This is a genomic window from uncultured Vagococcus sp., from assembly GCF_963518325.1.
Classification (GTDB): Bacteria; Bacillota; Bacilli; order Lactobacillales; family Vagococcaceae; genus Vagococcus_D.
Genome location: NZ_CAUQJB010000020.1, coordinates 1 through 88,321 on the forward strand (window position 1 = coordinate 1; position 88,321 = coordinate 88,321).

Consider the following 88,321-nt stretch of genomic DNA (forward strand, 5'->3'; position numbering starts at 1 on the left):
TTTTTAGCTTTGCTATCATCTATCATAATAATTCGATAACTTCGTCCATACATTTCGCCTGTAAATTCTTTCTTCATCTTCATCTTCCTCTTTTTATAATTCTCCATTTAACACAGGATAAAAGTTTTTAATGATGTCGGTTATATTTCCTGACACATCCTTCTCTAAATATCCAAAAAATGTCACCTCATCTACCATTGCTTCAATCATATTATCCTTTCCTGCTACCACTTTCCCTTCAGTTTGTAGCACTTTCGCAGCCTTATCAGATAATTTATCGCCATCGATACTAGCATCATAGACTGTTTTTGGATCATCTATCTTTTTCAACACCCCAGGCAAAAACTCCAATTTGTTGTTCATCGCTGCTACATTATAATTCACTTCAAAAATCCCTTTATAAGTAGGATGTTCTTTCACCGTGTAATAAAAACCATCTGTTAACCCATCTGTTAATACCACCTTCCCGTTTTTCATTGGTGGCATTTAAAAATCAACACACTCTTTCTTTATTGCCTTAAAAAACTCTGTTGCCTCATGTCCACCAACTACACCTTTCTCTATTTTTTTCTTCATTTTTTCTCTCCCATATCTCATCGTCTTATAACTAATTTTTAAACGTTAATTCATATTAAATAAGTTTTTTTACTCACATAATGATTTACTTTTGTGGTTTCATTTCAAACAACCTAATGCGCAGTTTGTTATTAATAAGACGCTCCACTTTACAACACCATTTCTTCATCACTTTTTTTCCTCCTATTCAACAAAACAACTATGTTTTAAATAATTATACCTGTGAGGAAAACAACTTTCTGTTCAATAATTAGTTTAAACAAACATCGCTTCTGAATTACTTAACCTAACTAAGAAAAAATGCTTAATTCGTCTTATACTGCTGATTTAACAACGAAAGTCAAGTAGCTTTCGTCGCATTTTTGCTCCACATCCAGACTAAAACAGCAACAAATAAATCAGATAATCCGACATCGAGTAACACTATCCTAAGTCAGCGACTTGACCTAACCATAGGCCTCTCTGCTTTACTTCCAACTAAGTCTCAAAAAAAGCGCAAAAAAAAAGCCATCAGACCACTGTCTAATGACTTTTAACTAAAATGAAAATGGGTTTAAGAATTGACACGGCTTTCAGGCACGACTTTTGCTATATCTGGCCATTGTTGGGCCACTTCTTCAACTGAATAAGCGGTTACGCCTCTTAAATCAGTTGGATAAGTCACATTCACTGCCTCCACTGATTTAGTGGCAATAAACTGACCATTGGCCGCCCGTAGCACCCAACCCGACTCCTCAATCGCTGATGATGCCAAAAAGACAACACCCGGCACAATTGCCTCAGGTAATAAATCTTCTGGTTGTCCTGTCACGCCCCACATTCGCGTTTTGGCAACTGGCGAAACCGTATTGATCTGAATATTCAGCCCCTTTGCTTCTTCTGCTAAAATGTTCATCAGACCAATTTGGCTTATTTTAGTCGTCGCATAAGCTGTCAATCCCGCTTGAGCATATTCTGGATAAATTCCTCGATCAGACGTTGTGAACACCAACCGGCCATAGTCCTGACTTTTAAATAACGGCCAAGCAGATTGTGCTAGCCAAATAGGCGCCTCTAATTGAATACGAACAGCCTTATCCAAAAATTCTGGTGTTAGTTCTTCAATTGATTGATACCCCACCCAACCAGCATTATGAATAATACTATCCAAACGACCAAAATCGGTCTGAATCATTTGAATCAATTCTTGACAACCTTCACGCTGGTTGATAGTGATCGAACTGGCAGTTGCCGATCCCCCCAATTCGCGAATAGCGGTCGCAGCCTCTTCAGCAATTCGGGGATCTGATCCCTCACCCAGAGAGTCAACACCGACATCATGAATAATCACACTATCAACTCTTATGATTACTATAACAGAAATGAGAACATGGATAAACGGGAATGCTTGTGAAGCCTCCCTTGATCAGTCTTTTTCAATCGTAGGCATGCTGAAACAACCGTCACACACTTGCTTATGCCGTACATATTCCCCCCCCTTAGACCTTATTTCAGTTGCAAAATTAAAGCCAACCTGGTCTTAAAACGAGACGAAAAGGGCTTGTCTTTAGGAAACGTTTATGAGTCTCTTGGAATGAGCCCTTTACAATCAAGCGATATCTGACTTTTTAACTAGGGCTTTCATCACGGATTATGCTAGGTTTAAGGAACTAAACGGCCCTTTTCATAAACTATTTACGGACTTTCACAGGCATGATATCGTTAAACTATCAAATAGTTGGAGGTCTCATATGTTGCAAAAAAAAACAACCAAACGTAAAACCAGTGACTCACAGATTACCATCCCATATGCCCTTTTTTTATTGGTATTGTACCGATTAGCCTATGTCTTTGGGGTGATCTTACTTTTATTACCTCAATTTGTTGTTCATATGCCTTTTGCTACGTTAAAAGCACTCACTACTAGAGAAAGTTCTGCTACTGGTCCTTTAATCAGCCTTCAGCAACAATTAACTTATTCCTGGTCAGCGAATCTTATTCATCTTCTGGTCATCGTGTTAATCATTTGGCTTCTTAGCTATCATCACGTGAACTTTTTTTCTAAAAAGCCCATCACCCTCTATGAGATCGGCAGTATTGCTCTCTATACGTTATCTTTGCTTATTATTCTGTCAAGTCTTTGGTTTGCCCTAACTTTTTTCAGCCCTAATTTTAGTCCTTTTACGCCATTTAGTATGGAAAATATACACCTAATTGCGTCAAAAAGCTCACTGTATCTCTCAACTTTCGTCGCAATCGTGCTCTTAGCTCCTCTTGCTGAAGAAATCATCTTTCGAGGAATCTTCTCAATCATCTTTAGACGTTATCAATTAATTGGCCTGATCGCCTGCGGGATTGCCTTTTCTCTTTATCACTGCGCAACCGATGGCTTGGCTTTTATATGGTACTTGGTAATGGGGCTAGGTCTCGGAGCCATTTATATCAAAACAGAACGGATTGAAGCGGCCATCTTTGCCCATATGATGCTAAATCTCTGTCAATTTGTTTTAATCATTCGATAAATCAGTATTGTTAGAACACATTTCTCTCAAAAAAGGAACTGTCTACATCCCATCAATTTCTTATACAAATTTATTTGCCACTTATGTCACTTTTCCTGTTTAAATAAGGTATTATATATAAGGAGGTTATGTTAACAATAGAATAACAGCTAAAACCATGAAGGAGCTTAACATGAGTGAAACAAATCAAGAGAAACAAACCGTGCTGAAACGTTTAATTAACCGTGAAAGCATCATCACCAAAGAAATGAACACTTTAGCAACAAAAGGCTATATTGACAAGTACACGGCTGATAGGGCCATTCGCGGCTATCAATCCTATACACAGGATCAGTTATCCAAGTTAAACAACTCTGAATCTGTCAAAAAACAGCCCACTATCCTTAAAGTGACTAAAACAGCAATGGCCACGGTCACACTTAAGAATGGCCCAGTGGAAGATGGCATCCCCCGAGAAAAAGAAGGCCCTGTCTATAAAAAACCAAAAAAAGAAGCAAAAACAGCGGAACAATTAAGAGAAGGACACTTGCAAATCATTTTAATTGCTGGGGTTGCCTTATTATTCTTGGCAGGTGCGGTCTTAGCAACGACCAGTTGGCTTTTATTATCCCCCATAACCAAAGTTAGTTTAATCTCATTAATTGCCATTGTCTTTTTAGGAATGGCAAAACTAGCGAGCGTCTTAAAAATACCGCAAACCAGTAAAGCCTTTTTAATCTTGGCCTGCTTGTTTTTTCCATTTCCCTTTCTAAGTGGTGGCTATTATCAATTATTTGGTTCCTATCTTTCCTTAGTTGGGCCTGGACGATTTTTATTTGGTTTCCTTTTAACGGCTGCTTTTGCTGGTATTTACGGCCTAATTGGTCATAAGAAAAATCTGGGACTGATGACCCAACTGTCAGTCGGCTTAGCTTATATCAGCTTGCTATTTTTACTTCGTCAGCTAATGCCTTCTCACGAAGGACGCAGTCTGATAATTTTAGGATCACTTATGGCCTTTAATGAGGGAAGTTCTGCTATTTATCGTCGTTTTTACAGCATCCTTGACGCCAAACAATGGCAACTTCATTTGGCTTTGATTAACGGTATCAGTGTGCTGGTGACCTTAACTAGTTTTAAACTATCAATAATGGGCATCATCTTCCTTGGTTTATTGGCTACCTTGTGCTTACAAATCGGCAGTCAAAGCACAAGGTACCAGTTAAAATGGTGGCGATTAAGCGACGCCTTGATCACCTTGATGTTCGTCGTGGGTTCCCTCGTCCTGCTCTTTGAGCCCTGGGCTGGCCTAACCAGCAGTCTGCTGCTAATCGGCTATACACGGTTGCGACAGTATTGGCAACGGGTCGAGTCATCGACCAACTTTGATAAATTACAAGTTCGTTATGATCGAAAACTTTGTTGCCTCTTTATTTTAGGCCTTGCTAGTCATCTGATTGTAAATGATACACTTATTCTGGAGCTGTTCGGCTTCCTAAGCAGTGGACTTGTGCTAATTACCATTGGCCGTTTCCACAAAACTCTTACGAATAAACGTAAAATTAATCTGGGTATCCTTAGCTTTTTGTTGTTGATCGAACTAGTGGCCTTACTTCCTTTAGAAACCATATGGCAAGTCAGAGGCCTGCTACTTGTGGCCATCCTACTCTATAACTGGGTAATCAGACACCAGGATTTAAACGATACTTTAAGCTATTTAACGACCATCGGTTTGAGTAGTTACGCGTTGCTCTGGGTTATTGGTTGGCTTGTTCAACCAGAACTGACTATGGTCGAACTAAGCAGTTGGAATCTGCTGATTTTTAGCAGTCTTATTCACTTCTGCCTCGTTTCTTCTACAGCTAAGCAACGATTGAGCCCTCTAATGCCCGTTGGCTTTGTTCTTTCCTTAATACCAGTTTGTAGTCAACTAACTGAGTTGAGTTGGTCCACCTTCCTATTAAGCCTAGGCGTTTTAGGGTTAGGATATTTCCTGACTAAGTGGTTAGCCCCTGCCTTTATGGTTGTCAGCCATTGGCTTAGCTTGGCACTTTATGGAAGTAGTTTGGTCTTCCTATTGGCCAACCACTTAGTCAATCATGGGGTGTGGGCTCAACTCATCATCCTGCTCTTTGGCTGTTACTTGATGTATTCATGTGGCATTTGGTTAAAACAACCCCTATTTTTAAATGGCGTGCCCCTGATGTTTTTCTGGTCACTCCTGTTCCTCCTAAGTTTATTAGGATTATCAGATTTTGGGCAGTTAATCTATTATGAACTTTTATTAGTCCTTAGTTACATGCTTGTAAACTACCATCAGCAAAAACCCTTTTACTTCCTTGGAAAAATCGGATTAACGATGGTTCTCGTCTTATTTTGGCTCTTAAGTATCGGTCAAGTTGCTTTCATGTCGACTATGACACCTAGTTTTATTGGCTTATTTTTACCTATGGTCCTTTTAGGCGCTTATTTCATTCACCATCCTAATAAATGGCTAAAGCGTGGCATCTTATTGATTGAAAGTTATTTAACCATTGCCTTACTTCAGCTTTCCTTGTATCAGTTAGTTGAAATTAGTTTAGAGTATCACTGGCAATTTTTCATTCTAACTACCCTTTTGACTGCTGGTTTGTTTCTAAAAAAACAGCGGGAAATTATTTGGCCGGTTGGCTTGCTTCAAGTCGCCTTTACGTTACTACTATTCTTAGGGGCTTCCTATGGTCAACTGATCGAGGACTGGTCTTTGATTGGTGGCAGTGTTGTTTTACTGGCTTATGGGATGACTTATCTTGTTTTATCCCGCGTCTCTCAAGTAACACAACTGGGCATTCTTGTGACCTTAGTGTATGACTTGTGCCTATTCCCTTCAAGGGAAAATGTGTCCTCTTTATTGTTTAGCGTGATTGTTTGGGCGCTCTTAATCGCCTCAGCCGGCCTTTCTTTATGGAAAAGGCAGCCTCTTTTAATGGCGAAAAACAGGCCTAATTTGATGATGTTTGTCCAATTAATTGGGCTGGCAGGCTTATTGGTGATTGGCATAGACTTCCTTTGGGTTAAACTCTATCTATTAGTGCTGACCTTTGCACTGAGCTTGCTAGAGACAACGGTTGTCAAAAGAAGTTTACTAACCCTAACTGCCATAACCAGTTTCTCCCTAGTTAATGATGGCCTCTCGACTTATTTGGAACCTATCAACGGCCCCTTAGGGCAGCTACTAACCAGTTTTTCAATTCTCATCGCTTTAACCGTCACATTCCGCTTTATTTGGCAAAAACCGCAACTGGCAAAACCAGCAGAGTGGGTCGTTTCTGGTTTAATCCTCCTAAGCTACTTGGCTATATCCCTAGGAGGTAACTTGACTAACGGTCTTTACGGCGCGATCTTTGCCTTACTACTGGTGGTTATCGCTTATCTAACTAAATACACCGCCTACTTTACCAATGGGCTAATATACTTGGTTGTTTTTATTCTCTACAGCCAGCGTCATTTTTGGGCGGCAATACCTTGGTGGCTCTATTTAGCCATTGGTGGTCTCTTACTGATTACCTTAGGTAGTTTAAGTGAGTGGCGCCGCCGCAATCGGTCTGGTAGTTTGATAAAAGCTAAAGATAAAGTGAAAGATTATTTTAAAGATTGGCAATAAGAAATGGTGCTAAAAAGCAGTTAAGGTGAGAGAATTCACCTTAACTGCTTTTTTATTATAGGCTATAGGCACGACATTAAAATAAGTTTGTAATAATCATTTTTCTTTAAAGTTACCCCAAACTCACTAAATCCTCTGCCACCGTGGTTATCCCACTAATGCCATAATGATTGACTAAATAATTTGCCGTCTGTTCACTGAGATAAGCAGGCAAAGTTGGGCCGACTTTAATATCTTTAATCCCCAAATGTAATAAGGCAAGTAGAACAATAATCGCTTTTTGTTCATACCAAGCAGGGTTAAATGAAATTGGCAAATCATTCATATCATTTAGTTGAAAGACCTCTTTTAACTTTTGAGCGACAATCACCCATGAATAGGAATCATTACATTGACCCGCATCTAATACTCTTGGAATACCATTAATAGCCTTTAACTGTAGCTTATTGTACCGATATTTGGCGCAACCAGACGTTAAAATAATCGTATCTGGCTTGAGGTTTTGGGCAAATTCTTCATAGTACTTGCGCGTTCGGCTTCGACCATCACAGCCACTCATGACCACAAACTGACGAATCGCCCCACTCTTAATATTGGCCACCAACTGATCGGCCAAAGCTAGAACTTGATTATGGGCAAACCCACCAACAATTTCACCTGATTCAATGGCTTGTGGACTGGCACAAGTTTGTGCTTGTATAATCACATCGCTAAAATCTTTCTGGCCATCTGCTAACTCCTTGATTCGTCTAAATCCAGGATAGTCACAATTTCCTGTGGCATAAACTTTATTTAAATAACCGGCTTTCGCTTTTGGCGGCACAATACAGTTTGTTGTAAAGATAATTGGCCCTTGAAAGGATTCAAATTCACTGGCTTGTTGCCACCAAGCATTACCATAGTTACCTACTAAATGCTTGTATTGTTTCAATTTAGGATAATAATGAGCCGGCAACATTTCACTATGAGTATAAATATCCACCCCACTGGCTTCACTTTGTGCCAATAACTGCTCCAAGTCCTTTAAATCATGCCCCGACACTAAAATACCGGGCCGGGTTCCAACCCCGATATTAACCCTTGTGATTTCTGGATTGCCATAAGTCGATGTATTGGCTTGATCTAACAAGGCCATAACCTTAACCCCGTAAGTCCCACATAAATCGGTCACCTCAAGTAATTGACTTACCTCTTGACACTCATTCAGCCCAGCTAAAGTTTGCACCATAAACTGGTGGATGTCATCATCTTCATACCCTAAATGAATAGCATGAGAATGATAGGCACAAAGTCCCATTAAGCCTCCCATAATCAGTGATTTCAAAGCGTTTAAGTCTTCATCTGCTTCGTAGTAAGCCACCACATCTTGTCGATTTGTATAGATCTGAGCCTGTTTCACCGCCTTTTGAAGACTGTCATGGCTAAAATTAGCATTCGTAATTAATTTAAACAGACTATTCATAATAAAAAGTTTTTCCTCTTTACAGCCTTCCTTCATGACAATTTGTGAAGCCAAGACTTTCAAATACTCTTTAAGTTCATCCATAAGATTGGCTAACTCGCTGTCTTTACCACAAGCTCCTTTAATCGTACAAGCTTTATTACCAGCGGCTTCTTGACACTGGTTACAATACATTAAAGTTTCCATTCAATCATCATCTCCTTTAGTACATTCACTATAAAGGGGAAATCAGCTTAAATATGTGATAGTTACAACACTTTAGAAATAATCTGGATTTAACCTGTAGTCTTGCTTATTAATGGCAATGATTCCGGCCTTCTCCATTAGATGGATTTCCCGTGATAAACTACTGCGGTTGACACACAAATAATCTGCCAGTTGGGTTTTGTTAAAGGGTAACGTGAAACAATCACTTTGCTGCTTGAACCGATAGAAATTCAGCACCTCATATAATCGATCTTTAACCGTATTCTTGTTGATACATTCCAGTTTGTGAGTTAAAAAGGTATTCTTCGTGGCCAGAATGCCGATTAGATTTGCCAAAACTTGCCTAGGAAAGTTCAGAATGGTTGTCCGGGACAATTGAATCACTTTCAACCTCTGAATGGCCATAATATCAAAGGGGGAAATAGCTTCTTGATCAAATGCGACGGATTCGGCAAATAAATCCCCTTCCTCCAGGACAGTGATTAACTTTTTATTGCCATTCATGTCGTAGCTGCAAATTTCGATTGAGCCTTCAATAATAATAGACAACTCCTGAACCTTGTCGCCCATTCGAATCAGAACCTCATTCTTTTTAAATTCTTTAAGGATTAGGTGCTTATCAATTTCTTCCAGATCACTTGCTTCTAAGTGATGAAACAAGGAAATCTCACTTAAATTTTTCATAAGTTCTCACTTTCACGTTTGCATATCTTAATGATACTATATTTCCCATGGCGTTAGGCTAAGAAAATGTAAAAGACTCATAGTTACAATGACGAATTTCGGGAACGCTTTCCCTTTAATTGATTTGTGATATAATGATCGAAAAAGGAGGCGTATTAACATGCTTAATTTAAACTTAATTTTGCCATTTTTTTCGATTCTTTGGGGCTGTCTTTTCTATTATTTTCCAAAAACAATTTGGAATAATTGTTTTGTATTGCTTCATCGACAAGATGCTGCTTATTTATACCAATCAAATAAATTTATTGGAAAGGCTATGGTGATCTCAAGTCTCTTTTTTTTAGTCCTGTCACTCTTGCCTTCCATCAGTCTCTTTACTATTTTTATTCCATGGCTGCTAGCCAATGCCCTTATAATTCCTTTCTATTTTGAACTTACTTGGAGATTTAACAAGACTCGTTCTCATTCTGAGACTGAGGGAAATTAACGAAGATTTGGATTAAAAGTGAACAGAACAATAGTGTTACAATCAACCGAATGATAGGTGAGTTGGTTGATCGTCACACTGTTCAACTTTTTTTTATCAAAAAAAGATGGCTTCTTCCCATAAGAAGCCATCTAATATAACACTCTTTATGCCAATCCCACTAGCGCCACTAAAATTGAAAATAGAATAACACCCAGTAACAATGTGGTTGTTTTGACTTTTTTGCCTAATAACCAGTAAATAATTAAAAAGAACATGGCTGGGAAAAATCCTAACATGATTTGATCGACGTAGGTTTGCAGGGATTCAGCAATCTTCCCACCCCCAACTTTCATCGTTAATTCAAAGTTAACATTGGAAGCAGTCATGGCCCCAATTACCATTAACCCAAGAATTGACGCCGACTGAGTAATGGACTGAACTAAGCCACTGTTGCCTAATTCACCAAAAAATTTGGCCCCAAACTTAATCCCTTTATCCAAACAAAGATATCTTAAAATGAAATGAGGAACATTGATAATCAGTAAAAAAGCAATGGGCCCTAAAATACTGCCTTGATTGGATAGAGAAATCGCAATCCCTGTGGCGATTACTTTTAATGTGCCCCAGAAAAATGAGTCTCCAACTCCTGCGATTGGTCCCATTAAACTTGATTTAACGGCACTAATAGATGATGAATCAAACTCGCGGTTACGAGCATTTTCTTCTTCCATGGCACTCGTAATCCCAAATAATAAGGTAGAAACATGGGGCGTAATGGACATAAATTCCAAATGACGTTGAAGAGCCAACGCTCGTTCTTCTTCTGTTTGGTATAATCGTCTGATAATCGGCCCCATCGTATAGGCAAACGCCAGATTCTGCATCCGTTCGTAGTTCCATGAAGCATCTAAGGTCAGTGAACGAAAAAACACTGACCAAAAGTCTTTACGTGTTATTTTTGATTCCTCTGTCACTTCATTCAATGGTTTAGAATTCGTTGTCATCGACAAAATCCTCCTGGGTTTTATTTTCACTAACCGTCATCATTAACATCACTGCCACAATACCGAAAAGTGCGACACCCACTACTGTCACATTCAAGTAAGCCGCTAATAGAAAACCTAATAAAAGAAAGGGAATCATTTTCTTCGTTAGCATCATTTTAGCTAACATGGCAAACCCGATAGCTGGAATAATGCCTGCCGCGATATCCAAACCGTGAGTCACAAATTCTGGCACAAAGGATAAAATTTTCTCAATAGCCGGCACTCCCAAAGCAAAACCTGCGGCAACCACAAGTGCCAGTATGACTTTATTTAGAATTGAATAAAAAATCTGAGTTCGTTCAATCCCCTTGATATCTCCCTCTTGGGCATATTTATCTGCCTTATGACTCGCATGAGTTAGAAGGAAGGTCATCTGCAAGTTATCAATTAAGAGAACCAGCGTTGCAATGGGTACCGCCAATAATACTGCACTTGAAATCGATTGACCACTCATAATCACATAAGCCGTCGCAATAATCGTTCCCGAGACAAAGTCAGGTGGATTGCTGGCACCAACAGGAAAGGCCCCCATAAAGACCAATTCAAGAGTGGCACCCAGTTTCAAACCAGCCTCTAAATCACCAAGAGCCAATCCCACTAAAGGCCCAACGACAATCGGTCGATTCCACATCGTGGAGCCAAAGAAGCTATGCATGTAAGCAAAAAAAGCAATTAGAAACATTAAGACAATATTCCCCACAGAAATCTCCATTTAGTTCTCCCCCTTAAATCAATTTAGTGATAGCAACAGCTTGTTCATCAGGAACCATTTGAACCGTTAGTTCAATCCCATTTGCTGATAACTGTTGAATCAGCTCAATGTCTCTTGGTGAAACGTGCACCGATTTTGAAACTTGCTTACGATCCATCCCGTCTTTCATGCCACCTAAATTGATTGCCTTGATGGATGGTACTTGACTGGCAAGCTTGGCCACATCCTCCACTGACTCACATAAAATCAGTAAGCGGTACTTTTCTGTCACCCCAGAATTTAACGCTGTAATAGAATCTTCAATGCTTTTCATGACTAGTTTCACCCCATTCGGTGTTGCCATCTTCATGGCCGTCATTTTCAATGAATCGTTCACTAAAGCATCACTGGCAATTAAGATGCAGTTTGCTTGTAAAAATTTTGTCCAGGTAAAGCCCACTTGTCCATGAATCAACCGGTGATCCACTCTCACTAATTTTATCGTCATCTCAATAATCCCTCCCGATATTGTCTCACTCGTGCCATAAAGCGCCGAACATTCTCACGACTCACATCACCCGTATCTTTTTTGGTATCTTTAAAACAACTTCCCACAATGGCCGCATCACAAATCGCTAATTGTGCCAGAACATTCTCATCAGTGACGCCTGCTGCTACCACTAAGGGGAAATCCCCTAGTGACTCTCTAAAGTCTTGAATTTTTTCCATGGAAGTCTCTTCTCCCGTTGCATTTTGCGTCACCGCAACAGCATCACAGCGGGATTTAGCGATCACCAAATCTTCTGCCAAACTCTTTTCTGACAATTCCGGTTGATACTTAAAGCGCACACCGCCAATCAGACAAGCCTTGGTTCGGCTGCGTTCCAAATCAAAGAATGCTTGGAGAGTCGCCTCATCCCGAGGTTTCACATGACCGACGACTGAATCCACTTGAAGGATAGCCAAGTCGTATTTATTGGCTAAGTAAAAGCCCATGGCATCTAAATTTAAGCAATTAACTCCAATCGGAATCCCTAAATCCAAGGAAACAATAAACTGAATGGCTTTTTCCAGTTGAATGTAATCGCCGTAATAGTTCTCCATCATAATGCAATCCACGCCTTCCTCAACATAGATAGCAATCTCTTTTTTAGCCCGTTCTTGGATTTCCTCTTCTGATGCTCCTTTTAAATGAATCATTGCAATAATTGGTTTTTTCGTGTTAAAGATATCTAAAAATGTGCGTTTTCCCAACATTCCATCACTTCCTCTCTAAAAATCCTCATCCTCTAATACTAAGTGATCCAGCGCAATTCGCCGAATCCCTTGTTGCGCTTCTGCTATCATCTCACTGATGACCTCATCAGAAATAACCTCTGACCCGTCCAAAAGCACTTGTAAAGCCAATCCCAGATTCACCCCAGACAGCAAGACCCCATTTGGATAATCCGACAAGCGAATCATAGCGTTTACAATGCTAGCCCCATAAAGATCCCCCATAATAATAAACTGCCGCTCTGGATGGGCCACCATGTTCTTTTCAATTTCCGCCATAAAATCTGTGGCACTTTTCCCAGGAACCAAGGAATAAGTCATAATCTCCTTGGCCATACTACCAGCAATCAGCTCCAAGGCATGTTTAAACCCTTGGGCAAGTTCCCCGTGAGTGGCAATAATAATCTGTTTCATTGATAATCCTCCTTGCTTTAGTAAGAACGAATCGCCGCCTTATACAACTTAGAATTAATAAATTGCTCATTAAAATAAATCAGTTTACTGGACGCATCCAAAACTTGTTGCTTAATATGAAGCAGTGGTGTTCCTTCCTCTACTTGCAAATGTTCAGCCAGTTCAGCTGATGCAAGGGAGACATCCATTACATTGTCAAAGTGATTGATTTGATACTCTTTTGATTTTAAAACCTCAATTAAAGAGTCTGACGCTGTTAAACCATCAATTATCGGTGCCATTTCCTTGGTAACATAATCGATTTCAAAAATAACCGGTTGATAGTCGATATGTCGCAGTCTCTTCAAAGAAATAATGTCAGAATCCTTAAAACCTAATTCTAATTTTTGTCCCTCGCTTAACTGCAGATATTCTTTTTCCAAAATTTGAGTGGTTGGAATTTTATTAGATGTCACACCTGCAGAAGTAAAACTTCCCCCAGCGTTAAAGGCTTCTTTGTAAACAGGAAAGGCCACATATGCTCCTTTACCTTGTTTTTTTTCCACTATTCCACGGTCTACCAAGATCTTTAAAGCATTTCGAACTGTAACACGACTAATATCATGTTCCTTCATCCAGTCACCTTCAGACGGCAGTTTTTCACCGTATTGATAACTACCTGATAGAATCTTATTTTCAATTAGATTGGCCAGCTGGTTATACAGCGGAATCGGATTGCTTTCAGAAATCTCTTTTTCCATGATGTCCTCCTTATTTTTCCAACTTGTATTAACTTGTATCAAGTTGTCTTAACATGTATTATAGTAAGCGTTTTTCCATTTGTCAACAAAAATATTTATGTTTGTGGCAAATTTGACGATTTCCCCTAACGATTAGCTCATTAGGAGAGACCACCATTTAATTTAACCGCCAAACGACTCTTATGTTTGAAAAACTAACTACCGCCATCCCAAGTGCTTATCATCTGGAAGTGGCGGTAGTTAGTTTATTTAAGTTGTTTTCAATTTATGATGTTCTTTTTGCGACATGACTGTAGTCTCTTGCATATAAGTGAGGTCTTTAATACCTAGCCAAGGGGCGACTTCTAGTTAACATAATTTTTTTATTGTAACCTCATTTATCTGTTATAATAAGATGATCAATGAAAATCAAAGCTGGCATCTTTCACTGCTTCTAGATAGTCTTCAGAGGGGGCTGTAAATGAGCCTCCATAAAAATGAGCCATTTTCCCCTGCTCATTAAATTCAATAAAAAGAACCTCTTCATTCTTTTTCAACCCTAAAACTAAGGGAGTGTCGCTTAAAACAGACCCCTCTTGATTGACAAAATCAATCACCTCATCCAATTTTTCCTGATCTTCTGCCATAAGCGCCATCTCAGACCTTAATTCCTCGGTTAAATAATCTTGACCTAAGACTTCCATGACATTTAAATAATGATCGGATCGCCCATACTGCCTCAAATCGCTTCTAAAATAATCATAAGCAGCATAAGAACCCAATGAGGGCCCCCCCTGAGTCTCATCAGAAGGTTGAAAGACGATGTTGGTGATCTCCTCTTCCCAATTTAGCCTCACCTCAAGAATCCAGTCAGGTAATGAAGTAAATTGTACCCGAACAAGAGAACCATGGGCTTGAAAATCATGAGAGCTCTCTCGATCCAGCCCACTATTGTTCTTAAGTTGCTCAAGCTGATCTTGGTTCGTCGCCTTTAGTAATAGATAGGATTGATAACCGTCTTCACTAAATTCCTCTTTCAGCTCAGAATCCCTTAATTCGGATGACTCATTCTGAAAAAGATCATCAAAAAATAAAAATTGTTTTCCACGCCTTAACTCACGAAAAACTTTTGTATTATCAATCATTGTCTCATTTTGAATCCTTTGAATAATTTGTTGATCAATTTTTTTTACTGGCACATTAGACTGATGACTTCCATTCAGTCCAAGTTTAAAAATCGCACCTACTACCATCAAAGCGACCCAGCCAAAGACCCAGCTATTTTTACGTTTCGATGGTTCATATAAATTAACTGTTTTGGTTGCTTTGTTAGGATATAGTAATGACACCCAATAACGTTTCAATCGATCAGGAGCCCATTCCAACCCTTTAATCTCAGCATAACTTAATTTTGAGTTGTCACTACTCGTAAAGGACTGAGTCAACTGAGCCAATAGGTCACAATCATGACGATAGCGGCTGCCCTTAATCCTAGATAACAGATTAACAATCAAGGTGTGTGAGTCGCGAATGCCCTCTTTACTTTGTCCCAAGTAATACAGGGCCATTAAATACAATAAATCATCGTCTAAGTATGAAAAGGCCTTCGCTTTTTCAGCAACTGAATGAATCGAAGCCTCTCCTTCCCCCTGAAATAGATAACGACAGAGTAGGTAACGGTAATAATAATAAGTCTCTCGCTGCTCTATTAACAAATTTTCATACCCATCAAATCTCAAATGATTGTCCGCTAATAAGGCCTGATAATCATGATGACCAAAATAAGCGTACCAGTCCTCTTCGGTTAACTCACATAAACTGGTTATGTGAGCCTTCACCTCAAAGGACAACAGATAATGATTTTCGATAAGATAGTGAACCATTCGCTGTCGAGTCTCTTCGTATGCTTGAAGGGACCCATTCAAATAAGGCTTGAGCAAGTTCTCCCAAAGAACCACATCGTTAAAATAAGCCTCCTGTTCGATCAGCGCTCTCAATTGACTGTTAAAATCTTCCAGATAGACAACCGTATCCTGATCATCGGTCACCCTGTCATTGATCTTAATAATCTCTTCAACTACTATTTCTCTAGTACCCACATCAGCTATCGGAGAGACTTCTTGATGGGCTTGAAAGGATAATGCCAACTCATACGCTCTTCGTAGTTCCTGGTACTCATCGATTTCTTTTGATAAATCAAGTTGTTTCACTTTTTTCGCGTAGGCCTGTTTGATTGCCTTTTTTGAAGCGTCTTCCGCGATCCCTAGTATCTGATAAATAGTCATGTTCTAATCCCTAATCAAACCAGTCGTGAAACGTCTGTTGACTGATGCTTTCGATAAATTGCGTCACTTCTTTTTGCATTTTACGGATTTTCTTGTCATCTTGTTTGTCCAAAACAAATTCGAATGACACACTCATCTGTGAGACTTGTTCCCGAATAATCCCCTGATGCTCAACGTACAAACTATCAAGTTTTGCTAGCAGTAAACGATTAATCTCTTGATCCTTCGGATGAACTTTTAAATAATCCAGTTTTTTTAGAGCGGCAACCAACTCCTGTTGGCTAAGTGAACCAGGTTTTTCTTCAATAACCAATCGTTCCAATTTATTGTATTTTTGATCTTTCACAATGACTTCCAAAATCCCGTTAACATCATAAGTAAAGCGGCAAGTGACGACGTGCCCTTTTGGCACCTTTGGCAATTGGATACGTACTTCGCCAATCTTCAAATTATCTTCAACACGGGAGTGCTCTCCCTGGTATATTCCAAAGAGCAATTCTGTTTGATTGTCTACGATAGTTGAAAAAGGCAATTCACGACTAACGGGAATTGGTGAATTCCGCTCAATAATCGGTTGATAAATACCGGATATAAAGCCCGTTGGTGTTTCCTTAACAATTTCAGTTCCCATCGTATGGCTGCACACATCTGTTAACATCATTTCTTCTTGTAAAATCTCCCCACTTCTCATGGACGCCTGAATGCCTGCGCCAATCGCAATGGCTTCATCTGGTTCCAAACTGACAAAAGGGAAAATCTTAAATAACTTCGTAATGAATCGGCGAATGACAACAGACTTTGTGGCCCCACCAACTAAAATAACTTTGTCAATTTCATCTAGTGATAAACCGCCATCTCTTAACACTCGAACCAGCGGTTTTTTCATGCGATTAAGCAAAGAATCACAAAGTTCCTCGTAATGATTCAGCGTCAATGAATAAGAATAATCCTGCTTGATTCGAAATTTTAACGTTATTTCGCCAGACTCTTCCAAGGACCGTTTGGCAGATTCCGCTTTTTCATAAATCAGGGACCGCTCCTGATTTGTCAACGTCGCTTCACTTAGCTCACATTGCTTGATAATATCGGTCACAATTACCTTAGTAAAGTCTTCGCCTCCCAAAAAATTATCTCCTGAAATCGATTCAACTTGCATAATCCCTTCGAATAATTCCATCAATGAGACATCGTAGGTCCCACCGCCTACATCACAGACTAAAATCGTCTGATCCAAATCCTTATGTAAGCCATAAGCAATCGCTGCGGCTGTCGGTTCACTTAACAAATTCGTCACCTTGAGACCAGCCAAACGAGCTGCTTCAATAGTCGCTTCACGCTGCATATTATTAAAATAAGCTGGCACACTGATTGTCGCTTCAGTCACTGCTTCTCCAATGTAAGACTCAGCATTTAGTTTTAATTTTTTTAGCACTAAAGCCGACAACTCAATCGGTGAAAACGTCAACTCACCTAAGTGATACCGTTTTTCTGTTCCCATAAATTGTTTAAACGTTGAGACGGTCAAATGAGGATGAGATAACAAACGTTCCTTTGCAATCTCTCCTACAAGTACATCACCATTATCATCTATCCCGACAACGGACGGGGTGATGGTGTTAGAAAATTCATTTGGGACCAATGTGACAGCCCCTTCTTGCCAATAAGAAATCAAACTATTCGATGTCCCTAAATCAATGCCTACGTTCATCCCATCTACTCCTCTACTTAATACATACCTTCATTATTCTAACAAATATCGTCCATTATTGAAAGATTTCATAAGGATTTACAATGAAAAGTAGTAAATATAACCATCAAAGTAAGGATACTTTTAATAGGAATCGTACTAGTTAGGCTTGAAAATACTCCCTTTGGATTAGAAAGTCATTTTTTGCAAATTAATGACCAGACGTACACTGCCCTTGAAAAAAAAATCACTAGATACGACAAATAAGTCTCATCTAGTGAGGTAGATACGATTAAATCATTTGTGCAAAACGACTAAGCTCTTCTTCATTTAACAAAGATACATTGGTCGAATTATCAAAGGTTTCAAAACGCGGATCTTGTTTGCTCACCATTTGCATAATTTTCTTATCCACGAATTTCAACTTCGAGACACTCACCTTACCACCAAAGGCAACTTGGCCAGTGGCATGTTTTCTTAGTTTTTCAGTATAGGCTTTTGCTAATTCCTCATCTAATTCTTCACCTGAGCGTAATCCATTAATGAATAAGTAAAGACGTTTAGTTAGTAAAACATCTTCGTATTTTTCACAAAATTTCTGCATATTTTTCGTTATACTCCCAATATAAATCGGGCTTCCTAAAACAATCGTATCAACATCTTGCAAAGTTTTCCCTGTAACCTCCGTCACATCTCGACTTTCTAACATGCAGTTAGCTTGATTTGCTATCATTTCTGCATAGGCCTGTGTTGCACCATACTTGGTTGAGTAGATAATTAAACATCTCATGAGACACCCTTCTTTCCTGAATCGTTTATTGTTTAATCGCATTTTCAATTGCTTTTAAAATCACCTTACTACTAAGAGTAGCACCTGAAACGACAGCTACATTTGTCCCTTGCTCCTCAATGACCGTATCAATAATTGTTTCAGCCTTCTTACCTAGACCAGTCGTGTGTTCAAGTATATCAATCGCCATAACGGTATTATTTTCTATGGTCAGTTTAACTTTGGCACTAACCACTGCCTGCTTAAATGAACCCTCGACCTGTCCATCTGCCAACCTTAACTGACTAAACGGTTGACTTGCCAGTTCAACTTTTTCTTCCTCAGCAGTCACTAGTTGAATAAACAGGACCCCTAGGGTTATTATCACTAGGGGAATCACAAACAATAGCCAACCCTTTCTTTTATTTTTTATCAATAGATGCTCCTCCTATTCCATTCAGCAATAAATCGATATAGGCGGTTGTCATCTGCTCGATTTGCGTCGGGTCTGTCACCCGGTAGCTGACAATGTTAAATACTAACCCCATTAAAGAAATTAAAATCAATTCTGCTGAATTTTCTTGTACTGATCTAAAATCATGTGTCCTCATGCCTTCCTCCAATAGATCTTGAAGCAAACGGTTCCCTTCTTGAACCTCTTCAGGATCTCTAGGCTTTGCATCATCTGAAAGAGAAATGCCACTTGTTAACATGACCGCTCGAAATTTTTCAGGATTCTCCAGCATAATGGAAATGTAACAATGACAGGTTAAGACAAATTTTTCTCTCGGGGATGCCTGAGAATTCGCCTCTATCACTTTTTTCGCCTGACTCACCACCTCTCGATACATCTCATAAGCAATGCTCATTAAAATATCCTCTTTGTTTTTAAAGTAGTTATAGATTGTCGTTGGTGAGTACTCAATTAGAGCCGCGATTTTTCGAATGGACAATTTTTCATATCCTTCTGAGGTAATTATCTCTGTTGCCGCATTAAAAATTTTCTGTTGAAGTTCTTGTTTTTCTTTTTCTTTTCGAGACATCTAGATAAGTCTCTCCTTTCTAGTTAACACTGTTAATTATATTTACACTGTTAACTTACCTCTTTTTGATTGAGATGTCAAGTAGGATGTTAATTTTTTTGACAAACACAACCTCATTTTGAGAAACTCAGCATGATAAGTGATTTGGTGCGACACCCAATTTATGATAAAATTTAAGTGGTTGTTAAAACAGTTTATATTGTCCAGTTAAGTGTAACCTATCCAGTGACACCTTCATTATAGTGAGGAAATAGTTTTTCATGCTTTTCTCATGATGCTGTCTCCTTCGAGTTCAAAAACACTTTTAGTCATATGATATAATGATTTGATAAAGGGCAACCAAGAGAATCGATAGTTGTGAATTACCTAACAAAGGAGAAATGGAACGTGAAAAAAAATCAAAAATTACTTTTTTCTGGCTATGGCTCTTCTCTCTTCCAATTGCGGTAGTGGGATTTTTGTTGCAAACAATTTTAATACCTATGCAAGATATGCATACTTTATCAGAGAAAGAATTAGCTCAAGCGCAACAAGAATTTGCTATAAATTATCCACTTGGCACAGTCCTTATGTGGACGGGATTGATTGTGTTTATATTAACCCCAATTATCTTAGTAGTAGCCTTTGTGAAAATCTAAGTAAAACGCCGTGCTTCTATGTCCTGATAGACAATTTAGAATGGAAAAAAAGACATCGTTACCTGAAAAAGACTAAGCCCCATGTCATACTAAATCATTAATGAATCATAGAGGAGGAACTATTATATGAAAAGGTATGTTGCTCTATTAAGAGGAATAAATATCAGCGGAAAAAACAAACTATCGATGGCTGACTTAAAAAAAGAAATGATGGAACTTGATTTTGAGGATGTGGTCACTTATCTAAACACTGGAAATGTTATTTTCACTAGTGAAAGTGATGATAAGGAGTTACTTGCAACTACCATAAACTTAATGATCAAAGACCGATTTAAATTAGATATTCCCGTTCACATTGTCTTGCAAAATGATTTAAAAGAGTTGCTAACTGACGCTCCTGATTGGTGGGGAAATGAAGATAAAGACATCTATGATAATCTCATACTTATGATCTCGTTAACTTATGAGGAGCTTTATCATGAAATCGGTGACCCTAACGAGGAATATGAGAACGTCCAGCCGCATAAAAATGGGGTTTTCTGGTCATTTAGTCGGAAAAATTATCAAAAGACCAATTGGTGGTCAAAAACTACCAACGCTAAAATCAAAAATAATCTCACCATTCGAACAGCCAATACCATCAAGAAAATTGTCGATATGTGAGAACAGATTTGACTAAGATAAGTTTGACTCATGGTTTACACTAAATTTTCCACCATTTTCTGTCATAACATTGTAAACGTTCCCCTTGAGATTAACTTTGAAAAAATCTTCTGCAATTTCAGAGCAATCGATATTCATATTATCTTTATAATTAGGGTTAGCCATGATCTGATTCATTTCTTCTTCATAATCATCCAAGTCTTCCCAACTACCCGCATCGGTAGATGCTTGCCAGTCTCTGTATTTCTAATTTCACCGGTCTTCTCATTGCCCCCTAATTAGCCATAAAAGATATCAACTATTAGGAGGCTTTTAATAAACTATACTCCGTGCCTTTTATTCATTTTCCAATTTCTGACGGAAGGCTATTTAAAACAACTATTTGTGTAAAACCATCGTGCGCTTTTCCAAACTAAATCACTTGACTCTCTTTCAGAAAAGCATAAACTAAATTATGTAAATCTTGATCCAATGTCGGTGTCATTTCTGGGATCAGTGGCATCATCATTAGAAATTCAAGCTTTAACCACTTAAATAACTCAGCTACTTTTTTCTCATACCCTTCAGGTGGATGTGCGACATAAGTATATTTTGCGCCACCCCATCGATGAGGTTTCCCTGCTAAAATCGCCGCTTCCTCACTAAATCGCACATCTTCAAATGACATGTCAGTATACTCATACGACACCCTAATAGGAAAACGATCATCTTCCAGTGTTTCTGACGTCCCTAGAATCATTCTCAACTCATTTATTCTTTTTTCTGGTTGATCCCCGTACTCAGTAAGTCTAATGACTTCAACAATGGATTGCTCCAGCTTCCAAATAAACCACCGAAATTCTTGATAATCTGTTGGAACGACTGATCGCTCTTCATCAATAAGACCTTGACACATCAAAAGAAGTTCCTTCATTTCAAATTCATCTTCTGTTTGTTCAGCGTATTTTAGCACTTTCAAATTCGTTAATAGCCTAAGCAAACTTCTAGTTTTCCCCTCATCAACTGATACATAATAGTTCATCAAATAACATTTAGCTGTTTTTACCAAATTTCTTAATTGAGGTTGCACAAAATAAGGTAGATGTGGGTAAATACATTCTTCCTCAAGAATACTTAGTAGCTCTTGTTGAAAAGTTTGATTGTCACTTTTAGTCATCTGCAACTTTTCTAAAAAGTCATACACACTCTTTCTAGCATTAGAATCTATCGGTGTCATTGAGTTGCTCCTTTCCAGTTGGATCCATTCGGTTTAGATAATCTTCCGTCATTTCTATTAACTCCCAAACTAGCCAGACAAAAAACTCATCCTTATGAATTTGACCGTCCGTTCGAGCGTCATTAAAATGATAATAAAAGTTACGATTATGAAATTCCCTTACTTCTTCCCACTCACCATTTTTTATATGGATTTGAATTTGTTTTAATTCATCTAGTGCACCGGATACACGTTCTATTTTATACGGAAGTAAATTAAGCCAATCCGATTCTTTTATAACATCCGCTTGTGTAAAATAATTAAGTGATAAATTATAAATTTTTTTATAGTTTTCAAATCGATATCTACCACCTGCATAATCGCCCGTACCTTTCGGATACCATTGTCTAAACAGTAACAAGGCTAGATTGGTTTGTGTATCTGATTGATTATCAGTGATTGTACTTATGTATCCCTCTACATATTTATATAAGTAATTACTATTTTTAACCATAATAGATTCCTTCTTTCATTTTATCCAGGTAAAGGATAGCTGGTATAAATTCGATAACCTTTATTTGATGTGCTAGACTTAATCTTTACCCCTATTCTAAATAATGGGTTAAACTCTTTTCCACTTTTTATTATACCTCGCCCAACAGGTAAAGGAACTACGGTCTCTACAGTATTATCATCTAGTGTAGGGGGATTCTCAAATTTTATAGGATCTACAATTCTAGCAAAATTAATCGAAATCAGTGTTGTAGCTACATCATAATAACTAGTTGCCATTCCATTAGAGTTCCCCGTCTCTACTCGATGCAATAGGTACTCATCGGATTTCATCACATGTTTTTCTATGGTGTGCCCTTTGTGCTTTCCAACACCTTCAAATTCATCTGCTACCAAATCCTTAAACGTATACCACTCAAAATCATTATCTGGTTTAATATCCATTTCAGAAAGTTTACTCGCTAAAAATCCAATGGTAATCCCAGCCGCCCCAGCTTTTATATGATCAGGTATCACATTACTCGGTAGATGCTTGCCAGTCTCTGTATTTCTAATTTCACCAGTCTTCTCATTGATCCCGTAACGCTCACCCTCATAGGTAACCCCAGCATCGTAATGCCAGTCATTTTGTTCACTCCAACTCCACTTGCCTGGATCATAACTCGTAGTAAAAGGCATCGTCATGGTCAAATGGCTGTTATTAGCGACGTAAGCTGAGTAGGCCACTGAGGCTCCTGAAACTGCTAGCCAAAAGAGTAAATCATCGATAATCGCAATTCGTTGTTGCGGCCCAATCATTGGGTTAAATATTTTATTCTGAGAATAAAAATGACCTTGACCGATATAGTGAATAGGGGTCGTGTATAATGTACTTCCTAAAGGTACATAACCTAAATTTGTTAATTTAGGCTGAGTGAGTGACGGCGCACTTAACAAATAATTGGTTCCGAAAAGAGCATCTAAGACAGGATATCTGCCACTCGACTGCTTCCAAACGCTGGTTAAAATATTGGTTACTTGTACAATATTTGGTTGAGTTGTCGGTCTGTGATAAGGCGCATAAATATCGGTTAACGCTTGATTGAACTGCCCGTTCACATAAATAGTCGCCGCATCTTTCGTTGAGTCAACCGTCAGTTGCCAATCCTTAAACTGACTTCGAGTCATTTGGAACCGTGTCTCAGACGAAATACCTGTCAGCATAACGTAATACTCTCCAGCAGGTAAATCTAGCGTAACATTATTTTTTTTACTTGTGTAGCTCGTTTGAAAAATTTTCTGTTCATTTTTATTGTAGAAAGTCAGTTTTTTGCTGGTTTCTCCGTCAACGTCAATATCTAAGCGAGTCGTATCTGCCAGAGAAAGAGAATAAAATTGATTTTGTTTTGAGACTCTGCCAGTTTCGTAAAAATGCCAGTTTTTAAATTTATTACTGTCTTTAGCTATATAAAACTCAGGATCGTTCGATATCACAAACTCACTTGTCGAATAATAATTCAACCACTGAAGCACTTCGTTGATTGACATATCTTTTAACAAACGTCTAAAGTCTTTACTAATTCCTTCATAATCCTTTTCGAATCGTTCATTCATTTTTAGTGGATTGCCACTGAGAGAAAAACTGCTAGAATAAGTCATACCTACTTTATAATGAGTTCGATACGAACCATTTACTTGCTTCTCTAATAAATAAACACTATTTCGAAACACGTAGTCTTCCGGTTTTTTTTTCTCATAGGCGATGTCTGCCTTTGATGAGTCTCGTGAGTATGCTCCTTCTTCAAATACTGTAAAATCCTTAACGTAATCTACAGAGGTGACATATGGCTTTTTGATGTCTAATTTAAAGCGGTTGATTCGCTTCTTATTCAACATTGTTTCAATTATCGTCGCTTCATTCCTTTTAAAATAAGCAAACTCATAGGAGAGCTCATCAGAATAAATGATTTGAAACTCACTATCCGAATAGTAATTCAACCACTGAAGCACTTCATTGATTGACATATCTTTTAACAAACGTCTAAAGTCTTTACTAATTCCTTCATAATCCTTTTCGAATCGTTCATTCATTTTTAGTGGATTGCCACTGAGAGAAAAACTGCTAGAATAAGTCATACCTACTTTATAATGAGTTCGATACGAACCATTTACTTGCTTCTCTAATAAATAAACACTATTTCGAAACACGTAGTCTTCCGGTTTTTTTTTCTCATAGGCGATGTCTGCCTTTGATGAGTCTCGTGAGTATGCTCCTTCTTCAAATACTGTAAAATCCTTAACGTAATCTACAGAGGTGACATATGGCTTTTTGATGTCTAATTTAAAGCGGTTGATTCGCTTCTTATTCAACATTGTTTCAATTATCGTCGCTTCATTCCTTTTAAAATAAGCAAACTCATAGGAGAGCTCATCAGAATAAATGATTTGAAACTCACTATCCGAATAGTAATTCAACCACTGAAGCACTTCATTGATTGACATATCTTTTAACAAACGTCTAAAGTCTTTACTAATTCCTTCATAATCCTTTTCGAATCGTTCATTCATTTTTAGTGGATTGCCACTGAGAGAAAAACTGCTAGAATAAGTCATACCTACTTTATAATGAGTTCGATACGAACCATTTACTTGCTTCTCTAATAAATAAACACTATTTCGAAACACGTAGTCTTCCGGTTTTTTTTTCTCATAGGCGATGTCTGCCTTTGATGAGTCTGGTGAGTATGCTCCTTCTTCAAATACTGTAAAATCCTTAACATAGTCTACAGAGGTGGCATATGGTCGATCTGATGTGAATGTTTGATTATTTCGCAGATTCTTGTTTTCTTTTGTTTCTAATATCGGTTCTTCCTGAGTAGAGCTTGTTTGACTATCTTCTGTTTCAGACTTTTCAGACACAGAGGAGTCTGTCATTGATCGATGTGCTTCGGTAGCAGCATCAAGATCATCGCCTGAGATATTAGTAACGTTATCCAAGGGGTGGGAGTTCACCGGAATGTCGTCACCCTTTTTAATAAATAATTGTTCTTCGCTATAAATATCAATCAATTGATTAGAATGGTATTGGGCGATCATTTCACTGAAATTATCACTAAGACTGTCATCTACTTTTGATTCTTTTGAACTAAAATTCACCAACATCTCGTTTGTTTTACCTAGAATTTCATTATTTACTTCTATAAACAAACAGGGGGTTCTTTCAGTCGAAGTAAGGTTTCGAATTTGAGTCACTATCTCTTCATTTTCAATCCTGTATGTATTTTCTTGCTGATTAAATCGAATAAAAGTTTGTAACTTACCATCAGCCAAAACTGGATAATAGGCGTCTTCTCGTTCTTCCTCATATGAAAGAAGTAATACTGGCTGTTGAACGACATACCGTTCCATTTCAAATTTAGCTAAAAGTGAAGGAAGCTGCGCCTCCAACTCTTTTCTTGCTTCAGCCTTAAACGAATAAAATGCAGGAAGTTGTTTATCTGTCATACCTTCCCTATACAACTGAGTCGCTTCTACAACCAATGGGGCATACTGCCCTAGAAGTACCATTAGCAATAATAAGTGAATAAGTTTCATTATTTTTTTCAAAGTCATAATCTGTTCCTCTCGCTACACTCAAGCACACAATTGCATAAGGCAAAAGTGATATTGGTGATTTTTATTTTATCCAAAGTCAGAGATATCTCTGATATAAGCAACCTCCTCATTTTTTTAACTTATTTTCTATAATTAATTTTACACACTTAAATGCCTTAAAAATAGGCATTTAGGCTAAGTTATAGTTGCAACTTTCGGCACCAATATGGTAAATATCGCGACCAAACACCCTTGACTTTGATGGCCATTTAAGCCTCAATCATTTCAACAACTTTTACAGTCTATTTTCTTCAATTATTAGGCACCTTTATGTCATTCAACTCAAACAAAAATAAGTCAAGCTCAACTGTTCTTGAACTTGACTTATTTTCAATTGATTGCGACGTGACTACCGCATCTCAACATTCTATACATGGGTAATTGAAGCAAACTATCACTAAAACCATAAATTATTCATTATGATTTTGTAATCGTTCCACAATACTTTCTTCCGTTACTTTTTTATACGACAGCAACGGAATGATCACACAAAAACCGATCAATAAGAAGAGAATCAGAACGAAGGGCATTGCAGGAAACTGGTAGGTCGCATAACCAATCTGTGATTTTAGCACTTTATACACCATTTTTAAGCTTAAGACACCGACCTTACTTAACAAACCACCGACAATTAAACTGTAATACACACCCTCGATTATCAATAAACGTCGCAGCTGTTTACGTGTCATTCCGATACTCTCTAAAATGGCTAACTCACGTTTACGACTAATAATCGTCATCATAATCGTATTGAAAAAGTTGACCAACCCTAATATCACCATCAAAAGACTCACTGCATACATGACTATTTTTATCGTACGAATTTCATCTTGAGCATTTTCTAGCCACTCAGAATTTATCAGAACCCAAGGTAACATGATCTCCCGTTGGCTTGGCTTAAGCGCACTTTCTTTTTGACTCACCCACCGCTTCACCATCTTTTTACTTTCTGGTTCTGCTTCTGGTTCAACATAAATCTCCGTTTTAAACGCTCGCGGTTTTAACCCTAAGTTAGCCATGCCCTTCTCACTGATCATAAGATTAGGAGCTCCTAGACCAAATCCAACATGGAGAGTAGGATAATCATCCGTATCCGGTTCGTAATACCCTGAAAAAACCATCTGGCCGACTGCTTCTTTTTGATAATTTGCCAGATTAACTTGTTCACCAATGATCTCCTCAGCTGTCAGCTTCATCTTCGGTGAAAAATCCGCAAAACCATTTGCTACGATTCCTGTACCATTTTTGAAACTTTCCAAATCGATGGACAGTTGGTTTTCCAAGACATAAGTCTCAAACTCTTTGAGAAAAGCATCATCTGCCACTAAAATTGGGGCGTAATAATCATCAACTAACGCCTTTGCAGCCTCTTTGTCATCTTCTTTTGTTTGTTGCTCCAGCAGGCGAAAGTCGGCTTTTAAAGCGATTTGCCAAACTGGATCCTCAGCTTCTAAGAACACAAAATCACCTGAAACTACTTCCATTTTTTTATACCTGGCAAGGCAGCAAAAAAGGTTAAAACTTCTTGGTTAACAGGGAGAATCTCATCCCGATAGCTTTTATCCCAACTTGGATTATAGTTATTTTCAATACTAAAATCCGGAAAAGAGGCAAAATTATGGGTGTAATCAAGGCCATCTGTTACTAGAAAGGATGCCAGAGCAATCGTCAAGCCAATCAATAACGACAGCACAGTGAAGATAAATCGCTTAACTTCTCTCGTCGTATTACGCCATGCCATTTGATAAAGGCGACTGCCAGTTTTAGCGCTCCTAATTTTCCCCTTAGGAAGAACGGTTAAATAGTTTAGCGCTTCAAGAGGAGCTAGACGGCTGACTTTAGTCACTGGTCGCAGAATACTAAGAAAGGCCATCACAATCGCCACCCCACAAGCAATAAGTAGTAAGCTCGGGTTAACTGCTAATAACTCACTGGAAACACCATAGTTCCGCATGTAGTTCTTGGCCAAAAGACTCGGTAAAATCCCTTGCACAACCAAGCAAGCTTATTCGCCAAATCTGACGATACATGATCTTTCTGATTTGTTTATAGTCGTCCCAAAGAGATGGCCATGACATTATAATTAAGTAAAAAGACACATAAGAAGAGAATGCCGCTCGCTAAGAGAGCCATATCATAGCCACCGATAGTTTGACGGACAACATTGTAATTGACGGAATCGTCACCATCAAACCGTTGAGCCTCATCTCTTGTACTAATATCATGAAACTACTCCATCCGTCGGGATACCCTCCTATAGTCAAAGTAAAATCCTTCTCACCATTTTTTTCCATCCTAATATTAACCATATAGCACAACAGTTGTGTATTCTATTCTAATTTTATTTTCTATTATGAATTAATTCTGTCTCAATTTTTTTGTAAATACTCTTGTCCTCTTGCAGTTTGTACCACATGTGAAAACTCGAATCATTACTACCATAAATTTAATTAACCACATTTTAGGAACTAGTGTCTCAGATTGATTAGCTTGTACTAGTAATAATCCTCTTCACATCGTCTCTACCAGCTGTTATCTCCTCTTTTGAAAAATCAGCTTTTTGCAAATCAGAATCGGGAAGTGCATCTAATTTATTATAAAACCAATTTGAAACTTCAACAATCTGAGAATCACTAATTTTTTCAAATTGCTCAAATAATGTATTTTCTGCTTTATTAATGTTCAATTGAATTATTAATTCTAACAAGTGTTGCCTTAATGAAGTAGAGTAGGTTTCTCCCGTGACATCATCAACAACATCTAACATCAGCTCCCGTGAATGGTGAATTATTACTGGTAACTTTTTGGGAAGAAATTGAAGCTGTTTCATTAACCAATCATTTGTGTCCAATTTGTCACCTCAGATTTTACTTTCCAATCGTCAAGATATAATTTTTTTGCGCTCTTATGATTACTATTATCAAATATTAATGTTATTTTTTATTCAGTCTATGAGCAAATTTAATTAGTAAAAGTAATAATATTACTAACATCGGTAATGACACTTGTATCACTTAACCTATTATCCGTACCATTGAATAGTTTAGTAAGCATTATGAAAATAAATAAAAAAATAGATTTGTTAGTATGGTATTTAGCTATTGCTCTATGATTGTGAGCCTTAAAACATGCCGAAAAGACTTATTATCAAATCTATGAGAACATTTACTTTTTTGATATTCCGTTAAATTACATTAATTTCATAGTTCGCACTTCAGCTAAATATCCTATATCTAATTTACTACCATATCACATGCATGTACTACAAAAATTAAATTCAAGTTTATCAACCACATTGTAATTTCATTTTTATAAATAATCCCCGTTAGCACGCATTCATTTATAATGTATAACTTTTTATACAGACATATTTACTGATGTAGCATAGATAGAGTCAGAAAATTCTGATTTATCTGTTTCCAAAAAAATTGGCAAAACGGTCAGTGCTTATGCAGAGGATGACCATTTCCAGAAATTAACGTTTAAATCAAGTGTGAGAGCGACAGATTAAACGATTATATTGGTATTAAGGGCATTAAACAGCATTATGCCGAATCAAGCCGTTAATAGTGAATGGCTCGTTAGAGTTGAAACAGAGTAGCGCTTGTCCCCAAATCCAGTTTAATCAGATACGTCAAATATGTCGCAATGAGTGTGAGAAAAACTTGATTCATCGCCCCTTGCTCCCCTCGTGAGTAAAGCATTTTAATAACCAAATTTTGCTTTAAGTGTTAAAAAAAACAGCTCTATTTGCCCGCGTACTTGAAACATATCTGCGATTGCTTGTACACGGGCGTCTATACGATTGGTCAGGATCCGCAGAATTTTCTGCCCCTTAGCTAAAATTGTCATCAGTCAAAAGTGAGAAGTTAGATGGTATTTGATTCGATTGCGATTTCTCGACATAGCCGTTAATCAAGAAAAGCACAACTCATCTAGTGGTAGCTCGAGTATTCTTGGTAAACTGCATGCAACAAAATGTTTAAAAGTCATTTGAAAATAAGGTTTTTTTCTGTAATAAACGTAGTTTGTGATAACCGTTTGGGCGTCCGTCGACAATATTTTTTCACTTTTTACAAAACCCATCACTGAAATGATGTTTTTGAGTTATACTTATTCATCCGATAGTCCTTTTTATTGGTCTTGGGTAAATTATCCAAGGCCAGTATAAAGGCGTTTTTTGTTCATGAAAAGTTTAAATTTAAGCTTTAGCTAAATCTTCGCAACACTAGTGAGATATATCGCTTAATGTCTTAACTTCCTTTATCTACACTCCACCTATCTAGTGTGTACTGGATTATGTATAAAAAATGATATGTCAACATGTATAGTACTTTTTCAGTTTGAAGTGCAAAGATTTTAATGTGAACTTGGGCAAAACCACACACTTCATTAGCAAGAATGAATAAAAATGAAATTTAGCTTTCAAAATGATCAAATTGCGCTTGCCAAAAGCACCAGTTTAATCGTATTATGCACAACTAAATACCTGCTTAATAGGAGTTATAAGAAATCCATTAGTAAGAACTATCTATAACCAACAATTCAATAAATTCTCTAAAAATTGCTTAATTTCATTAATTACTTCTTTTCCATTTGACCAATGAATATGATGTGTTCCATTACTATAACTAACAATTCTTGAACTATTATGCGAATTTAAATAATTTGAATTGTTGTACTCAACTTCCCTACACTCTCGAGTAAATAGTAATACTGGAACTGAGTCTGATATAATATAATTACTAGCCTCAACTATATTTTTTTCACTTTCATTTATTTCATTTGTGAGCGTGACATTAAGAAAATTAGATTTCAATCTAAAGATATACTCTTTTTTTTCAGCTTCTTTCAAATGCGGATTAACATCAACTTCTAATGGTATTATACTAAATAAATCTAAATCTGTATTTTGTCTTAAATATTGTACCAATTTTGAGTTAAATATGATCTCTTCTCTTAAATGTGGTAATTGTTCGATAGAATACCTAGTAGTGGGTTCAATAAATATTAATCCGATTATAGTTCGTTCATATCTATTAATATAATCTAAAATATAGATACCAGATAAGCTGTGGGTAACAAAAATAATTGTTTTTTCTATAAGCTTCAATTTAATTAAAACACTATCAATTTCTGAGCTTGTATTTGATAGTGTTCTATCCTCTATACTATGCGTACTTTTCCCATAACCAAATCGATCTAATGCTAAAATTCCAATGTAATCGGGTATACAATCAATAATATGCTTATAATCAAGATATGCACAAGTCCCGCCAAAACCAGATAAGAACACCATTAAAACATTGTTTTCACCCTCGCGAAAAAAAAAATCAATTTCGTGATTGGCTTGTTCCATCATATATCACCTCAATCAACTCTACAGTAAGTACATTAATTCAAATTGTTTTATACTTTCAAAATCATCCAATAATAATAACGAGGAAATAATACAGGATGACATAAACCCCTGAAGAGATGATAATAATTCGTGAAGATTATTATCATGTACATGGAATGCTCCAATATATTTGACTAAATTAGAATAAACTTTGTCAAAGGAATAATTGGAATCTGATTTATTCAGCATATACAGCGTTCCTGAATACCCATGACAAAATCCATAATCATCAATTTCTCTGCTGATAATCTTTTTTTCGTTTTTTATCTGCTGCTTTATTTCACTTATTAGTGATTTTAAAATTTCATTATTAAAACTACCATTTGCATACATCAACGAATTATATATCCCAAGAGTTCCGTAACACCAAGAAAAGTAATTTTTTTTTAATAATATATCTTCTAATCGGATAAACCTTTGATCACTTGTTACAATGGAATTAATATATTTTTTCTCTTTAATAATTTTAAAATTCCGGTTATAGAGATTGAATATTTCATCAATTACTTTCATCGATCTTGTATTTAACAAGTTGGCTCTTGATAAGTCTGAAAGATAAAATAATGTTCCGGCAAGGCCATGCGGAACACCTAAATCTATATATGATTCTGGCTCCTTTATATCCCTGCCTCTTTTTTTTAAGAGCGAAGGTCTTTCAAGTGTATATATAAGTTGCTCATTAAATTTAGTCAAATCAAAATCAATTTTCCCAATCGAAAGCAAATATCTTGCTACAGGAACAAAGCCATCAAGACTATCAATAAGTTGAAGTCTATTGGGAAATTTGCTGTTTTTTAAAATCCTATTTAAAGACTCGTTGAATTTTCCACTTAATTTTACATGAGTTCCATAGTTTGCATTTATTATGTTTGCTATGCACGCTATTTTTAATATACCATTATTTAAAGAGGGTCCAGTAAACCATTTAATTTTTTCGATAGACTTTTCAAAATTAAAAATGGCTTTCTCTTCTTCTTGCAATAAAATAAATAACATACTTAAATTCGCATTAATATTCGGGTTATTGATAATTATTTTTTATAAAATTCATTGATTTCATCGGCTTTTCTTAATAAAATATTTCTCATTTGTTTTCATACCATTTATGCTCAAAAAAGGTTCTAAAATCAGGGAAATCGAGCATTCCTTGTTCTTTCCAATAATCTCGCTCTGAGGAAATTACTACATTATTATTGGCTTTTGAGTATAATTCCTTATGCACTCTAAACTTGTCCTCTTGCAACCGACTTATTGGAAATTGTTCTTCTAATAATATTTTCTTTACCTTAGTAGCTTCATATCTTAAAATACTTTTAATTGCCTCTCTACTTTGTACTCCTGATTTCAATGAAATATTAGAAACGATTGAAATTCCTAAATGCTCCATTGTTTGTCTTAGATAATCTGAAACTGGTTTATTTCCATTACTGTCTGAAACACTGATTATTATTCCAATCTTGCCTGATAATTTTATCAAATGTGCCCAATAAGCTATTCTATCAATAAAATTTTTCATTGTTCCAGAAACTTGATGTAAATAAACTGGTGAAGCAAATACAACTATACTGCTTGACAAAATTTTTTCTTCAATATATTTCATATCATCGTCCACAGCCGTTCTACCTTCTGAAAAATCGATTCCAGTTCCCGGGTTAAACTCTATTTTTAGATCTGCTGCTGATTTGAAATATTTTTCAATAGGTTGATTTATAGATTTTTCCAAAATTCTACATAGTTCCTCAACTGCAAAATTAGTTGTAGAATTCGGATTACAATAGCAACCTGAAAACGCAAATAGTTTCAACATATTAATCTTCCTTCCAGCCGTCATTAATCAGTTCAAAATCTAATATCGATGGATATTTACCACTCAATCTATTTTTAGCGTAAATAACACCTGGAATACCTAGCATAAATGAATCCGACTTCACTTTAAATCCTTTGTACCATTCTGAGGTAAATAAGTCTGGAGTTCGTAAATTTAATATGTCGTTAACTATATTAATTTCAAATGAGGATTCAACATATTTGCTAGCTGAAATCAATGTACTAATATTTCCTGATATTCCATGACACATACTCAAGTTATCAATTTCTAAGTATTTCTTGTAATTCCTAATTTCCAACAAAAATTTTCTTTCTGTATTTTTGTACAAATCGTCTCTTTTATCAATAAATTCTAATACAATTATCATAGAATTTAAAATTCCAGCATTACCTCTACACCAACTATAATTATCAGTAAAAATGATTCGTCTATAAAAATCGTAAATAATGTTATACGTTTCTTGGTTCTTAGTAATGCTATATAAAGAGGAAAATGCAGCGCATACTCCAGATTTCCCATGGGAAAAACTATCATCCAACGTATTTTTTTTAGTGGAATATAATAGATGTAATTTTTTCTCAATCTTAATTATCAATGCTTTATCAACTAGACCCCTATCATTTTTATGTAATCTAACTAGAAGCAAAGCTAAGCTAGATAGACCCGTTAGAAAATCTATTTCACAAACATTGTCTACTTCATTATTTATAATTGACACAAATAATTCACAATCATGGAAGTACTTTCTATCATTCAAAATAGAATTAAAGTAGTATGCTAAATATAGAATTCCTCCTATTCCTGAGAATACACTAGCGTCTAAAAAAATATCACTATTTTGATTAAAATATTCTTTACTAAAATGAATCATCAAACCACTATATAATTTCTCAGCTATGTATATTCTATCTAAGTCTTTTTCATTAGAACCATACAGTAAGTTGAATAGAATATTCCCTCCGACATCATATAAACCAAAATCAGTTCCTTTAATTATCAAATTTTTTTTATCAATTTGAATTAAAGAATAATAACTTTCGGCTCCTTCGCCTATTCTGAATGTGTTACAGTCAAAATTGGAAAAGTATTCCTTCTCTAGTTTAGTAGTCATAATTTCAGTTCTTAGAGTACTATTCTTAACCCCTGCCTTAGATACTAAAGCTTCATCAGGAGTAGACAGAGTAACCAACGACATTTCAATAATTCTTGATTGGTAATTAATCATTTCCACATCTAAATTGTTTATATTTGATGTTACAGTCTGTATTGGTGTTTCTTGATAATAATCAGAACAAACTAGTTCACCATTTGAATTAAACAAATTCCTCTCATCTAATAAGGTATAAAACATGGGAATACTCATATTTTCCATTTGTTTGATTTCATCTTCTAGTCGTAAATAACCAAATTTCTCCGCTGAGAAATTTTCAGTAAAAACATCTAAAATTTTATTATATTCATTTCTGCTCTTCAAAACTTTGGGATTATTTAAAGCAGAAATAAAAAGACTATATACACGTGTTGGTCTCAATAATTGGCGAGAAATAGTATTGCTTAAGTCCCATTTCATTATTGTACTAATAATCTCAGTTTTGTTCTGGAAAATTTTCTTTAATATATCTGAGAAGCCTTTAATCAAATATTCAGAAACTTGATTAGGTTCTACAGTTGAGTTACCATGAACTACCTGATTTTTAGAAGGAATAATAGTAGCATTTTCTTTCGTATAAATCCAGTCTAGTTCATCGTCTTTTTTAACGTTAGTGATATATATTTCTTTAGAAGTCTGTGCCCTCATAAATAACCCACTAACATTAACATCAATAGGAGACTGTCGATCCACTATTGGTAATAGCGAAGTAGATAGAACACTTGTTTTTAAATCTTTACCTCCCATCATTTTGGTCTCAATACTTACATCCTTACTTGCACCAATAATTGTTTCTAAATCAATAAAAACAGGGTACTCTCCCATTGCAATTAGATTTTCATAATGTAAATCAAATGATTTGAGGAGATAAAATACACCTAAGTAGCAGCCAGCTCTATAATAGTAATTTTGTACTTCTTCAAAGCTTAAACAATTACTATGTTCTATAAACTCTTGCCATGTATAATCACTGTCGGAGAAAAATATAGGAAATCTAAAATCAATACCAATTCGTTCTTTCTCTACACCAATAGATAAACACAAATCCATGAAATTATAAAAGAACTTATCTGTATTGGAATTTCTAGGTTTATAAACTAGTTTTCCATTTTCAAAATGAACAATAGCAACAGATTTGCCATTATGTTGATCGCCTACGCCTAAATCTATCTTTTTTATTTCGCCAAACTCCATACCAAATTGTGCTCTAATAATGGATTTATTCTCATTATAATTATCAACTATTTCCGAATAATACTTGCAAAATGCAAGTAATTGACTAGATAATCGTTCATACAAAAGTGGATAATGACTAAAGAACCCTTCTATATTAACATGCCTTTTAAAATATTCACTATATTCATATGTCCTCTGATCAGTATTACTTCCTCTTAGTAATGATTTCCTCCTCTTCAAATGATAAAAGTCTATAAGTACTTCAAATATCATATTATGACAAAACATAGCTAAGTCACTTTTAATGATTGTTAAAAATTTTGAAGCAATATTTTTTTCAAAAGATTCTAATTCTTTTGAATTTTTTTTTAGAATAAACTTAGTAATTAATTCTGAACAATAATAGAATTCAAGATTGGTTGACATATGCATACCTTCTTTCTGATTTGTATTAGTGAACCCAGATTCCCGAAACACATTAACTAATATCTCTTCTAACCTTGATATGTTAACGTTTCAATATATAACTATATAATTGAACTCCCTCATTACACAGGAAGTTTCCTTATAAATTATTTGGATGTTAATTCAACATTTTAGACTCTCTAGTTAAATGTTAACTAGACCCAAGAAAATTTAGTCTAGGCATATTACCTATTGTCTTAAAACACATAACTAACATCTTAAAGAAACACTCATTTACCAACATTGCAGCAAAAAGCTCAAATTACATTGTGACACAAGGCTGTATTAATCCCCAAAATATATTGTTGAGCTAATTATTTATGATACTTTCGTTAAATATTCCAAAGAATCTAGGAAATTACTATTTGTGAAGTAAGGCTACTTCTGACAACCTAGAGCCATACTAATACCACCTGAAACGTATGGACTTAGTGCCAACGAAACAGTAACTGAACAAAAAACAGCTGAAGTGTACGGATCATCAATTTCTGAATAATCATTGTTGCCAATTTTAGCTAATTTCGTCAATTCATCCACATTAATCTCCAAACTAGTATTTTTCTCCAATGTCGCTTCCATAAGCACTGCACTTCCTTTCTTATTATTTTTAAGGTAAAAATTACCTAGACTAAGATACTGAAAATTACATGAATCAACCTCTCTAGTAACTACTTTGCGTCTTACGACGTCTAAAAAAAATTAGTCGTATTTTAACTTTAGTTTTATTGTGCAGGAACCATAAGCTACTAGAGTTAATATCTCAACAAAGATGAGTTCTTCTTAAAGTAGTTAAAGCAACTAAATACTCCTTCAACTCTGCACTTTGTTATAAAAACTAGTTTTCATCAATATTGGAACCAACTTAGTAATGGCTCATTTATCATATTAAATGATAATTCAATAATAATACGAATTCAGATTTAATTGAAAAATGTGCCTTAATCCCACTTTATAGTGCGTTTAAGACACATCCCATTTAAAATTTTATTTGATACATTTTTTCTATGTTCTCAACTAAATTTCTATTCATTGCTGAAGTATTAGTAGAACCATACATTTCAAAAACTGTGATTGCATCAGACACCTCATTATTTTCTAAACTCGGATCTAAAATTTTTTCAACAATTCCATTGATTATGACTTTCATAATCCTTTCAAAAATTGCATCTTCAGTGAGAGAAACTTCATTCATTTTTAATACATATTTCCATGCTTCCTTTATATCATTACTGAATAAAAATAGTATGACACTGTTTGCTAGCAACCTAAACAGCTCATTTTTGTATCTTGTTTTTAAAGAATATTCTTTCATGCCAATAATAGCTTTCTCAAGAATAAGCTTATTAACCTCGGGTGGAAAAGCATACATTATATTATTATATAGTACGATTTCATAGTGGGTCCAAGATTCAATAGAAATTAGGTATTGATACAAATCATTCTCATAAATATCAATTTTTTTATTTTCTAACCTCCTGATTAATATATCTGCGAGGCAAAACAGATGATGTTCTTTACTTGTAAAAAACTCATTCCCCCTATAAAGTTTTTTAATCTGTTGAAGCTTTTCTACATTTTTGCCCTCAAAAGCATCCTTAATTTGATAAGATATCTGTTGTAAATCAACATTTTCCCCAGAGTAACCAAGGTTCCCTAATTCTTCTAAGGAAATATTCAGTGTATCTAGCAAATAATTTAGATTGCTAGTTGACGTATCTGCTTCATCGTTGACAAACCTATAATAGGCTGATCTCGATATTTGATTTCCTATGACATCTTTAATTGATATTCCTTTCCCCTTCCGTACAAGTTCTATGGTTTCACCAAGTTTCATAGTCCCCTCCTTAATAATTATTGTCGTTTTCACAACCTATTCACCTTTTTAGAAAATATTTATTATTATTGACTTTATGATGATAAATTTAATCTAAAAGGTAGGTGATAAATATGTGGTGGTGGTTATTAATATTCCTGTAGCGCTTACTTTCAGAATTTAAAGAAGCCATTCACCAAATTATTACTTGATGAATGGCTTTGGTATATTACTTTAATAGATGTCTCACACTAATAAAGTTAAAGAGATTAATGTATTCACCATAATTTGATAAGTCTCTGTTAATACGAGTAAAATATTTTTATCAAACCAATTGATATCTGATTAAACTCTGTTTATTCGAATTCAACAAATGAAATATATTATTCGATTTTAGCCTATTCTCAATAACTTCCAATTCAATGATTTGTTATAACATTATTAATAATTATAATTGTACGATGCCTCTGAAGCCTTGTCAATGATGTAATCGTTTAAATAACATCGTTTAATTGTGTGTAATGACAAAAATAAATATGAAAAATGAATATCAAAAAATTAAAAAATTCTCTTCACAATTATGTCCTGCTATTTTTATTTAATTGACTACTATTTTTTATAGATATATGTTTTGAAATTAAAACGTGTTCAAAATAAAACTAGCTATAGAGCAAAAAAAGTAAACAAAAATCAATAATATTTTTTAACAAAAAAATATAATAACAAATATAAAATGGATAGATTTCGCTGCTTTTCAACTTACTATCTTTAATAGTCGTGTGTAGCAAAGTCAGTATGGAATATGTGGGCATATGGTGTAACGTATTTCCAGCATCTGCGCTTAATGACCAGTTTTCCCTTAGATTTTCGCAAATAGTGATAGCCTGATGAGTTTCTGCCACTCTAATCAAGTAAGTTCATTATCAGCACACTCCTTAGCGCCAAGTTCTATAATAATCACATTGATTGTTACATCCTCGTGCAATTCTAGCTAATCGCTTTGAGCAAAAAAGAGTGGGTCACTCAAAAACTGCGTCTAATGAAATAGAATGACAAATAAGCGTTATCAAGGTATTCTTAAGTTAAGAACCACGATTACGCTTATTTAATTTAATTAACTTGAACTTCAAGTTGCCGAGGAAATAGCTCATCAAATAATCCCAAATGTCCACTATCCAGAGATTAGGGCTTCTTTAAAAAACTGGGCATCTTCCCCAGTGCCAATCTTGGCCAACTTCATCAACGCATATTTACTTAAATTCAGTTATGAAATTTCGCTCAAGTCAGCACTAAAGCCACTGGTAGTTGTCATCTAATTTATTGGCGCTAGGGCAATCACCAGTATTTAAAAATGTAAAATGCTAGCTCCATGAAAGAAATGAGAATCATTTATGTTGAAAATTTATTGATTTACATAAATCATTGTTCCTCTTACTTTCTTCCAAATTGTCTGGAACCTTCCCTCCTTATCAGTATACCCTAGCCCTGCATTCGGAAAGAAAATAACCAACCATCTACATAAAAATAGTCCTGTATAATCAACTATTCCGAACATGGAAAAAGCACTATAAAGACCGGCCATCCATCGAGCGTGTTAATGCGTATCTTAAAGATAATTATAGACTCAATAGTATGAACTACTTTATCGCCACACGAGTCGTAGCAGAACACCATTTAACACAACTCGCTTACAATTTAAGAACCATTTGCGCACAATTTGGTATTTCATTTCCTCCAGAGACTGGTAGACTGTGATAATCAACGTCACTGAGCGTTACCAAAAAAAATACTTTTTCTTCAGCTTCTCTTTTTTGACATAAGTCGATTATAGTAATTGATTGATTCGATAAACTAAAATTGATTATTTGAATTCTTTTGTGTGTTGAGTCATTGAGAATCTCCTTTTGGATTTTTTTAGCAAACCTTGACTCTCGATTTTTAACTGTTCATATTGAATAGGCTACAACTGTCTGGATAGAAAAATAAGGTATGCACAATAAAACACACTGAAGGAATTTTTAATGTCAAAACGAGTATGTCGGACCTTTATCAAAGAATATAAATGACAAATGGTTGATCTACATGAAGCAGTAAAACCACGCCCTTTGTTAAACGTGCTCGTATGATTAAAGACGTAATTAACATATACATTATCCGACTCTATCAATCAATTGCCTCGACCCTCTAAACAATTACTAAAGCGATCAATCTTAAAATCATTTCAGCCTGTAACCTTTCAAGAGGTTACAGGCTGAAACCCTATCAAAGTCTGGAAGGTTTTTACCAGCGATGATAGTCTAGTAACCATGATGAATAATAACCGCTCTTAGGTAACTCTTTCTCATTCCTCGATGACCAACTCAGCTATTTCAGCTAATAAATTTGGCAAAATGCCTTCCTGATAAACAGCTTTTTTAGCTAATATCATCTCTAAGCTGATTTCTTTTAGATCTGAATCTATAAGTTTGTTTAGCTTTTTCAAACGCTGTTCTGAGATTGGCACAAGTTGTTTGTGCTGACGATACAACTGGCGAGTCATTCCTAAAAAAATGACTCGTTGACCATAACGCTGCTTAAGTTTGTCCGCCATCAACAACCCTTCCGGATCCAAATCACCACTATAGGCTAGCCTTAAATCTCCCTCTTTCAGTAACAACTCCAATAATAACCAGACTGCATAGCGAAATTGACCATTCGTACAAACTAAAGGTAACTCAGGGTAAATATCTGAGACAATCGAAAAAACACCTGAATTTTCAATTAAAAAAATCGTCTTACCGAGTTTCGGATACACTTGCGCCACGCTTAATAAGTGTTTTACTGGGACATTCCAAACTAGCCCCTCTTCACAAGCTGAGCGCCACAACTCTTTTTCACCCTGTCTATCACTAGCTAACAAACCTGAAATCGCCACAAAATTCATAATATCATCCTTTAACAGATAAACCCGCCCGTAGATTGCTTGTTCTCGTTCAACCTTTGTTAAAAACTCACCACTACGCCCATCATCGAGATTGCTCAGCATTGTGAGCAACAATTGACCAGAAAAGCGATCACTGTCAAAGGCATGAGGGTTACCGGTTATCTCATATGCAAATAAGGGTATTTTAGTATAGCTCTTAGGCAATCGATCAAGCGCCTTGGCTACCTGCTTGAAGCTAGTCATCACATTGGCTGGCTCCAGTTGGTACTGCTGATAAAAACTGCGCCACTGACTATGGGTCAAACTCTTAAATGCCTTGGGAAACTGATTATTAATCTCTCTTTGAAACAAATGAAAGGCTTGTTCTTTGGAGCTTGCGATGCTCTCTTTCGTTAAAACTTGCTGACCAAGAAGGCGCTCAACTACCTCAATCAGAGGGACATCCGCAAACCGACTTTCTTCATACGCTATCACAAATTTTTTTACACTAAGACTCTTTTGCTCCTGCCACTGCCAATCGGTAATGCCTATAAAAGCTAACAGCGGCGCCAGATCGACCTTCGCAAATTTTGCTTTAGCAATGGTCCCTGTAAAAGCACCGTGGCTACGATATTTGACTAAGAGCTCCTTAAACACCACTAACACGGCTGGCTTGCCTTTAAAATAATTGACAATCTCCTCCATAACTTACAACACACCCTCACCTGACATTGAATCTGGCAAAATCAATTCTTTAGAACGACCGTTCCAATGATAATGTATGGTTGAAACAAAGTTAGCATTTCGACTGCGAATTAACTCATAAGTATTTAGGCTAGAAACTGTTTCATACTCCCCGTACAAAGCTTGAGAATTCATCATATAATTGAACCCTAACTGCTCCGTAGCTTTGAACAATTGGGCGATATTAAGGTCATCGATGCCGGCAAAAGCTTCATCTAAGGTAATGATCATTGGGGCATCGTTGCGGGCCTCTTTGTAGCGAGAATAGACGGCTGTAAAGAGTGGCAAGTACATAGAAATTGCCTTCTCACCCCCACTAAACTTATTAAAATAATTATTCGATAGCGGTTTTGTTCCTTCATTTTCCCGATGGAAGGAGAGTTCAAAACTGAACCAATCTCGATAATCTAAAACTTGTTGGAGTACCTGATACAAGTTTTCGTCCTCTTCCGATTCATCTCTCATCTTTTTAGCTCGCGCAATCTTAGCTTGAAAATGGCGTTTCATCGTGTTTAAGTCCTCCTCTTTCAGAGACCCTGTATCTTTCCGCAGCAAACGGACCAACTCGGCCGTCGGCAATTCCTCTTCCGTATCAGACCCTTTAGGACGCCATTTAATCGACAAGGTTAAACCAGATGAGTTGTCCTGGCCTTCTAACATTTTATTCATATCATGGCCCCATTTCTGGGCTTTGCTAACTAGGGCCCGTAAAACTTTACCGACAGAGTTCAAAATGATTTCTTCGAAAAGCTCTTCGTCGCCTTTCCGCAAAATCAATTGTGATTGCTCAATTTGAGCCCTTAGGGAATCTAAGACGCCATAAGGTGAGCGCCAAGCTCCTTCAGCATCCAAACGTAAAATTCGCTGATAATTCAAATGACGCCATAATTCAATTTCCGATGTAAAGTCATCATTGACCTCCTCGGCTCCCATCCAGCTCGGCTCAGCTAAAATCGGCTCGTCTCGCACGTCTAATCGATACTCAAGTAAGTCCCCCTCCAATTCACGGTGCTTACTATCAAAGTCTCCTTGGTAACGATTTAAACGATTGTCGCCCCGTTGCCAATGACTCAATAAGGCTTGACCTAAGCTCTCTGGTGTCTGATCAGTGGACCAGGGATATCGACCAGCTTCAGCGGCAAACATCTCTTGCCAAAGAGCAGCAAATGGTTGATAAAAGGCGAGATCACTTGCCAATTGTTCAACCTTTTTAGCCGTCACACTTGATTCCTCTGTGACGCCCATAATCTCTGGCACAATCGCCTCTCGACGTTCGCTGCCCTTTTGAATCAGTTCAAACACTTGTTGGAAGCGGGCTTCAATTTCTGCCACATTGGTTAACTGCTGCCGTTCTAGATTGGACGCCAATTGTTGTTCCAATCCACTGACTTTCCGTTTAAGTTGTTGCAAGTTATCGTAATCAAATTGTAAATCTTGTTGTTGATGGTCGATTAGGTCTTTTTTTTGTTGGCTTTGATCTAGATGATGGCTGATGGCCATCACGATTCCTTGCCAGTCATTAAAGGTACCTTGATAATCATCCATGTTAGCCAAAGCCTCTTCAAAGGCGCCACGGGATTTCTCCAAACTAATGCCAGTCATCAATTGGTTAATTTGAATCGCCAGCTGGGTGGTCAGCTGTTGGTGCTGAGTCAATTCTTGTTGCGTCTGATTGATTTGCCCGTCAATTAACTCAACTTGTTGCTGAGCCTTTTGACTTTCACCATAAGCCACAGCCATATTGCGGTCATCAGGCAAGCGAGTGACGGCTTCATCAATCTCTTTCAAGGCAGCTAGTAATTGCTGCTCGGAGGCTTCCAGTTGAGCCTGACTTGCTTCTAAGACATGAATCTCCTGCTCTAACTCGGCAATCTTTTCCTGTCGGTAACGATCACGACTGGCTTGTCCAATAAAAGAGGCTTGATAATTGTCAGGGGCCTGGCCTTTCATCGTTAAGGCTTGATAATCTCCCCCTAAGGAAAGGGACCAAGCTTTATTTTCATTATCCACTTCCAAATCAGAATAAACATCTATGGACATTAAGACTTCTTCAATCAACCTAACTGGCAGAGCGCTCTCACCCTCGGCTTTTAAATACTGGCTTAAGGTCGGCACACTTGAAAAACGAACCTCAGACAGTGGATTTAATTGACGATCGTCTACTAGCGCAGGAAGACTGACATCAGCCAGTAAGGCATCTAATATCCCACTCGCTTTTAAGGCACCCTCCAACTTATTTCGTTGAGCCTGAGAGACGTCCTCTTTAAAATCAACACAGGAGTATAAAGGAGCAAAGGTGATTCCCTGGGCTTTTAAACTGGTCCGATTGGCGACCCTTTTTTTTGAGCGCCATGGTTCCGGATCCTTGTCTTTGCGCCAAGCTTCTTGTTCACTTTGTTTCTCGGCAATCTCTTCAGTCGTGGCTTTTAATTGCCCCCGCAAGGGATAGAGTTGGTTATTAAGATCCTGTTGAGCTAATTGAACCCCTTCATATATCGGCTGCAACACGTCCTCAAACCGAGTGACTTCTTCATACAACACCGACAATTGTCGCAAACTCTTGCGGTACAACTCGTCTGACAAACTGAAAGGGGCTTGTGCCCGCCAATTGCCAAGCAATTGAACAGTCCTTTCTCGCTCATCATGAAAACTTTGAAGCCAATGACGCTGTTCCTTCCGATGATGGTCAATTTTTTCGGCTAAGCGACCCAAACGTTGATCTAGCTCTTTTAACTGTCGCTGTATGCTTTCTTGTTCCTTGATCAAATCCAATACTTGGCGTAACAACTGAATAAACTGTTGGGTTTGCTGATACCAATACTTCAACTGTTGAGATTGATTATCCCCCTGCCGCTCAAAACGCTGTAAATTCTGCTGATGCTGATCACTATAACCTGCAACTTGGGCAAAATCGCCTAAAGCAAATAAATAATCGCCAGCTTCTTTTTTAGCGTCGTATAATAACATCTCTAGCTGCTCTAAATCGTTTCGCAATTGAAACAGATTAGACTCCTTCTGTTTCACACGCCCTTCTTGGCTTGCTAAATCCTGAGCGTTATACGTCAGCTGTTGCTTCAGTTCTTCGGCCCGCTTAAGCAATTGATAGGCTTCATGTCCCTTTAATTCATCTTGTTCTTCTTGCCAGACCACGAGCTGTTCCAACAAATGCCGACGTTCTTCCGTCAACTCAGCTAAGCGCTCTTGACACTGGCTTTTCAACGTCAACTGAACCTGATGCTCCGCCGTAATCGTCTTAACTTTTTGACCATAATCCTGACGCCGATCAGCGATCATCGTCAACCGTTCCCGATACATCCGCTCATAACTAACAGTCAACTTTTTAAGAGCCTGTTGTTCTCTCTCAAACTGTTCTAAACGAGAGCGACTGCTGTCAATTTGTTCCAGCGTTCGAGACAAAGGCAAAAGATCGTCTTCTTTTAAACTAGGCAAGGCATTGGTTAAAATTTCGTAAATCACAGAAGGACGAAACTCCTTCGACAATTTAGGACTTCGCAGTTGAATGAGTAGCTTAATACAATCATCAAATGCCGCCAAATTTTCAAAACCAAAAATCGTTTCGTTAACAAACTGTTGATAGTCACGGGGCTTACTAAATAATTGGCCCCCGTCTTCCAAGCGATTGATCAACTGACGCTTTGACAAGGGAATGCCCCGATCACCACTACTCTGATCAAACAAACTAAAATCATGACCCACTCGCCGATTATCGGTAATCGCAAAAAACCATTTGTTGAGAGTATCTCCACGTCTGGCTTGCAAACCTATGCCCGTGGTTACATAACGATTTTGGCCTTTGCGACGGTATTCAATCATTAAATAACCCGTCCGCTCTTGAGCAGAACTTACCTCTTCCTCACCCAATAAATAATCTTCCATCCGTCGATCGCGACTCCCAAAAGAATCTAGGCGATTCGCAGTGGTACGTCCATCTAGCAAGACTGGCAATAAACTTTGCATCGTCACAGATTTACCAGAACCATTCGAGCCTCGTAACAGTAATTTCCCATCAGCAAATTCAAAAAACTGTTCATCGTAATACCAAAAATTAATTAAACCCACTCGGCTAATTTCCCATTGTTGTCCCTCTAACATCGCTCCACTTCCTCTCTATAACTCCTCAAATAAGTTAGCTTGAAACATTTCGTCTGATTCAGCTTTTTTCTTGCCCTTGGCTTGTTTTAGTTGCTTATTTTTTATATCGTTCAGTTCTTTTTCAGCTTGTTCTGCCACCCATTTATCCGGTCTAATCGGGTCAAAATCAGGAGGGTACGTACCGATAGTACGAGCAAAAAGGGGCATAATTAAATACTCCACATCACTCTTACGGAAAAATAGCCACTGTTCACCTGACTTCCACAATAGAACGGCTAATTTTTCTTGGCTCATTTCGCGAAACTCCTTGGACCAACCGCCGCGATAGGCTTCGGCAAAGTCACCAATTAAGGTTGTCCAGCGACTTTCAGTCAAATGACAGATGCCATAATCATCTCTTGGATACTCTTGCCCTCTAACAAAGGCAGCCAATTGAAGCAATAACTCATCTCGGTATTTAGAGGTTGGAAAATAGCGATACTCCCGTGACAGTTCCCTTAACGTTAACGCCGCGAAGTCTTTGGTTATTTCCAATGCAAAGGGAGTATGTGTCTCAAAAAACGTTTCAATAAAGGGTTGCTGCCTCCGCAAATAATTAAATTCCCCTTCATTCTCAACATGACGATAAATGACCGGCTCCAGCATCAACTGACGAAAAACCGAGACCCGATTTTCAAGATCTTCCCGCTGTTGTTGCTCCTTAATCATGTCTTGCCAGCCCTCATAACTATCGAGGTTTTCTGGATAGGAGCGCATAAAATAGCGACTGTAAACCGTAATTTTATAGAGCACTTCTTTGGAGCCGTCGTAATGATGATCAGCAAAATCCATGGTATTCCCTTCAATAATTTCAATTAACTGCTGGCTTGCCATATAAGTCAACACCCGGACAATACTGCGACGATGATTGTAATTCGTCCAGTCCAACCAATCCTCTTGAGGATAATCATGAACAATCTCTTCTATCAATTCATTTAGCAAAAAAGGCTGGCCTTCTCCCTTTTCTTCCGTGAAGGACATAGCACAGGCAAATAAGACATAATCCATGACATCAGTAAAGGCTTGTATCCCCATCCATCCCTTAGCATTCTGGGGTATTTTTTCCAATTTAATGAAACGGGCATGAACGATTAAGCGCATACCAAAGCGCTCTTGAAGCAGACGCTTTAAAGGTCCTTCAACCCGTTTAACCGCGTGATATTTTTGTGGATTATCCTCTCGAATTAACCAATAATTTTCAAAAATAAGCATCAAAGCCTCGTTCACGTCTTGTTGATTACTCACAGTTCTTCACCTACTTTAATAATCTGATAGACCACTTTAGGCATAGACAAAATCCCGTCATCAGCTTCTAGCTGGATAATCGTGTCGGGATAATACTGGACACTAACTTCCATTCCTAGCTCAGTCACTAATTGGCGATTCTCATAATGAAAAGATAAGCTTAGCCATTTTAATAAAATTTGACGGCATTGAGGATCAATCAGACTGATTTTTTCTAAATCAATTTGATCATTGTCAACGTAGGTCAAGATTTTTTCTTTTAATTGACGATTTTCAGCTAAGAAAGCTAACATCGCTTGGTTCTTATCTTGACTGCGCCGCACAAAGGACGTCGCTTTAGTTTTACGTCGATAATTAATAATATGGGGCAGTATCTCGTAAACAGTTGGTTCCAACTCCCACATATCATCGTATTTGTTCGCTGATTTTAAAGGGTTGACTGCCAGATGTTGAGAATGAGCCACCCCAAAAAGATAAGCCGACAGTTGGTGCGCCTCTTCCAGATCGGTCACTTGACTAAACCACTTGGCCACATGTAAATAATCTTTTTTACGGCTGCGATATTGTTGCATGCGATCGCCAAAACGTTGAATCAAGCGGGTCATCCGGTTAATGGCTTGATTGGTTTGGCGAATCAGCATGGAGTACTCACTTTCCTTCTGTTCTGAATCAATAAACCAATCATAAATAGTTTGCCATCTGCCATAAAAATCGGCTTTTACCCGTTCTTTGCGAACCTCCCAGTCAATCACATCAGGAATTTTTTCCTCGTAGTCATAAACCCCTTCTAGAACCTTCCTTAGATGTTCTGCTGGCATCTCCTCAAGCTGACTTTGCAGTTGATAAGAGGTCATTTGCATATTGACCACAAAATCTTGTAAGTATTGAACAAACCGGTCTTTAAAAACTAAAAAAGCCGCCGTTTGCATCTGATGTTCGACTTTTTCACTATTCAAATAGGCAATATAATCTGCGGTATTTTTCTTAATTGAATTAAAATGTGTCAGGGTATCTTGCCATGCTCCAAAACGATCTTCTAAGGTCTCAACCTCTTTAAAGCTTCCCATAGACTTTAATAACCGCTCGAAAGAATGACGATCCAACGCACCACGAACCTGATCTTTTTGCAGAGCTAAGTTTTCCAGCATTTCTTCAATCGCCACACTGGTTTCTGTCATCTGATATCGGAAATGGCGATTTTTATACTCTTCAATTGATTTCGGTTCACTCATTTCCTGACGAGTTTCAAGATTGCCCCATTCCACCAGCATCGCCAAATCCTGATCTAGCTCCCTTTCTAAATAAACCTCATCCAATTGCTCTTGCATATGAGTATAGACGTCCAAACGATAAAGTAAATCATTCATCCGTCGATGTTCCTGATAAAAATAAGCCATTATTTCTCGATAGCGCTGAAAATTCTCTGCTCGTAAATAATTGGCTTCATTAACTTTAGTATAAGGCATTAGTTCACATCCTCTCTCAAATTACACTCGTGTCTTGGTCACAAAATGTTCACTCTCCATGCCTATTATAACAAAATACAAATGACAAATCGTCTTTTATTTGATGCTATTTACTACTTTTTCATCAAAAACAAGCTGGGACATAAAATCGTTTTGTTTTTTCGTTGAACAACTCGTCATTGGTTAACATAGAGACAATTGACATTAAAGAAGAAAGAATAATTGACTAGATAAAACTGACAGAACACTTACCTGACAGATTACTAGATGTTCTAAACTCTAATTATTATGATGTCGAAAAACAAACAAAACTATATGAGTTCTTAAGGGAATATTTCTCTGTATTAAATAGTTTAAACGGGCCATCCCCTCCAACTCATGAAAAACTACTATCGTCTTTACAGATAATAAATCATAATCTTGATGGGAAGGCTTGATATACACGCTTATTTAAGTCTCTTAGTTCTTTTTCTGTCGCCATGTTTTATAAGCTTCTCTCGGTCTTATCGAAAAAAATAACTGTTACTTTTTTGTCGTACCTTTTTTAAATTCTGTTCCGCCTGCATATGACTCTAAGGTTTTAGCTTTATTATTTGGAGAAAAATCAATACCAATAGTTCCAACAATGGCATCTTTTGTCGTAATTGTGACATCTATTGAAGTAAATCCAGCTAAGTCATTTTCAACAAACTCTTCCGAAAACTCAATTTCCTTAACCTCTGCAAAAGTATGTTTAATTTCCTTTACTGTTGTTTCCATTCTTACTAACTCTTGTTCTCTTTTCTGTTCTTCATTCCTTTTAAATAGCTTCAGACCAGCCCCTCCTACTAAAATTAAACAGCAAAAGATAATAAACCATCTTGTTTTATTTTCCAATGTTTCATCCACTTTTTTCATTAGAATTCATAACAAAATAAGTATAACAAACAACAGATATACATTGTCAGTTATGTAAATGTATTAGACTAACAATTGATAAAAAAGCTTACAACGAATACGGGAGGTTGCTGTAAGCTTTTTTCTTTATTCCAATTTTCAATGTTAAATCACTTTTTACAAGTCTTAACCTGAATCTGTACCTCAAGTAGGACTTTTTATCTTAAAACATCTGCAATCCCATAAAAACTACCTCCGCCCACAATTTACTCTGCAATTTGTATTCACATACAGGTTGACAAGCCTCCCGCAAATTGAGATTCTAAGGGCTTACGTCTTATCGGCTTAACTCAATGTTTCCTGAGAACGACTGCTCGATAAATTGACCAAACGTGCTGTTTATCTCACCATCATTGGCATCGAATACGATATGTTACCAACGTTGCCTTCTCTTTACGAATTAAGTCGCCGTTTGATGACGACTGGCAATACCTCAACTTTGTGGTATAAACTTCCTCGGAAATCAACGAAAAAGTTTATGAAAAATGACAAGTTGCTTGAGAAAACAGAATCGAACCACACAACTTGCCACTATTATTCGCAAAGGCAATTTTGCTTTAAATCGCCCTGAACACTTTCTATAGCGTCTATTTAAATGCGGCAGCGTTGAAACTCTGTCTCTGCCGGTCTATTTTCTCATAAAATTGTCATGAATGACGATGGCACTTACGTTTATACTGCTGCTTCTCATTACCGTCGAATAATCTGGCAATGTCGCAAAGCCGGCATTTTCATTTGCGATTGCCCGCGGAATTACTCCGATCCCTTGGCGGCATGAGGCTGGGCTGGCGATAAAGAACAATATTTTTGGGGCACACTATCTACTTTTTAGTGACCTACAACCAAGAATAAAACTCGACTTGTCAATTTATTTGCGAACCGTTGAAGCCAGAAGACACGATAGTCTCACCGCACTTATCGCATTAGTGGAGTTTCACAAAATTTATCAGACTATACGATGACTGCTTTTTTATCAGATTCCGCTTCGAATAATTACGAGACCTATCGATTACTTAATGATTGGCAAATCTCAGCGATCATCACCTTGAAGCAACGGGTCGCTGATCGCTTTAAATACAAGGAACTCAACGTCAACCGCTGAAGAGGTTCCTATCTGCGAGGGAGGCTTCCCCATAACGTTCAATTGGAACGATACTCACCATATGCGCACCAAATGGCGCTGTTTAGCCAAAACTATCAAATGTGGAAGATGTCAGTGTGGCAATTCCTTTATTGAAGAAAGTAGCTGATTTAGGTATTAAAGATATCTTCGTTATAATGGACAAAGGCTACGACGCTCAAGCTGTCTATGAAAAAGCCCATGAGTGACAACTTGAGCCGATCATTGATTTAAAACGCGTCTCTAAAAATGAGGGAGAGATCAATCGCTTTTATGCCCCAACCTGCCTGTTAGAATATAGCTACCGATATGATAGTTTTGATAAGCGTTATGGTACATTAAAATTTAGAAAGCCCGAAACTCATTGTCGTGATTGCCCTTTAAAAAATGAGGGTCTCTGTCAAAAAGTCATCAAAATCAAACAATCTAACAACGTTCGTAAGTATTCACAACCCCACCCGAGGAACACGAGCGTGGTGGAAACATTATAAAGAACGAACGTCGGTCGAGCGTGTTAATGCCTATCTTAAAGACAATTATGGACCCAATAGTACGACCTATTTTACCGGCACACGAGTGGTAGTCAAACACCATTTAATCCAATTGACCTACAATTTAAAAACGGTTTGCGCGCAGTTATTAGTTAAAAAAGAAACAGTCGTGCCATTTTAAAATTGGATGAGTGTTTGCTTTTAAAAAAAGCGAATTATGAAATTGGCTCATTTATAACTTCTGACTTATCTTTCTAGTGTTACTTGTTTGGGAAAACTACTAAGATAACTATCTTTTTAATCGAATTTGTTCTATAACCACCTGCTTAACTATACCCAATCAAAAATGATCTTCGTAATCGCCATAATCTATTTCCGTCATATCGCGAATAAAACTTGGTTTTTGCATATGAGCTAGAAAATCTGAAAGGATATAGACTTCTTTTTGTTCATTTAATAAAGAACCTACTAACAAAATTTTTAACGAAGAACTTCCGCGTGGAAAAGTGTGCAATATTTCAATGTGCTCTACTTCAAATTTTTCATACTCTTTACCTACAACGTGGGCAAAATAGATAATATCCTTTGTTATCGGTAGCTTGAGTTCTTTTCTTATGTCTCTTGTGATCATCTGTTTTCTCCTTTCCTTAAAAATGCGCCGTGCCTTTTTTAGCATCTTCATTTTATACCACAACTAATTTGGACTATTCATCTATCTTTTCTAATTTAATCATTTGATTCCTAGAATGAATCACGCTCACTGCTTGATGATTCAAATAGTTTTTGTTCTACTTCACAAAAGCTGTTGGGGTAAAAAATGCTACAACACAATCATTTGCTTTTACAGTTTGTTTTTCAAGCACAGGTTCCGCTACTTTCAATGATACTTTATAGCTGTTGGTGAGTTCGTTTTTTTTACTACTACTTCTATCAGTCTTGTTTGCTAAATTGGCATAATTATATCGAATAGCAGTCACTTTACTTTCATACACGACGATATGACATTTGCCATCGCTACGTTTATAAACATAGTTATACAGGCGATCTTGTTCATCCCTCTTAAAATAGAAGTTTCTCCAATTGATTTTTCTCCGTGAGAGTCCAATGTTTACTAATCGGCTAATTATGAATCCGACTCCACCACTTCTTTTAATTCCAAAATTTTTCTCAAAGTTGAAAGATAGACGTCAGTTTGCCTCATTTTCCATAGTTTACTCCACTATCGTTTTTTAGGAAACAGATCAACAAAAGCCATGGATTGCTCGACTTCTGCTATGGCCTCAGAAATAGAAATATATCTGCTTTCATGATGGTTCTCCTTTCTCTGATCAACTGATTATTACCATTTTTGGTATTCCCCATTATTATATTAGTCCCATAATAATAAATAAATAACCAACTCAAGTTTACTGTAATTCAACACCTTCTAAACTATACATACAAAAAATTCTCGGCAATAACAATACTATAATACATAAAGGACAGCCTCATAATATTCTGATAAGGCCGCCCCTAAAAAAAACCTTTTTATACGGTTTCCGTATGCTTACTGGCAACATACTTCCTCAAGTATGAACGAATTCTCAGCTCTTCCGCACTTTCAATTGTTGACAGTCTCAATAAATCTATTCCAGCTTTTTCTAAGATATTATTCTTTTTTCGATCTCTGGATTTATCTTTTGGCCTAGTATGATATGCATAACCATCTACTTCAATCACAGCTATCGGATCTTTGCCCACTCTATAAGAAAAAACGAAATCACAGCTGGAATTTTTCTGGATAAACTTTTTTTCTTCCTCAGTATAATCCAAACTAGGTGAAACAACTTCCTTCAAACGTACTTGTTGATGAACTTCTAATTGATTAAATTCTTTTTCTTCTAAAATTTCCTTTACAATACTTGCAATAATTTGTTCTGTACGATAGCGGGAATCATTTCCAACTATTTTTTTTCGTCTTTTTTCAAGAGTTTTATCATACTCTGCATATAGTAAGTCAAAAGATGAAATCACATCACTTTCGATGATATCTCGTTCATCGCCATAGTATCGAATATATCGTTCTAAAGCAGCTAGGCTACCATTGTTATTACGAAAGATTCCTTGCCCAGTCACTAAACTAAACTTCTCTTTCGCCCGTGAGACAGCCACATTGACTAAATGAGGATCATCTACAAAATCAATATGAGATTTAGATTGGCATCTTGCTTTTTTATCTAAAACAGTTGAAAATATAATTTCGTCACATTCTCGGCCTTGAAAACTGTGGATGGTTGCCACTTGGCAAGTTTTTGGTAATCTTTTTTCAGCTTCATTGCATTGTGCATTATATGGAGAGATAAATCCTATAGAATCACTTTCTCCAAGCCCCTCAGCCAAAACAGATTCTACTTCTCTCACGTTAAAATAATCTCTAAAATGATTTCCCTTAGCTGTTGTGATGAGCCGTAAGGAACGTTCATCATCTGATTCAGTCATGGTGATTAATTGATTATTATAAAATTGAATGTTACAAAAATGAATGATTTTAGGATGACAACGATAATGTTCCTGTAAAAGTGTGATTGGCACTTCATCCTTAAATAACTGAATACAAGAATCTAATAAATTATACTTTTCACAGTCATAAAATTCTTCAGCTGGTTTCAGATTCGTTTTTGCTGGGATGTGTGGTAACTGTTTTCTATCACCAACGACAACCATATTTCTCGCACAAGCCAAACCCAAAATCCCGGGTATAATATCTAATTGAGAGGCTTCATCAATGATTAAATAATCAACCACATTTCCACCAATTGCATGAGCAATAGAATGAGCGGTACTTCCAATAATAGGAAATCGTTGACTAAATCCCGTAAAATTTTGCTTATAATTTTGTTCGCTACACTCATTAGTAGTTCCAACTATTTTCACAATTTCTTGCTGATAATATATTAGCGAATCGTTGGATAACTTTTCTAATAGTGATTCAAATTGTTTTTGTGCTAGTCTATCTTCTAACTGTAATATTGCTTTTTCTGTCTTCGCAATTTCTTCTTGATAGAATTGCTCTTGGATAATCGTAATAATTTCTTCTCTTGTATAACTGTTTTGCAGTGGTTTAATTTTTAATAACTTAAATTTAAATAACAACGTGACACGATCAATAAAAGAAAATTTTTCAGTTTGAATTTCTTTTAAAAACGATATAAAGTTCAATTTTTTTTCTGAATGTAATTTTAAATCTGGAACATCTGTTACTTCTCCATAAGCTTCTCTATAATCGTTCATCCATTTGATAAAATACTCTTGTTCGATTTTTAATTCCGCAAGTAAGTTTCTTTGTTTCGCTAAATCATTTTTTTCTTGTAAAGATTCTTTTAAATTCTCTAGCGTTTCTTGAACATCTACAAGTTTAACAGAATCATTTTTCTTTATTTCTGGAATTTCTGGTAGCATTTTAAAAAACTCAGAAATCTTCTCTGTTTTACCCAGTTTAGCTAATAAATAATCCATATTTACTTTTTCCATTTTCTCATAAATGTTTGTAACAGCTGAATCATTATTAGAAACCACAGCAACTGTTTTATTTTGCAGGATTATGTTAGCAATAATATTAAGTATAGTTTGTGTTTTACCAGTTCCAGGTGGGCCTTCAATAATGCTAATCTGGGAATTAAACACTTTTTCTACCGCAGTTAATTGACTAGCATTTATTCCGAATGGAAAAACTAATGATTTATCAGTTTCTCTTTTTGTCAGCGACTTGCTCAAATATGAATATAGAACGGTTTCATTTGTGCAAGTGAGTTTTCCCATTTGATATTGAATAAATTCATTAATTTTTTTTGCAATCTCTTTATTTCGGTCATTTTTCCCTTCTGGAAAAGCTACCCTATAATCAATTACTTCTTTTAAATACTTAAATATGTTGTTATTATTGAGGTTCTCACCTTCAATTAAGTCAATATTCCCTCTAAGATAACAACCCTTCTTTTTCGAATCTGTATATGTAAATAATACATATTTATTTCCTAGTTCAATAACGTTTTCAACAAGATATTTCTTATTTCTTTTTTTATCCAACAACATAATTACATTACTTTTATCAATCGTCGGCATTACTTGATATCTAGATAGTTCAGCCGAATATTTTTTTCCTGATAGATACGTAACAGTAATTGTGTCATTATTGAGTTTGTAAATCCACTCCGTAATTTTGTTTGTAATGTCTTTATTATCAAGTATGATCGAGAACATTTTTTCTAATCCTTTCTATCAAAGATAATTTCAACCACAAAATTATTTTTATCTATTGGATAGGAGATATATGGTATAACCAAATATCTCCCGACTTAAGAATATTCATCTAAAAATTTTTTCCTAATTCATTCGGTATTCTTATTATACTACTCAATTAATCCACATTATTAAAAATGTTGTATAATGAAAATTTCACTATTCTACTTTCTACTTCTCTCTCTCTACTAACAGATAGAAAATACAGTACCATTAAAAAAACATCAGCTCTTATATAGGTAGCTAACTTGTACTTGACATTTGGGAATCAATTTTTTCACAGATACGGGGTTCGATAAATATAGAGCTTTGTCATTAAACAATTTTTGTCCTATTGACACTCTTTTATTTATAATTCTTTTGTTTGCTTTGTAGGGTGTCGAATCACTTGCTGAGAATTCAAGTATATTTTCATTCCCAATCACATCCATGGTTACTCCTGACCATTCATCACTGGTTAAAAATAATATGTTTCTATTCTCCCCATTTATTGACGAACTAAATAAATCTCGATAATTCTCGTTTACCAAATAATACTTTTCTAGAAACATCTTTATCTTATCATCACAATAAACTTTTTTGCGTCTCGATTTTATAAAACGGAATTTTGTAAAATACTACTTATAGAGAATGAATTTTATTTCCCAGAGCCTTTTCTTATCTTTTAAGTGCGATATTTTTTAGTTAATTATTTTATTCACAAGGTTGATTAATAAACTACTATGAGTCCTTTGTCCGATAATTATACTATATAAAACTAGGTATTACCAACTTATCCTATGATAAAAAAATTGTTATAAGCATAATTGCGATTAAAATACGAATTGTAAATAGTTAGTATCTTGGAATCCAAATAATATCAATGAAGCATCTCCTTGCATGGAAAGTTTGAAAGATATAAATTAATGGCTATTTCCAGACAGTTATATTTCCATATTTTAGTTTTACAAGTATTCATGTGACCGTCTACTACAGCAAAATCCTGTAAAAAAATTTCTGAGATAAAACATTTCATGTCATGTATTTTCTAGAATTGATAGCACAAAATATTTTTATGAAAGACGTCTATTATTCTTAGATATTATTTATTTGTAAAAGCTCATCATCCACTAATTTTATTCTGTTTTTTTAAATGTAGCTTTACGAAAGATGCTTATTGAAGCTGATTTAAAATCTGTACCGTCTTTTGGATAGGTTCCAGCCGCCAACACAGTCACTTGAGATAACTGCGGTATGCCATTTATTATTGTCGCCATTAATTAAAAACTCCCTCTATCAGTGTTTGAAAAAATAACTTGAACCTTAGTTTCTGTTACTCCTTTTTCTAAAACAGGTTGTTCTCCAGTTCCTAAGTATGACTCACTAGTTTTATCCCTTGGGAACACAATCACACCAAGCTCCGAACTCACTCCATATCTAGTTGACACTGTAACCAGAACCTCTGTATAACCAGCTAAGTCATTTTCAACATACTCTTCCGAAAACTCAATTTCCTTAACCTCTGCAAAAGTATGTTTAATTTCCTTTGCCGTTGTTTCCATTCTTAATAACTCTTGTTCTCTTTTCTGTTCTTCATTCCTATTAAATAGCTTCAGACCAGCCCCTCCTCCTAAAATTAAACAACAAAAGACAACAAACCATCTTGTTGCATTTCCCAATGCTTCACCTACTTTTTCATTAGAATTCATAACAAAATAAGTATAACAAACAACAGATATATAAATAGAGCACTGGTGTTTTTTCAACTTATGTAAATGTATTAGACTAACAAATGATAAAAAAGCTCACAACGAGTACGGGAGGCTGTTGTAAGCTTTTTTCTTTGTTTCAATTTTCAATGTTAAATCACTTTTTACACATCTATACTAACTAGGGAAGCCATAACAACGGTCGTTTCGCCAGTTTGTGGCAATTGCTTACCAGTTTCAATGGATGCACCGTTTTGGTCACCCAGCGTGTTAGTTGTATTCACTAACTTACTTGGCAGAGCATGAATACTTCCAACTTGTTTGCCATCCACTTATCTAACCATTCAGGTTAAAGACAGGCTAGGCTATCAGTAAACAACCCTATGACGAATCCACCCCCTTGGATTCGTCATAGGGCTATCTTAATCAATATAGATACACGTCTACCATGGTGTAACAAAGTACCACTTGACCCCTCTTACCCTACTGATACCCAATCAAATGTGCCACCATAATGGCTACCCAAGCAAACAACATAATCGGAATTGCCAACTTAACCCCGATCTTAAACCACTTATCAAAAGGAACCCGAGCCAAACCACACATGGCCATCGTCGAACCTAGTGTCGGCGTGATCATATTTAAAATCGATCCCCCCATCTGAAAGGATAAAATCGTCGTCTGCATGCTTAAACCAGCAACTAATCCAATCGGTCCTAATATCGGCATCATGGCCACAGCTAACCCACTACCTGACGTAATAAAGATGTGGATAAAAGCCGTAATAACCGAAATGAGAATCCCGGCCGCCACTGGGTTAAAATTAGCTAAGGGTTTCGATAGAACGTTAATAATCGTATCCAGAACATTCCCACGTTCCAATAAGACTTGAATCCCACGGGCGAAACCAATCAATAGCATGACACTGGCCGTTGTACTGCCCCCTTCCACAAATCCTTTAAAGATATCTTCCAATTTAACCCCATACACTAAACCACCAACGATCCCTCCTAATAAAAACAAGCCAGCAATCTCAATTAAAAACCAATCAAATTTTAACGCCCCAACAACGGTCAACACGGACATGGCCAAAAAGACTAAGAGAACCAATACCTGCCGTCGATTAATCCTGTAGTCTTTGATTTCTTTGGTTAGCTCTAAGCCCTTGGTTTCAATGCCATAAGCTGGACTCTTCTTTGGGTCTTTTTCAATTTGACGGGCATATAAGGATAACATCAGGGCCATAATGCAGGTCGCAATAAACCACATCACCGTCCGAAAATCCGCCCCTGAAAAGATTGGCAAACCGACAACCGATTGAGGCGTTGCTACGACGGCTCCATTAATCGGTGACATAGCAAAGCCAATGCCGCTGCCAGCCAAAACCAAGGCAAGTCCCATAATCAGATCATAGCCCAATCCCAGAGCCACCGATACCGACACTAAGGTAAAGGGAATCAAGCCGTCAGGGCCACTGACAAAGCCAAATAAGGAAAATAAAAATGTAAACAACCAAATCACTAACCACTTAGGAAAATGCTTTTCTTGAATTTTTTTAATAGCCACGCCGATGCCACTCTCAAAGGCACCAGTCTTAGTAAAGACGTTAAATGAACCTGCTGACACAAAAACTAAAAATATAATCATGCCTGAATCAACCATGCCTTGTGGAACAGCTGCTAATAAATCCCCAATAGCCGTCGGTGTTCCCTTGATTTGCTGATAGGTATCGGGTACCACAACCGGCCGAGATAAGCCCTCAACTTCCACCCGTTCAAAGGTCCCAGCTGGAATCAAATAGGTCATGGCCGCTGCGATTAACAGAAATACGGCCAATAAAATAAAGGGACTGGGTGTTTTGAATCCTTTTGTTTCTTTTTCATTCATAAGATAACCTCCATCGGTTTTTGCTTACTTCTTGCCAACATCCTTTGTACAATCTAGTTCCTGCAACCTAATGACTCCCCTACGTTTTGACGGCGAGCAACCGTAAACCTTTCAACTCCCCCTTTCTTTCCTCAGATGGTGCTGCTAATCGAGAACTGGCTACTCGCCTTATCTGATGTGACCTATTCCCTACGCCATCCGACCAATGGACTGGATGACCAACTCCCTAAAACGAGGCAAGTCTAAATCAAACCCTACGTTAGCATTAGCTGCTAATTGCCGTTTTCCCGTATAATCAACTAAGGTACTACCCAAGGTTAGACCCGGTCGTGTATCGACTTCCACATAAAGAGGCAAGGTTGTAAATAAGTCAGGTGCTACCACATAGGCAGCGGCACAGGCATCGTGCAAGTGCATGCCCTCAATATGTCCCGGCTTAGGCAATAAAGGTTGAGCCACTCGTTGATTAAAGAAATCCAATAGGCCGCCTAACACTTGGCTGCTTTGATTGCCAAGTTGACGGACTTCTGCTACATCTTCACTAAAAAACTGAGCCTTTAAGGTCACATCTAAACCAAACATGGCCAGTTTTACTCCTGAACGGAGGACAATATCGGCGGCTTCTGGGTCCACAAAGATATTGAACTCTGCTGTGGACGTCCAATTCCCCCCGAAACAGGCTCCCCCCATAAAGACGATCTCTTTAATCTGTCCCTTTAGTTCAGGATAGGCCACTAAGAAACTGGCCATCGTGGTTAAAGGGCCTGTCGCCACTAATACCACAGGCTCAGGAGATGCTTTAAGGATGGTGGCTATTAAATCAATGGCCTTGTCTTCAGATAAGGGCACCTCAGGCTCAGGTAACTCTGCTCCATCTAAGCCACTTTTCCCATGAATCGATTCAGCAATAATCAGCTCCCTGACTAACGGTTTCTCCGCTCCTTTGGCGACGGGAATCTCCTTAAAATCAAAGAGGGTTAACAACTTGCGGACATTGCCAGAGGTTTTTGCTTGAGTTTGGTTCCCTGCTGAACTGGTTACGGCTTTAAGCTCAATGTTCTCTGCTCCTAATAAGATTGCCAAAGCAATCGCATCATCATGACCAGGGTCACAATCTAAAATAACTGCTTGTTTTTTCATCATCTCTTCCTTTCTTTTTGCTAGACATGCCTCTTAATTAATCACTTAGTCGACTATTAGCTGGCTTATTTCACGTGATATCTCTCACATTTTCCTTAGTCCTAGTCCGATGGCTGGCCATAAAAGACTTGAGTTCAGGCAAGGTTGGCAATGAGCGCGGACCACCTTGACAAATCTTATAAGCCGCCACACCATTGCCCATTCGCAAGACGTCCAATCGGTCTCGTTGCCACAAAAGTCCCGCAATTAAACCAGCACTACTGGCATCCCCGGCACCAATGGTATCTTTGACTGGGATTTTAAAGGATGGGTGAAAGACCGTCTCGCCCATAAAAAGGGTTGATCCCTGACTGGAACGGGCGACAATCCCCCTTTCGGTTGTGGCAAAGGAAATTGCCGTTTCTTGCCAACTACCACTGCCCAAGTAAGCCCATTCATCTGTGGCGGAACCAAAGACATAGCTTGCCTGTTCGATCATCTCTAAAATGACTTCTTTAAACTCAGTTGGCAAGACGCCATCGCGAAGACGTAAATTCAAATCAAAGGAAATGGGCACCTTTAGCTCAGAGGCATCCTTGACTAACTGCCGAATTGCCTGCCGGCCACTTCCCGGATGACACAAAGCCATCCCCGTTGTATGTAGCCAACTGGCATTTTTCAACACCTCTGAGGAGACCGCCTGATACTCCAAAACCTTAAAGGCTTGATTTTCACGGGGCCACCCCCACAGAAACCGTTCGCCATCCTCATCAATAAAGGCAAAAACGCCGACGGTTTTGGCTTCGCTCCTGACTTGCACCTGACTGATATCAACCCCTTCCCTTACTAAATCATTTAAAACAAACTCACCATAACTATCTTTCCCCAGACTGCCAATAAAGCTCGTTGGGATACCTAATCGACTTAAGGCAACTGCCGTATTTGCGCCAGTTCCTCCACCGGTTATGTAAGGCAGGGGGTCCAATATTTTTTGCTGGCCCTTGACTTTTGGCAGATGGACTACCAGATCCACGACAGCATCTCCCACCACGACCACTTGCTTCTTACGTTCCATGGTGAACCGCCTCAATAAACTGTCTCACCTTTTCAGGGTCTTTAATGCCTTGACCAGGTCCTATTTGGCTAAGATCAGCCAGATTGGTACTAGTAAAGGAATCCACTCCATATGGCGCCACTGACTGAATTGCTCTGGCCACATTATCCGGTCCTAAACCACCAGCGATAATGCATCTAGCCGAGGTATTTGCCACAATCCAGCGGTCAATCTCCCAGTCATGGCTTAGACCAGTTGCCCCAATATCACTGGTCCCAGGTGCCTTGGTGTCGATTAACAAATAATCAACGATTCCTTCGTATTGACTTAAATAACCTTGAAAAGGCTGTTCTTCAAGGGGGACCTTTGCCAGTACGGGCACTGCCAACATCAGCTTAAGAGTTGGAAAATGCCACTTTAACTCTTTGAGTTCTACCGGTTCTAAGGCCGTCATCTCTCCCGAAAGATGCAACACATCCGGTAATAAACACGTCATGTCACTGATAATTTCCGCTAAACTTAGGGAAACGGTCAACCCCACTTTTACGGCCTCAGGCTGAACCCCTGCAAAGATCTCCTCAGCTTCCTCAATCGACAGCTGCCCTGGGGTTCGCTTAATCTGACCATAGGATACACCAATGTGATGGGCTCCACTGTCAATTACCATCCGGGCATCGGCTAATGTCCGAATACCATAAATTTGAATAATCATCCTTACCATCCTTTCCTTGCGTCATCACGTGACGCTTGTGCCAATTCAATTTGTGCCAACAAGTCGCCCACCCTGAGATAGGTCTTGGTCAACCCAGCTTTTTTTCCCATCAGACTGACTTCAGGTAGACGAATTTGGGCCTGCTCTAAGAGCCCTTCTTTCGAAAAAACATAGGCTACCCCACCTTCCAGTAACAACCGCCCCTTCACTAAAACCATCACTCGTTTAACCGTCTGAATCACAAAAGGAATATCATGAGAAATCATGATAACCAACTTGCCTTGTTCATGAAGAGTAGCTATTAACTGAGCTAGTCGATCCTTGCCTCTAGCATCTTGGCCCATGGTCGGTTCGTCAAAGATGTAAATAGCCGGATCCATAGCCAAGACTGCGGCGATGCCACAAAACTTTTTAGCTGTTGGGCTTAATTCAAAGGGATGAGTCTGACGCTCTTGGCTCAAACCGGTTAAAGCCAAGCTTTTTTCCACGGCTAAATCGATTGCCTTAGGTGCCATGCCTATCTTTTCAGGCCCAAAGCGGATTTCTTTTTCCACCGTTTCTAAAAAAAGCTGATCTTCTGGATGTTGAAAGACATAGCCAACCTTCTTTGACCACTCCGCCACCGTTTGACTGGCGACATCGACCCCCTCAATCAAAACCTTGCCTTGATTAGGCCTCAACAAGCCATTTAACAACTTGACTAAGGTGGTTTTCCCCGATCCATTTTGCCCAATTATCGCCAGAGGGGCGGTTCCTACAATCTTCGTGGACAGACTGTTCAAAACCGGCTCTGTCCCATAACTAAAGCTGACATGTTTAAATTCAATCAAAGGACTCCCTCCAAACCAAGTAAACTAAGTGACTGTTGGACCCTTTCAGCACTAAACTGCCCTTTTAGCAACTCCTTGCCTAAGGAAATATAATCTGGCGGAACCAATCCCAGCTCCACTAAATCCAAGGATTGGAACACTGATTCAGGCTTACCAAAGGCAACTTGTTGCCCTTGATCCAAGACTAAAACCCAATCCGCTAATTGAGACACCACCTCTAAGTCATGGCTAGCCAACAGACAGGTCATCCCCTGTTTTGCCAAGTGAGCGATTTGCTGATAAAGTTGATGGCTACCTGCTGGATCTAATTGAGAGGTAGGTTCATCTAACACCAATAAAGTCGGTTCCATAATTAAGGTGGCGCCTAAAGCCACCCGTTGAACTTGGCCACCAGATAAGGTCAGTGGCGGTTTATCCAGCAAGTTTTCCAATTGACACATCTTCCCAATGCGCTGGATTCGTTTCATCATCTCGTCTCGCTCAACGCCTAAATTCTCCAAGCCGTAAGCCAGTTCGGCCCCTACTGTGCTTGCAGTATAACTCAATTGATTAAAAGGATTTTGAAACACCAACCCAACTAACCTTAAGCGTTCCTCTAGGGAATATGACTCAAATAACTTCCCTTGAAGCACATAATCCCCCTTAACCTCAGCCGAGAAATAATCGGGAATTAGCCCCACTAAGGTCTTGCACAAAGTCGATTTGCCTGATCCATTGGCGCCGACCACCGCCAAAATCTCCCCTTGCTCCAAGGTAAAAGAAATAGTTCCTAAACTTGGTTGTTCTTGACCTGCATAGGTCACTGTCAGCTCGTGAACCTTAATCATGAGACAACCCTCCTAAACATCCTGTAACCGGTTACTGATAAGAAGAACAGAAACAAGCCCCAAACAATTAACCGATCTTCCTTGGTAGGCGCACTCTCCAGATAACTCGTCTTTTTTCCCCTTAAGTTTAACCCACGCATTTCCAATGTCATTCCCCTCTCCTGACTATCTAATAAAGACAGCATAATCAACGGTGTCAACAGAGGAATAAATGCCCCTAAACGCTGCCGGATCCCCCCTTCTACGGGCAAGCCCCGACTACTTTGAGCAGCGCGAATCTTTTTCACTCTCTCTTGCATCTGGGGCACCACACTTAAAATCGCCAAGAGAACATAGGCCACTTTCGTCGGCAAGCCGATTCGTCGCAAACTGGCCACCAGTTGACTCGTCTCAGTGGTTGTCAACAAGAGGTAAAAGGACCCCAAAAAGACCATGACCGTTCCAATCAGATTAATCCCCTTAAGTAAGCCTTCCAAACAAAAGGACAACGTCCCCAACTGCCACAAGACTTGCTGATTCCCCTTGTAAAAAAAACCTTGAATGGCCACCACCATGACAGCCATTGGCAGTATCGATACAATCACTTTCAGAAAACTGCGGCCCATCTGATTGTCTAAGGCCAACCCCAACAATAAGACAGTTAAGCCATAGCCTAGGAGACCCGTACCATCAATCATGGCACTGCCGCCAAAGACCAAGACGCCCAATAACTTAGTCCCTCCATCTAAACGACTTAACCACCGATGCGATCGCCTCATGAGCCATTACCTAGTTGCTGTAAAAAACGTGGGGGGATTTTTTTAATAATTAAATAGGCCATGACTAAAGAAATACCCCGATCGACTAAATTTTGGACAATAGCCGCTGTCAGTACCCCTTGCCAAATATTTTTCATGACGGTAATTAACCCCGCTGTAATCACCGATGTCCCCGTTGCCCCAGTCGCTCCACCAAAAAGATAGACCGTCACTAGGGAGGTGACGATTGCCGAAATCAATGAGACCACTAACCAAATAACGACCAACCCTCGAGGCTTAAAAAAGCCCCTTTTGCCAAAAAGCCCTGTCACCACCCCCACAGAAACACTGACAGCCCCATAAGGTAAATTCACCGGATTGACCATCAAAGCTAAAAAGACATTCGTCAACAAGCCAACGACACCCCCAACCAAGGGACCAGCCATCACAGCTGCTAAAATCGTGCCAATCACATCTAAAAAGAATGGCAACTTCAACGTCCCCGCAATTGCCCCACCAACCAGATTAAAGCCAACACAAATCGGCATTAACACTAAGACATGGGTACTCATTAATCTCTTAATCCCTTTAGAACGACCTGAGATTTTCATCTTAAGCTCCTCTCTTAATTAACTGCCTAACCTAGAAGACAAGCGACAACTAAACCAATCCAATAAACTAACCATTAGCGACCTTTAACTAATAAAAAAACACAGCTACCTTTCCCTTAATCAACAATCAAGATAACCACTCTCTAAAAGACATCTGTTTTAGTGACGACTGAACACAAAAAAACGCAATACCAGACATTGTCTAATATCACGTTCAATAGTTAACCTTAGTCAAGGTTGCTCTTTTACGCTTTAGCTAAATAAGCTCAAAAAATGTCGGTAAATTTCAAAAAAGCCTAGAAATATCCTCACAAATTGAGTACAATAAAAGGGCAAGTACTTCGGTGCTTGCTATTGGCTTGTGGATATCAGGTGATTTCTGATTTCAAATTTTGCGCAGAAGGACTGCAATCCTTCTGCAACAAGCCGATGATTATTCAGTTCATGGTTATCTTGACGCCCCCATTGTAACTAAGTACGGAAGCGCTGTCAATGATTTTTTTCAAAAATAACAAGATATTGGCGGATTGCGACTGGGTTGAGGGTTGTAGTTGGCTTTTTTTGGTGGGGTGATGAATAGTTGGGGTTGGGGTGAATGGACCTATGACTATCAGTCATTAAGTCAAGTTCACTTTCAGCCAGAATTTTCATGCATTGATAACAAAAAATTACAACAGAACCCAACATTATTTGCTAAGTAAGAATCAAGCTGACTTAGTTGATTGGTTTGAATTTTTTTTATAGTCAATACCAGGTTCACTTGAAAGGTCATCTTCAGATGTTAACGCAAAAGAATGTCATTTGATTGGTCAAATGGATTGTATTCAAAAATAATAGGTGTATCTGTAAAATATCCATTCTGGATTAATACTTCTTTAAACTTTGCTCCCATTTCAGCCACTTGGTCAAATATATCATTATTAGAATCAAGTGTTGTACTAAACCCAATAACATCATTTAGGCTAAGCTGTCTTGTTTTTAATTTCATTTTTATCCCTCAGCATTCTTATTCTTTATTTTTTTGACAATCCACTGTATAAAAAATACCAAAAACCCAATTAAAATTACAATTACAATAAATCCGAATATATTTTTTGTTGTTTTAGGTAAATCATATTTCTCATCTATTTGCACCATACCCGTTATTACAAGCAGACCTATTAATACATATATATTTTTTTTTTGAATATTGAGGTCAACTTTCCGTTGAAAGAAATAGATTTACGCCCTTTATATTCTTCCCAATAATCCTTATCTACAAGTTTCAAATATACTAGATAACCAGCCTCTATAAGTAACCTTGGAAAAGTTAACACAAAAATCAAGGCCATCAGGAGACTTAAAACAAATAAAAAATTTGTGAAAACTACACCTGCAATACTAACTACTCCAAAGATAATCCAAACTGAATTAGAATTAAATACCGTAGAAAAAGCTGAGTAGTTAGCAATAGTTCTTTGCTCCGAAAAGCCTTCACTTATTTTTTTTCTAATCCAAAAAACATTATAAAATGTAGTCAGTAAGGTTATCGTTCCAATTATAATTAGAAATATTGTAGAATAGGTTTCATTAAAATCAGCCATGTTTGACTTATAGCCAGTCGATTTCCCATTACTAATCATGAACGAAAGAGCTACTAAAATAACTAGTTCCGTTAATAAAGTGAAAAATAGTAATATAGAAGCGAATACCTGATGCTTATAAATGTTTTTTTGAGGAACAAGAAAAAAATAGAGATTCAGTGCAATTGCATAAACTACATAGAATTTTAGCATTCCATACAATATTTCGCTCACTATATTGTTATACCAAGAATGAATTTCTGTCCCTGGAATTAATCCAATAATTGATAGGACTAGCAAACCCATTAATTGGACGCGCAACATCCCCACTGATCCCCTAGTATTTGCCAAAGAAATAAAATATTTTTTATTTAATGATTCTGGACTGTTTATATTTTCTATCATAGATATCACCCATTTCCAAATAAGAATCCTCCGACCCAATCACCTATTGCTTTTGTGGTAGTTTTAACGCCATCTTTAACATGACCAACTGCACTTTTTTTAGGTGGTCCTCCAAATTCCCAATTTATAGCTACATTAATTCCAATACCAACTGCTACACCAACAACCGTTCCTAACGGAGGAAGAAAAGCAGAACCCACCATCGCACCAGCCGCAGTAGCTCCTGCACCAGAACCAATGAGACTTGTTGTCCGTTATTAATAGTGACTGATTTTATTCCTGCAACAGCAACTGTCGCTGCGCCAGTATTAGAAGCGATTTTCCTCATAAAATATCTCCTCTCGTCGTTTCTATTGGCGTTCACTCTAGATCATTAAGAAATAAGTATATCAAAAATCGGATGTATATTGTCAATGATTTGAAAAATAGTTTGATTTTTTGCATAAATAAGACATTAGTGTTATTTCATTCATATAAATTTAATGAATAATAATTGAGAAAAATTTATATAGCCAAATAAGCTTACACCTTTCACGTGTGTAAGCTTATTTTCTTTGTTAAGTTTTTTAACTCTAAATCATTAGTCTTCATCTTGGTTCTATAGTTTGTTTTTATGAAACTCAATAAAAAACTCTTGCGCGCTTTCAAAAAATAAAACTAAAGCTTCTTCTTCAGTTGCTGTAACAAATTGAAAAGCGTGATACCAAGCGATTGGTCCTGCTGTATAATCTTTTTTTTAATGCAATAAAATCCAGCTTTTAGACCGTTTAGTAAATTCTGAGTGAAAGATACTATCAATTTTTTTCGATTCACTCAAAACATCGTCACTTGATTGATTACTTGCACAGATATATCCTGATAAAAAGAAGTATAAATTTTTAATACTGAGGTCCTCTAGGTACATTTTTGGACGTAATTGAATATTTTTAATCAATGACTCAATGTTCTCACTTTTCATGATATATTCTCCTCGAATAATATATTTCCATTACTCTAACCAAATTCCGCCAACAATATCAATTCCCAAATCGATTTTCCATTTACTATAGTTCATTCCATCTAGTGTTAGATTGTCATAAACCTTATCGCCAATTTGAATAGCATCATGGTAATTGATGCCTATCAGCTCACCAGCTTTATCTGAGTATATTCCAGCCTCACTGCGTACGTTAATCTCTTATAATCAACGCCATTTTGTATTAACAATTTTTCTAACGCATCTGCAAACTTATCAAATTTCCCATTCACTTTAAATTCTGACGGAACTTTGTCTATTAACTTTTTAAGCGAATTGCTGATGGGTTTATTCAAACTAGGGTCCCAACTATGCCCTTTACCTAATCGTTCAGTTGCCAAAACTAATGCCACTCTGCCACGAGTACCTACAATAGTCGCTACACCCGTTGCCGTGACTGGTACAACCATACTAGATGCACCTGCTGTATATGGCGTCGCAGCAAAGTCTAGAAGGTTGCCCTTTGAAAAGAAATATGCCTTACCGAGAATAATTTCACACTAAAATAGGTGCTGGCACTTTTTTGGTTTTATTTACATTTACTCACCAATATATAGATCAAATCCTATCTCCGCATTAATAGAACTAGCAAAACTCACAACATCCGGATATAGTACGACTTCAGGACCTCCCATTGAGGGAGCCTCTATGACAACATTGAAAGCTGTTTGAGCATCATATTTTTGCGCTATTTCATTAATAATATGCTCTTTCCCAATCAATAATTGTAATATTTTTTTAAATTGATTATCTAATACTAATGTTTCTTCTTTTTCTGTGCTCAACCTCCAATAAGTCGCTCCAAATTCCGGTATCGGACACTCTTCTCTTCGTCTCGTTCTTGTAGGATTAATGCCTAATTGATGAGTAATAAAATCAAAATTTAATTTGTCACTTTGAAAACAAAAATCTATTCTTATTTTTGGCAAAGTAATTCCTCCTATTTAAATAACCCTGTAGGCGCTTAGGCCCCCTATCCTCAAACTGCTTGGATTAATGCAATACATTCTCTCATATATTTATTTAAAGTATAACCATCCGAACATGTCTTTTCATATAAATAAGTTGTCCAATCGTAGTTTTTAACTACTAAAATCTTAAAACTTCCATCTTTATCAAACTCTGGGTACCAGCCCACATCAATAATATATCTACCTTTATACTCCACCTGAAACAAATCTTCTTTTAATAAATCAACTTGATTTTCTACATTATTATCTAAAGAGAGATTACTATCATATAGAATTACCCCTGGAAAAAAATCAATATCATTAAACAATATTATCACTACTTTCCTAATAATTTATTAAATTCCAATTCTGTTATGGGATGTCCATGTATAGTAGCAGTCATCTGAGAAATCCATAACTAAGTTCAATGTTTGCCACTGTTCTGTCCAATGGCTAAACTCTTTTTTTTATGCCTCATCAATTTCTTCTGCAACATCGGCACTTAAAGCACAACCTATATATCCTGATAAGAAAAAATACAGAAAGCTAATTCTTTTCTCCGGAATATCCATTAAAGGCCTCAATTCAATACTTTTTAACATAATTTCGACATTTCTATATCTCATTTACCTACTTTCAGCATACCTATTCCACTAACCATTTTTCAGTATGCGATGATATCAAACAATTAATGGGAATACCAACTTAAAATGATCTGATGAAAAATGTTAGTTTTCTAATTTATTACTTTGCAACAGCCCCTTATTTCTTATTTTTAGATTAATATCTTTTTTATGAAATCAATAAGGTTATTTTAGGTATCCCTTTTTGGAAAAATATATTTACATTAATTGGTAATTCTCCTGCTAAACATTTTAATACGATTTCCATGTTCTTCTTAATTACTAGAGTATCTTTATCTTCTTTTTTTAAATACAAACCAAAGGGGTGATTAATCTTCTCTGTTTGCGCATTACTAGTTTGTTTGTTTATCATACTATTAACATAGCTAATTAATAAATCAAAAATAGTTATTACCTCAGAATTAGTAGTTTCTGCCCAATCGTTTAATAATTGTTCGTGTTTGTTACTGAGATACCCTAGGGTAATCCATTCCGTAATTATTTCTTTTAATTCGGGAAAAATAACGAATTCCTCTTTATTTTTTTCATTAATTCTTAACATTCCTATAAAAGAGATGTCTTGTTCACCATTGATAATCTGATTAATTTGTTTTATTTCATCTATCGATGTAGGGTATTCATCTGTGATATCGTTTTCTGAAATATTGGATTGCGAAAGGATTTTAAAAAATTTATATAATACTAATTTATCTAATATAATATAATCACCTTGAAGTATTTTAAAGTATTCTACTTTTGCCCATTTTCCTAACTCATGTCTATTTATTTTATTTTCAAAAAAAAGGGTTAACATATTTTTCATCATATCTATATCTTTTACCATCCATATTCTCCTTTAATGTGGGAAAAATTCTTCTATTCCATTACCATGATAAAAGTAATCGTTACCATCAGTCCAATAATTTCGTTGATATATCTTACTATCTGGACTGGCCCACTTCCCGACCACTTTTTATTTTGATTGCTTCTGGTGCCTCCCCTTCAATCCAATCATCCTGAATTTCTTTAAGTCCCTGTTTATAGTAATTTAGATTAGGTCCCAATTATGAGCTTCCCCCATATTTTTTTTCAGCAGTGACAATTGCCGTCGATCCGTGTGTGGCCATGACCGTCGTTACTCCTACCGCAACAGGTGCAACTGTTAAGTAGGCTCCTCCTGCGAATGAAATTGTACTAATCGAAAGGAGCCCACCGGATTCAATTACCAGTGCTGACGTCACCAGATCTGTTGCACCTGTAATGAAGCTTAAAGCATCCCCCGTATACTGCCCATAGACAAAGTATCTGGTTTTCCCTCGAGGATCTTAAATATAACTTTCATAATCCATCCCAAATAAATAATCAGGAACGGCATAAGCGCCTTGGTTTAAGCCCCACTCTTTGGCCACCCCAGATATAAAATCTTTAATATTAGTAACAACTCCCAGAGTTAGTAAACCGTTTATTAAAAATAAGTGGAGATACAAATCCGTCAGTTCTTGATTCGGTTGCCCATTTAGATTAACAAAGGTATTAAATCCTAGTTGAACCAATTCTATGTCATTATCTATCCGAGTTATTTCGTTAATAAGTAGCTTATAGTGAGTATAACTAGATCCAGACACTTTGACATAGCAAGTGCCTTTTTGGAAAACCATTGTTGATTTATGATTAGTAAACTCTCACGAACGATTCGTGACTTTTTTATACTGCAAATCAAATATCTCTAGTTTAATTGACGAGGTATTAACAAAATAAAGTTGGCTTAAGTGAGTCAGTTTAATTATATCAAAGTGACTATCATTATCATCCGTTAGTCCTTCCTCTATCCAGGAGTGATATGAATAGCATTAGGTGTTTTATTCAATTTTATTAGATATAAAATTCCTACAAACCCTCGGATCCCATATTAGAAACTATTTAGTATAAGGATTCCGCTAAAGGAAAGCTCTCTAAAAAATATTTGATAGGCTGTTCTTCTTTTGAAATAATAAAAACTGCCTTGGAGTCCCAAGCAACTATTTCTAAAGTGCTAAGAGGATTTTGAGTAACACATTCGTCATTTTTAGAAAAATCTATGTTGTTTGATTTTGGTAATTCATATTTCAAAATACTATCCAGAGATACTGTAGTTTCAAATGCACAAAAGACGCCCCAAATAAATTGAATTTTCTCCTTTTTTAGTAACCGAGATAGCTGATCGCCAGAAATCCATAAATAATTATGACGATTTTTTTCTAATTGCTCATTAGGATAATAATTACATTCATAATTAGCTAATAACCAATTGTACTTGAGTTCTATCCCATTCAAAGCCTTTAATATTTCATACATATCAGTGTAGATAATATCTGCTTTTTCCAATATAGCACCATACATTTTTTTTCCTACTTTCTTTGAGGTATATCATCAATCCATTCCCAAAAATGTTCATGTGGAAATTCATGACTACCAGGCTTTTCACCATGTTTAAAATCAATATCTTTTATAACTCGACCGTTCTCATCAAAAAACCGTCTTTGATAAAGCTCACCATCTACATACAAATCATTACTAGAATTTGGTTCAGACTTGGTTGAAAGATCACCACTTCTACCATTTATGTCTTTATGCTTATTTAGTTTTTCTTTTTGTGTTTTCCAATTAATTTTTTGATGTATCTGGGGATCCCAATTATGTCCTTCTCCCATATTTTTTGCTGCAGAGACAATCGCCGTCGACCCATGTGTGGCCATGACCGTTGTTACTCCTACCGCAACAGGAGCAACCGTTAAGGAGGCTCCTCCTGTGAATGGAACTGCACCAATCGAAAAGAGCCCACCGGATACAATTACCAGTGCTGACGTCACCAGCTCTGTTGCACCTGTAATGATGCTTAAAGCATCCCCAGTGTATTGACCATAAACAAATGATTTTGTTTTCCCCCGAGGATCTTGAATATAACTTTCATAATCTGTTCCAAATAAATAATCCGGTACAGCATATAACCCTTGATTTAAGCCCCACTCCTTAGCTAACCCAGACATAAAATCTTTTATATTAGTGGCAACTCCCCGAGTGAGTAAACTGTTTGTTGGAAATAAGTGGCGATAGATATCCGTCAGTTCTTGGTTCGGTTGTCCATTTAAATTGACAAAGGTATTAAATCCGAATTGAACCAATTCGATTTCATTATCTGTCCGAGTTATTTCGTTAAGATTGATTGAAAAATCCCCAATGAGAATAATTTCACACTAAAATAGTTACGGCACTTTTTTGGTTTTATTTACATTTATTCGCCAATATATAGATCAAATCCTATCTCCGCATTAATAGAACTAGCAAAACTCACAACATCCGGATATAGTACGACTTCAGGACCTCCCATTGACGGGGCTTCAATTACAATCGAAAAGAAAGTCTGGGCTTCAAATTTTTTTGAAATAGTATTAATTAAATCTTCTTTTCCTTCCCAAATCACTAAAAACTTTCTGAATTGATCATCCAAAGAGAGCGTTTCATCTTTACTAGTGCTATATACCCATTCAGTTGTACCATATTCTGGTAGTGGATAGTCTTCTTTTCTTTTTGCACGTGTTGCTTTCAAACCTAAAATATTATTTATTTCATCGAAATTTAGTTTTTCACTCATAAAACCAAATGATATTCTTATTTTTGACATTTTTGTTCTCCTTAATCTGAATAATCCAGTTGAAACTTTTATGCTGGAATCATTAATTTTGATTAAAATAATTTCACTGGTAGAAGTATCTATATGCATGTTAAACAATGTTCCATTACCTCGCCCAACATACTCCTCTTTTAAGGCTTCAGCACCTTCGTTTCCATTTTTTTTAGCTAGTTTATTGGCTTCTTTATTATTTTTAACAATTTTGTATGAGTTTCCTGCTCCGGTTCCATTTAAGGTCGGATCCCAATTATGTCCACCACCCATATTGTTCGCAGCAGAAACAATCTCCGTTGATCCATGCGTGGCCATGACCGTCGTTACTCCTACCGCAACAGGTGCAACTGTTAAGGACGCCCCTCCAGTGAATGGGGATGCCCCGATCGAAAAGAGCCCTCCACCAACAAGCACTAGGCCAGAGCTCACTAACTCTGCGGCTCCTGTTATTAGACTTAGGGCATCCCCAGCGTATTGTCCATAAACAAACGCTTTGGTTTTCCCTCGTGGATCTTGAATATAGCTTTCATAATCTGTTCCAAATAAATAATCCGGTACAACATATAACCCTTGATTTAAGCCCCACTCCTTAGCTAACCCAGACATAAAATCTTTTATATTAGTGGCAACTCCCCGAGTGAGTAAACTGTTTGTTGGGAACAACTGACGATACAAATCAGTCTCACGCCTAACGAATGTCCTAAACTCGTGAGTTTCTCGATCACTTGATGTTGATCATTTAAAAGCTCGACTGTCCCACCAATTTGTGAGTGAAAAACAATACTTTGATCAGCGTAAATAGTTGATTCTTTTTTGTCAAAAATGTAAAAATCATACAGCTTATAGTCGGGCTCACTTGAATTTAGTGTACCTGATAGTGTCGAATTGGATAAAATTCGTTGTGATGAAGTTATTGTGTATTTGCGGTTATCAGCTCGCATTACATAACTCCCTGTTGTGGAACTAGATAATGCTCGGACTTCTAAATAGTATGTCCCCGGCGACAGGTCTCGAGAGATTTTAAAATCTCTATTCCCATTACTATCATCATTTTTTGTTATCATGTCCCCTTCACTATTGTATAGGGTGTCGTAACTATCAAAATCACTGTTAACATAAAGTTCATACCAGTCATAAGTAGCACCTGTTGGTAGTTCAGGTATATCCAACCGATAATAATCTTTGTCTCCGCCATAGGCTCCATGACCGAAATCAATAACTTCTTACTATCACTTTTCTAGTTTGTTCTTATGGTAATCAGTAAAAAACGCTTGACTACTTTCAAAAAATAATTCTAACCCTTCTTCCTCTGTGAGTGAAGCTTTTTGATACATTTTATACCATGATAAACAATCATCTGTGAAATCTATGCCAACATTAAGATAAAACCAATTTTCAGTCCACTTGCTAAAATTTCTTTTAAACTCTCTATCAAGTTTTGTTGAAATATTTGCAAGTCCACCGCAACCAATATAGCCAACTAAAAAAAAGTACAAATTTTTTATACTAATTTCTTCAATGTACATTTTTGGCCTTAGCTTAATATTTGCTATTATTTCTTCAATGTTTTGATATTGCATAACACTCTCTCCTTTTATTCCACCAATCCCTGCGATGATATCAATTCCTAAATCTAGTTTCCATTCTTTAAAGTTCATTCCATCTAGTGTTAAATTGTCATAAACTTTATCACCAATTTTTATAGCATCATGGAATCCGTTATTCCCTATCATTTCACCAGCTTTATCAGAATAAATACCGAATTCACTTTTTACCTTTAATCTTTTATAATCGACACCGTTCTCTTTTAAAAGTTTTTCTAAAGAATCCGCAAATTTATCACATTGCCCGTTCTTTTTATATTTATCGGGAATCGTATCTATAAGTTTTTTTATGGATGCACTACTCGGCTTATTTAAACTAGGATCCCAGCCATGCCCATTCATTGCCCATATTGCTCGCAGCAGAAACAATTGCCGTCGTTCCGTGCTCTGTGGCGATAACTGAAACGCCTGCTACGACTGGCACTAGAACCAAGGAGGCGCCTCCTGAGAAGGGGGCTGAGGCGACACCAAAGATGTTTCCACCAATAGCCACCATTCCTCCGCCAACGATTTCGGCAGCGCCTGTAATGAGGCTCACAACATCCCCCGTATACTGCCCATAAACAAAGTATTTGCTTTTCCCTCGAGGGTCTTGAATATAGTCTTCATAATCCGTTCCAAATAAATAATCCGTCAACGCATATAACCCTTGGTTTAACCCCCACTCTTTCGCTAGTCCAGACATGAAGTCCTTCATATTAGTGACGACGCCACGACTCAGCAAGCTATTAGTTGGAAAAAGTTGACGATACAAATCGGTGAGCTCGGCATTTGGTTCTCCATTTAAATTGACAAATGTATTAAAGCCGTATTGAATTAAGTCTATTTTATTATCAGTCCGTAAAGTCTGATTGACCTGTAGCTTGTACTGAGTGTCTCTTTTTCCGGAGACTTTTAGGTAATAAACACCTTCCGGAAATACTCCTGTGCTTGTGTGGTTAGTCGAGTCCCACGACCGATTCATGACTTTTTTATACTGAGAGTCAAATACTTCTAATTTTATTGACGAGGTATTGGCCAAATAAAAATCAAGTTGGCTTAACTGTGTCAGTTGAATCTTATAAAAGTGAAGGCCACTATCATCGTTTCCGTTGTTTGCTCTATAATCGATTCACTCGTCTCCCCATTTGTGGTGGACGTTTGTTGAGAGGAACTATCTGTGGATGATTCCGCCTCTAGTTCGTTCTCTTCTTTGTAGAAGACGTTGTTTTCATCATACATATTCTGACTTGATCCTAACGACAACAAAGAAATATCCACAGCTGACATCAGTCGTTCTTTTTCTTCACTCGTCATGCTTGGATTCGAAAAATTTTTATTACGTCATCTTTGGTTCTTCCTATAACTTGGTTTTCAATGGACATAAATATGAGCGGTTGGTTTTGGGTTGAACTTAGTCGGAAACGACCGATACGGTCAATAGCTTCCGATTTTTCGATAAAATAATCCTCTCTTTCTTGATTGTAATAAATAAAGGCAACTAATTGTTGATTCACCATCACTGGGTAATAGGCCTCTTCTTTTAGCTCCACCTCTGTGTATCGAAAAAATTTAACTGGTTGCTACACGGTATAATTTTTTATATCAAACTCTTCTAATAAACGCGGAATTTCTTCTTGTAGGCCAACATCAGGATTTGTTGTGAACGTATACCATGGAAGAACCACTTCAGGGGTAACATTCTCCACCAGGCTCTCCACAGCGTATACCGTTGTCGGTAAATAGTTTCCTAACATAAGGCGAATCAGTAATACTTATATCCCCTTTACTACTTTGTTCATCTTAACTTCTCTCCATTCTTTTTTTTCTTCTAAAAAAACAATACCATCATAATAAACGTATAATATATATACTGATTGATGACAATATCTTCCTTTTTTACATATACCTTATAATTTATTTTACACACTCAAACGATTTAAAAACAGGCATTTCGGTTACATTATTGTTGCAACTTTAGGAGCCAAGCGTGACTATATTGCAACCAAACGACCTTGACTTTGATTGACGTTTAAGCTTGAAAGTTATTTTCTATCCTACCAATACTCATTTTTGCTAGTTATTTACTATTAATCTAGATTTGGCTACTCTCTTGAATATTTTTTGCTGAAATGAATCGCTAATTCGGATGTCCTGAGCCATCAATACGGATTTACTAAGTCATTTGAGGATATGATACTTTTCTGGGGAGGTGAGCCCTCATTTTAGAAATCGGCAGCGAAAAAAATAATTAAACTAATATGTTACTACATAACCTCCCATTACTTCTCTATGACCATTCTAGGAAATAGAAATTGCTGTAAACCACCCAGACGAAGTCCCTCATTAATAATTTCTAAACAAATGGAATACGGGGCTCACTAAATGACTATTATATCGACCGATCATTTTTAGAATCTCTATTTGATATTGAAACAAATTTTCTAAGCAAGTACTCTGATAAGTCGAATAGAGACTATTTTAATAACTCAAATGTTGTTTTTTTGTTTCCTAAGGAATACTGAATACTGCTGTAGAATCTTTTGGAGGTGGGTATCAACTCGCCGAAAGAACTTAAGTGCCAAATCAAAACACCGTCAAATCAAGGGTTTTATTTCCTTGACTTGACGGTATTTAATATAGTTAGCGTGTTGTACCAGTGACAAATAGCGGAGCGAAATAATAGCCAAGACTCACTGCTAAAAAACGATAGTAGCCACTTAAGGCGTATTCTACCAAAAATAACTTGTTGCGTATGCCTTTTTCACCTCTTGGTAATTATTAACTAGATACGTTATTCTATTTTCATTTTAAAAATGGTGGTGTACGCTTTAAGCGTACATTTCTGCAAGAGGTTTTGTTACGTTAAACTACGGAGACTCGCTGATATATCTGATTTGTTTAAATGAAACTAATTCATGAAAGGTTGTTTCAACTAATCCCTTTAAACGCGACATTTCATTAAACAACTTATATCGACTCGTTATTTAATCATCATGGCAACCATTGACGGACGCGTTATTCTATTTCCATTAAAAAAATGGTCATGTCCGCTTTAAGCGTACATTTCTGCAAGAGATTTTGTTACCTTAAACTACTGAGACTCACTGATATATCCGATTTGTTTAAATGAAATTCATTCATGAAAGGTTGTTTCAACTAATCCCTTTTAACGCGACATACCATTAAGTAACTTATATCGATTCGTTATTTAATCATCATGGCTATTCATTACCCCTAACCTTTATTGCCTCCTTGGCAATTATTGACTAGATACGTTATTCTATTTCCATTAATAAAAATGGTGATGTACGCTTTAAGCGTACATTTCTGTATAAGTTTTTGTTACGTTAAACTACGGGAACTCGCTGATATATCTGACTTGTTCAAATGAAACTCATTCATGAAAGGTTGTTTCAACTAATCCCTTTAAACGCGACATATCACTAAGCAACTTATATCGGCTCGTTATTTAATCATTATAGCCATTCATTACCCGTAACCTTTATTCCTCCCTTGGCAATCATTGACTAGATACGTTATTCTATTTCCATTTTAAAAAATGGTGATGTACGCTTTAAGCGTACATTTCTGCAAGGGGTTTTGTTACGTTAAACTACTGAGACTCGCTGATATATCTGATTTGTTTAAATGAAACTAATTCATGAAAGGTTGTTTCAACTAATCCCTTTAAACGCGACATATCATTAAACAACTTATATCGACTCGTTATTTAATCATCATGGCAACCAATGACGGACTCGTTATTCTATTTCCATTTTTAAAAATGGTGATGTACGCTTTAAGCGTACATTTTTGTAAGAGGATTTGTTACCTTAAACTACGGGGACTCGCTGATATATCTGATCTGTTTAAATGAAACTCATTCATGAAAGGTTGTTTCAACTAATCCCTTTAAACGCGACATATTATTAATCCACCTAACTTCTTTTGTTATATTAAATATTCAATGACTGTATTTTTTCAAAACTAACCAATACAGAAGGTGTTTTAAGTATTTGAAAAGATCCAAGGTCATAGTTATTATTATTTATACTACAACTAGCAGTTGTCTGTCGAAGTTTTAATTTTCCAATATGAAGCTTAACTTTCCAGAAATAGGCTTAATCTTCCATTTCTTTTGCTATCATCATATCTAATCGGTAATACTAAAGAAGTTAAGGCGTTTTTGGTGGAAAATTATAACAAAAAATGGAAAGTTAACTTTTCCTTGTATGATATGATGGCGGAACCAATTGAAGGAAATAAAATAAGAATAGACAAACTGAGCAATGTAAGCATTGAGATAACCTTTCTCATATTAACATCCCTTTCTCGAACTCAAAAACACGACAAAAAGTAAGCGCTCCCTTATATGTAAATAATATCATAAAAAAGCTTGAAATTAAAGTCTTTTTCTTTGTTTCAAAATGAAAAACGTTAGGATTAAAATAATCGTGGAACATAAGGATAGTGTCACAACCCCATTTTCATAAGTTATACTATCCGCTGGAAGAGGAACAAAATGACCTCCTAAAACTACTTCAGTAAAATTTATGTAAGATGTGGGCAAGTATCCTAAAATAGCTTTATTAGACAAACTATTCAGAGGTGAGTATTGAGAGATAAATATTAAACTAAGTAGTATGAATGAATTCAAAAAAAAGTTCCCAGAAAATAAAACAACGAATGATGTAATAGACACAAAACAGATTATCCATAAAAAAATGAGAGAAATAATCTGAATTATAAATGTAATAGCAGGCATGATTGATACTTCTATACTTCTTTCAGTAAAAACAACAGGGTAATTTATATTACCACTGCCATTCTTTAATGATACGACAATATAAGTAAGTAATAGGGGCAAAAGGACGCTAATTACTGCAAAGCCAAGACTAATGAAGTACCGTTCAAAAAAAATATGGCTAATTTTTTTTGGAATAAGATTTAGTACCGCAACATTATTATTTCTTTTTTCAAAGGACACAATCGTCACAACAAGAAGAGAGAGAGCTAATAAAAGATAAGGGCCTGAGATAAAATCTGAAAATATCAGAATAAAATAATTGATGAAAGTTAGGTTTTGCGGTTGGTTGTTATTCACTTTGGCCATGTTTTGATTAGATAAGTACTCTAGTTCAGCTACTAATTTCTTTTGTTCATGAATCGGAACCCCAAATAATTTTCCAGACTCTAAATCTTCCAAATTCTTTTTTTCATAGTTGTATTCAAGTGACAGGGCTGCTATGTCATTTCCTGATTGTAATTCGGCAATCAATGGTTGCAAAATGTAATTTAATTTTTTTAAATCTGCAACCATTTCTGATGCCTCAGGTGTATCTGTCATATTCTCTATCACTTCACTATTTTTATCAAATGTAGCTTGAAATAATTCAACTTCGCTTATAGCTTCTTTACGGTCTAGAAAAGTGGGAATCAACATCACACAAAGAATCGCCAACATAAAAATATAATTAATCTTACTTTTTAATAGGTGCTTCATTTCAAATTGAGCTAAAGTCAAACGAATCACTCCTCTCCTCTTTTACTCATACAAGTTCTTATACAGGTCCTGAATCCCCTCTAAATTCTCCCTTTGCACTGCAATTTTTTTGTCTTTCAAAAAAATCACTCTATTACAAATTTCTTTTATATTATATAAATCATGAGAAGAAATGATTAACGTTTTCCCTTGCTTCCCCCAGCTACTAATGATTTGGTTGACTGTGCTTATACTACTAGGATCAAGTCCTATTAACGGTTCATCCATCAGCATAATTGGCGCATCACTCATGACATACATTGCAATTAAAACGTGCTGCCTCATTCCTAATGACAATTTTTTAACTGAAGTATGTTTATAGTCCTCCATTTTTAAGTATTTTATGATTGTTTGTTCATCATAAGTACTATTCCAGTTTCTTTTTATCATTTTCAGATGATCCGCAGGTGTCATTTCTTCATAGAGAGATTGACTACTTTCTATAAAAAAGAAGGATTTGTTAAATATCTCCCTATTTGAACTCGTGTTGCCATTTAGCTTTAATAAGTCATATTTGAGAGGAATGAGATGCGCAATTCCATTAAATAAAGTTGTTTTCCCCGTTCCGTTTGGGGCAATTAATCCTATGATTTCACCTGAAGACGCTTCTAAATCAAGATTATTAATAATCTTATTTTTACCTCGAGATATCTCCAATGATTTTATTAATATAGTCATGGCTAGTCCTCCTAACACCACGCTTTTTAAGTTTGACATAAACCTCCAAACAAGAAAGCGCCACCTTTTTAAAATAGTTTACACTAAAAATCAGTTTTTTTCTATCGTTTTTTGAAACGATTTAAGGTTAATTTAAATTTTTAGCTACCTTGCATTTTCTCGTCGCTGCTACCCTGTTTTCTTAGTGGAATGGTAGTTATAGCCTTCAACTAAAAAAAGTTGACATAAAAAGAAATTCTCTCATAATGAAGAAAAGGTTCAGAAACAATAATAAAGATTAATAATAAATATTAATAATAAATATTAATGATGAAGAGTGTTATCTTGATTATGCAGCTATTAATCAACTGACAGGATTAATAAATATGGAAGAATTTGCATATTTTAATCAAGAAGATATAAGTAATATTGTATACAAAGGATTTGTAGGGGAAAATGAAGAACGAGTAGTTTCAGCGTTAAAAGAATGGAGAGAGACAAATATAAATATCCCCAGAGGAACAGTTTCTGATAGTAAATAAAAAGATATGACTTATTAATAAAGTGGATCAAGATTATCACGGATTTTCGTGCTGATCTTTTTTCAGTCTACATTGATTAAACTAATCAATAACGTTAACATTGAAACGATTAACATAACGCCATTTCCTTCTAACAGAAATGATTCCACTACAATGAGTAATTCTATTCCAACATTTGCGGAAGAACCTTTTTGAATGACGGCATGACAGAAGTGTAGCAGACTTGCATAGCCTATCTGTTCCCTTTACAACATGCAACAAATCCCCCTGCTATTAAAAATAGCAAGGGAATTCGTTAAGCCTTTCATATCGGTCGATAATTTTTAAAGCACCGAGTTGCAAGACGGCTTGAACTCTCATTGCTTAAGTAATTTTTTTTGGCTTCTATTTCAAATAGTTTAAGAAGTTTTTTTCTGCAATCTATGTGTTCAATTCAACAACCCATCACAGTGAATTTTCAAATGTACAACATTTGTACTAGACAACGGCTGCTATCCGCCCCAATATAATAGTAACGTGCCTTTTGATTTTTAATTAATTAATTTCTTCAGTGACTATATCTAAAAGAAACTCTGCAAAACTATCATATAATACTTCATTTTCTTGCGCAGCATCAACAAAACCAGGAAAATACGAGGTAATTTTAGGTTCGTTATCATCATTTAAATCTTTATAGTTCATACAGTACATCTCACCCATACCTGAATTATATATAACAACTAAATAATCAGGCATATTTACTAAACTTCTTTCATTTAAAGTAACCCAAACAGCGTCAGGTACTCCCGAATTTTCAAAGTCCTCTCTGAACACACCATAAATTTCTGCTGAACCAAAAGTTAGAGCACCGAAATGAGATAAAAAAAGTTTATAGTCTTCAGGAAATTCTAAATCTAAAGTTATTTGTGCTTTTTTTATTATATCTTTTGGTGCACCACCAAAATCATCTACTAACTCATCATTTTCTTCAATAATTTTTTTGGCTTTATTATATATTACAGTACTCATTGAACAATCTCCTTTATTTAGAATCATTTACTCTATTTTTCCAGTAGTCAGAACGCCACTTATTAAAAGCTTTTCTATCTATTCCGGAAAGAACTGAATTTGGATTAATATGAATTACGCTAGAATTACTCTGATGGAAAGACTTTTCGACTTCCGCAATACAACTTAAATCCCTCTAAGTCATACAACGTACCTCAATGGTTTCTCCATTTTCTTTCCATTTAAACGATATTTGTTCATATCTATTTTTAGATTGAGCATTTATTTTTGCATTTTCTGGAATGTTCATTGGAGATTTCTTCTTATATTGATTAGCCAGTTTTAACTTCTCAGCTTCGGTTAATGTTGAAATTTTAGGAACCTTAGCCCCATCAACTTTCGTCTTTCCATTAGGATTATTCTTAATTTTAGCCCCTTTAAATTTAGTGTTAGGCTTAGTCACTACCTTGCCTGTTTTATTATTAATAAATTTCCCGTTTTTAAACGAAAAACGACCAGATTTAAATGGTGACAGTTTATACTTACCGCCCTTGAATTTTCCGAAAGGAAACAACAAGGCCAAGGCAAAGAACGATAAATTAGCTTTACCCAAGATGGTCAGCTCTTCTCTTGTGAAAGGACCGATGCTTAGCTTTATAGCTTGAGCGATCATCATCGTTAAATCGTCGTCACCTTCAGCACTTTTATCAGGAAATAATTTCTCTTGGTAGAGTTTATTAAATCTAAGCTCTTCTGGCGTAATGTTATTAGGTTCTTCTACACATGCTAATCAGATAGTAAATTGTCTGTTATTTATTTATCTTACTTTTAATCGATGCGCTTAAAAATCGTTGTAAGGAAATTCTTCAATTCCAATGGCCTCAATGCTTTCGCAATAAAAATTTATATAATTAAATCCATCATTTTCGCCATACCCACTGTCATCATGCACATGGAATTTTTTATCTTTCGGCCAATCCATTGGTTCTTTCACCATATTTTTAATAATAAATCTGTCATAAATATCAATAGTTGTAACTTCTTTTAAAGACAATTCACTTACATTATTAAATTTGAACCTGGATAACATTACATTAGACGTTTTTGAAAAATTAGTCTTTAAATCTAAAATTAATATTGATTGCTTCTCATTAAATACATTTTCTTCTATACAATATTCTATTTTCATAATATCACTAAAATAAAATGGATTACTTGAGCCAATCTTATCTAAAATCACTTGACTATTTTCAATATATTCAAACATATTTTCACTCCTATTTATCAAAATTAAATATTATTCTATTTGTTTCTGGATCAATTCTTCCATTCAAACTCATGTATATGTGGGTTGATATGGTGTAAAGAATTTCCATAATCTGAATAATCTATTCTAATACTTTGTTTTCCTTGTTTATCATAAATTATAATAGATTTTTCAATATTTCCACTAGATCTAAGTCTATTGAATTCTATTTTACTATTTGGAACTCCGTCCATGGAAGAACAATTCTTTTATAGTAATCTTCTGGTAAAAATAGCTCAGTAGGAAAATCACTAGGTCTTGTGACTGAATCACTCATTAACTGATATGCCATTTTTTTACCATACGAGCACTGAAAACTTGCCCAAAGGCCTCCATCGCTGGCGTAACCATTCCTGCATATAGAAACTTATTTTTTTCAGCTGCTGTTAATTTTTTTCCTGTGTGCGGGTGAATCCCTTTGCTTGCACATAAAATATACTTTTAGTAAACCGTGTTTAAATCATCTGTCTTCTTGACAAGCATCTCTTCAGCTGGAATATCACCAATCTTCATGCCTGTAAGCATGCCTAAATTCAGTTTACCATCTCAACCTGATGCGACACATTTCTTAGTTAGAACAGGTATAAGGCTTCTTTAACTAATTTGACGTCTATGCATGCTGTCGATACATTTTGCTAATCGACTATTCACAATAATCTCCTTCTAAATTGTGATACAAAAATAAGCCAATCGCCTTGGTATCTGCTGATTGGCATATCGCTATAATATATTTCCATATCTGTTTCATTTAGTTACACACTAGGCATTTCCAAAAATTAATACAACTATCGAAATCATATAGATAAATCTTAAACTAATGAATTTCATGAACAGTAATTTGAGGTGGAAAACTAGATATAATGTCGATCATATCATCTCTTGTCACGATCATATAATGTGTTACTTCTCCCATAAATCCTAAACTCTCTTTTTTCAGCCAATCAATGTATTTAGACGTAGATTTTTCATATATAGGATTGCCATAAAACTTTTCTCTGTATACTTGGAGCTCCTCCATGCTATCATATGTTTCTATTCTTCGCCCTTCATCAGTCATGCAAATAGAATCGACAAAATTGACATATATCTCTAGATTCTGTTCATCTCCTAATAGTTTAATTGTCGTGCCATCCATATTTTGAGTGATTTCTGAAATCTCATATGAATCATATAATTCTTTTTTCAGATTAAAGTTTTTTCATTTTTCTTGCATTATAATCATCTTTTTAACTCTTAATTATTAAGTCTGATAAATGACTTTCTTATTCACAGTATATCTGAAGCCTATCTACCTCTAAAGAAATATATTGTCCTACTAGATATTCATAATCTTCAAACAAGTCACTTGTAATGAAAAAACCCACATCTAAAACATTATCTTCTAACAACTTTCCCCACAACTTGTAACTAAAATTGTTGAGATGCTTAATTTCTTTTACTTGTTCATTCTCCTGTTTCTCAATTTCTAAAACATTATTAATGAAAATATCTATTTCCGCTTCATACTCTTTTCCTACCTCTAATTCTTGAGGTGATACGTTAAAAGCAACAATTTTTTGATTTTTAACTAAAAAATCTATCTCTTCTTCAACAAGAGGATCAATTTTACTAACTTTGACTAAATTATTCATTATTTAACCTCTATTCAATTGGATTAATAACTGGTATGTTCTTTCCATCATTCATCATTTTCCAAAACGTTTTACCACTTTCAACATGATATGTGGTAATTTCTCCTAAATTGTTAGTTCCCACAAACTCAAATTTAGCATAACTTTTTATTGGAACACCATTAACATTAGTTAAACTACTATTTTTCATAAATTTAACATAGCCTGTCCTAACTTCACCCTTATAGTTATACTGAACTTTCGTTCCCTTATTTATGACATCATTAGCACCTGCTAGATATTCATCAACGTTAGAAAAAGTACTGCCAAATTCTCCACCATGTTTTGAATAATGAGCTTCCAATTTCTCTGAATTTCCAAAATTAGCCCCACTGACTTTCTTAAGGCCTCCATCCTTCAGAGAATCACTCTCTAACTGATCAGACATTTTTTTAACCATACGGGCAATGAAAACCTGTCCAAAGGCATCCATCGCCGGCGTAACCATTCCCGCATATAAAAACTTATTTTTTTCAGAGGCTGTTAATTTTTTTCCTGTGTGCGGATGAATTCCTTTGCTAGCACATAAAATATACTTTTGGTAAACCGTGTTTAAATCATCAGTCTTCTTGACAAGCATCTCTTCAGCTGGAATATCACCAATCTTCATGCCTGTAAGCATGCCTAAATTCAGTTTACCATCTTTTACCATCTGATGATAGAGACTTGTCAATCGAGCATTTTCTTCTGCGCTATTGCCTACCTTGGAAACTGAATAATAAGGAGCGACTTCGCTTGTACCAGGATGATAAATAAGCTCACACCCTTCAAACTGAGCTAAATCTCGCTTTGTTTGAGCCATATTTATATCATCAACCCACGCCATCTCCGTTTTCTTAGGTATTGAAAACGTCCCTACACTAGAATTCCAAGAACTACTCGCAACACTAGTCCCCGTTTTAACAGCTTGTTTCAAGCCCTCTATCTCCGCAAATATATCAGATGACCTACTATTAAACTCCAACAATTTATACAGCTTTTCTTCCAACTTTTGCCTAGCCCGATCATAGGTTGCCATCAATGAATTTGCCCCAGACATTCGGGAAGCAATAGACACATCCAAGCTCCGTCCTGTAGTTGGCGATACAACAGATTATGCAAACGATCGTACAGATCGGAAAGTTCTGACTTCTGGCGGTTTAGCTGCGCAATTTTCTCTCTTAGTTCAGACTCCTTCAAATCTTCGCTATCAACCGTCGCCATGTATTCTTCTGGGAATTTCTGACAAGCTTCCATGACTGCCTCTGATAAAAGTATACCACCTTTTGATAAAGGAATTAAGACCGCATAAAAAAATTGTTTTGCCGAATCATAAGCCGCTCCCTGCAATTGTGGGCTCCCTAATGTAAAATCATTAATCGCTCGTTGCAATTGCTCAAAGCCCTGTTTTTGTTGACGACAGATAGCCGCTACACTTGAAGCTTGGCTTTTGGAGGATGAGACATACATATCCACACTCATGATGGTTGTTCCTCCTCTTCTCTCGTTATTTTTTGTTTTTCGTCATAGAGGGCGTCCAATTCCTTTTGAACGGATTGATGTTGATGCTTCACACTTTGTCGCACACTTGAAAATGTCTCTTCCATTTTTTGTGAGTCTTGATAAACATCATGGATAGTTCTTCAAAAAAACGGAGAATCATCTGTCCCACTAAACAAATAACGCATATCACTGAACAAGTGATTAGCTTTTGAAAAATGTCCGAAACAATCCTCTTCCAATCGTTCTAGTATAGGAGCCGTCATAAGCTGTATGAATGACCACCCCTAAAAGATGCCTTATTTAGTATTCATTTGGCAATAGCATCGTCTGAGTCACACCATCATCGATGATCCAAACTTTTTCAATTGAGCAATTCCGATACTCCTCTAATAAGATTAACTCATATTTCCGCTGATACTTAGGCTCTTCTTGACGATGTGTGACAATCAATTTCTTTCGCGCCTCATCTTTCTTAAACTCGAAGATCTGAAAGTAATCCAGCTCAACATCTCCTTTCGCAACTAGCCCGTCAATCACCCGCCAACAAAACAGCTTGAGGTTTTCTGGTAGCTCCAGCGCAATTCCTTTAATAATAAAGCGGTTACTATTTGGTTTAAACATGTTTTAGTCTCCTTGGTGATAGGCTTATAAATAACACTTATTGACTTGGGTTAACTTATTCATGATGACCACCTGTTTGATACCAGACTAACTTCCCATCTACTAGCACACCTCTGACGTACTCGACCTCACTGGTGGGATTTGTAATAAAGTAAACGGTATAGTCGACTTCGGCTCTGCTATCTTCTAATAGATAGACATGTGTCATCACTAAGTCCGGAAGTTGACACTCTTTTGGTAAAGTTTCTTGATCGAGTTCTTCTCTTTCCATTGTGATACTTTCGTATGCCCAATCACCCTCGTTTGATTCAATATGATGCTGTTTTAACACCATTTCTTGTGCTAGTCTTAACATTTTTTTACTTCTCCCTTACATCCATATTCCAGGGCCTTATCGTTAGCATAAGCCAAATTCTTTTAGTGAATAATACTCTTGATCGTTAACTATAAGATGATCACCCAATTTAATCCCAATAAGTTCCCCGGCCTCTTTTAGTCGTTTCGTAAACAAAATATCATTATCCGATGCTTCTAAGTAGCCACTCGGATGATGATGTCCAATGAAGAAGGTATCGGTATTACTCAGGATTAATGGCTTCATAATCTCCCGGACATGAACAATACTTTGTGTCACACTACCGATATGGCCGTATTAATCAAAGTCAGCTCGTTTTTGGCACACACCCCGATCACAACTAAACATTCCCGGTCCCTTTCTCCGATGAATTGACGAATCAGATCAAATAAATCACCTGATGTAAATACCTTTCTTGGTTGATATAGAAGCGATGATCCTTTGACTAATTTGACACTCACGATGTCGATACGTTTTGCTGGTTGATCTTTGATGATAATCTCCTCCTAAATTTTCAGACACAAAAATAAGCCAATCTCCTTTGTATCAAGAGATTGACTCATCACTATAATATATATTTATTGGCTCTATAATAAATGGTGTTGATGAGTAATATCATCAATGCCTATT

Annotated in this window: 87 protein-coding genes; 9 read left to right on the plus strand and 78 right to left on the minus strand. The window is 36.6% G+C overall.

Annotated elements, in window-relative coordinates:
* Positions 1-93: 93 nt before the first annotated feature.
* Both RWN13_RS15045 and RWN13_RS15050 read right to left on the minus strand, forming a co-directional pair.
* Positions 94-486, minus strand: a complete 393-nt coding sequence (locus tag RWN13_RS15045) for a hypothetical protein (protein ID WP_314065296.1) — start codon at positions 484-486, stop codon at positions 94-96.
* A gap of 643 nt (positions 487-1,129) precedes the next feature.
* Positions 1,130-1,906, minus strand: a complete 777-nt coding sequence (locus tag RWN13_RS15050; protein WP_314065297.1) for an SDR family NAD(P)-dependent oxidoreductase — start codon at positions 1,904-1,906, stop codon at positions 1,130-1,132.
* A gap of 400 nt (positions 1,907-2,306) precedes the next feature.
* Between RWN13_RS15050 and RWN13_RS15055 the strand changes: the two genes are divergently transcribed.
* Complete coding sequence (locus RWN13_RS15055; protein ID WP_314065299.1) at positions 2,307-3,077, plus strand: type II CAAX endopeptidase family protein; 771 nt, start codon at positions 2,307-2,309, stop codon at positions 3,075-3,077.
* 172 nt (positions 3,078-3,249) lie between these two features.
* On the plus strand, positions 3,250-6,699 hold the full coding sequence (locus RWN13_RS15060) for a hypothetical protein (protein ID WP_314065300.1): 3,450 nt from the start codon (positions 3,250-3,252) through the stop codon (positions 6,697-6,699).
* Between the two features lie 112 nt (positions 6,700-6,811).
* Here RWN13_RS15060 and hcp read toward each other — a convergent pair whose 3' ends face one another.
* Positions 6,812-8,347: a hydroxylamine reductase gene (gene hcp, locus RWN13_RS15065; RefSeq protein ID WP_314065301.1), complete on the minus strand. Its 1,536-nt coding sequence runs from the start codon at positions 8,345-8,347 to the stop codon at positions 6,812-6,814.
* A 72-nt stretch (positions 8,348-8,419) separates the two neighbouring features.
* A complete protein-coding gene (locus RWN13_RS15070; RefSeq protein ID WP_314065303.1) occupies positions 8,420-9,052 on the minus strand; it encodes a Crp/Fnr family transcriptional regulator in 633 nt (210 codons plus the stop codon).
* 160 nt (positions 9,053-9,212) lie between these two features.
* Between RWN13_RS15070 and RWN13_RS15075 the strand changes: the two genes are divergently transcribed.
* Positions 9,213-9,539 carry a hypothetical protein gene (locus RWN13_RS15075; RefSeq protein ID WP_314065305.1) on the plus strand — a complete coding sequence of 109 codons (327 nt, stop codon included), beginning with the start codon at positions 9,213-9,215 and terminating at the stop codon, positions 9,537-9,539.
* Between the two features lie 146 nt (positions 9,540-9,685).
* On the opposite strand, the gene RWN13_RS15080 is transcribed toward RWN13_RS15075, so the two are convergent.
* The 11 genes from RWN13_RS15080 to RWN13_RS15130 all read right to left on the minus strand — a co-directional run bounded on the left by RWN13_RS15080 (position 9,686) and on the right by RWN13_RS15130 (position 19,450).
* Positions 9,686-10,525, minus strand: coding sequence for a PTS system mannose/fructose/sorbose family transporter subunit IID (locus RWN13_RS15080; RefSeq protein ID WP_314065306.1), 840 nt, complete (start codon positions 10,523-10,525; stop codon positions 9,686-9,688).
* Positions 10,509-11,279, minus strand: coding sequence for a PTS sugar transporter subunit IIC (locus RWN13_RS15085; RefSeq protein ID WP_314065308.1), 771 nt, complete (start codon positions 11,277-11,279; stop codon positions 10,509-10,511). The genes RWN13_RS15080 and RWN13_RS15085 overlap by 17 nt, the downstream gene beginning before the upstream one ends.
* A 13-nt stretch (positions 11,280-11,292) precedes the next feature.
* Entirely contained in the window at positions 11,293-11,766 is a 474-nt protein-coding gene (locus RWN13_RS15090; RefSeq protein ID WP_314065310.1) for a PTS sugar transporter subunit IIB, read from the minus strand.
* Positions 11,763-12,515: a BtpA/SgcQ family protein gene (locus RWN13_RS15095; protein WP_314065312.1), complete on the minus strand. Its 753-nt coding sequence runs from the start codon at positions 12,513-12,515 to the stop codon at positions 11,763-11,765. The genes RWN13_RS15090 and RWN13_RS15095 overlap by 4 nt, the downstream gene beginning before the upstream one ends.
* A gap of 15 nt (positions 12,516-12,530) precedes the next feature.
* Positions 12,531-12,947 (minus strand): PTS fructose IIA subunit family protein, encoded by a 417-nt coding sequence (locus tag RWN13_RS15100; protein WP_314065314.1) that lies wholly within the window; start codon positions 12,945-12,947, stop codon positions 12,531-12,533.
* Positions 12,948-12,964: 17 nt separating this feature from the next.
* Positions 12,965-13,687 (minus strand): GntR family transcriptional regulator, encoded by a 723-nt coding sequence (locus tag RWN13_RS15105; protein ID WP_314065315.1) that lies wholly within the window; start codon positions 13,685-13,687, stop codon positions 12,965-12,967.
* Between the two features lie 398 nt (positions 13,688-14,085).
* Positions 14,086-15,951, minus strand: coding sequence for a hypothetical protein (locus tag RWN13_RS15110; protein WP_314065318.1), 1,866 nt, complete (start codon positions 15,949-15,951; stop codon positions 14,086-14,088).
* 10 nt (positions 15,952-15,961) lie between these two features.
* Positions 15,962-17,659, minus strand: coding sequence for a molecular chaperone HscC (locus RWN13_RS15115; RefSeq protein ID WP_314065320.1), 1,698 nt, complete (start codon positions 17,657-17,659; stop codon positions 15,962-15,964).
* Positions 17,660-17,930: 271 nt separating this feature from the next.
* Positions 17,931-18,428 (minus strand): flavodoxin domain-containing protein, encoded by a 498-nt coding sequence (locus RWN13_RS15120; RefSeq protein ID WP_314065321.1) that lies wholly within the window; start codon positions 18,426-18,428, stop codon positions 17,931-17,933.
* Between the two features lie 25 nt (positions 18,429-18,453).
* Complete coding sequence (locus RWN13_RS15125; protein WP_314065323.1) at positions 18,454-18,843, minus strand: FMN-binding protein; 390 nt, start codon at positions 18,841-18,843, stop codon at positions 18,454-18,456.
* Positions 18,830-19,450: a TetR/AcrR family transcriptional regulator gene (locus RWN13_RS15130; RefSeq protein WP_314065325.1), complete on the minus strand. Its 621-nt coding sequence runs from the start codon at positions 19,448-19,450 to the stop codon at positions 18,830-18,832. The genes RWN13_RS15125 and RWN13_RS15130 overlap by 14 nt, the downstream gene beginning before the upstream one ends.
* Positions 19,451-19,830: 380 nt before the next feature.
* On the opposite strand from RWN13_RS15130, the gene RWN13_RS15135 reads away from it, so the two are divergent.
* The gene (locus RWN13_RS15135) at positions 19,831-20,088 is read left to right on the plus strand and encodes a hypothetical protein (RefSeq protein WP_314065327.1); all 258 of its coding nucleotides are present in this window, start codon (positions 19,831-19,833) and stop codon (positions 20,086-20,088) included.
* A gap of 126 nt (positions 20,089-20,214) precedes the next feature.
* Positions 20,215-20,751, plus strand: a complete 537-nt coding sequence (locus RWN13_RS15140) for a DUF1697 domain-containing protein (protein WP_314065330.1) — start codon at positions 20,215-20,217, stop codon at positions 20,749-20,751.
* A gap of 12 nt (positions 20,752-20,763) precedes the next feature.
* Here RWN13_RS15140 and RWN13_RS15145 read toward each other — a convergent pair whose 3' ends face one another.
* The 13 genes from RWN13_RS15145 to RWN13_RS15205 all read right to left on the minus strand — a co-directional run bounded on the left by RWN13_RS15145 (position 20,764) and on the right by RWN13_RS15205 (position 37,946).
* On the minus strand, positions 20,764-20,949 hold the full coding sequence (locus RWN13_RS15145; protein ID WP_314065332.1) for a hypothetical protein: 186 nt from the start codon (positions 20,947-20,949) through the stop codon (positions 20,764-20,766).
* Positions 20,950-21,163: 214 nt separating this feature from the next.
* Positions 21,164-21,967, minus strand: coding sequence for a hypothetical protein (locus RWN13_RS15150; RefSeq protein WP_314065333.1), 804 nt, complete (start codon positions 21,965-21,967; stop codon positions 21,164-21,166).
* The gene (locus RWN13_RS15155) at positions 21,948-22,460 is read right to left on the minus strand and encodes a hypothetical protein (RefSeq protein WP_314065334.1); all 513 of its coding nucleotides are present in this window, start codon (positions 22,458-22,460) and stop codon (positions 21,948-21,950) included. Before RWN13_RS15155 ends, RWN13_RS15150 begins: the two co-directional genes overlap by 20 nt.
* Before the next feature lie 20 nt (positions 22,461-22,480).
* Positions 22,481-26,050: an RNase A-like domain-containing protein gene (locus tag RWN13_RS15160; RefSeq protein WP_314065335.1), complete on the minus strand. Its 3,570-nt coding sequence runs from the start codon at positions 26,048-26,050 to the stop codon at positions 22,481-22,483.
* 452 nt (positions 26,051-26,502) lie between these two features.
* Positions 26,503-27,576: an FtsX-like permease family protein gene (locus RWN13_RS15165; RefSeq protein ID WP_314065336.1), complete on the minus strand. Its 1,074-nt coding sequence runs from the start codon at positions 27,574-27,576 to the stop codon at positions 26,503-26,505.
* A complete protein-coding gene (locus tag RWN13_RS15170; RefSeq protein ID WP_314065338.1) occupies positions 27,567-28,091 on the minus strand; it encodes a hypothetical protein in 525 nt (174 codons plus the stop codon). The genes RWN13_RS15165 and RWN13_RS15170 overlap by 10 nt, the downstream gene beginning before the upstream one ends.
* A gap of 486 nt (positions 28,092-28,577) precedes the next feature.
* Positions 28,578-28,943: a DUF6483 family protein gene (locus RWN13_RS15175; protein WP_314065339.1), complete on the minus strand. Its 366-nt coding sequence runs from the start codon at positions 28,941-28,943 to the stop codon at positions 28,578-28,580.
* 1,680 nt (positions 28,944-30,623) lie between these two features.
* Positions 30,624-31,454: an alpha/beta hydrolase gene (locus RWN13_RS15180; protein WP_314065341.1), complete on the minus strand. Its 831-nt coding sequence runs from the start codon at positions 31,452-31,454 to the stop codon at positions 30,624-30,626.
* 18 nt (positions 31,455-31,472) lie between these two features.
* Positions 31,473-32,489, minus strand: a complete 1,017-nt coding sequence (locus RWN13_RS15185) for a lanthionine synthetase LanC family protein (RefSeq protein WP_314065343.1) — start codon at positions 32,487-32,489, stop codon at positions 31,473-31,475.
* An 88-nt stretch (positions 32,490-32,577) separates the two neighbouring features.
* A complete protein-coding gene (locus tag RWN13_RS15190) occupies positions 32,578-33,300 on the minus strand; it encodes an NAD(P)H-dependent oxidoreductase (protein ID WP_314065345.1) in 723 nt (240 codons plus the stop codon).
* Position 33,301: 1 nt separating this feature from the next.
* The gene (locus RWN13_RS15195; RefSeq protein ID WP_314065346.1) at positions 33,302-36,073 is read right to left on the minus strand and encodes a type 2 lanthipeptide synthetase LanM family protein; all 2,772 of its coding nucleotides are present in this window, start codon (positions 36,071-36,073) and stop codon (positions 33,302-33,304) included.
* A 417-nt stretch (positions 36,074-36,490) separates the two neighbouring features.
* Entirely contained in the window at positions 36,491-36,691 is a 201-nt protein-coding gene (locus tag RWN13_RS15200; RefSeq protein WP_314065347.1) for a hypothetical protein, read from the minus strand.
* 397 nt (positions 36,692-37,088) lie between these two features.
* A complete protein-coding gene (locus tag RWN13_RS15205; protein WP_314065349.1) occupies positions 37,089-37,946 on the minus strand; it encodes an Rgg/GadR/MutR family transcriptional regulator in 858 nt (285 codons plus the stop codon).
* Between the two features lie 1,509 nt (positions 37,947-39,455).
* On the opposite strand from RWN13_RS15205, the gene RWN13_RS23680 reads away from it, so the two are divergent.
* A complete protein-coding gene (locus tag RWN13_RS23680) occupies positions 39,456-39,680 on the plus strand; it encodes a transposase (RefSeq protein ID WP_399553681.1) in 225 nt (74 codons plus the stop codon).
* Positions 39,681-40,266: 586 nt separating this feature from the next.
* Here the strand turns inward: RWN13_RS23680 and RWN13_RS15210 are convergent.
* From RWN13_RS15210 to RWN13_RS15230, 5 genes are all read right to left on the minus strand, one after another.
* Positions 40,267-41,532, minus strand: coding sequence for a TIGR02679 domain-containing protein (locus RWN13_RS15210; RefSeq protein ID WP_314065350.1), 1,266 nt, complete (start codon positions 41,530-41,532; stop codon positions 40,267-40,269).
* A gap of 3 nt (positions 41,533-41,535) precedes the next feature.
* Positions 41,536-45,684: a TIGR02680 family protein gene (locus tag RWN13_RS15215; protein ID WP_314065351.1), complete on the minus strand. Its 4,149-nt coding sequence runs from the start codon at positions 45,682-45,684 to the stop codon at positions 41,536-41,538.
* Between the two features lie 15 nt (positions 45,685-45,699).
* The gene (locus RWN13_RS15220; protein ID WP_314065353.1) at positions 45,700-46,968 is read right to left on the minus strand and encodes a TIGR02678 family protein; all 1,269 of its coding nucleotides are present in this window, start codon (positions 46,966-46,968) and stop codon (positions 45,700-45,702) included.
* A complete protein-coding gene (locus tag RWN13_RS15225; RefSeq protein ID WP_314065355.1) occupies positions 46,965-48,434 on the minus strand; it encodes a TIGR02677 family protein in 1,470 nt (489 codons plus the stop codon). The genes RWN13_RS15220 and RWN13_RS15225 overlap by 4 nt, the downstream gene beginning before the upstream one ends.
* 522 nt (positions 48,435-48,956) lie before the next feature.
* A complete protein-coding gene (locus RWN13_RS15230; protein WP_314065357.1) occupies positions 48,957-49,331 on the minus strand; it encodes a hypothetical protein in 375 nt (124 codons plus the stop codon).
* 997 nt (positions 49,332-50,328) lie between these two features.
* On the opposite strand from RWN13_RS15230, the gene RWN13_RS15235 reads away from it, so the two are divergent.
* Both RWN13_RS15235 and RWN13_RS23685 read left to right on the plus strand, forming a co-directional pair.
* Positions 50,329-50,472, plus strand: coding sequence for a hypothetical protein (locus RWN13_RS15235; protein ID WP_314065359.1), 144 nt, complete (start codon positions 50,329-50,331; stop codon positions 50,470-50,472).
* Positions 50,473-50,877: 405 nt separating this feature from the next.
* Entirely contained in the window at positions 50,878-51,162 is a 285-nt protein-coding gene (locus RWN13_RS23685) for a transposase (RefSeq protein WP_399553679.1), read from the plus strand.
* A gap of 159 nt (positions 51,163-51,321) precedes the next feature.
* On the opposite strand, the gene RWN13_RS15240 is transcribed toward RWN13_RS23685, so the two are convergent.
* The 34 genes from RWN13_RS15240 to RWN13_RS15405 form a co-directional block, all read right to left on the minus strand.
* Entirely contained in the window at positions 51,322-51,612 is a 291-nt protein-coding gene (locus tag RWN13_RS15240; RefSeq protein ID WP_314065360.1) for a hypothetical protein, read from the minus strand.
* Between the two features lie 896 nt (positions 51,613-52,508).
* Positions 52,509-55,220, minus strand: a complete 2,712-nt coding sequence (locus tag RWN13_RS15245) for an AAA domain-containing protein (protein ID WP_314065362.1) — start codon at positions 55,218-55,220, stop codon at positions 52,509-52,511.
* Positions 55,221-56,374: 1,154 nt separating this feature from the next.
* Entirely contained in the window at positions 56,375-56,515 is a 141-nt protein-coding gene (locus RWN13_RS15250; RefSeq protein ID WP_314065364.1) for a hypothetical protein, read from the minus strand.
* A 3-nt stretch (positions 56,516-56,518) separates the two neighbouring features.
* Entirely contained in the window at positions 56,519-56,917 is a 399-nt protein-coding gene (locus tag RWN13_RS15255; protein ID WP_314065365.1) for a hypothetical protein, read from the minus strand.
* A gap of 513 nt (positions 56,918-57,430) precedes the next feature.
* The gene (locus tag RWN13_RS15260) at positions 57,431-58,834 is read right to left on the minus strand and encodes an AbgT family transporter (RefSeq protein ID WP_314065367.1); all 1,404 of its coding nucleotides are present in this window, start codon (positions 58,832-58,834) and stop codon (positions 57,431-57,433) included.
* Positions 58,835-59,023: 189 nt separating this feature from the next.
* Positions 59,024-59,977, minus strand: coding sequence for a nucleoside hydrolase (locus RWN13_RS15265; RefSeq protein ID WP_314065369.1), 954 nt, complete (start codon positions 59,975-59,977; stop codon positions 59,024-59,026).
* Between the two features lie 67 nt (positions 59,978-60,044).
* Positions 60,045-61,028, minus strand: a complete 984-nt coding sequence (locus RWN13_RS15270) for a carbohydrate kinase family protein (protein WP_314065370.1) — start codon at positions 61,026-61,028, stop codon at positions 60,045-60,047.
* A complete protein-coding gene (locus RWN13_RS15275; protein WP_314065371.1) occupies positions 61,018-61,719 on the minus strand; it encodes a phosphoribosylanthranilate isomerase in 702 nt (233 codons plus the stop codon). The genes RWN13_RS15270 and RWN13_RS15275 overlap by 11 nt, the downstream gene beginning before the upstream one ends.
* Positions 61,720-61,721: 2 nt before the next feature.
* Positions 61,722-62,501: an energy-coupling factor ABC transporter ATP-binding protein gene (locus RWN13_RS15280; protein ID WP_399553682.1), complete on the minus strand. Its 780-nt coding sequence runs from the start codon at positions 62,499-62,501 to the stop codon at positions 61,722-61,724.
* Positions 62,502-62,545: 44 nt separating this feature from the next.
* On the minus strand, positions 62,546-63,376 hold the full coding sequence (locus tag RWN13_RS15285) for an ABC transporter ATP-binding protein (RefSeq protein ID WP_314065375.1): 831 nt from the start codon (positions 63,374-63,376) through the stop codon (positions 62,546-62,548).
* The gene (locus tag RWN13_RS15290; protein WP_314065377.1) at positions 63,373-64,134 is read right to left on the minus strand and encodes an energy-coupling factor transporter transmembrane component T; all 762 of its coding nucleotides are present in this window, start codon (positions 64,132-64,134) and stop codon (positions 63,373-63,375) included. Before RWN13_RS15290 ends, RWN13_RS15285 begins: the two co-directional genes overlap by 4 nt.
* Positions 64,131-64,724, minus strand: coding sequence for an ECF transporter S component (locus tag RWN13_RS15295; protein WP_314065379.1), 594 nt, complete (start codon positions 64,722-64,724; stop codon positions 64,131-64,133). The genes RWN13_RS15290 and RWN13_RS15295 overlap by 4 nt, the downstream gene beginning before the upstream one ends.
* A gap of 781 nt (positions 64,725-65,505) precedes the next feature.
* A complete protein-coding gene (locus RWN13_RS15300) occupies positions 65,506-65,712 on the minus strand; it encodes a hypothetical protein (RefSeq protein ID WP_314065380.1) in 207 nt (68 codons plus the stop codon).
* Between the two features lie 172 nt (positions 65,713-65,884).
* Entirely contained in the window at positions 65,885-66,691 is an 807-nt protein-coding gene (locus tag RWN13_RS15305; protein ID WP_314065381.1) for a hypothetical protein, read from the minus strand.
* 172 nt (positions 66,692-66,863) lie between these two features.
* Positions 66,864-67,019 carry a hypothetical protein gene (locus RWN13_RS15310; RefSeq protein WP_314065383.1) on the minus strand — a complete coding sequence of 52 codons (156 nt, stop codon included), beginning with the start codon at positions 67,017-67,019 and terminating at the stop codon, positions 66,864-66,866.
* Positions 67,020-67,427: 408 nt separating this feature from the next.
* On the minus strand, positions 67,428-67,649 hold the full coding sequence (locus RWN13_RS15315) for a hypothetical protein (protein ID WP_314065385.1): 222 nt from the start codon (positions 67,647-67,649) through the stop codon (positions 67,428-67,430).
* A gap of 164 nt (positions 67,650-67,813) precedes the next feature.
* Positions 67,814-68,116: a hypothetical protein gene (locus RWN13_RS15320; RefSeq protein WP_314065387.1), complete on the minus strand. Its 303-nt coding sequence runs from the start codon at positions 68,114-68,116 to the stop codon at positions 67,814-67,816.
* Positions 68,117-68,245: 129 nt separating this feature from the next.
* Positions 68,246-68,635 carry a DUF4279 domain-containing protein gene (locus RWN13_RS15325; RefSeq protein ID WP_314065389.1) on the minus strand — a complete coding sequence of 130 codons (390 nt, stop codon included), beginning with the start codon at positions 68,633-68,635 and terminating at the stop codon, positions 68,246-68,248.
* 50 nt (positions 68,636-68,685) lie between these two features.
* Positions 68,686-68,985 (minus strand): hypothetical protein, encoded by a 300-nt coding sequence (locus RWN13_RS15330; RefSeq protein WP_314065390.1) that lies wholly within the window; start codon positions 68,983-68,985, stop codon positions 68,686-68,688.
* 463 nt (positions 68,986-69,448) lie between these two features.
* The gene (locus tag RWN13_RS15335) at positions 69,449-70,123 is read right to left on the minus strand and encodes a hypothetical protein (RefSeq protein ID WP_314065392.1); all 675 of its coding nucleotides are present in this window, start codon (positions 70,121-70,123) and stop codon (positions 69,449-69,451) included.
* 97 nt (positions 70,124-70,220) lie between these two features.
* The gene (locus RWN13_RS15340; protein WP_314065394.1) at positions 70,221-70,343 is read right to left on the minus strand and encodes a hypothetical protein; all 123 of its coding nucleotides are present in this window, start codon (positions 70,341-70,343) and stop codon (positions 70,221-70,223) included.
* On the minus strand, positions 70,344-70,520 hold the full coding sequence (locus RWN13_RS15345; protein WP_314065395.1) for a hypothetical protein: 177 nt from the start codon (positions 70,518-70,520) through the stop codon (positions 70,344-70,346). It lies immediately after the preceding gene.
* Between the two features lie 84 nt (positions 70,521-70,604).
* Positions 70,605-70,832 carry a hypothetical protein gene (locus RWN13_RS15350; protein ID WP_314065396.1) on the minus strand — a complete coding sequence of 76 codons (228 nt, stop codon included), beginning with the start codon at positions 70,830-70,832 and terminating at the stop codon, positions 70,605-70,607.
* 367 nt (positions 70,833-71,199) lie between these two features.
* Positions 71,200-71,658 carry a hypothetical protein gene (locus tag RWN13_RS15355; RefSeq protein ID WP_314065398.1) on the minus strand — a complete coding sequence of 153 codons (459 nt, stop codon included), beginning with the start codon at positions 71,656-71,658 and terminating at the stop codon, positions 71,200-71,202.
* 8 nt (positions 71,659-71,666) lie between these two features.
* Positions 71,667-72,440, minus strand: a complete 774-nt coding sequence (locus RWN13_RS15360; RefSeq protein ID WP_314065400.1) for a hypothetical protein — start codon at positions 72,438-72,440, stop codon at positions 71,667-71,669.
* A gap of 110 nt (positions 72,441-72,550) precedes the next feature.
* Positions 72,551-73,549, minus strand: coding sequence for a DUF4279 domain-containing protein (locus tag RWN13_RS15365; protein WP_314065402.1), 999 nt, complete (start codon positions 73,547-73,549; stop codon positions 72,551-72,553).
* An 8-nt stretch (positions 73,550-73,557) separates the two neighbouring features.
* Positions 73,558-74,112 carry a hypothetical protein gene (locus RWN13_RS15370; RefSeq protein ID WP_314065403.1) on the minus strand — a complete coding sequence of 185 codons (555 nt, stop codon included), beginning with the start codon at positions 74,110-74,112 and terminating at the stop codon, positions 73,558-73,560.
* A 60-nt stretch (positions 74,113-74,172) separates the two neighbouring features.
* Positions 74,173-74,889, minus strand: a complete 717-nt coding sequence (locus RWN13_RS15375) for a papain fold toxin domain-containing protein (protein WP_314065404.1) — start codon at positions 74,887-74,889, stop codon at positions 74,173-74,175.
* A complete protein-coding gene (locus tag RWN13_RS15380; protein WP_314065405.1) occupies positions 74,864-75,511 on the minus strand; it encodes a hypothetical protein in 648 nt (215 codons plus the stop codon). The genes RWN13_RS15375 and RWN13_RS15380 overlap by 26 nt, the downstream gene beginning before the upstream one ends.
* Before the next feature lie 83 nt (positions 75,512-75,594).
* Entirely contained in the window at positions 75,595-75,843 is a 249-nt protein-coding gene (locus RWN13_RS15385; protein WP_314065407.1) for a hypothetical protein, read from the minus strand.
* On the minus strand, positions 75,840-76,049 hold the full coding sequence (locus RWN13_RS15390) for a hypothetical protein (RefSeq protein ID WP_314065409.1): 210 nt from the start codon (positions 76,047-76,049) through the stop codon (positions 75,840-75,842). Before RWN13_RS15390 ends, RWN13_RS15385 begins: the two co-directional genes overlap by 4 nt.
* Positions 76,050-76,109: 60 nt before the next feature.
* Positions 76,110-76,235, minus strand: a complete 126-nt coding sequence (locus RWN13_RS15395; protein ID WP_314065410.1) for a hypothetical protein — start codon at positions 76,233-76,235, stop codon at positions 76,110-76,112.
* Between the two features lie 2,696 nt (positions 76,236-78,931).
* A complete protein-coding gene (locus tag RWN13_RS15400; protein ID WP_314065412.1) occupies positions 78,932-80,062 on the minus strand; it encodes a hypothetical protein in 1,131 nt (376 codons plus the stop codon).
* A 12-nt stretch (positions 80,063-80,074) separates the two neighbouring features.
* Positions 80,075-80,749 carry an ABC transporter ATP-binding protein gene (locus RWN13_RS15405; protein WP_314065415.1) on the minus strand — a complete coding sequence of 225 codons (675 nt, stop codon included), beginning with the start codon at positions 80,747-80,749 and terminating at the stop codon, positions 80,075-80,077.
* Between the two features lie 302 nt (positions 80,750-81,051).
* On the opposite strand from RWN13_RS15405, the gene RWN13_RS15410 reads away from it, so the two are divergent.
* Positions 81,052-81,270 (plus strand): DUF4176 domain-containing protein, encoded by a 219-nt coding sequence (locus RWN13_RS15410; RefSeq protein WP_314065434.1) that lies wholly within the window; start codon positions 81,052-81,054, stop codon positions 81,268-81,270.
* Positions 81,271-81,804: 534 nt separating this feature from the next.
* Here the strand turns inward: RWN13_RS15410 and RWN13_RS15415 are convergent.
* From RWN13_RS15415 to RWN13_RS15460, 11 genes are all read right to left on the minus strand, one after another.
* Complete coding sequence (locus RWN13_RS15415; RefSeq protein WP_314065416.1) at positions 81,805-82,278, minus strand: SMI1/KNR4 family protein; 474 nt, start codon at positions 82,276-82,278, stop codon at positions 81,805-81,807.
* A gap of 13 nt (positions 82,279-82,291) precedes the next feature.
* Positions 82,292-82,438: an HNH/ENDO VII family nuclease gene (locus RWN13_RS23690; protein WP_399553683.1), complete on the minus strand. Its 147-nt coding sequence runs from the start codon at positions 82,436-82,438 to the stop codon at positions 82,292-82,294.
* A gap of 15 nt (positions 82,439-82,453) precedes the next feature.
* Positions 82,454-82,933 (minus strand): hypothetical protein, encoded by a 480-nt coding sequence (locus RWN13_RS15420; RefSeq protein WP_314065417.1) that lies wholly within the window; start codon positions 82,931-82,933, stop codon positions 82,454-82,456.
* A 165-nt stretch (positions 82,934-83,098) separates the two neighbouring features.
* Entirely contained in the window at positions 83,099-83,524 is a 426-nt protein-coding gene (locus RWN13_RS15425; RefSeq protein WP_314065418.1) for a hypothetical protein, read from the minus strand.
* Between the two features lie 853 nt (positions 83,525-84,377).
* Positions 84,378-84,698 (minus strand): hypothetical protein, encoded by a 321-nt coding sequence (locus RWN13_RS15430; RefSeq protein ID WP_314065420.1) that lies wholly within the window; start codon positions 84,696-84,698, stop codon positions 84,378-84,380.
* Positions 84,699-84,825: 127 nt separating this feature from the next.
* Complete coding sequence (locus RWN13_RS15435) at positions 84,826-85,194, minus strand: hypothetical protein (RefSeq protein ID WP_314065422.1); 369 nt, start codon at positions 85,192-85,194, stop codon at positions 84,826-84,828.
* 10 nt (positions 85,195-85,204) lie between these two features.
* Positions 85,205-86,290: a hypothetical protein gene (locus RWN13_RS15440; RefSeq protein ID WP_314065424.1), complete on the minus strand. Its 1,086-nt coding sequence runs from the start codon at positions 86,288-86,290 to the stop codon at positions 85,205-85,207.
* Positions 86,251-86,694 carry a hypothetical protein gene (locus RWN13_RS15445; protein WP_314065426.1) on the minus strand — a complete coding sequence of 148 codons (444 nt, stop codon included), beginning with the start codon at positions 86,692-86,694 and terminating at the stop codon, positions 86,251-86,253. Before RWN13_RS15445 ends, RWN13_RS15440 begins: the two co-directional genes overlap by 40 nt.
* 321 nt (positions 86,695-87,015) lie before the next feature.
* Positions 87,016-87,336 carry a DUF960 family protein gene (locus RWN13_RS15450; protein ID WP_314065428.1) on the minus strand — a complete coding sequence of 107 codons (321 nt, stop codon included), beginning with the start codon at positions 87,334-87,336 and terminating at the stop codon, positions 87,016-87,018.
* A 55-nt stretch (positions 87,337-87,391) separates the two neighbouring features.
* Positions 87,392-87,691 carry a 4'-phosphopantetheinyl transferase gene (locus tag RWN13_RS15455; protein WP_314065430.1) on the minus strand — a complete coding sequence of 100 codons (300 nt, stop codon included), beginning with the start codon at positions 87,689-87,691 and terminating at the stop codon, positions 87,392-87,394.
* A 42-nt stretch (positions 87,692-87,733) separates the two neighbouring features.
* Positions 87,734-87,970, minus strand: a complete 237-nt coding sequence (locus RWN13_RS15460; protein WP_314065432.1) for a JAB domain-containing protein — start codon at positions 87,968-87,970, stop codon at positions 87,734-87,736.
* Positions 87,971-88,321 lie beyond the last annotated feature (351 nt).

What these genes read in the sequence shown, in the direction of transcription:
- RWN13_RS15155 (WP_314065334.1), bottom strand. Translation starts at nt 22,460, where the DNA reads ATGGTTAAAAATAGTAATTACTTATATAAATATGTAGAGGGATACATA.
- RWN13_RS15105 (WP_314065315.1), bottom strand. Translation starts at nt 13,687, where the DNA reads ATGGAAAAAGAGATTTCTGAAAGCAATCCGATTCCGCTGTATAACCAG.
- RWN13_RS15130 (WP_314065325.1), bottom strand. Translation starts at nt 19,450, where the DNA reads ATGTCTCGAAAAGAAAAAGAAAAACAAGAACTTCAACAGAAAATTTTT.
- RWN13_RS15070 (WP_314065303.1), bottom strand. Translation starts at nt 9,052, where the DNA reads ATGAAAAATTTAAGTGAGATTTCCTTGTTTCATCACTTAGAAGCAAGT.
- RWN13_RS15185 (WP_314065343.1), bottom strand. Translation starts at nt 32,489, where the DNA reads ATGTTATTTATTTTATTGCAAGAAGAAGAGAAAGCCATTTTTAATTTT.
- RWN13_RS15090 (WP_314065310.1), bottom strand. Translation starts at nt 11,766, where the DNA reads ATGACGATAAAATTAGTGAGAGTGGATCACCGGTTGATTCATGGACAA.
- RWN13_RS15300 (WP_314065380.1), bottom strand. Translation starts at nt 65,712, where the DNA reads ATGAAATTAAAAACAAGACAGCTTAGCCTAAATGATGTTATTGGGTTT.
- RWN13_RS15165 (WP_314065336.1), bottom strand. Translation starts at nt 27,576, where the DNA reads ATGGAAGTAGTTTCAGGTGATTTTGTGTTCTTAGAAGCTGAGGATCCA.
- RWN13_RS15455 (WP_314065430.1), bottom strand. Translation starts at nt 87,691, where the DNA reads ATGTTAAGACTAGCACAAGAAATGGTGTTAAAACAGCATCATATTGAA.
- hcp (WP_314065301.1), bottom strand. Translation starts at nt 8,347, where the DNA reads ATGGAAACTTTAATGTATTGTAACCAGTGTCAAGAAGCCGCTGGTAAT.
- RWN13_RS15260 (WP_314065367.1), bottom strand. Translation starts at nt 58,834, where the DNA reads ATGAATGAAAAAGAAACAAAAGGATTCAAAACACCCAGTCCCTTTATT.
- RWN13_RS15250 (WP_314065364.1), bottom strand. Translation starts at nt 56,515, where the DNA reads ATGGCGACAATAATAAATGGCATACCGCAGTTATCTCAAGTGACTGTG.
- RWN13_RS15420 (WP_314065417.1), bottom strand. Translation starts at nt 82,933, where the DNA reads ATGATGATCGCTCAAGCTATAAAGCTAAGCATCGGTCCTTTCACAAGA.
- RWN13_RS15115 (WP_314065320.1), bottom strand. Translation starts at nt 17,659, where the DNA reads ATGAACGTAGGCATTGATTTAGGGACATCGAATAGTTTGATTTCTTAT.
- RWN13_RS15140 (WP_314065330.1), top strand. Translation starts at nt 20,215, where the DNA reads ATGAAAAGGTATGTTGCTCTATTAAGAGGAATAAATATCAGCGGAAAA.
- RWN13_RS15245 (WP_314065362.1), bottom strand. Translation starts at nt 55,220, where the DNA reads ATGTTCTCGATCATACTTGATAATAAAGACATTACAAACAAAATTACG.
- RWN13_RS15375 (WP_314065404.1), bottom strand. Translation starts at nt 74,889, where the DNA reads ATGAATGGGCATGGCTGGGATCCTAGTTTAAATAAGCCGAGTAGTGCA.
- RWN13_RS15270 (WP_314065370.1), bottom strand. Translation starts at nt 61,028, where the DNA reads ATGGAACGTAAGAAGCAAGTGGTCGTGGTGGGAGATGCTGTCGTGGAT.
- RWN13_RS15080 (WP_314065306.1), bottom strand. Translation starts at nt 10,525, where the DNA reads ATGACAACGAATTCTAAACCATTGAATGAAGTGACAGAGGAATCAAAA.
- RWN13_RS15415 (WP_314065416.1), bottom strand. Translation starts at nt 82,278, where the DNA reads ATGAGTACTGTAATATATAATAAAGCCAAAAAAATTATTGAAGAAAAT.
- RWN13_RS15240 (WP_314065360.1), bottom strand. Translation starts at nt 51,612, where the DNA reads ATGATCACAAGAGACATAAGAAAAGAACTCAAGCTACCGATAACAAAG.
- RWN13_RS15265 (WP_314065369.1), bottom strand. Translation starts at nt 59,977, where the DNA reads ATGATGAAAAAACAAGCAGTTATTTTAGATTGTGACCCTGGTCATGAT.
- RWN13_RS15205 (WP_314065349.1), bottom strand. Translation starts at nt 37,946, where the DNA reads ATGAAACTTGGTGAAACCATAGAACTTGTACGGAAGGGGAAAGGAATA.
- RWN13_RS15055 (WP_314065299.1), top strand. Translation starts at nt 2,307, where the DNA reads ATGTTGCAAAAAAAAACAACCAAACGTAAAACCAGTGACTCACAGATT.
- RWN13_RS15385 (WP_314065407.1), bottom strand. Translation starts at nt 75,843, where the DNA reads ATGACGAGTGAAGAAAAAGAACGACTGATGTCAGCTGTGGATATTTCT.
- RWN13_RS15190 (WP_314065345.1), bottom strand. Translation starts at nt 33,300, where the DNA reads ATGTTGAAACTATTTGCGTTTTCAGGTTGCTATTGTAATCCGAATTCT.
- RWN13_RS15405 (WP_314065415.1), bottom strand. Translation starts at nt 80,749, where the DNA reads ATGACTATATTAATAAAATCATTGGAGATATCTCGAGGTAAAAATAAG.
- RWN13_RS15365 (WP_314065402.1), bottom strand. Translation starts at nt 73,549, where the DNA reads ATGTCTGGGTTAGCTAAGGAGTGGGGCTTAAATCAAGGGTTATATGTT.
- RWN13_RS15160 (WP_314065335.1), bottom strand. Translation starts at nt 26,050, where the DNA reads ATGACTTTGAAAAAAATAATGAAACTTATTCACTTATTATTGCTAATG.
- RWN13_RS23685 (WP_399553679.1), top strand. Translation starts at nt 50,878, where the DNA reads ATGAGGGTCTCTGTCAAAAAGTCATCAAAATCAAACAATCTAACAACG.
- RWN13_RS15180 (WP_314065341.1), bottom strand. Translation starts at nt 31,454, where the DNA reads ATGATGGAACAAGCCAATCACGAAATTGATTTTTTTTTTCGCGAGGGT.
- RWN13_RS15285 (WP_314065375.1), bottom strand. Translation starts at nt 63,376, where the DNA reads ATGATTAAGGTTCACGAGCTGACAGTGACCTATGCAGGTCAAGAACAA.
- RWN13_RS15195 (WP_314065346.1), bottom strand. Translation starts at nt 36,073, where the DNA reads ATGTCAACCAATCTTGAATTCTATTATTGTTCAGAATTAATTACTAAG.
- RWN13_RS15075 (WP_314065305.1), top strand. Translation starts at nt 9,213, where the DNA reads ATGCTTAATTTAAACTTAATTTTGCCATTTTTTTCGATTCTTTGGGGC.
- RWN13_RS15380 (WP_314065405.1), bottom strand. Translation starts at nt 75,511, where the DNA reads ATGAATCGGTCGTGGGACTCGACTAACCACACAAGCACAGGAGTATTT.
- RWN13_RS15100 (WP_314065314.1), bottom strand. Translation starts at nt 12,947, where the DNA reads ATGAAACAGATTATTATTGCCACTCACGGGGAACTTGCCCAAGGGTTT.
- RWN13_RS15425 (WP_314065418.1), bottom strand. Translation starts at nt 83,524, where the DNA reads ATGTTTGAATATATTGAAAATAGTCAAGTGATTTTAGATAAGATTGGC.
- RWN13_RS15095 (WP_314065312.1), bottom strand. Translation starts at nt 12,515, where the DNA reads ATGTTGGGAAAACGCACATTTTTAGATATCTTTAACACGAAAAAACCA.
- RWN13_RS15305 (WP_314065381.1), bottom strand. Translation starts at nt 66,691, where the DNA reads ATGATAGAAAATATAAACAGTCCAGAATCATTAAATAAAAAATATTTT.
- RWN13_RS15450 (WP_314065428.1), bottom strand. Translation starts at nt 87,336, where the DNA reads ATGTTTAAACCAAATAGTAACCGCTTTATTATTAAAGGAATTGCGCTG.
- RWN13_RS15225 (WP_314065355.1), bottom strand. Translation starts at nt 48,434, where the DNA reads ATGCCTTATACTAAAGTTAATGAAGCCAATTATTTACGAGCAGAGAAT.
- RWN13_RS15085 (WP_314065308.1), bottom strand. Translation starts at nt 11,279, where the DNA reads ATGGAGATTTCTGTGGGGAATATTGTCTTAATGTTTCTAATTGCTTTT.
- RWN13_RS15045 (WP_314065296.1), bottom strand. Translation starts at nt 486, where the DNA reads ATGCCACCAATGAAAAACGGGAAGGTGGTATTAACAGATGGGTTAACA.
- RWN13_RS15235 (WP_314065359.1), top strand. Translation starts at nt 50,329, where the DNA reads ATGACTGCTTTTTTATCAGATTCCGCTTCGAATAATTACGAGACCTAT.
- RWN13_RS15335 (WP_314065392.1), bottom strand. Translation starts at nt 70,123, where the DNA reads ATGGTAAAAGATATAGATATGATGAAAAATATGTTAACCCTTTTTTTT.
- RWN13_RS15120 (WP_314065321.1), bottom strand. Translation starts at nt 18,428, where the DNA reads ATGAGATGTTTAATTATCTACTCAACCAAGTATGGTGCAACACAGGCC.
- RWN13_RS15290 (WP_314065377.1), bottom strand. Translation starts at nt 64,134, where the DNA reads ATGAGGCGATCGCATCGGTGGTTAAGTCGTTTAGATGGAGGGACTAAG.
- RWN13_RS15110 (WP_314065318.1), bottom strand. Translation starts at nt 15,951, where the DNA reads ATGACTATTTATCAGATACTAGGGATCGCGGAAGACGCTTCAAAAAAG.
- RWN13_RS15275 (WP_314065371.1), bottom strand. Translation starts at nt 61,719, where the DNA reads ATGATTATTCAAATTTATGGTATTCGGACATTAGCCGATGCCCGGATG.
- RWN13_RS15430 (WP_314065420.1), bottom strand. Translation starts at nt 84,698, where the DNA reads ATGGATGGCACGACAATTAAACTATTAGGAGATGAACAGAATCTAGAG.
- RWN13_RS15215 (WP_314065351.1), bottom strand. Translation starts at nt 45,684, where the DNA reads ATGTTAGAGGGACAACAATGGGAAATTAGCCGAGTGGGTTTAATTAAT.
- RWN13_RS15445 (WP_314065426.1), bottom strand. Translation starts at nt 86,694, where the DNA reads ATGAGTGTGGATATGTATGTCTCATCCTCCAAAAGCCAAGCTTCAAGT.
- RWN13_RS15200 (WP_314065347.1), bottom strand. Translation starts at nt 36,691, where the DNA reads ATGGAAGCGACATTGGAGAAAAATACTAGTTTGGAGATTAATGTGGAT.
- RWN13_RS15210 (WP_314065350.1), bottom strand. Translation starts at nt 41,532, where the DNA reads ATGGAGGAGATTGTCAATTATTTTAAAGGCAAGCCAGCCGTGTTAGTG.
- RWN13_RS15150 (WP_314065333.1), bottom strand. Translation starts at nt 21,967, where the DNA reads ATGACACCGATAGATTCTAATGCTAGAAAGAGTGTGTATGACTTTTTA.
- RWN13_RS15295 (WP_314065379.1), bottom strand. Translation starts at nt 64,724, where the DNA reads ATGAAAATCTCAGGTCGTTCTAAAGGGATTAAGAGATTAATGAGTACC.
- RWN13_RS15320 (WP_314065387.1), bottom strand. Translation starts at nt 68,116, where the DNA reads ATGGTTGTACCAGTCACGGCAACGGGTGTAGCGACTATTGTAGGTACT.
- RWN13_RS15355 (WP_314065398.1), bottom strand. Translation starts at nt 71,658, where the DNA reads ATGTATGGTGCTATATTGGAAAAAGCAGATATTATCTACACTGATATG.
- RWN13_RS15135 (WP_314065327.1), top strand. Translation starts at nt 19,831, where the DNA reads ATGGAACGTGAAAAAAAATCAAAAATTACTTTTTTCTGGCTATGGCTC.
- RWN13_RS15435 (WP_314065422.1), bottom strand. Translation starts at nt 85,194, where the DNA reads ATGAATAATTTAGTCAAAGTTAGTAAAATTGATCCTCTTGTTGAAGAA.
- RWN13_RS15315 (WP_314065385.1), bottom strand. Translation starts at nt 67,649, where the DNA reads ATGAAAAGTGAGAACATTGAGTCATTGATTAAAAATATTCAATTACGT.
- RWN13_RS15060 (WP_314065300.1), top strand. Translation starts at nt 3,250, where the DNA reads ATGAGTGAAACAAATCAAGAGAAACAAACCGTGCTGAAACGTTTAATT.
- RWN13_RS15230 (WP_314065357.1), bottom strand. Translation starts at nt 49,331, where the DNA reads ATGAAAAAAGTGGATGAAACATTGGAAAATAAAACAAGATGGTTTATT.
- RWN13_RS15310 (WP_314065383.1), bottom strand. Translation starts at nt 67,019, where the DNA reads ATGAGGAAAATCGCTTCTAATACTGGCGCAGCGACAGTTGCTGTTGCA.